Consider the following 109,939-nt stretch of genomic DNA (forward strand, 5'->3'; position numbering starts at 1 on the left):
CAACGCCGGCCGGTCACTGAAGACCGTCATCCGAGAGTCCGATGCGTCCCTCCTCATCGACAACGACGCGTGGCGGAGCAGCGAGGAGACCCTCGAAGAGGGGTTCGACCACATCAACGACCAGATTGCCCAGCGCATCGGCCTCCTGCTTGCCTCCGGCGAGGCTGTCGAAGGCGTCGGTGAGAGTGTCGTCGACTCCTCGGAGATTATTAACACGCTCCGAGACGGCGGTATCGCCTCGCTTGGCTACGCCAGTGCCGAGGCGTCGGCCGACCCCGGCGAGAACGTCAATACCGTTACCAGTATCACCCGGAAGGCGCTGTTTACCGGGATGAGCCTGCCAAACGCCGTCGACGCCGAGGCCGCACTCCTCGTCGTCGCCGGTGACCCGGACCGCATTCCACGGAAGGGTGTCGAGCGCGCCCGCAAGTGGCTCGAAGAAGAGACTGGCTCGCTGCAGGTCCGTGGCGGCGACTTTCCGCTCGACAGCGATCGTCTGGCCTCACTCGTCTTGCTCGGCGGTGTCGAGCGCTCCCAGCGCATCGAGGAGTTCATGCAACGCGCCCGGGAGGCACACGAGGCCGCCGAAGAGCGCGACCCAGTCGAGGAGTTCGAGAACGACGAACTCGACGACCTGTTCTAGCTACTTGACGAGCGTGGCACCGTCGAACTCGCCGCGGTCGTACTCGATACCGAGCAGCGACAACACTGTCGGCGCGATATCGTAGAGGTCGGCGTCCTGTATCCGGGCGTCGGGATGGTCGATAAACAGCGAGGCGTCGTCGAAGGTGTGCATCCCGCTGCGGTGTGTCTGTGTGAACACGTCCGTCGTGCCGTTGAACGACGCCTTCAGGTCGAAGCCGTCGTGTGGAATCGCCACCAGGTCGGGCGCGATATCTGCGTGGTCTCCCCGGAATGCTTCCTCGGCCGTCTCGACGCGCTCGACGACCGGATTCCCGTCTGGGCCGGTCAGCTCTTCTAAGGCCGCTTTCAGCTCCGCCCTCGTCGACTCGTACTCGTCTTCGGCGACAGCGCCTCGTGGCTCGCGACCTTCTACGTTGAGATAGAACCGACCTGGGACGAGCGAGTAGGCCCGCGTCGAGTCGGCGATATCGGCGAGGTCGCTTGGCTCGTCGGTCGTATAGTCGAGCCAGCCCTCCCGCGCGAGCCATTCGTTACAGTTGACCTCGTAGTCAATCGTCGTGAAGCCGTGGTCTGAGACGACGACGAGAGTCACGTCGTCGGGCAGGGCCGCGCGTAACTCACCGATGTAGCGGTCCAGCTTGCGGTAGAACTCCATGAACGCCTCGGCGTACTCGCCGTCTTGTTCGTAGTCGCGAAGCAGGAAGTGATTGACCCGGTCGGTCGTCATAAACACGCCCCAAAACAGGTCCCAGTCGTCGAGTTCGATGTAGCGTTTGAACGCCTCGAAGCGCTTGTCAAGTGTCTCGTTTGCGTTGTCGAGAAACGCTTCCTTGTCGTCTTGATGGCCCAGATGAGCGTCGGTGTCGATGCGGTAGCCGATGTCTGTCAAGTACTCGCGGAGTTCGTTGGGGTAGGCTGCCTTGTCTAGCTCCGGTGAGAGAAAGCCAGACACCATCCGCTGGATGCCCCGCTCGGGGGGAAAGGTCACCGGAACGTTCAGCACCGTCGCCTGTCGCCCGGCGTCGTGGACGCGCCCCCAGACACGGGTCGCCTGCACGTCTCGTCCCATCGGGATGTACGTGTCGTAGGTGCCGACCTCTCTGTCAGTCGCGCCGTAGACACCGGTTTCGCCGGGGTTGACGCCAGTCGTCAGCGCCGGCCAGCACGCGTTCGAGTCCGGCGGCACGATGCTGTCGATAGCGCTTGCCGCCCCCTCGTCGGCGAGCGCACCGAGGTGTTCGAACTCCTCGAAGTGACTCGATAACAGACTGTAGGGCACACCGTCGATGCCGATGACAGCAACTCGGGGGCGGTCGTCGCCACGGAGTCGGTCGAACAGGCCCATACCACCGTTTCAGGTGTCGCCTACAAGAAGGTTGGTTTCATCGACACTCGCAGGGAGACGATTCACAGACTGAACAGTCCTCGGTCTCGGGGTCGAAGTTCTCTGGCACCACCGTCGGGTGGTCGACTGCGACTGTCTGATTGCTGGCTGCCATCACGCCTAGTATTACCGAGAGAACCGTTAAATAATTACCCATGCTCATAACTAATTTCGGTGACGGGGGTGATACACGCGAGACATATCGGGTCAGAGCGGGTTCCAGCAGCCGGGAACAAGCGACAGAACTACCTTAGTTTAGTCCAAGCCTCCCGTATGGATACCGGGATTGTCCTGCTGAACTTCGGTGAACCTGGCGAACCGGAACGGGACCGCGTCGTCGCCTATCTCGAACGCATCTTCTTCGCAAACGCGGACCTCGAGGAGGCAGACACCGAAGAGGAGGCACGGGAGCGCGCTCACCAGCTCGCACAGCGTCGCGCCCCAGGGCTGATCGAAGAATACGAGGAAATCGGGGGGTCACCGCTCAACGAACAGGCCATCGCACAGAGTGAGTTGCTCGAATCCGCCCTAGAGGAGAGGGGATACGACGTGACCACGTACAACGGAATGCAGTACACTGAGCCGTTCATCGAGGACGCCGTCGAGGCCGCCGACGAGGACGGCATGGAGACGCTCGTAGGCCTCCCAGTCTACCCGTTGTGTGGTGCCTCGACGAACGTCCTCGCACTCGACGAACTCGAAGACGCTGTCGAGGAGCAGGGCGTCGATATCGACGTTCGCGGCATCACGGGCTGGCACAAACACCCGACCTACAACCGCGTCCGTGCTGACGCTGTCTCGTCGTTTTTGACCGACAACGACATCGACCCCAACGACCCCGAGACAGCATTCGTCTTCTCTGCACACGGCACCCCCGCACACTACCTCGACGAGGGGAGCCGTTACGACATCTACGTCGAGGAGTTCTGTGAGACAATCGCCTCGATGGTCGGTATCGAGGACTACCACCTGGGCTATCAGAACCACGGGAACCGGGACATCGCCTGGACCGAACCCGAAACCGAGGACCTCGTCGAGGAACTCGACCACGACCGCGTCGTCGTCGACCCCGTCAGCTTCCTGCACGAACAGAGTGAGACGCTCTCTGAACTCGACATCGAGCTCGAAGAGGACGCAATCGGCGACGACCAGGAGTTCTACCGGGTGCCAATCCCGCACGACGACGAGCGCCTCGGCGACCTGTTCGCCGACCTAGTCGAGCCGTTCCTCGCGGATTTCGAGCCGGAGTACTACCAGTACCGGCAGTGTCAGTGCCGCGACGAACCGGGGACGATGTGTCTGAACGCACCGCGGAGCGACTAACGCCACAATGACAGAGCAACGACACACCGTCGGAATCGTGGGGGCTGGCATCACCGGGCTGGCGGTCACACATCACCTCGCCGACCGCGGCATCGACAGCGTTACGCTCGAAGCCAGCGACGAGCCTGGCGGCGTCATCTGTTCGCGCGAGGTCGACGGCCACGTGCTGGAGGTCGGGCCACAGCGGATGCGCAAGACCCCCGGCGTGGCCAAACTGGCCGAGGCCGCAGGCGTCGCCGACGCGTTCATCGAAGCCGACGAAGAAGAGCTCTACGTCTACGCTGACGGCGACCTCGGCCGCGCTCCCCTGTCGGTGTCGGCGTTTTTCCGGACGGACCTGCTCTCCTGGCGAGGGAAGCTCCGGATGGCGACCGAGCCACTCACCCGCGAGGGCCGCCCAGAGGAGACCGCAGGCGAGCTGTTCGTCCGCAAGTTCGGCCGCGAGGCCTACGAGAAGTTCATCGGCCCGCTGTACGGCGGCATCTACGGCTCGGACCCGATGGAAATGCCCGCCGCCTTCGCGCTCGATGGCCTGCTGAAACGCGAGCAGGAGGCCGGCAGTCTGCTTCAGGCCTTCCGCCAGCGGGTCGGCAACGGGCACACCGCGCCACCCGTCTCCTTCGAGGGAGGAAACCAGCGGCTCCCGCGTGCGCTGGCCGAGACCTACAGCGACCGCGTCGAGCTAGAGACACCCGTCACCACCATCGAATCCCGCGATAGCGAGAGCGTTGCGGCCGAGGAGGACGGTGGCCCGTACCGTCTCACGACGCCCGACGGCACGTACGTGGTCGACCACGTCGTCGTGACGACGCCGGCGGCCGCTGCGGGCGACCTGCTCTCGGGACTCGGCGAGGGCGTCGGCGACCTCGACGAGTTGCGATACAATCCCCTCGCGATGGCGTTTCTGGAGGCAGACCACGACCGCGTCGGGAAGGGGTACCAGGTGGGGTACGGCGAAGACGTTCACACCCTGGGCGTCTCCTGGAACGGCCGGATGTTCGGCCGCGAAGGCGTTCAGACGGCGTTTCTCGGCGGGATGCACGACCCTGAGATTCTGGAGGAGTCAGACGAGCGCCTCGGCGAAATCGCGGCCCAAGAGTTCGAAGCGGCCGTCGGTGTCCCGGCCTCGGTCATCACCGTCGAGCGCCTCGACCCCGGGTTCCCCGCCTGGGACGGGTCGTGGTGGCTGCTGGAGGACCTGGAGTTGCCCGCCGACGTGACGATGGCGACGAACTACACCGCCCGGATGGGTATTCCGAGCCGCGTCCGCGAGGCACGAGAGGTGGCCGAGACCGTCGCTGACGCGACCGACGAGACCGGCCTCCAGAGGAGCGAGCCGGCTGGGAGAGTCGCTGCAGACGACTGACTGTCCCGACTCCCCAGCGCCGTTGAGTAACACGTTTATGCCAGTGGTCGATAGCCACAACTACGATGAACGACGGGCAGACACCCGGGGAAGTGACCGACACGACGGACACTGCCGAACAGCGCGTCGCCGCCGACGGCGGACACGCCCACGAAGCGGCCGACGAAGTACAGCTGTCGCTTGCAGACTTGCAGGACTCGGCCGAGGATATCGCGGCACGCATCGCGGATATTCGAGAGGGAACACAAGAACAGTCCGAGGGAATCAAACAGGTCGCAGAGGAGGTGTCGAACCTCTCTGCATCGGTCGAGGAGATTGCGTCCTCCTCCGAAGAGGTGTCTTCGGCTGCCTCGGAGGCTCGCGAGCTCGCACAGGAAGGGCAGGAGACAGCCACCGAGGTGAGCGACTCGATGGAGGACGTGAGCGAAGCCGCAGACGAGGTTGCCGAAAACGTCCGGACGATCCAACAGCAGGTCGAGGAAATCGACGAAATTGTCGACGTCATCAACGACATCGCCGACCAGACGAACATGCTGGCGCTGAACGCCTCTATCGAGGCCGCCCGCGCCGGCGAGGCCGGCGAAGGATTCGCTGTCGTCGCCGAGGAAGTCAAATCACTCGCCGAGGAGTCCCAGGACCAGGCCGGCCGTATCGAGGACATGATTGCACAGATTCAGGAGGACACGGCGGTCGCCGTCGAGAGCCTCGACCGCAACAACGAGCGCGTCGAAGAGGGTATCGAGAACGTCGAGGAGTCGGTCGAGATTCTCGAAGACATCCACGGCGTCGTCGAGGAGGTCTCGGACGGTATCGCCGAGGTCGCGACGGCGACCGACGAACAGGCCGCCTCCACCGAGGAGGTCGCGAGCATGCTCGACGAGTCCGTCACGAGCGCCGAGGACCTCACCGCCGAGGCCGACATGGTCGTCGACGAGGTGTCCAGACACAGCGACGAAATTGACGACCTCAACCGCACGGTCGAGGACCTGCTCGCCGAGCTAGCACGGACCGGCAACTGACGAGACACCAACACCCTTTCCTCTCCAGGTTACCCACCCTCAGCTATGTTTCCCGAGTTCGAGGTGATTCCGGCGGTCGACGTACAGGACGGTCAGGTCGTCCAGCTCGTCGGCGGCGAGCGGGGTACGGAGACGACATACGGCGACCCAATGGAGGCGGCGATAGAGTGGGTCGAGGCCGGTGCAGAGACGCTGCATCTGGTCGACCTCGACGGTGCCTTCGAAGGTGAGCGCGAGAACGCGACAGCAATCGAAGCGGTGGTCGAGGCGTGTGACCTGCCGGTCCAGCTCGGTGGTGGTATCCGGACCGTCGAGGACGCAACCGACCTCCTCGACGGCGGCGTCGACCGCGTCATCCTCGGGACCGCCGCCGTCGAGAACCCCGACATCGTTGCGGCGATTAGCGACCACCATCCCGGAAGCGTGCTCGTCAGCCTCGACGCCAAAGACGGCGAGGTCGTCGTCTCCGGCTGGACAGAGGGAACCGGGCTCGCTCCGGCCGAGGCCGCACAGCGCTACGAGGAGCTGGGTGCTGGGGGCATCCTCTTTACCAACGTCGACGTCGAGGGACAACTCGACGGCGTCCAGACGGAGCCGGTCGCGGACCTCACAGACAGCGTCGACATTCCGGTCGTCGCCAGCGGCGGCGTGGCGGCCATTGAGGATATCCGTTCGCTCAGGGCGGCTGGTGCCGATGCGGTGGTCGTCGGGAGCGCACTCTATGAAGGACAGTTCACGCTCACAGAGGCACGCGAGGCGCTTTAGGCTGGAAGCGAGACGGTACTAACGGGCTGGTTGTGTTGGCCGTCCCAGAAGACCAGTTCGTCGACAGCCCACGTGATGTCGTCGATGTCACGGGACGCGACCCGTTTCGCCCGGTCGAGCGAACCGCCCCGGGCAATCGTCACGTGTGGGGAGTACTCGGGCGTTTCGACGCCTTCGACCGGCTCGAACACCGCAGCGAGGCGGCCGTGGAGGCGGTGTAGCTCCGGCGACTCGACAGCGAGATACACGACCGGCGAGCTTCCTTTCGGAACGTCGGTGAAGAAATCGATACCGGTGACGCGACACTCGAACCCCGGCTGGCCGATTATCGCCTCGCGTGCTTTCGTCTCCAGCCGGCTGTAGGACTCGTCGCCGACGAGGCGTTTGATGCCCAGCGTGTGTTCGCCCCGGGGGCGGCGGTAGGCTTCGGGCAGGTCTCTGGCGAGTTCGCCAGCTAGCTTGGCCACCTGTCCCGGAACGGGGACGTTCAGGCTGTACACGTCAGACCAGAGGGAAACGGCCTAAAAAAACACGTCGGTTACTCGTCGGGACTCGTTCGCACCCATTCCCGGAGAGAAAATCGCTCGAAGTCGGTCTCCTCGCGCAGCTCCCACTCCTCGTCGTCCCACTCCGGATAGTAGCTGTCGCCGTCGTACTCGCCGTGGACGCGGCTGAGCACCATCCGGTCGAGATGGGGCTGGAACAGGGCATAAATCGCGCCGCCGCCGAGGACGTAGACCCGGCTGGCGTCGTGTTTGCGTGCGCGGTCGAGTGTCCCCTCGACGCCGTCGACGTGGACTGCCGTTTCGGCGTCGAAACTGCGTTCGCTCCGGCTCAGCACGAACTGGGCCGAACCGGGCAAGTCCTCGCGCATCGACTCGAAGGTCCTCCGGCCGAGAACAACCGGGTGGTCGGCGACGCGACGCCTGTACTGGGCCTTGTCGGCGGGGATGCTCGGCCAGGGGAGCGCCCCGTCGTCTCCGATAACACCGTTGTCTGCGACCGCAGCTACCGAGACGAGTTCCATAGCTCGGCAGACGTGTTCGAGGTGAATAGCAGTTTCTTCCTGCGGTCGATAGCCGGGGCTGTGGCGTCTTATGCCTCCGGGTCGAACGCGTCGTAGACGGAGTTCTCGACCAGCGTCTTCACGCCTTTGCGGAGACGAATCGAGGCCGCCTGTGTCGTGATGTCGAGTTTCTCGCCGAGTTCCTGGAGCGTCGTCTCGCGTGGTACCTCGAAGTAACCGGTCTTGAGCCCCTCCCAGATGATTTCGAGCTGTTTCTGTGTTAGGCCGAACGCCTCCTCGGACATGTGGAATGTGCCGTCGCGCATCACCGTTATCTCGGTCTCGATTGGCTCCTCGGAGATGGTATCCCAGAACTCGGTAAACGACGCCTTATCGGGGAAGCTCATCTTCGTATACCAGCAGGAATTCATATTCTGTGCGTTGAGGTGAACGCCGCCGGCGTTGACCGCCGCATTGTACACCCGCTCGTCGACCGTCCCCGACCCCACGTAGATATGATACAGCGTCCGGCTGTCTTCCTGGAGAATCGTCTGCAACGTCTCGACGTGCTGGTCTGCATGTGCACGCGCCTCGAAGCGCTCGGTGTTGCCACGGACCGAACAGGTGAGCCGGAGCGGAAAACGGCTGGTCGCGGTGAGATGGCTAATATTGACCTTGATATCCGGGTACGTGTCCCGTATATCAGAGAGAACATCTCTGTTGTTTATGAACTCTACGTACATGCGTTCCTGTTGCGCTGTAGTTGCAAGTATGTTCCCCTGACTCGCTTAGACAGCCAGAACGGATAGATAACTCGAACTGTCTCACCGGAGGCGAACGCTACCACGTCAGCTCGAAGGCCGCCTGTTCGTCCGGGCCTGGTGAGGTTTCCGAGAGGTCGACAGAGCCGTCAGACAGTTGCCGCCCTGCGCCCAGAAACACACCCTTGAAATTCTCCAGCGGATACGGCGCGCCCTGTTTGATGCCGATGCGAGCGCTGTGGTCTCCCGTCTCCTCGACGACGTACCCACCCTCGTAGCCGCCACGGTGGGCATCTCTGTCGGCCTCGACGATAAACTGTAGCCCGTCGGCGACTGTCTCGATGTGGTCCGGCCACGGGGCAGCTTTTGCCTGCTCGATACCGGCTTCGGTGATAGTCTTGCTCCCGACCTCGTCTTTGACCTGGTCCATCGCTTTCGCGTAGTTTAGCGCATCGTGCCAGGAATTCTCGGAGATGCTGTCTACGTCGAGGTCGTTCTCAGCGAACATCTTCCTCGTCTTTCGTTCAAACACTGGCGAAACTTTGCCAGTACTCTCTACAAACGCGAGAATGTACCGGCCAACTATCTCAGTTCCCTGTTGCATGCATCTCATACTCCGAGGGTATGTCATTTAAACTGCCATTTTTAATACTAAACTATAGCTGTGAAAACATGTTTGCTTCGATGGAGATGACAGTTAGGGCGTACGAATTCCTCGCAGACAGACCTCGGACACGCCACGGACCACCAGTGAACGAGTCACCGAACCGCCGTGTCGCTGAAGACTGTCAGTCGTCGGTGTTCACCTCGGTCTCGGAGTCGGCCTGGAGGCCGCTGCTGGACTCGCTTTGCTCGGTGCTGGCGGCACCTGTCTCGTCGACAGCGTCGTCATCGATAACGCCTTCGGCCCACCGACCGAGACTGAACCAGAAAGCGGCCAGCAAGAACGTCACGAAGGCACCGATGGCAAAGGAGGCCCAGACGCCGATGACGCCGAGGTCGAGCGCGGCAATCTGGAGGTCGAGAACGGGGACCGTGATGGTAAACGAGAACGCAAGCGCGAGCGCGATAGGGATGCGAAACACCCAGCGCGCCAGTACTGACAGTGCCATCGCGACTTTCGTCTGGCCCGCGCCGCGGAACGCGCCCTGAATAACCATCGTCCCGCCGAAAAAGCCCCAGAACGGGGCGATGACAGTGAGGAAGGTGCGTCCCTCGGCGACAGTATCGGCGCTGTCGTCGAACAGCCCAATCAGGAACTCCGGGACGAGGATACAGATACCGCCAGCGACAAATAGCATCGCCATCGTTCCCGCTGTCGCGACCCACGTCACGCGCCTGGCGCGGTCGGGCGTGTCCGCGCCGAGGTTCTGTCCGACACCGGTCGCGGCGGCTTGGCCGACGGCGCCGGCGACCGACCAAGTGACCGACATCAGCCGGATACCGATGCCGTAGGCGGCGATGGCGGCCGTTCCGAATGGGGTGACGAATGCGGCCATCGCCACCGATGCGAAGCTCCGCGCCCAGCCGTCGAGTGTCGCCGGATAGCCAACATCGACCAGTTTCTTCAACAGCGTCGGGTCCGGCGCGAGGTCACGCAGGTAGAGTTTCACGCCGAAGCCGCCACGGAGCAGGATGACGATACCCGTTCCGGCCGCGAACGCTCTGGCGACGAACGTGGCCCAGCCGGCACCGCGGGTCCCCATCTCGGGCAACGGCCCCCAGCCGAGGATGAAAAACGGGTCGATAATTACGTTCATCCCCGCCGAGATGAACACAAGCCACATCGCCGTCCGCGTGTCGCCTGCGCCCTGGAGTGCAGCCCGGAAGGCGAAGAACAGAAATGTCAGCGGAAGTGTAAGAAAAATGACTTCGATGTAGGCAAGCGCCGCGTCGAAGACCGCATCCTCTGCGCCCATCAGCGCCAGTAACTCCTCGCGGAAGAGAAACCCGAGCGTCGCGAGGACTGCCGAGACGCCAAGCGCCAGTAACACGGTTTGAGCGACGACGTGGTCGGCTTTGCGGCGGTCGTCCGCGCCAACGTACTGCGAGACGAGCGCGATGGTCGCGGCTGTCAGCCCTACCGCCGTCGAGACGAACATCCACGACAGCGGAAACATCAGAGAGACACCCGCCACGGCGTCAGAGCCGACGCGACCGACCCAGAAGATATCCGCCAGGTTGTAGGCGGTCTGGAGGAGGTTCCCCAACACGAGCGGCCACGACAGTGCCAGCACCTTCGGGGCGATTGCCCCGGTGGTCATGTCGATACCTTTGCGTTCGGTTGCCACTGGCTATATCTTGGGTGGCATCACTATCAAACCGGCGCTTGTCGGCCTAGTCGTCTGTCGCGGACTCGCGGAGCTGCGAGAGTCGACCCTCGTCGTCGCCTTTCTCGGTGTCGTCGGACCCCATCTCCTCGAAGACGCCGCTGATGTCGTGTCGTTTCTCGCCGACGAGTGCGCCCAAGAGCGCGCCGGTCGCACCGCCAGTACTCGCGCCGTTGCGACTCACGAGTCCGCCGAGGAATGCGCCGATTGCCGCGCCGATTGCCGCGTACCGTGCGCGTCGGAACGCGCCGATAAGTCGTTCTTTCATATATGTTGGTACGTCAACCGCGTATAAAACGATTGCCTCAACTCTCACAATCCGACACCACAACAGCAAAGAGCCTTCTCACACCACCAATACCCATGTCAACTTACCCCACGACAGAGCGCGAGCCCGTCACCGACACCCTCCACGGCGAGTCCATCGAGGACCCGTACCGTTGGCTCGAAGGCGACGACGACCGCGTCGACGAGTGGGAACAGCGACAGAACGAATACACCGAGACGGTCATCCAGACCGACCGCCGGGCATCGCTCGAACCGGCCTTCGAGGAACTGGGCTGGCGCGAGAACTACTTCCTGCCGACGGTTCGGGGCGGGCGGTACTTCCAGCGTATCGAACCAGCCGAGGCCGAACAGCCACGGCTGACCGTCCGGGACGAGCCCGACGGCGACCCCCGGACGCTCGTCGACCCGACAGACCTCGACGAGACGGTTTCCCTGCAGTGGTTCGAGCCGAACTGGGACGGGACGCTCGTCGTCTACGGACTGATGGATGCAGGAACCGAACAGTACGACCTCCGAGTCCTCGATGTCGACGCTCGCGATGTCGTCGACAGTATCGACGATGTCGGCCGCTGTAACGGTGCATCCTGGGACGACCGCGGGTTCTACTACAGCGCGACCGGCGCTGCCGACGAGGGCGGCCAGCTTGACAAGCAGCTCCGATATCACGAACTCGACGGTGAGGACCGACTCGTCACTGCCGACTTCGACCCCGAGCGGTGGCCGGCGGTGCAGGTCGGTCCCGAATCAGGTGTCGTCCTCGTGACTGTCGGGGAACTCGGCACCGACAGCGAACTCTTCGCGCTCGACGACGGCGACCTCAAGCCGGTCTTGACCGACCTCGATGCACCGCTTACGCCGACGCTGCAGGAGGGACGGGTCTACGTCCACACGACCGCAGGCGCGCCGCGTGGACGGGTGCTCGCCCACGACGCCGCCACGGTTGCCGACGCTTCGGAACTCGACGATTTCGACACAGTCGTCCCCGAGTCCGCCGACACGATTCAACAGCTCGCACCTGTCGGCGACGGCGTCGCAATCCACCGGATTCGGGACGCGAGTTCGGTCGTCTCGCTGCACGAGGCCGACGGGACCGAGCGCTACGAGCTCTCGCTCCCGGAGTTTGCTGGCATCCCCCGAGGCGGCCTCGGGAGCAACCGCGAGTCAGCCGAACTGTTTTGTTTCCTCCAGGGACTCGACAGACCGACGAGCATCATCCACGCCGAGACAGGACCCGACGCCGGGCCTGACGGCTGGGCGGTCCTCCAGTCGCCGACACTGCCCGAGGCACTCGACCCACAGCAGGGGCTCGATTTGACCGTCGAGCGCCGCTGGGTCGAGTCCACCGACGCCGCCAGCGTGCCCGTCTACGTCGTCCACCGCTCGGATATCGACCTCGACGGTGACGCGCCGGCGGTGTTGTACGGCTATGGTGGCTTTCGTATCCCGCTGTTGCCGAGCCTCGACCCCTACCGGCTGCCGTTCCTGCGAGACGGCGGCGTTTTCGCGCTGGCGTGTCTGCGCGGCGGCTCCGAGTTCGGCGAGGAGTGGCACGAACAGGGCGCCCGTGAACACAAAGAGCACACCTTCGATGACTTCGAGGCCGTCGCCGAGGACCTCGTCGAGGCAGGCTACACCAGCGCGGACCGCCTCGCGGGCTGGGGTGGCAGTAACGGCGGGCTGACCGTCGGCGCGGCGCTCACCCGTCGCCCGGACCTGTTCGGGGCACTCGTCTGTTCGGTCCCGCTGCTCGATATGCTCCGCTTTCATACGTTCCTGCTCGGCCAGGCCTGGACCGGCGAGTACGGCTCGCCCGAAGACGAGGCGGCCTTCGAGTGGCTGCGGTCGTACTCGCCGTATCACAACGTCAAACAGCGACCCTATCCGGCGACGCTGTTCGCAACCGCCGCCGGCGACACGCGGGTCCACCCCTCCCACGCCCGGAAGATGACTGCCCGACTCCAGGAAGCAACGACGGGCGAGGACCCGATCTGTTATCACAGCGTCGAAGAGACCGGCCACGGGACCGGGACGCCCACCTCGCTGGAGATAGAACAGACGCTCGATAAGTGGGCGTTCGTCTACGAGACACTCGACGTTAGCTCCGATACCGGAAGCTGACGACCGTCGTCATCGCGTCTCGGCCCTCGGTGGACTCCGTCGAGACATCCAGCCCGAGGACGTCCGCCTCGTCGACGACCTCGTGTGTAATCGCACGGAGTTGTTCGGCACTTGCCTCGTCGTCGAGTATCTCGATTCGGAGTTGTCGTCGGTTCCGGGTCACGTCTGCAACGTCGTAGCCTTCCGATTCGAACGCGTCTCTGAGGTCTGCATCGACTCCTGACATACCCCTGTCTTCACAGAGTGGCTACTAAAATCCCTACCCGGCGGCGACCGCCACGACGCTACACCTCGCGGGCGACCATCTCGCCCCAGCCCTCGAAGCCCCACCGCTCGTAGAACGCCTGCGCGCGGTCGTTTTTCTTGTCGACATCAAGGACCAGCCTATCGAGCGGGAGTGACTGCTCGCGGGCGAGCGCGAGCGCCGCCTCCATCAGCTCGTCTGCGACCCCGTCGCCCCGGAACGCCGGGCGGACGTAAATCTCGTTGAGGACGGCCGCGTCCCAGATGTACGCGAGCGACTCGGGGAGGACGAAGACGTAGCCCGCGAGTTCGCCGTCGCGCTCGCTGACCTGAACGGCCCGCTCTTGCTCGGCGACACAGCGCCGGACCCAGTCGAGATACTCCGCCCTGTAGTCGGCGTCGAGTTTGCCCTCGTAGGCGTCGGCTTTCGCCTCGTCGCCCGTCGAACTGCCGAGTTCGCGTTCGAACCCGCGTTTGAGTTCCCAGAGCGCCTCGGCGTCGTCGTACGGTCGGACCATGGTCGACCGCTGGCTCCAGAGGGCCAAGAGTCTTCCCGCTCGTCCGGCACCCCCCAGCGCGACTGCTCGGGTGACAGCGAACAGAAATTCCCTTAAAGGTGGAACTGGTACGGGTAGATGCGCGCGGTTGGTCTAGTGGCAGGACCTGAGCCTTCCAAGCTCATGGCCCGGGTTCAAATCCCGGACCGCGCACTACCACTTTTTGCTTCCTCGGGTTTCCTCACTCACTACGTTCGCTGCGGGAGCAGCGTGGCGGCTTCGCTGCCACGACATTCAGTTGCGGGCCGCCGGCCCGCAACTCGCTCGGTCGCAAAAACCTGGGGAAAAACTCTCTCGGCCCTCACTGCGTTCGCGCCGAGTGAACCGCGCCTTCGGCGCGGACATAATGAATGAGTATATAATCAATGGATAGCGGTGTGGACTGACCGTCAAAGAAACTGCCAGATTTGAATGGTGTCCGTACTGATATGCAAGCTACAGGGTGGGGGTCTTCCATGACAGTTCACCCGACATTCCGGGGACTGAAACCCGGAAGAGACTGATTCCACGACTTGCTGCCCAAACCAATGGACGGGTATCCACTCTCAACGACCTTACCGCTGGACTATCCAAAACATTTAAATACATTGGGTACGAAATGGTAAGTAGGTAGTAAATTAAACTCAAACGATTAATTTTTTCCGGTAGCAGATGCTACGTTCTCGTCCAGCAATGGACCCCGACGAAGATATTACACTGCTTGAAGATCCGGTCTGGACAGAGAAATATAAGCGCGAGGAGGAACGGCTGCAGGCGGCTGCTGAAGAAGGACTGCTCGGCGTTCACCACGTTGGAAGTACTTCGATTCCGGACGTGCCCGGCAAACCTGCACTGGACGTACTTGTCGCCTTCGACTCGTTTGAACATATGGATGCGACGGCAGAACGAATCGAAGCGAAACACGAAGAGTTTGAGCGGTTCTCCGCGACGGACACCTCAATACTGCTTATAAACTGGGCCGACGACTATGCTGTCTTCCACAGGATGCACACGATGGACGACGAAGAGAAGATCAGAAACCAGATTCTTTTCCGTGACTACCTTCGCAATCATGCCGATGCACGCAGGGAGTATGAAGAGGTCAAGCGTGAAGCCGTCGAGAACCACGCCGACGACCCTGGCGATTACACTAAGGCAAAGACAGATGTCGTTACTGACTTGATCCAACGAGCAGAAGCGGCAGGCTACGAGGAGCGTCTTCCGGACTACCTTCAGACATCACAGCCTTCGCAGTAACGACACGGCTGCCGCCGCAAAGTATCGACTACCGGGCACGAGCAGGGTTGGCGTGCCCGGTAGTAGTGTCGTTGTCTCGAATACCCATGGGGCTACGTTCATTCTGGATGAAGACATAGCAGTCCGATACCAGAAAACCGAGGGCTCGGCACTCATAGAGTCGTCAATGTTGACCTGAGTTGCTGTATAGACACAGCAACTGCGAAGCTGATTCAAACGATTCGAGGTGGTATAAACGGTTACAGACCGTAGAATCTTCTGCATATTTCCCCGATTTAGTTACGGATTTCAGACAAATATCCATTCGTAGCGGTATGTACACTCCCTGTACTGAGCGGGTTTGTCGGACAGAGGGTCGCCGACCGAGCGGAACTGTCCACAGTTCGTGAGGTATATACACCGACCTCGTAAATCAGTAGACAATGATATCGGTAGGCATCAACGGCTACGGAACCATCGGAAAACGCGTCGCAGACGCCGTTCGCGCCCAGCCAGATATGGAGGTCGCCGGGGTCGCCAAGACCCGACCGAACTTCGAGGCCCAGAGCGCCGTCGAGAAGGGCTTCGACCTGTACGCCGCAATCGAAGACCGAAAGCCCCGCTTCGCCGAGGCGGGCATCGACCTCGCGGGCGACGTCGAGGAGCTCGTCGCGCAAAGCGACATCGTCGTCGACGCCTGCCCCTCGGGCATCGGTGCCGACAACGCCGAGATGTACCGCGAGTACGACACCCCCGCACTCCTGCAGGGTGGCGAGGACAGCGACGTGGTCGACGGGAGTTTCAACGCCCGCTCGAACTACGACACGGTCGAGGGTGCCGACCTCGTGCGCGTCGTCTCCTGTAACACGACGGGGCTCTCCCGGCTGGTCGCGCCGCTACAGGAGTCCTACGGCATCGAGAAGGTTCGCACGACCCTCGTGCGTCGTGGCGGCGACCCGGCCCAGTCCGGACGCGGCCCCATCAACGATATCCTCCCGAACCCGGTGAGTCTCCCCTCCCACCACGGCCCGGACGTGAACACCATCTTCCCCGAACTTGACATCGACACGCTCGGACTGAAGGTGCCGGCCACCCTGATGCACATGCACAGCGTGAACGTCACGCTCGAATCCGAGCCGACCGCCGAGGAAGTGCGCTCTCTTCTCGACGACCAGCGCCGGACGTTCGTCATCCCCGAGTGGCTCGGCCTCGACGGCGCCGGAGCTATCAAGGAACTCGCACAGGACGCCGGACGACCCCGTGCCGACATCTGGGAGAACTGCATCTGGGGCGAGTCGATTTCGATGGAGGGCTCTGACCTCTATCTGTTTCAGGCGATTCACCAGGAGTCGGACGTGGTCCCCGAGAACGTCGATGCCATCCGCGCCGTCCTCGGCGAAGCGAGCCGGGAGGAAAGCATGGCCACGACCGACGAAGCGATGGGTCTCGACGCGCCACTCGCGAGACGCGAATAACCAGCCGTTTTTTCGGTATTAGCAACGGTGACGAGAGACGTCACCGTCATTGCGTCTGCGTCATTTTTATTTTCGATAATGGAAGTGTGTGCTCGACGAGCGAAAGAATGGCTTTTCAACCTTTCTTACCGGGTATTATGCTGTATTGGCGACAGCGGAGATACCGAAGTTACGTATTATCAAGCGTGAGACTATAACAAAGGAAATAAGTCACAACGAAGGTTCGAATATGGGTATGGTGGGGGCTGGCGCGATTCTCATACTGGCTACCGTCGCAATCGGGACAGTACTCGTTGCTGGCCTGGCGACTTACGCACACTACAACGCGACCGTTCCGGCCGCGGCGGAGTTCCGGAACCTGCAGGTCGGGTGTACGCTCTGGGGCCTCAGCGAGTTAGCGGTGTATCTCTCTCCGTCGACCGGGGCAGTGCTCGACGGTCTCTACACCGCCCGTCTCCTGTTTGCTGGCCTCACGGCCGTGCTGGCAGTCGTCTTCGTCGCCGAGTACACCCAGTCTGACCTGTTGACTCGGCCGTCGGTCCGTCGGTTCCTGTGGGGAGGTTTCAGTGCGATGCTGCTACTGTGGGTGACGAATCCGATGGAGTTGGCCTACAGTGACCTCGCCGTCGAGTCGTTTCAGGGCCTCAATCTCGTCACGCCTTCGTTCGGTCCCGTTCTCGTCTGTTATTTTCTGTTCATCTATGGCTTTTATTTGGCGACGTTTGCCGTGCTGGGGCTGTTCCTGCTCGACTCGGCGAATGTCTATCGCAAGCAAGCGGCCCTGATTTTCGGCGCGTTTTTTATCGTCGTCGCTGGGACAATCCTGTTTATCGTCGGTGGTGTCCCGCGCGAGGGCGTCGACCTCGGCATCGTGTTCAACGCGTTTGGCGGGCTGGCAATCTGGGTCGCAATCTCCCGGTACGAGTTCCTGAGGGTCGTGCCCCTGGCTAAGGAGTCAATTGTCGATACGGTCACCGACCCGGTGTTGGTCTTCGACCAGGACGACAGGCTCATCTACTCGAACGCGGCGGCCGGGCAAATCGGCGTCGATGCAGATGACCGCGACAGGCACGCTGACGACCTCGTTCCCGGGCTCAAGGCGGCGATGACCAACGGCAAGGTCATCCACCAGCACGGAGAGGAGACCGCCGTCGAGCGCGAGCGGGTGTTCGAACCGGCCGCCGAGGAACTGGTCGACCACCACGGGCGCGAACGCGGCCGAGTGGTCGTCATGCGCGAAGTCACCGAGCGCCATCGCCGCGAACAGCGCCTCGACGAGTTTGCCTCCATCGTGAGCCACGACCTCAGAAATCCGCTAAACGTCGCGAGCCTCCATATCAACCTCGTCGAGGAGACCGACGATACCGCCCACCTCGACGACGCCGCGAACGCGCTCGACCGGATGGAGGAACTCATCGACGACCTGCTCACCATCTCACAGGCCGGTTACGCGAGCGCCGAAACAGAGCCGACACCGCTTGCCCAGACCGCACAGGCCGCCTGGAGCAACGTCGACACCGGCGACTGCGCTCTCGAAGTGGCGACGAAGGCCACTGTTGTCGCGAACAAGAGCCAGCTTCAGGAACTGTTCGAGAACCTCTTTCGAAACGCTATCGAACACAACGAGACGCCGGTGACAGTCAGCGTCGACACGCGCGGCGACGGCTTCGTCGTCACCGACGACGGTGCGGGCATCCCCGAGGACCGACGCGAGTCAGTATTCGACCCCGGCGTGAGCAGTGCGGAAGGTGGCACCGGCCTCGGGCTCTACATCGTCCGACAGATTGCCGAGGCCCACGGCTGGACTGTCACCGTCGGCGAATCCGCCGAGGGCGGCGTCGAGTTCGCGTTTGCGGCCGGCGAACGGACGCTTCTGGCGTAGCTCACATCCTACCGAGATGGTGGTGTGACGATTAAAATAGTCCCGGGTAGCGCTGCTGCTACCGGAATCCAGTCGGTTCCCGAAAGCAGAACCCATATTAACAACCAGGTAATACAACTTGGTGTTATGGAGGAATTCGACCAGTTCAGCAACGTCGGCGAAGCGGACGTAACGCGCGCAATCGGGCAGGAGTGGACAGAGGAGTTCATGGACTTCTCGGACTCGGATGTCATCATCGTCGGTGGCGGCCCGTCGGGGCTGATGGCAGCCAAAGAGCTGTCAGAGCGGGGCGTCCAGACGATGGTCGTCGAAAAGAACAACTACCTCGGGGGCGGTTTCTGGCTCGGTGGCTTCCTGATGAACAAGGTCACCGTCCGTGACCCGGCACAGACGGTTCTCGAAGACCTCGAAGTCGATTACAAGCGTTCACAGGACAGCGAAGGGCTCTACGTCGCGAACGGCCCCGAGGCCTGTTCGGGCCTCATCAAGGCCGCCTGTGACGCCGGCGCGAAGATGCAGAACATGACCGAGTTCACCGATATCGTCATCCGCGAGGACCACCGCGTCGGCGGTATCGTGATGAACTGGACGCCGGTTCACGCGCTGCCCCGGGAAATCACCTGCGTCGACCCCATCGCCGTCGAAGCGGACCTCGTCATCGACGCGACGGGCCACGACGCGATGGCTATCAAGAAACTCGACGAACGCGGCGTGCTCGACGCGCCCGGCATCGGCGACGCCGAAGCCGACGCGACGGGTATGGACCAGACCGGCGACGAGTCCTACGGCGCACCCGGTCACGACTCGCCCGGCCACGACTCCATGTGGGTCGGTCAGAGCGAGGACGCCGTTGTCGAACACACTGGTCTCGTCCACGACGGCCTCATCGTCACCGGAATGGCGACGGCGACGACCTACGGCCTGCCTCGCATGGGCCCGACCTTCGGTGCTATGCTCGTTTCGGGCAAACGCGCCGCACAGGCCGCGCTCGATGAACTCGGCGTTGACGCCGACCCCGTCGAGATGACTTCGCGCGCGACGCCGGCCGACGACTGATACGGATTTTGCGAGTCTGTCCCGCCGTGACAACAGCAGACGAGTTTCACACGATGTGAGACGACAATTCGTGTGACGTGGTCACGAAGCGTACCGCAGTAATCAGTGTGGTACTGCTTACGTTGTCTCGGAAGAGTCACCACAGACGGTGGCTCGTGCTCTTTGTGTCAGCACAGCTGTCTCGGGTCACACACGTCCGTACGAGCGCCGAGCAGTGGCGTCGCTGTCGCTCCCCTACTGATATATACCTGTCACACAATATTACAGTATGGATGGATATACCGAGACGGATTTTATTCTTTCCGCGCTCTTCGAGGCCGGGGCAACCTCGCCCGAAGGACGGATTCCCCTGTCGACGGTTCTCAAGACGGTCGTCCCCGACAGTTCACAGTTCAGTGCGAAAACGAACGTCGCGGTGAGTATCGACCGCCTGACGACCCAGGGGTTAGTGACGCGAACTGAAGAGTCCGATGGGACCATCTCGCTGTCTCTGACCGCCCGGGGTGAACCGGCAGCACGGACGGTACACGAAGCGATTGCCGAGGAGACGATTACCGTTGCCGACGAGGAGGAGGCCCGCACAGTTCGGGCAGTTGCGAGTACTGTCGAGGATACGACGACAGCTGTCGCCGTGGCGTGTACCGATGGCGACGCGTACTATCGAAGCGAAACCCCCGACACGGAGTTCATCGACCGGGAGGACGAGCGCGCAGAGTGGCAACAGGTTGTCGACGAATGCACTGAGCACGGACGTGGCGCGGCGGTCGCAGTGAGTGGGCCACGAGGTATCGGGAAGACGACGCTCGTCGAGGAGTGTGTCGCCGACGTACAGTCACGAGACGACATCGATGTGGTCCGAGTAGACGCGAAACAGACCGACGAGCCGTACGGCCCGCTGCGCACGTTCGTCGACAGGGCCGGCGGGGAGAATGACATGTTCGCGGTCGACTCCGAGTGGGAAACCCTTCGGTCACAGACAGGACAGGAAGGGGAGCTCGACTCGTATGAAGCCGGACAGACCGGGCTGTTTTACGGGATAACACAGCAGCTCGAACCAGCACACGGACACCGCATCCTCGTGCTCGAAGACAGCCACGAAAGCGACCGCGGAACGCAGTCGTATCTCGAATACCTGCTCGGCCAGTTGTCGGAACTATCTCTCATTCTGCTGTGTACGTCGACTGTCGGCAGCGGTGACACTGTCGTCACCGACGGCGGGCCACTCGACGACGAGCGCGTGACACAGTTCGAGTTGTCTCGGTTCGGGCGCAGGGAGACGGCACGGCTGGTTCAACAGACAGTCGGGCGGCGCGACGTTCCAGACAGCTTCGTCGAGTTGGTGCACGACCAGTCCGGCGGCACCCCCCTCTATGCCGAGTTGCTAATCGAGGAGTTGCTCGAAACAGAAGCGCTAGACCCCGACTTCCGGTGGTACCCGACCGACGCTGACGATATCGACCTTTCGACTGCCATCGAAGACGCAGTGTCCCGACAGCTCGAATCGCTCACTCCTGCCGGAAGAGAGCTCGTGACGTGGGCGTCGCTCTGTCATGAACCAATCGATACCGCGGTTCTGGCGTCGGTCACGTCGGTTGAGCCCAACCAGCTCTCGACGGCGTTCGATGTGCTCACGGGCGCAGGTATCCTGGAACGAGACCCGGACGGCGACCTGGTGTTTACCACTGCCGTTACGAAAGAGGTTGCACAGTCACGCTTGACCGACACACAGCGGCGCGACCGGCACCGGGCGCTTGCAACGGCACTGCGCACGGAATACGAGCCAGATGACACGACAGACGACCACGGTGGAGTGGAGCGCCGGATTGGCTCACACTACCAGAACTGTGGCCAACAGGCGGTCGCAGCCGAGTGGTACAAGAGGGCTGCTGAGAGTGCAGCGGCGGTCTACGCCCACGAGACAGCCATCGCCGAGTACAACAACGCCTTGACACTGGCCCGAGAGGGAGACAATTCCGAGCAACTGTTGGATATCGTTACCGACCTCGCAGAAATATACTGTCTCGTCGGCGAGTACGACGCAGCTGAACGACACATCGCATTCCTCGAAGAGCGAATCGAACCAGGCGAACAACAGCGCTCACAATACGTCTGTTGGCTTCGGGCGCGTGTCGCGAACGTAAAAGGTGAGTACGAGGCTGCAGAAAAAAGCAGCCGCGATGGGCTTTCAGTGTCTGGTCTCGAAACAGAGGCTGAGTGTCGTCTGTTGAGCACGCTTACCGAGTCACAACTCATGCGCTCAGAGTTCGAGGCGGCACGGACGACTGCCGAGCAACTGCGTACCATCGCAGAGGAAGGTGGCGTCCAGAGATATACCACGGAGTCGTACGCCAAGCTCGCAAAGATAGAGTTGCAGACTGAAAACTACGACCAGGCGGCAGAGTATACCCAAACTGGCCTCGATAGCTGTGACTTCACGCAGAACACGCGCACCCGAATCCGGCTTCTCAACATGCGTGGAACAATCAAACGCGAGATTGGGGCGTTCGGGCAGGCCAGAGAGGCTGTCGAGGAGGCGCTGCCGTTGGCCCGAGAGATTGGTGACAAATTCAACGAAGGGAGACTGCTCGTATTATTGGCAGGTATTGCAATGCGAACCGGCAGGATGGACGAGGCACTGACGCACGCGGAGGAAGCCCTGTCGATTCAGAACGTCGTTGGTGACAGATTCGGCCAAGCTGGGACAGCAAATATTATTGCCGCAGTAAATAGCTACCTTGGTAATAGAGAGAGCGCAGTGCGCAAGTGGCGACAAGCCCTCGACATTGCACACGAAATAGATAACAAAACGCTGATCTGTGGAGTTTCGTTCAATCTGGGAGTGAATTTCCGGCAGATGGGCGAGCTCGAAAAGGCAATAGATCGGTACAGGGAAGTTCTCGATATCGTCGAAAACTCCGAAGTTGAGCAGACGAAAGCAGAAACCTTGCTCGGTCTTGCGAGAGTATATAACAATCAAGGTGAGTATCGACAGGCAATCGAGTACGCCGAACAAAGTCTCGCGCTGAGTGAAGAGCACGGTCATTCGTACCAGACACTCGAGGAGAGACTGGTACTCGGCAGTGCGTACCACCACGCGGGGCTGTACGCCGAGGCACGCGACTCCTACGAGACTGCGCTCGAGATGTCCCGACAGCACGAGTTAGATCATTACATTTGTCAATCTTTGTTATCACTTGGCGCAGTTGCCCAGGAACAAGACGAACACGAGACTGCAGCCGACTACTTCCAGCAGGCCACAGCAATCATAGACGACATCGACCGCGTCAAGCTAATTGCCACGTACCACCTCAGGTATAGTCAGTTCCAAGCCGAGCAAGCAGCATACGAGACGGCATTAGAGCATGTCGCTCGGGCAGAGAGAGCGTTGTCGCGCGAAGAGTGGCCCTACTACGAGGCGCGAGCACAACGCCAGGCCGCGCGTATTATGCTCGAAACCGGCGATATTGCGACGGCAGAACCGCTCGCAACGGCGGCAATCGACACCTTCGACGAAATCGGGGCCGTCCACCATCTCGCCAAGGCACAACTCCTCAAAGCCGACATCGCAGCGACAGCAGGCGATATCGACCAGGCACACGGCCTTGCACGGCGTGCGCTCGACACCATCACGAGTGTCACGGTCCCACACCAGAATCGTTCGTTGCTCTTGTGACCCGTCTCGGGGTCAGCCCCGAGACACTCGTTTTGCTCCGCCTGTCGAGATTCGCCGTCTCGATTCACCAGCCAGATCTGACAGCGTCGTATTTTAGTGTTGGAGCCACTAGCAGACAATAATAGACATACTCAGCATGGCAGATGAAAACACGCCCCAGATTTCCGACGACGAGCGCGAGGAGTTACAGCTGTTGTCGCGTACGGAACTCGAGCAGCAGATTCAACGTCGGACAGCAGAGCTGGAGAACCTGACGGATGCGATGGCTGATATTCTCATCAAACTGGACGAGACAGGTGAGATATCGATGGTAAACGGTGCCGTCGAGACAATCCTGGGATACGAGACGGCGACAGTCGAGGGCAAACCGCTCGATTTTTTGCTCACGACACCGCCCGAGAATCATCAGTCTCTGGTCCAGTCCGGTGCTGATTTCATCAACCATCTGGTCGACGACGGCCGAGTTACCGATGCGGAGGTGTATTTTTCGACACGCGAGGGGGATGTGGTGCCGATGAGTCTGAGCGCCTCGACGCTGAAAGACGACCAGATTACCACGGGTATCGTCTGCGTCGCGAAGGATATCACAGAACGCAAGGAGGCCGAGCAACGAGCGGAGTTTCTTCACTCCCTGTTGCGACACGACCTCGGAAACCACCTGCAGGTCGCCCGGGGGTTTCTGGAGGCACTCGAGGGGAGCGATCTGAGCGATACTCCACAACAACACGTCGAGTACGCGTTGAGCGGTGTCGAGGACGCAGTCGAACTGATAGACGACGTTCAGACACTGAACAAAATCGGTCGTGAAAAGTCGGTACAGCCGGTGGCACTCGATAGACCGATCAGGGAGGCACTCGACCGACACAACGCGCTCCAGGAGCGACAGGAGTTCGATGTCATCACCGACCTGGGCGACCTGACAGTGATGGGCGGAACGCTGTTGACCGAACTCTTCGCCAACCTCGTCGAGAACGCGTTTGTTCACTCTAACGGCAGCACAGTTCGTCTCGACGTGACCGCGACCGACGAACACGTCACCGTGCACGTCGACGACGACGGGGACGGAATTCCGTCCGAGAAACGCGAGGGGATCTTCGAACGCGGCGTCTCTCACGGGAGCGAGTCGGGGAGCGGGCTCGGAATGTATCTGGTACGAGAACTCGTCGACACGTACGACGGGAGTATCGAGGTGGCCGACTCTCCGCTGGGTGGGACGCGGTTCGTTGTAACCCTCCAACGAGCCACCCAACAAGAGCGCGGCTGATGGTGAGTTTTTGACACGGACAGCAGTGACTGTGTAGCAGTTGAGAGTAGTGGTGGTCCACTGCGTGGCAACCACCAGTCAGTTGCCGCGTTCAGATGACGCGGTTCTGCAGGTAGTCGAGGTGTTTCGCGTTGTAGACGATTTTCACCTCGTCGGTTTCGGCAGAGCCGATACAGGTCAGGCGGACATTCTTGTCTTCGACTTCCTCGTCGGAGAGAATCTGCTGCATGTCCATGTTGATCTCGCCGTCGATGACGATGGCGGCGCAGTTCGCACACGCGCCGGCACGACACGAGAACGGCCAGTCGTACCCCTGTGCCTCTGCGGCTTCGAGGATGTACTCGCCCTGGTTGACATCAAGCGTACCGTAATCCTCGTCACTGAGTCCTTCCTCAGCCGCTTTCTCGAAGACATCGGGGTCGTACATGTCCCAACCCTTGTCGTCGACAACTTCGTAGTTGAGGTATTCTACTGTAGGCATCATCCGTGTATTTTGACGCGCGCCGGTTAGACTTTGCTATTGACAACGACAGTAACGGAAAATTGTGAAAGTTCCTCAGACTGCTGTTTTCAGCCTCTAGACCGAGTAGAGCCGGGATTCTGGTGGCTCACAGCTCGACGACCTCTTTCACTGGAACGATACGATGTTTCATAACCGGTTTCGTATATCCGGGTGCTTCCTCGTCGACTCCGGAGGTGTACACCTCGACTTTCTGTTGGAGGACGTGGGGTTCTCCATTTTTGTCATCCATTACTGAAATCGAGCGCCAGGTCGCATCTTCCATGTAGGCTGGATGCGTCTCCTGTCGCTTATGTGTTTATCCCACATGGAGAGCAGTATAGTGTGTCGTGAATCGCCTCGGGGTCAATCCCCGAGGCTTCCCGTGGATTAGTCGGACACGCCTCGGATACCATTGAGATGATGCCCTCTCGCGGTAGCCGAGGTCACGGTCGGGGCGTCCACGGCCCCCGATGCCTTTGACGGCGATGTTGACGATCACACCCATCAATACAGCGAGAGGTCGCCGGTGACGGCGTCGACCGCCTCCTCCGGGGCCGGGCCGACCGCGAGCGCCGTCGCCGTCCCCGGTTCGAGTTGCGTGTGTCCGGCGTCGCGGATGACGGCGTTTGGCAGTCCCTCGACGCGGGCGCTCTCTGCGAGTTCGAACAGCTCCGACTCACCTGTCGCCTGCAGGACGATTTTCTTCTGGCCGCTGCCTTTCCACTCGCGCTGGTCTCGCGGTGGGGCCTCCTCGTAGGCTTGCAGGGAGGCGTGTGCGACCTGTGCGGCGAGTTTTCCCTCGCCCATGCCGAGGTCGGCGCGCGCGACGATTGCCTGTTTCATACCTCCGAGTCAGGGGGCGCGGTACATGAACGTGTGGAGTTGCGAGAGTTATCGGCGGTGGCTCGCTTTCACTAACACCTTTACTGTCGGCGTCCGAGATGCGACCAATGTTCGACGAGATTATGGACAAGTTCGCGGATTCGCCGAGTCAGCAACAGGTCATCCGGCTGTTGCTGGAACGGGGGTTTTCGGTCAACGACGACGGACGGGTGGTCTCGGGCGGCATCGAAATTCCCAACACGGGCATCGCCCGCGAGGTCGGCGTCGACCGGCGCGTAGTCGATACGACGACCGACGCCATCCTCGACGACGACGAACTCCGGCCAATCTTCCAGAACATCTCGGCCATTCCGAGCCTGATGGACCTCGCACCGGTGCTGGATTTGACGGTGCTGACGGTCACAGTTCCCGACGCCGAGGAGTCGGGCATCGTCGCCGCAGTGACAGAGCAGATTGCGACCCACGACATCACCATCCGACAGGTCATCAGCGAGGACCCCGAGTTCACCGACCAGCCCCGCCTGTATGTCATCATCGACGACGAGTTGCCCGGCAACCTCATCACCGACATCCGCGAGTTGCCGTTTGTCCGCCGCATCGAGCTGGCATGAGCGAGCGCTACCGCACGGTCGCGGGCCGCGGCCAGGCACGCTTCGAGGTTCGTGGCTCGGAGTTCATCGGTCACGTCGACGCGGCAGCGACAGTCGAGGCCGCCGAGGCGTTCGTCGCGGCCGTCCGCGAGGAGTACGCCGACGCGACCCACAACGTCCCGGCCTACCGGGTCCGGGCCGAGCCACTTCGGGAGTACGCCGACGACGACGGCGAACCCGGGGGCAGCGCCGGCAAACCCGCGCTCAACGTCCTCCAACAGGAGGCCGTCGAGAACGTCGTCGCCGTCGTCACCCGGTACTACGGCGGCACGAACCTCGGTGTCGGCGGCCTCGCCCGCTCGTACTCCCGGGCAATCAAAGACGCACTCGATGACGCCGGCGTCGTCGAACAGCGCCCCCACGAGCGGTTCGTCGTGACCGTCGCCTACGACGATTCGGGTACTGTTCGGGGCATTCTGGAGTCGACAGGCGTCGATTTTGAGGCCGACTACGCCGAGGCCGTTGCCTTCGTTGTCTCTGTCCCCGAGACAGAGGCCGCCAGCCTGCGCGACCGTATCCGGAGTGCCACGAGCGGTCGCGCGTCCTTCGAGACCCCAGACGACCGGTCGTAGCTATGTCTGGTCGCTCAAAAGAGGGAGGGAACGTTTCGTCTGGAACTATCGCGGTTCGTCGTATGACGTTTTGTTCACGGCGTTGGCGTCGGATTGAACGCTACGTGAGGGGATATCACGGATGGTATCGGGTCGCACTCGTGTGAGTTTCCACACGAAATGCGGGGGTGCGACGCCTGTCGAAGCCACCCGTTCTGCCGGAATATCAAAAAAGAGACGTTACCACAGCGTCATAAGTGACAGTATGGAGCGTCGAGGGGCCAACCTGGGGAGAGCCGCGTCGCCAGTCGTCGGGAACATTTTGCTCGTGGCGCTGGTACTCGTATTAGCAGTCGTTCTGGTGACAATTTCGCTCACGTTCCTCGACAGAACTGGGTCCCCGAGTGCGGACGCCACCTTCGAGTACGAGCAGACGCCAGCCGGGTTAGAGATTCGTCCGATGGCGATGGGAACCGAGGCCGTCGTCAAGTTGAACGACCGCACGATTGCGGAACTCGGCCCGGACTCGGTCGGAAGGCCTGTGTTACTCCCGACAGCACCAGGAGACGAGATTACGGTCGTCTCGACAGACAAAGAGCGGTCGGTCCTCGTCAACCGACAGGTCGACAGCCGCGATAGCATCGGCGACTTTACCAGCTACTACACGTTCGACGGGAGTGGGTCGTCGCTGGTAGACAACTCCGGTAACGGAAACGACGGCACACTGAAAGGAGACCCAGACTGGACAGCAAACGGTCTTGCACTGGACGGCTCGGGCGACTACGTCGAGGTGACCGACATCAGCGCCCCCGTCGATGTCAGCGAGTTCACTGTCGCCGTTGCCTACCGGGTCGACGAGGTGAAAAAACAGGAACTCGTCGAACACAAAAGCGGCGACGATAACTGGCTGCTCGAACTAAAACCGTGTGACAACGGCGAGGTGCCGAGTTCCGTGTGCGCCGGAAGTGACGGATACACGCCGGTGTACAACGTCGACAAAAGCGGCGGGAGCCAGAGCGGCCAGATATTCGGCGGTCGACTCGAACCCGGCACCTGGCACGTCGTCGTCGGCACGTTCGACGGCTCGGAGTACACCCTCTATGTCGACGGTGAACAGGCGAACACAGGGACCTACGAGGGCGAGATAAGCATGGGCGATATGAATATCGGCGCAGACATCGAGTTCTCGGGAGACTATTTGAACGGAGAAATACGTGAGTTGCGGCTGTACTACAGGTCCTTCGACAGTACGGATATCGCCCGCATCACAGAGGTGATGGAATCTTGAACCGACTCAGGTCGTCCGGAACGCGCGGTCGCCGGCGTCGCCGAGGCCGGGGACGATGAAGCCGTCGTCGTCGAGTTCGTCGTCGACGCTGACGGTCACGTGTTCGACCTCGGGGAAGGCCTCGCGGACCCGTTGCAGGCCCGGGGGCGCACTGACCGCCGAGAGGACGAAACAGGATTCGGGCGCGCCGTCGGCGAGTATCTCGTCGAGCACCGTGACCATCGTGCTGCCGGTCGCGAGCATCGGGTCGGCGACGATGACGGTGTCGTCTTCCGTTATCTCGGGCAGTTTGACGTACTGTACCGAAATGGGGAACTCGCCGTCTTCTCCCATGCCGGCGTCTTCGTTGCGGCTGGCGGAGATGACGCCCTGACGGGCGGTCGGGAACGCCTTCAACAGCCCCTCGACGAAGGGCGTCGCCGCCCGGAGGACGTTGACGATAACGACATCGTCGAGCCCGCTCACGCGGGTCGCCGGCGTCTCGGCGAGCGGCGTCTCGACGGTTCCCGTTTCGGTTGGAAACCGGCTGTCGATGAGTTCATAGCCACAGAGCCGTCCGAGTTTGACCAGCCCTTTCCTGAACTCGACCTGGCTGGTCTCGACGCTTCGGAGGTCCGTGAGTACGTGCTGTGCGAGCGCGTGCGTGACGACTGAGGCGTGTTCGCGCTCCTGAAGTGGCATGGTTCACGATTCTAACGGTCGGTACTTAGGCCTGTTTACCGACTCCGCCGGCGACAGAGCGTCCCACCGTCGCTTTCATACGCCGTGAGTACGGAGTCCCCCTGCATATGGAAGAGATGGAAGAGAGTGTCTCGGGGTTCAAGGTCCGCGGTGGCTGGGTGACCGTCGTCGAACACGGCGAGCGAGTCGTCCAAGCACTCAGAGAACTCGCCGAGGAAGAAGCAATCGACGAGGCGGCACTCGAGGAGTTCGACGAGTGGCGGCCAAAGAGCCACGAGCGCCTCGACGAAGACGTCAGCAAAAAGACCGCAGAGCAGGCTCACGTACAGGAGGGGAAAGGCGAAAAAGAGGGCAAAAAGCCCGAGGAAGACCTCCAGACCGCCGGTGAGAAACTCGCCGAGTCCTACGAGAACCTCGACGAGCCAGACGAAGCGGTCAACAAGTGGGGCGAGAGCATCGATTACGTCGCCCGGGCCGCCGACTCGGCCGGCCGCAAGGCAATCAGAAAGGTCGAGGATACGGTCTACGAGAACGTGATGACCCGGATGTCACCGTACTACTTCGACAACGACCTCATCTCGGCCAACATCCAGCGCATCTCCGGTGGCGACCGCACGGAGTACGCTTTCGAGGTGAACATCAACGACGACGACCTCAAGATACGGGTCTCGAACACGCTTGCCGACTACGAGCGAGCAGTCGACCGCTGGCACGTCAACACCGAGAAGACGACGGACACAATCGAGGCCGCCGAGGGCGTCGAACCCCCGACAGAAGACGACAACCCCGACGCCAAGACGAACTAGGGGCCTGCAGGCTCGTCCGTGTCGAGCCCGAGTCGGTGAGCAATACGACGCCGTACCCCGCCAGCCGCCTGGCGCAGACTGACCAGCCAGGGCGTTCGTTTTCCTTCGATATCGGTCCGTCCCTCCCGGATTGCGTCGAGTATCCCCGAGACGGTTGGCTCGTCGGCGTCGACCCAGGTCACCGACTGCCCGACCATCTCACAGATGTGAGCGTCGCTTCCGGCGGTCATGGGCATGTCGTGCGTTCGTGCAAAGCGGCGTGCCTGTCGGTTCGAGTAGCCGGTCACCAGCCGGGAGTTGTACACTTCGACCGCGTCGGCGGCTGTCAGCTCCTCGCTGCTGATTTTCGCGAGGACGCCGCTGCGTGACTCCTGATAGGGGTGTGGGACGACCGCGAGCCCACCGCGCTCACGGATGTAATCGAGTGTCTCGCCGAACGCCATCCCCGAGGGGACGAGTTCGTCGACCCCCAGCGCAAGCACGTGGCCGTCAGCGGTCGACACTTCCATCCCCGGGATACCGATGAGGTCGTACTCGGGCGCTAGCTCGGCAGCGTCGAGACTGGCCGAAATTTCGTCGTGGTCGGTGACTGCGAGCGCGTCGAGTCCGACCGCCTGAGCCTGTTCGAGGAGTAACTCGACAGCGTCCCGGCCGTCGTAGGAGGTCTCCGAGTGCGTGTGGAGTTCGACCGCGAGCACACTTCGAGAACGACACCGGACGGTGAAAAACCTGCCGTGGTGAGTCTCTCGGGGCCCAGTCCATACATTCTTATGTCAACCCAGCCACGGGATACGGTATGTCACAGACAGCGTTTCGCCGGATTCCAGCCGAGCGACAGGCCGATTTCCAGCGAGTCGCCGACTACGCGTTCGACGCCGCTGCCGGACCACGTTCCTACGACGACTCCGAGTCGACTCCTGACCTGCTCGGAACGCAGTTCGGCCTCTACGCCGACGAGACGCTCCGGACAGTCTGTACACACTACGACTTTACTGTCAGCCTCCGGGGAGAGTGGGTGTCCATGGCCGGACTCGCGAGCCTGGCGACACGACCTGAGTACCGGCGAGAAGGACACGTGAGCGACCTCATCTCGGCGAGCTTAGAGCGCTGGCGCGGGGACGCTCCCTTCGCCGCGCTGTGGCCGTTCGACTACGGCTACTACGAGCAGTTCGGCTGGGCGATGGGCTGTACGCTGACGGAGTACACCTGTCCGCCGGCGGCGCTCGCGTTCGCACGCGACGCTCCTGGCGGGCTTTGCCGGCTGGACGCCGACGACTGGGAGCAGCTTCAGGGCGTCGTCGAGAGCTACGGGATGGAGTACGACCTCACAACGCGGCGAGACGAGTCGTGGTGGCGTAGGCGCATCTTCGACGACGGCGACCGCTACGTCTACGGGCTCGAACGCGGTGGTCAGTACCGGGGGTACCTCGGCTACACCGTCGAAGACGGGCCACGGATGAACGTCCTCTACAGCGCCTTCACCGACCGCGACGCCTTCCGTGGCCTGCTTGGCTTTCTCTCGGACCACGACTCGCAGGTCGAAACGGTCACGCTCTACCGACCGGCGGCGTCCTCGCTGCTGGATATGGCACCGGACCCGAAGGCAATCGACTGCGAGCGCCACCCGGGCACGATGGTTCGCGTCGTGAGCGTCGTTGACGCACTCGAAACCGTAGCCTATCCCGAGGGCGTGAGTGGCACGCTGCGGCTTGCTGTCACCGACGAAACAGCACCCTGGAACGACGGCACGTTCGAGCTTACTGTCTCCGAAGGTACGGGGTCGTGTCGGCGCGTCGATGGCGTCACGCCGGACCTCCGGCTCGATGCTGGCACGCTCGCCCAACTGGCAGTCGGCTATCACACGGCCCCCGAGGCGCGCAAACTCGCCGGGCTGGACGCCGACGACGAGGTGACGGCACGGCTCGCGCGATGGTTTCCGTCCCGGACGGTTGCGCCGATGGACAACTTTTAGCCGGATACACGAAAAGACATACCATGGCACACGCGGGTGGGACACGACGGCAGCTGCATCTGGTCGACAGGCTGGCGGTCTGGAGCGGTGTCGTCGCGCCGGTGCTCGCGCTTGGGTGTGTAGTCCTGTCGACGGCGCTCGCTACGCCCGCGGAGTTCACCTGGGCCGGGAACGCGCTGTCGGACCTTGGTCGCCCAGAAGCCTCGACGTTCTGGCTGTTCAACGGCGGGCTAATCGCCGGCGGCACGGTTGGGCTCCCGTTCGCCTGGCCGCTCTGGCGGCGGGCGCGCAATCGTCTCGAACGACTCGCCGCCTTCACCTTCCTGCTCTCAGTTGTCGGCCTCGCGCTGGTGGGCGTGTTCCATCTGCCGCGTGACCCCCACGGACTCGTCGCGCTCTGTTTTTTCCTCGGCGGACCAGTCACTCACTCGGTGTACGGAGCCGGGCTGATACGGCGAGGCGAGCGGGCGTTGGGTCGCGTCTCGGTCGGTTTCGGCGCCGTCCACGTGCTGGCGTGGGGCGGCTGGCTCGGCTACGTCGCCATGACGGGGTCGAGTGACTTCTTTGCTGTTCCAGAGCTCGTGGCCGCAGTCGCTTTCGGCTGCTGGGCGGTTGCTGTCGCTGGCCGGTTCCGGCAAGAGAACACCGCGGTTTGATAGACACCACGGCCGAAATCTGGAGTACAGCTCTCGTCGCTCTACAGAATAGAACAATATCGCGACGGTTCGGCGTACTGACGTCGCTACTCGTCGCCAGCAGCTTCCTCGTCGACTTCGTCCTGCCCGTCGTCGGTCTGTTCACGGCTCTGCAAGAGAAGGTCAGTACCAGCCGCAGCGACCATTCCGACACCGAGTGCCCGTAGCTGTCGGAGATATGTCGGCTTCGCCTCGAGCTGCGAGGCATTATCGAAGTTCTTGCCAATCATACGTTTGGTTATTTTAGTACTTATCTGCGGGAAGAGGGCAGTCACGACCCCTTGCAGGAGTACAAACGCTGCGCCGAACGTGCGACTCTTCTGACGATCTATCACAGAACAATCTACGCGCTCGACGGCTTTTAATATTGTGAAAGACGGGACTCACCGAAATACAGAATATACTCTTGAGTTCTATTTTGGGCAGTTACGCCTGAGATGGAGTTATAGTATTGTACTTTACACTCAACGCTAGTATTATACGTTTGGCGTCCATATACAGAATATGAACAAAAATGTTGGCTCGGTAGACCAGCAGTTCAGAACAGGAATCGGTGCAGTTGCTGGAGCGGTATCGATTGGGGTTCTTGCTGGGGCCGTTCCGCTCCCGACAGTTCTCTCTCCGGTGTTGGGGATTGTTGCAGTTATGATGCTCGTGACGGCAACGGTAGGAACCTGTCCTATCTATTCGATATTCGGTATCGACTCCTGCTCGCGCGACTCCACTCCGTCGTAACGACAGACGAACCGCCACTGTCCCCACAGCGCCGCCGGAACACGCCGAAAACGTGGTGTGATGGGCTGGCGCTACGTGTCGTCGGTCAGGTACGGATGCGTGGCACGTCGTCGCCGACGATGACACTCGCGACGCCGGCACCGAACGCGCGGGCGACAGAACGAGCACCGGCACCGATGCGGTCGGTCACACCCTTGTCGGGTTCGAACGTCTCGACCTCGATGCCGTCGACGCCCAGTGTTTCTGCGAGGCGGTCTTCCATCTCCTCGCGCGGGCCACAGGTGTCGACGAGCCCGTTCTCTGCTGCCTCCTCACCGATGTAGATGCGGGCCTCCGTATCGCGGACGAACTCCTCGTCGAGGCCGCGTCCGTCGACGACCGTCTCGACGAAGGCGTCGTACCAGTCGTCGAGCAGTCCCTGGAAGTACTCGACTTCGCGGTCTTCGAGCTCGCGCCACACGGACGGGGAGTCTTTGTACTCGCCGGCGACGAACCGTCGGTAATCAAGGCCAGCTTTCTCGGCCAGTCCGGTCCGGCCGAGCTGTGAGCCGACGACGCCGATACTTCCGACGATACTCGCCTCCCGGGCGTGGAATTCGTCACAGCCACTCGCAATCCAGTAGCCGCCGCTGGCGGCCATATCCTCGGCGTAGGCGACGGTCGGCCCGTCGAATTCCTCGGCGGCCCGCCGGATATCCTCGCTCGGGACGACGGCCCCGCCGGGCGTGTTGAGTTTCACGATGAGCGCCTCGGCGTTGCCGTCCTCGTCGGCTTTCTCGATTTGGTCGACGATATCGTCTGCCGAGGCGGCACCGCCGCCGACCGGCAGCGGACCACCGCCGTCGCCGTCACGCGTAATCACATCGTCGACCTCGACTTCGGCGACGTTGTAGCCCGGGAATATCTCTCCGGCGAGGCGGCCGGCGAAGACGAGCCCGCCGACAGCGACGACCGTGACGAGAAGCGTATCGAGCAGCCCGAGCGCGGTGAATTCCGGGACAGCCCAGACGAGACCAATTCCGATACCGGCCGCGAGGCCGGCACCGACCAGTACCACAAGGAGTCGACCGAGTGTGCGCACTGTCGACATAGACAATCACTATCAATCTCGTCGCATAAAGCTGGCGAACAGCCGGGAGCGTTTCAGGCCCTGAGTGCTGGCTGGCGGTTTTATACTGCTTGCGCGAGGAGACCTCGGTATGACGACCCCAGCAATCGAGATGGACGACCTGGCGAAACGCTACGGTGAGACCGTTGCCGTCGCGGGGGTCACCACGTCGGTGTCAGCGGGTAGTGTCTACGGCTTTCTGGGCCCGAACGGGGCGGGCAAGACCACGACGATGCGCCTGCTGACGACGCTGACCCGGCCCAGTTCTGGCACCGCCCGCGTCGCCGGTCACTCAATCGAAGACCGCGAGGCGGTGTCGGCAGAGATTGGCTACCTGCCCGAGGACCCGCCAATCTACGACGAACTGACCGGCCGAGAGCAACTGGAGTACATGGCCGGCCTCCGCGACCTGCCCGAGCCGGCCGCAGGCGAGCGTATCGAGGAGATGCTCGACCGTTTCGACCTCGCCGAGGACGCGAACAAGCGCATCGGGGGCTACTCGAAGGGGATGCGCCAGAAAATCGGCGTCATCCAGGCAGTCCTGCACGAGCCCGCGGTGGCCTTTCTCGACGAGCCGACCAGCGGGCTCGACCCACGTGCCGCCCGGACGATGCGAGACACCATCGCCGAGCTGGCAGACCAGGAGATGACGATTTTCCTCTCGACGCACATCCTCCCGGTGGTCGACGAACTGGCCGACACAATCGGCGTGCTCCACGACGGCAAGCTCGTCGCCGAGGGCGACCCCGAGACGCTCAAATCCCGCGCCGAAGCAGGCGAGAGCGCCACCCTCGAAGACGCCTTCCTCGCGGTCACGACCGACGAGGAGGCCGCCGAAAAGCCGGTGTAACACGTTATTCGTGCCGATACTCGTCGAACCGGCGGACAGCGTATCTGACCGAGAGCGGCGGCGCGAGTATCCCGGCGGCGAGAACCGCCACCGCAGCGCCGGTGACCACGCTTTCGGGAACGGTCAGCTCGATGCGAGGGACGAGGGTCAAAAGCCCCGAGAGAGTCGCCGCGACGAACTCTGTCCCGCCGTCGAGCCAGAGGACTCCGCCGGCACCGAGCGGGAACAACACTGCAAGCGAGTAGAGCACGAAGGCAGACTTGCTCGGCATCACGGCCTCGCGGTTGGTCGTGATACGCACCGAGCCAAACCGGGGGAATGCGGCGCCGACGCCGACAGCGAGTACCGGGGTGAGAAGCGTGCCAACGACGGTACCGGCCGTCAACAGGAGTGTCTCCGTGAGTGCAAGCGGGCTCAACAGCCCCGCAGCCAGCGGCACCACGAGAGCGAGCGGGGCCATGCAGATGACGCCTGCGAGGACCGTCCCACCCACGACCTCGCGGCCAGAGACGGTCGCGGTCAACACCGCCGGTAGTGCCGGCCCGTGGTCGCCGAGCAGATTGAGCGTAAACAGCGCACCAGCCGCCCAAGCCACGTACACCGCAAACAACACCGCAGCGGCGACGGGAACCTCGCCGGTCTCGATGACATCTCCGATGAACGCAATGGTGCCGAGCAGCGGGTAGGCCACATAAAAGAGACGAACAGGTGCCCGGCGTGCCCGCCGAATCGCGGTCACAGTGACGGTTCTGACGGGACGGGCGGCGAACCCAGCGAGCAGCGACCCGAGCCGGTCGTTCGACTCGACGGTTTTGCTGTCAGAGGAGGCAGGGTCGGCAAACCAGTGAAGCTCGCCGAGTCGGACGGCAACCGCGAGCGCAGCCAACGCGAGACCGGCCGCGCCGGCGACGCTCGCGATGGTCGCCCACCAGACCCCGTCGACCACGGGAGCGGCGACGAGAACGAGCTGTCCCGGCCAGCCAAGCGGGCTGTTGCCGAGCAGGTCGAACAGAACCGCCGTGACTCTGTTGAGCCAGCCGAAGGCGATGCTCGCGAAGTACGCGAGTCCGAGAAGCGCGAACACGACCGTCCGGTACTGTGCAATCGGTTCGTACACCGTGAGCAGGTGCCGGAGACAGAGACCGACCACGAAGCCGACAGAGACGGCAGTTCCGACGACAGTCAGGAGTGCCACCAGCGCGAACACGGGGACCAGCGGTGCCGTTGCCCCCCACGCGAAGGCGCTCGACAGAACGACGACTGGGCCGGCCAGCCAGAGCAAGACGACGATTGACTCTTTCAACACGAGTCCGGCAACGACGTTTCGAAGCCGCGTCGAGAGGAGTAACGCGGCCGGTTCGTCGATGTCTGCAACCGTGGTCATCGCCCGCGCGGTCCCGAAGACCGTGAGTCCGACGACGCCGACCGCGACCGTCCCGAGAACCGTGCTCTCGATTGTCTCGATGTCGTCGCTCGCGATATCTCCGGCAACCAACTCCTCGCCGGCCGTCGAGAGCAGCAACGAGCCAAACAGCAGTACCGGCGCGACCAGAACCAGTCCGAGCATAGCGAAAATAAGAAGCTTCGTCCGGTCTGCGCGGATTGTCCGGAGCGTTCGCCGTACCTCTGTCTGGGCGATGCGGACCGCAACTAAACTCATTGTCTCTTGATTGAACCAAATCCGACAAAAAACCCATCGTCGCGTTTCGCCGACCGAGACTCGACCCTACCCCGGGCTGGAGACACCGGCCAGGTTTAGGCTGGGCGAAAAGTGTACTAAAATTGATAATATTTAAGTGGGTCGGGACACAATAACGAGATACGATGAATACACAAGAGACAGTCCAGCAGGAAGCGGGCACAGTCGAAGAGAACGCGCTCCGGCTCGCCCCGGAGAAGGCAGAACAGATTATCGACGCGTTGAACACTGACCTCGCGGACGCGTACGTCCTCTATCACCAGCTACACAAACACCACTGGAACGTCGAGGGCGCAGAGTTCCTCGACATCCACGTCTTCCTCCAAGAGGTCTACGAGGACGTCGAAGAGGCCGCCGACGAAGTCGCCGAGCGGCTCCAGGCGCTGGGCGGTGTTCCCCACGCCAGCATGACGACGCTCGCCGAGGAGGCCACTGTCGAGGCAGAAGACGAAGATGTCTACAACATCCGGACCTCGCTCCACAACGACCTGGAGATGATGGGCGACATCATCGAGAGCTACCGCGAACACATCGAACTCGCGGCAGGTCTTGGCGACCACGCGACGGCACAGATGCTCCGCGAGCAGCTCGAAACCATCGAAGAACACGCCCACCACATCGAGCACTACCTCGAAGACGACACGCTCGTGCTCGAGTCGGCGACACACGCCGAAGCGCCGGACGTGAACTGAGACGCGCTCTTATTTGATTCCGGGTGCTGGGTCGTCAGTCCGCCCGGGGAGTTCGAGTTCAATTTCGAGTTCCGGCTCGTCGACGCCCTCGTAGTCGATTTCGAGCGTCGCAGGCTCGCCGAATTCGAAGGGGAGTTCCCACTCGTCAGTCGTCATCGTCAGCTCGTCGTCTTCCTGGAGTTGCGTGCCGAGTTCGACGAGAAACTCGCCGGCAGCCTCGGCGTCGAGGCGGTACTCCTGTTCGAAGTCTCGGCCGGACCTGATGGTCGTCCGGTCGGTCGCTTCTTCGGTGTCAGATGCTGTGTTGTCAGTCATGGCTATCGGGAGAAGTCGACGGTAACGTCACTCGCTATCCAGCCGTCCGCGTTCCCCGCTTCGAGAAAGACAGCCCGTCCGGGGCGACTCTCACAGACCGTTAGCCGTGGCCGTCGCTCGGGCGCTGGCTCGACGCTTTCGTCTGGCCGCGTCTCGACTGGCATCACCCCTGTTTAGGCTTGCCTAAAATAAAAGGGATGCGATTGTCACTCGTCGATTGCACGGAGTGGCGTAATCTGTGAGCCAAGCCCAGAGCGCGAAGCGGGACCGGCCCCAGTCGAGTCGAGTGTGACGCCGCGTGTCCGTCCCCGGTGTCGCGCAATTTAGGCAAGCCTAAATAATTGAGACACGTACGAACCGCTGACAGACCCTCTGGCAGTAGCTCCCTGTTCCATGCCCCACCGGGCCGATTCCGAAACCCTTTTCGGTATTTTAGGCCAGCCTAAAAATATGGAAGACGATTCCAGTACACGGAGACAGGTGTTGAGAGCAGGAGCAGTCGTCGCCGGAGCCGGCGCGCTCGCGGGCTGTATCGGCGGTAGCGACGGTGACGACGAGAGCGAGGACGGCGCAGACGGCGACGGCACGCCGACGGACGGAACGGAGACGCCGGCCTCGAGCGACGGCGACGATACTCCCGAATCGACAGATGGCGGAGAGTCGACGCCGTACTCGGTGACGATGGAGTCTGTCGGGACCGTCGAGTTCGAGTCTATCCCCGAGACGTGGGCAGCGAACAACGGGAGCTGGGCCGACATGGGGGTCGCGCTCGGGCAGGACCCGCCCGAGACGGTCTATCTCTCCCAGCGGTACCATACGCAGCTCTACGACGAGATTCCGGACCTGAGCGTCGACCAGGGCGAAATCGGCTCGCTGTGGGAGGGCGGCCTGGACACAGAGAAGTTCCTGGCGCTTGGTGAGGAAGTTGACGTGTTCGTCATGGACCCGAACTTCATCGTCAACCGGAGCGACGCCATCGAAGAGAGCGATATCGAGCAGATAGAGTCGACAGGGACGCCCTTCCTCGGGAACAGTAGCTTCTCGCGGGGATACGAGTGGCACGACTACCAGTTCCTCTCGCTGTACGACGCCTTCGAGAAGATGGCCGAGCTGTTCCAAGAGCGCGAGCGCTACGAGGCGTTCGTCGACCTACACAGCACGTTCCAGGACAACCTAGAGGAGATTATTCCACCCGAGGACGAGCGTCCCTCTGTCGCTATCATGTGGCCACAGCCTATCGGTGAGCCCGAGAAGTTCTCGCCGTACCTCATCGACGAGGGGACGAGTTTCAAGCAGTGGCGCGACCTCGGCGTCGAGGACGCCTTCGCGACGACGGACGTGGCGGACTTCCACGCGGGCCGGGCTCGCGTCGACTACGAGACGCTGCTGGAGATCGACCCCGACCTGGTGTTGTTGCGTGGCAACGAGGCCAAGACGGCGACGGAGTTCGAGGAGACCGTCGTCTCCTTTATGAACAACCACGACGTTGCCAGCAGCCTGAAGGCGGTTCAAAACGGCGACGTCTACCGTGGCGGCCCCCTCTATCAGGGCCCGATTACGAACATGGTACTCACCGAACGCGCGGCCAGCCAGGCATACGGCGTCGACGAGGAGCTATTCGACCGCCAGCGGGTCGCTGACATCGTCAACGGCGACTTCTAGGCCGATGGAGTTCACCACCGAGAAGGCAACAGCGCCACGCGCCGACGCATACGACGTCGTCATCGTCGGCGGCGGTGCGTCGGGGCTCGCCGCGGGTGTGTTCGTGGCTCGATACGGGCTCGATGCGGTTATCTTCGACCGCGGCCAGTCCGCTACCTGCCAGTGTTACACCCTTGAGAACTACCTCGGATTTCTCGGCATCGACCCCGCGGCATTTCTCGAACTCGGGCGCGCACACGCACAGTTCGAGGGCTGTGCGGTCGTCGACGACATGGTGTCGACAGTCGAGGGAGTCGACGACGGGTTCCGCGTCGAGACACAGGACGGGAAGACCGTCACGACCGACTCCGTTATCGCCGCCTCGGCGTACAACGCCGACTACCTCTGTGACCTCGACGACGGACGCTTTCACGACGAGGGTGACCACCCGGTCGACTGCGACGAGGCGACCGGACGCACGGAGATAGACGGGCTCTACGTGGCGGGCTGGCTTTCGGGGGGCCCACATCAGGTGCTCATCAGCGCCGGGCACGGGGCACGCGTCGCGAAGGCGCTGGTCGCGGACCGACGAGCCGGGGAGGGATACTGGGAGGAAGTGGCAGCCTACTGGGATTGGTGTGTCGAAGACGGAACCTACGGCGACGACGAGTGGCATCGTCACGTCGACGAGTGGTTCGACGGGACGGTGCCAGACGACTGCAACGAGGCGTTCGTCGAAGCCGTCCGCGAAGAGGTCAAATCAGAGCGACTCGCAATCCAGCAGACTGAGGCCGAACGCCGCCGTCGCATAGAGCGGGGAAAGGAGCTTCTTCGGTGGTATCTCGACGAGCGATAGTCAGTCGTCGGCGGATGCCACGACGTCTCCGGGAGCGGCCGGTCTGACCGGGGAGACAGCAATCCAGAGCAGTCCCGCCGAGAGCGAGAGCGTCACGCCAGCACCCGCCAGGAAGAGCAGCGGGCCGGTACGGTTCGCGACCGCGCCGCCGCCGACCCGTGCGAATGCCCCTGCGAGAGAGAGCACCATCGACACCCCCGAGAGGACCGTCGCCCTGCCGACATCTGCCAGCCGGTCGTTCAGGTACTGATTACGAATCGGGCGGATGACGACCCTGAGACTCCGGTAGAGGAACAGCGCGGGAACGACCGCCAGCGGGACGACCGCGATGGCAGCGTAGGAGAGCCCGACCAGCGGTGCGGCCAGAAGCAGCGAGCGCCGCGTCCCAAGCGTCTCCTGAATCTGGCCGACGGCCGCCGCCGCGCCGGCAGAGACGAGTTTGAACGCGGCGTACAGCACGCCCATCCCGGCAGTAGAGACTCCGATGGCGTCGAGTGCCGGCTGCTCGAACGTCCGGGTCAAATCGAAGACGAGAAACAGCACCACCGTGTACGCGACGACCCACCGGACCTCGGGCCTGCGCGTCTGTGCACGGAGCGTGTCGACGGCGGTCCGGACGGTCACAGGGTTGTCGCCGTGGTCACCAGAGCCGTCAGGCATGGCCGCGAGAACGGGCAACCCGAGGAGGGCCACCGTCCCGTTGACCAGAAAGGGCAGCGCCGGGTCGAGACCGTAGAGGACACCGCCGGCGAGGGCGCCGCCGGCAGAGGCGAGCAACAACGCCGTACTCGCCCGACTGTCGACCCTGGCGAAACACGCGGTGTCGCCGTAGCTGTCGAGAACATCATAGAGCCAGGCGTCCCTGTTGCCCGACCGGAACGCCCACCCGACGCCGAAGCATATCTTCAACAGCAAGTATCCGGCGGCGAAGTCGACGACGACGTACCCGAGCAGTCCCGCTGCCCGCAGAAGACTCCCGACCGCGAGCGTCCGCCGCCGGCCCAGTCTGTCCCCGAGATATCCCGAGGGCACCTCCGCCACCAGCAGCGACACCGAAAAGACCGCCTGCAGGAGACCGATGTATTCGAGCCCGTACCCCCTGTGGAGCAGATAGATGACACTGACAGGCACGTAGAACCCCATCGAGTTCGTCACCCGATAGACGTAGTACTGCCAGCGTACGCGTCGTGGAACGTCCATCGACTAGGTGTCGGTCTGCTGTCCGGATATAAATTTCCGGAAATTGACATTTGTAAGCAGCGCTTCAACACTGTGTTTTTGTAGAGTAACAGAGAGGTCGCGGCCGCCACTCGTACTGATTATTGGGAGTCGTTCCCGCCGTCCCGACAGCAGACGCATTTCACACGACGTGACACGACCAGTCCTGTGACGTGGTCACGAAACGTACCGCAATAATCACTATCAAAGGCGGCGGTCGACGACCGAGAGGGAGTCATCGACGGTGAGTGTAAGCGTATCGCCGTCGCAGTCGACAGCAAGCGTCGCCTTCGATGGGTCGGTCGCGTCGATAGTCGTGTGGCGGTCGGTCGCCGCGAACGGCAGTTTCCAGATTGGCGTCGTCGTCACGTCGAGGCCGCGCTCGGCACAGAACCCGACCAGGCGGGCATCGCGGAGCAAAACCTCACCCAGTGTGAGGTTGTCTTTGTTGCCACAGTGGTCACAGCCACGCCGCACCAGCAGCGTCCGCAGGTCGCCACGGGGATAGCCAGTCTCCTCGCCGGCGACGAACTCGGCGTCGACCGCGTTGCCACACAGCGGGCAGGTCCCGCGGGCAAACGCCAGCCGCTGGCTCCGGTTGTAGGCGGCGACGTTGTCGAGGGTTTCCTCGCGGTCGTCCCCGAGCACGCCCGGAGGCGTCAGATTGTAGTCGTAGACGTACTCACAGCCGGGGCATCTGATGGCAAAGATAGCGTTGTCGTACTCGGCTTCGAGTGCGGTGTCACAGTGATAACACTCCTGGTCGAGTTCGAACGGCGCGAGCCACGCGTCGCCCTCGTCAGACCAGGTCCGAATGGTACGGATGAGTGTTGTCCCCTCGGGGCGGAGCCGGAACCCCTCGCCCGGAGTACTGGCCAGTTCGGAGACGACCTGTGCGTCGTCGTCCGTCTCCTCGGGCGGAACTCGCTCGACGAACGTTCCGAGCAGTTCCTGCAGGTGGTAATTGAACCGACTGCTCTCGACATCCAGGTCTGCCTTCCGGCGTAGCTCCGAGAAGGGGAGAACCGGCGGCGGACCCTCACCACCCCGGGCCTCGCTGAGCGTCCAGAGGATGGCAGTCCGGATGTCGTTGCCGAGCAAGGCGAGCGCGTCTTCGGGTGGCAACTCCCCGTAGGTCAGCGGGGATTTCTCCGGTGTCATAGACACCTCGTGGTCGAGGGCGGTCGAATCGGTGCTTGCTGGTATGTCCCGGGGCGGCCGGCCAACTTGACCCGGCCGAGACGCGAATGAATCTGCCGACGGTTCTCAGTGCCCTTCATCTAAATCGTATAAACATTTTGCCTCGTTCACATATATAAATGTATCCGGGCGGTTCTGAACAGGAGCGCACTGTGGTCATTATAAGAGAGTCAATACACTACCACGTTTCAGAGAATGAGAGAAACGCTTCTCGGGCGGGCGACCAGGTTCGTCACGGAGCACAACGTCGTCGTGCTGGTAGTGATGGTACTTCTGACCGGTGGTATCCTCGCCGGTATCCCGCAGTTGGATACGTCGAGTCAGTCTGGTGGCACCGCTGACCAGTTCGAAGATGTCGACCGCGTCCAGAAATCACAGTACATCGAGGACGCGTACGGCAACGCGACCGACGACGAGTCGACCAGAACGTTCGATCCGGTATACGTCTGGAACGAGGGCGGTAACGCGCTGTCCAAAGAGTCACTGCTTGCGGGGCTACGCTACCAGCAAGCAGTCACGGAAAACGAGACCGTCCAGGCGGCGCTTCACGACGACGGGATTCAGGGCATCGAAAATCTCGTCGGAGCGCGAGCGGCAGACGGTGACGGCTCGCTCGACGCCCAGATTGCGGCGCTCGAATCGATGAGTGACAGCGAGGTCGAGGCCGTCCTCGGCCGGGTGCTCGATGAGAACCCGCGTGCGACGCAGTTCCTCCCCACCGACCACGAGGGGACGACCTCTGCTGACCGACGCACGCTTGCCGTCCTCGACACGACAGTCGACAGTGAAACCCGCGAAGACGCCGAGAGCGTCCTCTACGAGGCGGCGACTGAACGTTCGGACGCCGGCTTTTTTATGTTGAGTTCTGACGCTTACGACGAGGCGACCTCGCAGTTCTTCGGTGAGATGGTCGAACTCGTCTTGCCGGTGGCGCTGGCGCTCATTCTGTTTATTTTGGTGTTCGCGTACCGCGATATAGTCGACGTCGTCGTCGGCATGACCGGGGTCGTCCTGTCGGTGCTGTGGACGTTCGGTCTGCTCGGCTGGCTCGGCGTCGAGGCTGGCCTCATGAGTATCATTCCCGTCGTGCTGATTGCGGGACTGAGCATCGACTTCGGTTTCCACGTCTTCAACCGATACCGCGAAGAGCGCGGCCCCGAAGACGAGATTCGGGCACCGATGGCGAGGGGTGTCGCCCTCGTCGCGACGGCACTCGTACTTGTGGCCGCGACGGCCTCCATCGGCTTTCTGGCAAACCTGTCGAATCCGTTGCCGGTCATCCGTGACCTCGGTGTCACCGTCACGCTGGGCGTCGTCTCTGCGCTCGGTATCTTCGTCACGGTTGTTCCCGCACTGAAAATCAGCATCGACCGCACGCTCGAACGGGTGGGTCTCGACCGCCGGAAGGCACCCCTCGGTCACGGCACGTATCTGCGGCCCGTGCTCGAACAGAGTGTCACACTTGCCAGACGGGCAGCCCCCGTCGTGCTGGTGCTCGCGGTGCTCGTCGCCGCGAGCGGCGGAGTGGTCTGGACACAACTCGACCAAGAGAGCTACCAGCAGGCCGACGGCGACGTCGCAGAGTGGAAACAGCAACTGCCCGGGCCGCTGGGCTGGGAGGAAACCCCGATATTCGAGCAACAGCGCCACGTCGAAAGCGTCTATCAGCCCGCGAACGCAGACGATGCCATCCAGTCAGAGATACTCGTCGAGGGAGACGTGACGAGTCCGTCGACACTCGAAGCTATCGACGCTGGCGTCCAGACAATCGGACAGGAGGGACTGCTCATCGACCAGGCCAGAACGAGCGCCAGAGACTCCCCGCTGACTGCGATGCAACGGGTCGCGGCCGAGAGTGAGGAGTTCGCGGCCGTCTTCGCCGAGGCTGACACCGACGGCAACGGTGTGCCAGACCAGAATCTCGCCGAGGTGTACGACGCGCTCTATGCGGCCGACAGCGAAACTGCCGGACAGGTCATCGAGCGGGTCGACGGCGAGTACCGGTCGGTCCTCGTGACGCTCTCGCTGGACGCCGACTTCTCCGAATCGAGCGCCATTGCGCCCAAACTCGACGACGGAGCCGCTGTCATGGCCGATGACGGCCAGCGGACGGCAACGGCGGCCGGCCCGATTGCGGTCAACGAGGCAGTACTCGACAACGTCATCGACGGCGTCGTCACGACGATGCTCGTCGCGCTGGCAGCAATCGTACTCGCGCTGGTGGTCGTCTTCCGGCTCATGCACGGCAGTGCGACCCTCGGCGCGGCCGTTGCTTGCCCAATCGTTCTCGTGGTGGGACTCGTCGTCGCCGCGATGTATCTGCTCGACATCCCGCTGACGCTGTTGACGGCACTGCTGATGAGTCTGGTTGTCGGTCTCGGTATCGACTACAACATCCACATCGGCGACCGCTTCGCCGACGAACTCCGCGGGGGGGCAGACTCCGTGTCGGCACTCCGGACGGCCGTGACCGGTACCGGCGGCGCGCTGCTTGGCAGTACGCTCACATCGGCGGGCGCGTTCGCGACGATTGCACTCGTACCCCACCCGCAGGTCCAGAGCTTCGGGAGCATCGTTGTCGTCGCACTCGTGACCGCCTTCGTCGTCAGTTTCCTCGTGTTACCGAGCGTGCTCTTGCTGTGGAGTCGCTACGCCGGGGTGTCACTGGCCGTCTCGACACCCACAGAAGAACCGACACCGCAGGATTGAGCCGCGTCAGTCGTGTGGGTGTAGCTGTGTGATTGCCTCGTCGACGGCCTCGGTCTGGCCGAGCACCGTGAGGTGGTCGCCGTACTGTACCCGCAGTTCCGGGTCGGGAACCGTGTTCTCCTCGTCCCGGGTGACGAGTGCGACGATACAGCCGTCGGGGAGTTCGGTGTTCAGTTCGGCGATTGTCTTGTCGACGAGACCTTCGTCGGTCACTTCTATCTCCTGGACATCGCCGCTGCGGCCGAGTTCCGCCATCCACCGCGACAGCCCCGGCCGCTCGATGAGGTTGTCGATTGCCCAGGCCGTCGACCCCGTCTCCGAGACCGTCTCGATGCCGAGGTCCTCGAACGCGGACCGGTTCTCGGGGTCGTTGACGCGGGTTATCACCTTGCGGACGTCGAACTTCGAGTCCGCGAGTTGTGTCACGAGCAGGTTCGTGTCGTCGTCGCCCGTTGCAGCGACGATTATCTTCGCGTTGTCGGCCCCGGCCTGTCTGAGACACTCGGTGTCCGTGCCGTCACCGTCTCTGACAGTGAACCCCTCGCTCCGGCGTGTCTCTGCCATGTCGCTGTCGTTTTCGATGATGACGACGTTCTCGCCGCGCTCTTCTAGTCGTTTGCCCAGTTCGCTCCCGACACGTCCGCCGCCGATGATGAGTACACGCATTGGAATCACCTGTAACCGCTCAGCGATCTGTCGCGCGAATCCGCCTTCGAAGACGACAGTCACGAAAATCACCAGAAAGACCGTCCCCGCGAGGACGTTCGCACCCTCCGGATTCGACGGCGGGGCCGGGTTCTGAAGCTGGATTGCAAACAGCGTCGCGACGCTGGCCGGAATGATGCCGCGAGGACCGGCGAAACTCATAAACAGCTTCTCGCCGCGCGTAAACTGTGCGCCGGCAGTCGAGAGGAAGACGAGGGCCGGCCGCAACACGAGCGCCACGACAGCGACGACAGCAAGCCCCGCGAGACCCAAATCGAGCAGGGTTTCGAACTCGATGAGCGCCGACAGCGCGATGAAGACAAACGAAAGGACGACAATCGTCACGTCGCCTTTGAACTCCTCGATTTCCTCCTCGTAGGGCAGATTCAGATTGCCAAGCAACACGCCAGCCGTCGCAACAGCCGCGACGCCGGATTCGGTCGCAATCGTATCCGCCGAGCTGAACGCTAAGATTGCGCCCGCAAGCGTCATCAGGCGAACGTTCTGGGGCGTCCATGCGGCCGGGCTGTCGACGTAGACCACTAGGAACCACAGGACGAGCGCGGTCGCGAGGCCAATGAAGACGCCGACGCTCAGCCGCTGGACGAACTCGACGAGGTAGTCTGTCGGGTTCGCCTCCTGTGAGGCAAGCAGCTTGAAGATGACCGCCGCGAAGATAGCCGCACTCACGTCGTTGACGATACCCTCCGTTTCGAGTGCCGCGGCAACGCGGTCCCGAACCGGGACGACCGCCAGAATCGGCGTGATGACCGTCGGTCCCGTCGCTACCAGCAAGGCCCCGACCAGTGCGGAAATCCCCCACTCGACGCCGAGCAGATATCTGACCGCAAGCGTCGTCCCGCCAAACGAGATGATTGCACCGACGGTCACCAGCCGAAGCGTCGCCGACGGTGCCTCCCTGAGTTTCTCCAGTTTGAGGTGGAAGGCACCCTCGAAGACGATGATAGCGACGCTGATGCCGACGATAGTCGTCAGCGAGTCGCCAAAGGTATCGAGCGTGACGAGCCCGATTCCCTTCGGCCCGACGGCGACGCCAGCAAGAATCAAAAAGAGCACGCTCGGGACCTGAAACCGGTCGGCAAGGACCTGCGCCGTCACGCCGAGCGCGAGGATGAGCGCGACGATAATCAGCATCTCTGGTCCCTCTGAGGAGACGAGCGGAGACATGCTGCCGAGCGCGGGGGCTGTGGCTATGTCGAATATGTCCACACTGCAACTCCTCACGCGACCCATATAAAGACCGACACTGCGGTCCGACCCTCGGTCGACGGCAGTTCCAGAAGACACTTGTCAGCAACTCCGTGAGTGTCAGGTATGACATCCGGACGGTACACGCGGCGGCGACTGCTGACTGCGGCGGGCGCGCTCTCGCTGTCGACAGTCGCCGGCTGTCTCTCGGAGTCTGACGACGAGTCGGCATCGCCGACAGAAACGAGCGCCGACGGGATACCGTACGACACTAGCGTTGACCACGAGATAGAGCAGTGGGACCAGTACAACACCGACTGGACGGCGCCGGAGACAGCCCCACAGCAGGGTGCCTACGGAATCGAAGTACTCGCCGAGAACCTCGAGATTCCGTGGGACATCGCGTTTGCCCCCAGCGGCGAGGTGTTTCTCACCGAGCGCACAGGTCGGATTCTGACCGTCGAGCAGGGCGAATACGAAACGGTGACCGAGCCGGGCGCGGTCATCGACGCCGAGGCTCTCCCGCCGGGGTCCGAAGAAGACAGCTGGTACGTCGAAGGCGGCGAAGGCGGACTGCTCGGTATCGCCGTCCACCCGAACTACCCGGACGTGCCGCTTGTATACACGTACTTCACGACCGAGACGGGTGACGGCCGCACGAACCGCGTCGTCGCGTTCGACACGACTGCCGACGACCCAGCAGACGGCTCCTGGGTTATCGTCGACGACATTCCCGCCGACGCCTACCACAACGGCGGTCGCATCACGTTCGGTCCGGCGAACTACCTCTGGATTGCGGCCGGCGACGGCGACCCGGAGTTGGACAATCCCGATGCAATCGCCGACCCGGGGACGCTGGCGGGAAAGATTCTCCGCGTCGAGCCGGACGGCTCCGCGCCGGCCGAGAACCCCGATATCGAGGGCGGCGACCCGCGCGTGTACACGTACGGCCACCGGAATCCGCAGGGACTCGCCTGGCTCCCCGACGGCACGCCGATTATCACCGAGCACGGGCCGAGCGGGGGCGACGAGGTGAACGTACTTCGCCCGGGCGAGAACTACGGCTGGCCGGAGGCACGAAACAGCGACGGGTTCGATTCCTACGCGGGGACCGACTACCAGCCCCCGGTCGCTAACGCGCCCTCCTGGGCACCGTCGGGCTGTGTCTTTTATACGGGCGAGGCGGTCCCTTCGCTCCAGGGTCGCCTGCTGGTCGGTGGCCTCATCAGCCAGCAAGTCGTCGCCGTCACCGTCACGCAGGACGGGTCCCGTCTGTCGGCCGACCACGAGAGTCGCCACGACGCCGACTGGATGGACAGCGAGTATCACGCCGCCAGTACGCCCCTGCTCCCCGACGAACTCGGTCGGGTTCGCCACGTCGAGCAAGGGCCGGACGGCGAGCTATACGCGGTGACTTCGAACCGCGACGGCCGCGCGGGCGACGGCTTCCCCACGAGACACGACGACAAGTTGGTCCGGCTGACCTCGAACTGACTCGTCGTGGTTCTGCGGTTGTGTCCGGGACTCAGCCACAGCGGGAAGGCTCGAAAGAACGGGTATCAGGACATGAACGCGCCGGCGACGAGCAGCGGGAAGACGAGCGTCGCCTCCGCTTCTATCTGCGTGTAGTTCGTCTGTTCCTCTTTGATTTTACCCCAGGAAACCGCCTCGTCCGGCGGCGCGCCCGAGAGCGAGCCGTCGCCTTCCATCCCCGTCGAGATGTAGACGGCGTAATCCGCGCCGCCACGGAACAGGTTCGTCATGATGGCGTGGTGTTTGGGGACGCCGCCGCCGACGGCAATCAGGCCGGTCGTCTCCGCGAGCATGCCGTCCTCGATGAGCGAATCGTAGTCGTCGAGGATTTCGATGCCGATGTCCATGTCGTGTTCGCGCCGGTAATAATAGAGGAAGTTGCCGACCTCGGCGTCTGTTAGTGCCGGACAGTACACCGGCACGTCGTTGTCTGCGGCCTGTTTCAGCACCGAGTCTTCGTCCTCGAGTGTCGCACCCAACTCGCGTGCAAACGCCGTGGGCGTCCGGACCGGCTCCTCGGCGAAGAAATCATCGAAGAAGTCGTACAGGTACTCCTCCAGCCAGACGTAGCGGTCGGAGGGAACGTAGATGTTCCCGAGCCGGTTGATGCCCTGTTCGCGGAGTTTTGCTTCGTCTGCGTCCCACTCGCCCATCTTGAACGGCTTTGCCGTCTTGATAACGTCTTCAGTCAGCGAGCCGGAGGTCGTGATAATCACGTCGACGTGGCCCTCACGGACGAGGGCGGCGACAGTCTCGCGCAGCCCCGAGGAGATGATGTTCGAGGTGAGCGTGAGATATATCGTCGCGTCGTCTGCTTGCATCTGTTCGGTAATCTCGACTGCGTCGGCGAGGTGTGTCGCCTGAAAGCCCGTCGTCGCGTAGGTGTCGAGCAGGTCGTGTAGGTCGGTCTCGCCCCGGAAGTCGGGACCCTGAACGTCCGCTGTATCGAGGTCCTCGTCGGTGCCGGGGACGACGTGGTCGTGTGAGTCGTCGTTGTCCATATGCACTGTTATGAGCATGAACGGTTTGTATATCTCGACTTGGCGGCGTGACGCCACAGACCCGCTCTGGGTAACGTACCGCCCACCAACAGTTAGGTAGACGGACAGCGATGATTGCGTATGAGCGACCCATTTGTGGTCATCGGCGGCGACGCTGCCGGACTGAGCGCAGCCAGCAAGTGCAAACGCGAGGACCCCGACCGCGAGGTCGTCGTCTACGAGCAAAGCGACTGGATTTCCTACGCCCACTGCGGGATGCCCTACTACATCAAAGGCGAGGTCGACGCCCTCGAAGACCTCCTCTCACTGTCCCCCGAGGCAGTCGAGAGCCGGGGAATCGACCTCCACAGACGCCACGAAGTGCTGGGTGTCGACCCCGAGAGCGAGACAGTCCGTGTCCGCGGACCAGACCGGGAGTTCGAACAGAGCTACGGCGACCTCCTCGTCGCGACCGGCGCACACGCGCTGACCGCGCCAATCGACGGGACCGACCTCGATGATGTGTTCACGATGCATCACATGCACGCCGCGGCGGCCGTCCGGGCGTTTCTGGCACCGCCCGGTGAGGAAGTGGACGCCTTCGATGCCGGGTACGTCGACGTCGATGTCGAGGCGTACCACAGCCGTGACCCGCCCGAGACCGTCGCTATCGTCGGCGGCGGCTACGTCGGCGTCGAGATGGCCGAAGCGTTCCGCGCTCGCGGACTGGAGACACACCTTTACCAGCGCTCGGACCGGCCAGTCCCGCCGTTCGGGGCCGCTGTCGGCGACCAAGTGGCCGAGACACTCGCCGACGCCGGTGTCGACCTCCATCTCGGTACGGCCGTCACCGGGCTGGAAGGCAACGGCCGCATCGAGCGCGTCGAAGCGGCCGACGGAGCGGTCGACGTAGACCTCGCGCTCGTGGGTATCGGCATCCGTCCGAACACCGAACTCGTCGCCGACACCGCAGTCGCCTGTGGCGACTCCGGCGCGATTGTGACCGACGAGTACGGCCACACCACCGTCGACGGAATCTACGCGGCCGGCGACTGTGCCGAGATGGACCACGTGGTGACCGGAGAGCCAGACTGGGTCCCGCTCGGGCTGACGGCCAACCGCGCCGGGCGAGCCATCGGCCAGACCGTCGCCGGTGACCCCGAACCGGTCGGGGAAATTGCCGGGACGGCAGTCCTGAAAGCGTTCGACCTGGAGTGTGGCCGGACCGGTCTCGTCGACCACGACGCCGCCCGCGAGGCGGGCTTTACTCCTGTCTCGGAGACGGTGACCGCCGGCTCGCGGTCGGGCTACTATCCGGGCAGCGCCGACACGACGGTGACACTCGTCGCCGACCGCGACAGTGGCCGCCTGCTCGGAGGGACAATTGCCGGCGAGGACCGAGCGGCAATCCGCATCGACACGCTCGCTACGGCGCTCGACGGTGGGCTGACCGTCGCCGAACTCGAGCGGCTCGATTTGGCGTACGCACCCCCCTTCAGTCCCGTGTGGGACCCGGTGTTGGTCGCGGCGAAGGTACTCGGGGGGCAACTGGACGAGGCCTGAGCGCACTCTGTGAATTGGTCGGGTACTATTTCGCGTCGGACCACGTCGCTTTTGTGCAGTCGGACACTCCATCGGTACATGGGGTTTGGCAGCTACGACGAGTCCGAACAAGAGAATCAGGAAATGAACACAGAGGACAACGCCGAGGCCGTCAACGTTCACGAGTCCGAACACGACGGTGAGGTGACCTTCGACACCGAGGCCTCGACGGACGACCTCGTCGACAAACTCGGCGAGATCAAAGGCTCTGGCGACGACTGAACGGCCGATATTTCTCTTCTTTCGACACCCTCATCGCTGCGCGCGCCGTGTTGCGTTCGTTCCCGCCAATCGTTGACTCACCGCGTTAGAGACAGTTGGGCGTGTGACCGACAGTCGAATCTACAGGCGGAACAGGCCGAGTGCCTCGGGGCTTGACCCCGAGGGGGTTCACCAGGTCAGTTCCCAGGCGTGACTTTCGCTCGTGTCTGGTTCAGTTTCGTCTAGGGTCGGCCGCGAGTCCTCGGGGCCAAACTCGGCTGCGACGTGTTCGAACACCCCTCGTGCGAACCCCGGGCCGTACGGGAATCCCTGGAGGATGCCAACTCTCGCGGCCCTGTCTCCGATTTCGGCGGCGGTGTAGTTTCCCGCTGGGTTCTCCAGACTGCTGTTTCTGTATGCCTCGCGGTGTTGCTCGATTAACCTCCTAAGCGCCTCCGCAATCGTCGAAACGGAGTCGGGCCACGGAATCTCCCTCGCCGCCGTGGTGCCGCCCTGTTCCATCGTCTTGGAGCCAGTCTCGTCTCTGACCTCGGTAAAGGCCAGGACCACGTCTTCGGTCCGGTACCACGCTTCCGGGTCGACGCGGGGGAGGTGTTTCTCGAAGATTGCAATCACCTTTCGCTGGAAGACAGGAGAGACCTCACCCGCGCTCTCGACGAACGCGACGACATACCGCCCGTCTGTTTCAGACCCTGGGTCGTAGGACTTCATTCCACAACAGTTGTCGCTCTGGACGGATATGTTACCGGCAACAATTGTTGCTATGCGGTCGTGGACTCACGCAGGTGAGCGAGAGCGAGTACGACCGGCGGGCGGGCTCACCAGGTCAGTTCCCAGGCGTGACTTTCGCTCGTGTCTGGTTCGATTTCGTCTAGGGTCGGCTGCGAGTCCTCGGGGCCAAACTCGGCGGCGACCTGTCTGAACACGCCGCGTGCGAACCCCGGGCCGTACGGGAACCCTTCGAGGATGCCGACTCTGACCGTTCGGCCGTCGTGCTCCTCGACGGTGTAGTTGCCCGCCGGGTTCGTTTGCGTGCTGTCTCTGTATGCCTCGCGGTGTTGCTCGATTAAGACCCCCAGCGCCTCCGAAAGCGTCGAAACAGAGTCGGGCCACGGAATGGCTTTCGCTGCCTCGGCCCCGCCCTGTTCCATCGTTTTTGAGCCAATCTCGTCTCTGACCTCGGTAAAGGCCAGAACCACGTCTTCGGTCCGGTACCACGCCTCCGGGTCGACGTGGGGGAGATGTTTCTCGAAGATGTCGTTTACTTTTCGCTGAAAGACAGGAGAGACTTCGCCCGCGCTCTCGACGAACGCGACGACGTACCGCCCGTCTGCTTCAGACTCCGGGTCGTAGGATACCATCGGGCAGTTGTTCTCTCTCTGTGGGGATATACTGACTGCAGTAATTTTCAGGCATGAAAACTCATGCATAGCGTGCTCTAGTCGCACCTCGGCGTGTACAGACAGCGCGGCAAGGGATTTGAACCCGATTTCGAGACTCCGTGCGGTCGTCTCGCGTGATTCACATCCCTTTTTGTGGGTTTCACTGCTCACTCGCGTTCGCAGGAAAACGCGCGGCAAGGGATTTGAACCCTTGACCTTCTGGTCCGGAACCAGACGTTCTGTCCGCTGAACTAGCCGCGCCTGTCAGCCTCTACTGGCTCGCACGGAATAACGATTACCATCCCGCTTCGGACCGGCGTGACTCGGCACCGCCAGCGTAGAACAGACCGCGAGCGGTGTGCCTCGGTTCGGGAGTAGTCGCGACAGTCGAGTTCAGACGTGCTCGCGTGGGAGTAGCTCTGTCTCGTCGCGGTCGGCGAGCCACTCGCTGAGTTTACATAGCTGTTCGGTGGCGGCCTCGAACAGTCGCTCGCCTTTCTCGGGGGTGGCGTCGGTCTGGTCGCCGAGTACCCCGTTGTCGGTGTTCTCGATGGCGTCGTAGAAGGTCCGTGCACCGAACTGTCGGCCTGTCTCGCGGCCCCAGTCGACGAGTCCGTCGTCACGCGCCTCGGTCAGTCTGTCCTCGTGGACCAACGCCTCGGCGATGTGCATAATCATCGCCGTCTCTTTCGGACCGCCGTGAGGACCGTTCACCTCGAAGCAGTCATCGACCAGCTCGGGGATACTCTCGTTCCACATCCACTCGAGAGCGTAGGCCGTCCCGTCATCGTGGAGACGACGGCCGACCTCGCGGAGGTGCTGGACGTTACCGCCGTGAGCGTTCACGAAGACGATGCGGTCGACGCCGTGGTAGGTGAGATTTCGCGCCAGCGACTCCATGTACTCCCGGAACACCGGCGGGTCGACCCACATGGTGCCGTGAAACTGCCGGTGATGCGGACTGACGCCGATGTTCACGGTCGGCGTACAGAGATACCCGGTCCGTGACGCCGCCTCGCGGGCCAGCGCCTCTGCGATGAGGTGGTCGGTTCCCTCCGGGAGGTGTGGGCCGTGTTGCTCGGTCGACCCCACCGGGACCAGCGCGAGCGATTCGGACTCGAAGTACGACTCGAGGTCGGGCCAAGCTTCGTCGCCAAGGTACATATCCAACCACCGGAGTGCCGTCCATATATACTGTAGGGCCGTTTGCGGGAGAGATGCAAAACACACGGCAACCGGAAGGTGAAACTGCGTGGACGACACAGCAGAAGTATGGCCGAATTCAACTACGAGACAGAGGTGTCGGTCCGATTTCAAGACCTCGACGTTGCCGGACACGTGAACAACGCAGTCTACGTGACCTACCTCGAAGAAGCCAGAATCGACTATCTCCAGGAGGTCCTCGGTATCGACAGCGCCGAGGCGTTGAGCGCCGTCGTCGCGCACACCGAAATCGACTATCGCAAGCCGGTGCGAGACGACAGCCACGTTACCATCGCGCTCCGGACGCGCGAGCCGGGAACCTCGAGCGTGCCAATGGAGTACGAGATACGCGCCGGCGACGAAGTCGTCGCGACGGCCGAGACCGTGATGGTCACCGTCGACTACGAGACCGGCGAGACGCGGCCGATGCCCGACTCCTGGCGCGAGCAAATCGCGGCCTTCGAAGGTCACTGACGGCGTCCCGACCCTTTATCAGCCCCCTCGTCGTGGCTCTGGACATGCAAACTGGGATTCTCGTCCCGAACGACGCGGACGACCTCGCGGCCTTCGCAGTGCGAGCCGAGCGACTGGGATACGACGCGGTCTGGACGGGCGAACTCTGGGGTCGTGACTCCTTTGTCGCGCTGACGCGGGCGGCCTACCGGACCGAGACGGTGCAACTCGGTACTGCCATCGTCAACGTCTACGGGCGCTCGCCGGCGACGATTGCACAGGCCGCGGCCACGCTCGACGACGCCGCGGACGGACGGTTCACGCTTGGCCTCGGAACGAGCACGCGGAAGGTCGTCGAAGACCTCCACGGCGAGTCGTTCGACAACCCGGCCCGACAGCTCCACGAGGCCGTCGAGCTGACAAAGCAGTTCCTCGGTGCCGACGGTCGTGTTTCCTACGAAGGCAAGTCATTCGATGTCGCCGACTTCCCGTCGCTGTCGGCAGATGTTCCGGTGTACGCCGCCGCGCTCGGGCCGGCGACGAGACGCGCCACCGGGCGGACCGCAGACGGCTGGCTACCCCACAACATTCCCTTCGAGCGCCTCGGAGAGGCCTTCGAGACGATAGCCGAAACTGCCAGCGCGGCCGGCCGGGACCCCCAGACAATCACGACGATGCCCTACGTGCCAAGTGCGGCCAGCGCGGACCCTGACCGCGCCCGAGCGGCTGTTCGGGGTCACCTCGCGTACTACGTCGGGAGCGGCGAGGGATACCGTCGAGCAGTCGCCGAGTCGTTCCCACATGCCGCAGACGCGATTGCAGAGGCCTGGCGCTCCGGGGACCGAGAGGAGGCGCGAGGGGCGGTCACCGACGAGATGCTCGACGCTCTCGGCGTGGCTGGCACGCCCGAACAGGCCCGCGACCGACTCGCGGAGATTGCGGCGCTCGATGCCGTCGACGTGCCACTCGTCGTCGTGCCGGACGACACCGGCGACGAGTTGCGACGAGAGACGATGGAAGCGCTCGCGCCCGAGGAGTGAGACCACATCCGTCAAGTGCCTTGGCCCCTACCCTTAGCTAATGACTGACACCGGCCCGCTCTCGCCGGACCGTCCCGAGGCCGAAAGCGAGTTTCGCGTCGACGCCCCCTTCGAGCCTGCGGGCGACCAGCCCGAGGCTATCGAGCAACTCGCGGCCGGCTTCCAGCAAGGAATGGACGAGCAGACGTTGCTCGGCGTGACAGGAAGCGGCAAGACGAACACCGTCTCGTGGGTCGTCGAAGAGATTCAGAAGCCGACGCTGGTCATCGCTCATAACAAGACACTGGCCGCCCAGCTCTACGAGGAGTTCAGGGAACTCTTTCCCGATAACGCCGTGGAGTATTTCGTCTCATATTATGACTACTACCAGCCCGAGGCCTACGTCGAACAGACCGACACCTACATCGACAAAGACGCCTCTATCAACGACGAAATCGACCGCCTTCGCCACTCTGCGACGCGCTCGCTGTTGACCCGTGACGACGTTATCGTCGTTGCCAGTGTCTCGGCTATCTACGGGCTGGGCGACCCGAACAACTACGTCGATATGGCGCTTCGGCTCGAACAGGGCCAGCAGGTATCGCGCGACGACATTCTCTCACGGCTGGTAGATTTGAACTACGAGCGCAACGACGTGGACTTCACGCAGGGCACCTTCCGCGTGCGCGGTGACACGCTCGAAATCTACCCGATGTACGGCCGGTACGCCGTCCGCGTCGAGATGTGGGGCGACGAAATCGACCGCCTCCGGAAGGTCGACCCCCTGGAAGGCGAAATCGTCAGCGAGGAGCCTGCGGTCTTGCTCCACCCGGCAGAACACTACTCGATTCCCGAACAGCGACTTGAAGAGGCCATCGCCGAGATAGAGGACCTCCTTGACGACCGTATCAGCCACTTCGAGCGCCAGGGCGACCTGGTGGCCGCACAGCGCATCGAAGAGCGCACCACCTTCGACCTGGAGATGCTGAACGAGACGGGCTACTGCTCTGGCATCGAGAACTACTCGGTGCATCTCTCCGACCGCGAGCCTGGAGAGGCCCCGTACACGCTGTTAGATTACTTCCCCGACGACTTTCTTACCGTCGTCGACGAGTCCCACCAGACCCTGCCCCAGATTCGCGGCCAGTTCGAGGGCGACAAATCCCGCAAGGAGTCCCTCGTCGGGAACGGCTTTCGACTGCCGACTGCCTTCGACAACCGTCCGCTCACGTTCGAGGAGTTCGAGGAGAAAACCGACAAGACGCTGTACGTCTCGGCGACGCCGAGCGAGTACGAGCGCGAGGAATCCGCACAGGTCGTCGAGCAGATTGTCCGACCCACCTACCTCGTCGACCCCGAGATTGAGATTGCCGACGTCGACGGCCAGGTGAGTAACCTCATCGACCGACTCCAGGCCCTGCCAGACGAGGAGCGGGCGCTGGTGACGACACTCACCAAACGGATGGCCGAAGACCTCACCGAATACCTCGAAGAGGCCGGGATGGACGTCGCCTACATGCACGACGAGACCGACACGCTGGAGCGCCACGAACTCGTCCGGAGCCTGCGCCTCGGCGAAATTGACACGCTGGTCGGCATCAATCTGTTACGCGAGGGACTGGACATCCCCGAGGTGTCGCTGGTGGCGATACTCGACGCCGACCAGGAGGGATTTTTGCGCTCGGAGACGATGCTCATCCAGACGATGGGGCGGGCAGCCCGGAACGTCAACGGCACGGTGGTGCTCTATGCCGACGAGCCGAGCGCGGCGATGGAGTCGGCAATCGAGGAGACACAGCGCCGGCGACAGATACAACAGGCGTTCAACGAGGAACACGGCCACGAACCCCGCACAATCGAGAAGGAAATCGGCGAATCGAACCTCCCCGGCAGCAAGACCGACACCGCCGAGGCGTCGACGCTCGCGCCCGACGACGAGGACGACGCCGCCCGCGCCATCGAGGAACTCGAACAGCGGATGCAGGAGGCCGCTGATAATCTGGAGTTCGAACTCGCGGCCGACATCCGCGACCGCATCCGGGAACTGCGCGAGGAGTTCGACCTCGCTGGCGGCGATGTCGACGAGGGCGTCCCGACGCCGGACTCGGAGTTTTGAACTCAGTAGGCGTCGCCAGACAGCCAGACAGCGGCGAGTTCGCCGAGTGCACGCGCCCAGAGAAACGCCAGCGCGCCGTGGAGGAAGACGTAGCTAGCCGCCGTCGGGAGGAAAAACAGCGCTCCGAATCCCACCACGAGGCCGCCAAAGACGAGAATGCGGGCAATTGTCTCACTGTGTTCGGGAGCCGTGGCGAGGGCAATCGAGACGAGACAGCCACCTGTCGCGCCGACAGCGAGGGCGCCTGTCGTGAGTGCGAGCGACTGGACCGGTGTGAGCGGGAGGAGAAACGCCAGCATCACCGTCGTGAGCGCGACTTTCCCGAGTGCCTTACTCGTCTGTCTCGAAGCGGGGAGCCTCATCTGTCTGAACGGACGCGTCGAGACGAAATAAAGACGCCGAGGCGCCCCCGGGCCGACACGCCTAACTGCCGGTCGGTCGTATGCGAGTGCATGAGCAACCCAGAACAGGACGCAGCCGGCACGGTCGAGGGACAGGGGCCGGTCGAAATCGACGAGGAGATGGCGCGACATATCGAGAACAAGCGCGACGAGCTACTGGAGAAATTCGAGCTTCCCGACGCCTTCCCCGAGGAGGTCATGCAGGAGGCAAAAGAGCGAACCGAAAACATCCAACAGCAGATTGCAGACGAACTCGACGAGCGAGAGGACCTGCGCGACCTGACGACGTGGACGACCGACCCGGTCGACGCCCAGGACTTCGACGACGCGCTCTCGGTCGAAGAACGCGACGACGAGTACGTCCTCTGGGTCCACATCGCCGACGTGACACACTACGTCAACCCCGACACGGCGATGTGGGACGAGGCACGCACGCGCGGGAACACTATCTATCTCCCCGGCTACACGATTCACATGCTCCCGCCGATTCTGGCCGAGACGGTCTGTTCGCTGGTCCCCCACGAGGACCGTCTGGCACACACCGTCGAGATGCACCTCGACAAGGAGACGCTTGGCTACGAGACAATCGACATCTACAAATCGGTCATCCGGAGCGACGCGCGCCTGACCTACACCGACTGCGAGAACATTCTCGACGACCCCGCGGCCGCCGAGGAGTTCCTCGAAGACACCGCGGTCGACCTCGCCGAGCGAAACCAGCTCGTGTGGGAACTCGCCCAGCGCATGCACGAGGCACGCAAGGAGGACGGCTCGCTCGTGCTCAATCCACGCCGCGACCGCGCGCACACAATCATCGAGGAGTGTATGCTGAAAGCGAACAAGGCAGTCACCCACGAGCTGATGTGGGACCGGGGTGTCGAGGCGATGTATCGGGTCCATCCACAGCCAAGTCCCGACGAGTGGAGCGAGGCGCTCAAAGAGATTCAGGAACTCGACGGCGTCTCGGTCCCCGGCGACAAGTGGGACGAGCCGCGCAAAGCGGTCAACGCGACCCTCGAAGAGGCACCGAAACGCCAACTCGACAAGATACAGTGGGCCGTGATGAAGGTGATGCCCCGCGCGAAGTACATGAACGACCCGTTCGGCGGCCACCACGCGCTGAACTTCGAGATTTACGGGCATTTCACCTCGCCAATCCGACGGCTCTCTGACCTCATCAACCACTGGATTGTCTACTCGAACGAGCAGTTCGAGGACCTGCCAGCCCTGTGTGACCATGCTTCGGACCGCCAGCAGGCCGGCGAGTCCTGTGAGCGTGAGTACCGGGACTTCCTCGAAGAAATCGGTCTCGACCCCGATGCAGTCAACAACCGCGGCATCGAGGTCGTCGACGACTAACCCCGCTGTTAGGAGGTCGTTAACCCCAACGTCGCTGTTTGTACGGTCCGGTACGTGGTCAATACCCTTGCCAGCTACGTGCGTTGGTCGAGCTAATGACACCGAATGTCAAGGTCCGATGTGACTACTGTGAAAAGTGGCTCGTGGTCGATGGAAACACCGAGTACGTCGCCTGTGAGTGCGGGGCAGGATTCGCCGTCACAGTCACGCCGATTGCGACGCCACGAGCGTAACCAACACACGTTTGGATTGTCGGACCAAACAGCGTGTATGTTCACCGGCATCGTCGAGGAGACCGGAACAGTGCAGTCAGTCGAGGAGGACGACGATGGCCTCCGCGTCCGCCTCGGAACCACGTTCGACGGACTCTCTCGCGGGCAGAGTATCAGCGTCAGCGGTGCCTGTCTGACCGTCGAGGCCTTCGGAGACGGCTGGTTCGAGGTGTTTCTCGCGACCGAGACCGTCGAGCGGACGTATCTCGGCGGACTCGCGGCCGGCGACGAGGTGAACCTCGAACGCGCACTGCCGGCCGACGGCCGCTTCGACGGGCACTTCGTCCAGGGTCACGTCGACGGCACAGGCACTGTCGAGGCCGTCGAACGCCTCGGCGACGACTGGCGCTTTTCGTTTTCCCTGCCAGAGGAGCTCGCGCGGTATGTCGTCGAGAAGGGGTCGATTGCCATCGACGGTATCAGCCTCACAGTCGCCGCCTTCGACGGCGAGACCGTCGACATTGCCATCATTCCCGAAACCTACGAACTCACGACACTCTCGGAGAAATCGGTTGGTGACCCCATCCACCTCGAAGTCGATGTCGTCGCAAAATACGTCGAACGCCTTGTGGACGGCTACTAACTGGTAGGTTCTACTGACACCGTGAGTTAGGGCTGTCTCTGTAAGTAGTAGTCGGTGACGTTCGATAGTGCGCGGCGCAAAAGCTGAGACACGGCCTGCTGTGTAACTCCCATCTTGTCTGCTATCTGTTGGAGCGTACACTCCCTTGGAATAGCAAAATACCCGTTTTGTCGCGCCAACGAGAGCAGCTGTCGTTGTTTCTCAGTGAGGGCAGCGACGGCATCGCTCTCTTGCTCGGAGGTAAGAATGTACTGTGTCTCGACACACATACCATTTCTCCGACACTCTTCGACGAGCGTCCTATAATCACGAACGGTCGGAAAAATCATCGTGAGATGCCACCCACTACCCGAAGTTACCGCTTCGACAATCGTGGCACCGACATCGACAACGGTTCGTTGCGTCTGGACCTCGCCGATTCCCGAGGCATACTGCGTAAGAAGCAGGTCGTGACCGACCAGTTCGCTGTTTTGTACTGTCTCGTCTGTTTTCGCGTTCTGAACGAGAGTGGAACAGATTTCTGTCTCGGCACGAATCAGCACCTGAACGTCTCCTTGAGGAGTCAACGTAATATCTTCGAACGCCAGTCGCGAGCACCCGTCGGTGGCGCGAAATGCCTCTTCTAAGAGGGGGGAGTCAACCGAAAATTCTGTTTGAACTGCCATTTGTTAGTAGTCTATACTCTAGTAGGGAGACGGTCGAGAGACATAAATGTGCGTATAGATGGGACGCTACCACTCAGTCTTCCATGCGAACCGTTCGTCTGTGTCTTCAGCTATCTGTTCGAACGTCGGAATCGAGTCCTCCGGTCCCCACTGCTTGATGATTCCTGTGTAGATTCCTTTCACGAACGGCTGTGGGTACGGATACTCGTTTGTAACCCCAAGCCGTCCCGAGCGTTCGCCACGACGTTCGAACGTATACTCACCTGCTGGTTTGTCCTGTGTCGTGTCTCTGTATACCTCGTCACTCACTTGAAGAGCGTTCAGTCGTTCGAACGCTTCGAAAACCGAGAGCCCAGAGTCGAATGAGAGTCCACGCGCAGTCTGTTCACCGCCGGAAATCATCGTCTGTGAGCCGACCCTCTCAAGTATTGCGTAGTACGAATCCCGGACCGCTTCAGTCTGGTACCACCCATCAGATGCTAGCTCCCCGATTCGTTCCTCAAATGTGTCTCTGACCTTCCGCTCGAAAACGGGCGACACTTCTCCGGCCGCCTCCGCGAACGGAACAACGTATCTGCCACTTACTTTCGCCTCTGCGTCGTACATTGGCATATCTCACTATTCAGGTGATTTGGGTGTAAGCGCTGAGATTGTATAATCAACCTACTAAGTCAACGTCTCGTATAGATGTGTTACTAGTTACTACACCACACCACGAGATGTCGTTCAGAGCACGGTCGGGAAAGCCGAACTGTTTTTGCGGCCAGCCCACCGACTTTCGGGTATGACCGACGACGTTCCGATTCTGGACGACCACCTTCACCTGGACCCCGTCAACGGCCGCGGCCCGGCGGCGGCAGAGGAGTTCGCCGCCGCCGGCGGCACCCACCTGCTCGTGCTCAACAAACCCTCTTGGTCGCTCGTCGATTCGGCCGCGGTTGGCACACCCGAGGGATTCCGGGAGACCTTCGAGGTGACCTGTGCGGTGACCGACGAAGCTGCCCAGCGGCTGCCCGGTGACGCCTGGCCCGTTCTGGGCGTTCATCCCGGTCTCATCTCCCGGCTCGTCGACGGCGGCCACAGTCCCGACGAAGCCAGAGATCTCATGCAACGCGGTCTCGATATCGCCGCCGAGTTCGTCGCCGACGGGCCTGCCGTCGCGATAAAATCCGGCCGGCCACACTACGATGTCACGGAGGCAGTCTGGGAGGCCTCGAACGAGGTCATGCGTCACGCCTTCAGGCTCGCCAGCGAGACGGGCTGTGCCGTCCAGCTCCACACCGAGGGCGGCGACGACTTCACCACGGTGACAGAGTGGGCGGAGTCGGCGGGTCTGGCTCCCGACCGCGTCGTCAAACATTACTCTGGCGGCCCGGTCGAGGGGCCGATACCGAGTGTCATCGCGAACAAAGAGGGGTTAGAAGACGCCGCAGCTAGCGGCGAGGCGTTCATGATGGAGACAGATTTCCTCGACGACCCCGACCGTCCGGGCGCGGTGCTCGGCCCGAAAACCGTCCCTCGGCGCGTCAACTGGTTGCTCGACGAAGGCTACGAGGACGCGGTCTACACCGCTCACGTCGAAACGCCCGCGCGGGTGTACGGTATCGATATAAACTGACCAGAGGCAGGAACTATTATTCGTCCAGACCGAAGTGTAGCGTATGCGTGGTCTATGCAGTGCACGCCGGGGTGTCGCGCCGGTCATCTCGACGATTCTCATGGTGGCGGTCGCAGTCATTCTCTCTGCGACCATCGCGACGTTCGTGCTTGACGTGGGGGAAGACGTGTCTGACCCGGGACCGAACATCGGTGAGACGACAGGAAAAATCGAGGTACAGGACGGTTATCAGGGCGGTATCGTACGAGTAACACACGTAGCTGGTGATAGCGTCCCAGCCGAGGAACTAGAGATTGTTGTGGATGCAACAGATGCTTGTAGCGAGCAAGCGCGAATTATAAATCTTCCAGCGTCCGCAAGTGGGTTCGGAAATAACGGCTTCAGCGATTCTAACCTAGAAACGAGTGGTGACAGCATCATCAGCAAAGGACAAACATTCAATCAGAAATGGGACCCAGGAGTGTTGCATACAGCGAACGCAAATACCTTCGAGGCAGGTGAGTACCTTGAGTTTCGAATCCGTGGGACAACCTGCTCGCTCAGCTCCGGCGACGAAATCTCGGTCGACCTCGTTCACACGCCAACAAACAGCATCGTCGTCACACAGAAGTTGCGGGTGACGAACTGACCGGTACACGGCCTGCGAAGGCCTCACATGTCAAAAAGTTGCTGTCGAAAGTACTATCCCCGGAGACACGTACGGTTGGATATGAGCAACGAGCCGGGGGAATACTACACCGAAGACCGCTGGCAGAACTGGATCGATCGCTTACGCGAAGAGGAAATCGACCCCGAAGAAGAGGATTCCGCACGTCTCCTGTTGAACCTGCAGGACGACACGGCGATTGCCGTCGCCAAGATTCTCACCGATTTCGACGAGGGTGTCCTCGACGAGGAGACGACACTGGGTAAACTCGAAGAAATTCAGGAGATTGTCCTCACCGAGGTCACCTTCGAGAACGAGGACAAGGAGATGCTCATCGAGGGCGTCCAGACCTCGCTGATGTGTGTCTTCCACGCCGCCCACGAGTACGTCGTCGGCGGCCCAGCCGAGGAGGGAACCATCGGAGAGTACATCGAAGCCGCCGCCGAGGAGGAGGCAAACGAAGACCTCGACGCGGCGCTTGGCTACTGCGTCCAGGCCGGGACGCTCGTCATCGACGGCGAGGAGATGGATATGGGGATGGCCGAAGAGCTTGAGTTCGGACTCGTCGCCGAGTGGGTCAACGGAATCGACAGCCTCCAGACGGCGATGCGAGACCCCGAAGTCGTCGAGGAAGACGAGGACTAAACCGCGACAGAACTTCTTTCACCTCCCGGCGTCGACTCTCACACGATGGGTCACGGCCCGACGCGACAACGCGGACAGTCCGAGACGGTTGGCGTCATTTTGCTACTCGCTGTCGTGCTGACACTCGTCGTCGGAGCCGGTGCAGTCCTGATTTCGGACTGGTATTCCGACACGGAGCGAGATGCCAAGGTGACTGTCGACAGCGACCTGACGGCGACAGAGCTGACGCTTCGTCACATGGGTGGGGATGCAATCGACCCGGCGGACGTGCGGGTCGTGTTGCGGGAAGCTGATACGGAGTTGACGCTCGCCGACACCGGCTTCAGCGGGACGACAGACCGATTCGAGGCGGGGAGTCGCTGGGAGTATTCGTTCTCACAGCTTCCGGAGGAGGTTACAGTCCAAGTGTTCGATATCTCGACAAATACGTTGCTACACGAGCGGGCGTACGACATTAGGTGAGGGAGAGACTACTGCTGGCAGACAGCTTTTTATCCGCCAGCACACAACCCTTTCTCAATGCGATTTCTGAGGGACGACAGAGGGCAGGCAATTCAAATCGGCGCTGTCCTCATCTTCGGTCTTATCGTGGTCTTTCTGGCGCTCTATCAGGGGTTTGTCGTCCCGAACCAGAACGAGGAAATCGAGTTCAATCACAACCAGCAGCTCCAGAGCGAGCTGACAGACATGCGTAGTGATGTCATCTCGATGCCCGGCGAGACGACGACACAGTCGGTTTCGGTTGGCCTCGGCCTGCGCTATCCTTCTAGGGCGGTGTTCGTCAATCCGGGGCCCGTCAGCGGGACGTTACGGACCGTCGGAACGACAGACAGCGCTCTGAACCTGACTATCGAGAACGCAACCGCGAGCGGAAATGTTGGTGATTTCTGGAACGACACTGCGGCGTACAACACCGGCGCAATCGAGTACCGGCCCGGGTACAACATCTTCACGAACGCGCCACGGACGGTCTATGAACACAGCGTCCTCTACAACGACTTTGGCCAGAATACGACGCTCCCAGTGACCGGCCAGACGCTGGTCAGCGGCGACCGAATCACGCTTGTCACGCTGAACGGCTCGTTCAGCCAGAGCCGTATCGGCGACGCGTCTGTCGACTTCGAGCCAGTGAGTACAGAAACCCGGCGCGTCGAGATATTCAACCAGAGTTCGCCGCTCTCGATTACCGTCCCGACCCGACTGAACGAAAGCGAGTGGCAGACTGTCTTCGAGGAGGAGATGGACACAAACGGCGGTAACGTCACGGGGGTGAACACGACCGCACTGCCGGGCGTCGAGGACTTCTCGTTGCTCGAAGTGACTCTCAAGCCCGGCAGCTACTCGCTCCGAATGGCGAAAGTGGGCGTCGGAACGGGCGTCGAGCAGACACAGAAGGCCTACCTGACCGATATCGAAGGGGACGGAACAACGATACAGACCGGCGAGACACAGACACTGACACTCGAAGTCCGCGATTCGTTCAACAAACCGATACGCGGCGTGACCGTCGACGGAGCCGCCGAGAATGGTAACTTCACCGGGCCAGACAGCAAAACGGTAACGAGACAGACAAACAGCGAGGGGCAGGTAACTGTCGAGTACGAGGCAATAAACCCGGGGACCAACGCGATTAATTTCACAGTCGAGCCCGGCTACCAGCCGTCACCGGGCGGGTCTCACGCGGCTGGCACGACGAAGAACGTCACGATGACCGTACAGGTGAACAAGCCGCCACAGGAAAACAGCGGGAACGGCACGTCGGCGTTCGACGTGAACTGGCTCGACCCGAGCGGCGAGCCGGGAACGCAAAACTGTGACGACAGTGCCTGTACGCTCGACTACGCGGAGGCACAGGAACTCGAACTCACGCTGAACACCACCGCACAGAGCGCGGGTGTCGACTTCGCCGTCAGGAACAGCAGTGTCGGCACGCTCAACATGAGCAGTGGAACGACCGACGAAAACGGAGAGGTCACGGTAACGTTCCAGCCACAGGCAAACGGCACCGTCGAGGTGTACGGCTGGACCGGCGGCGGCGGCGACCAGATCGAAATAGAGGTGATCAACGCTTCGGTCGGTCTCATATACCAGAACGACGCCGTGACCAACGACGGCAACGACGGCGACACCGTCGCTGGCGGGGTGAACTTCTCCGTCGCGAACCGTTTCAGCGAGAGCGTCACGATCACCGACGTCGAGATAACGCCGGCGAACGGGGATATCGATTACCTCAGCGACGACGTGTTCCCGAACGACGAACCCTTGGCGACCGAGGTGTACGTCGCCGCGGACCTGGACGATGCATACGTCGATTACAGCGGTGGGGCCGATCTTCCGAGAACTGTGGACCTGGACACTGACGGGCGCAACGACGGTGGGAACGCACAACTCTCGGCCGGCGCAACGGCGACGTTCTACCTCTACGAGTTCACTGACGGTACCTCGTCGGTCGACATGAGCGGCAAGGACGTGGAGATCACAATCACCTACCAGCCAGCGAGTGGCGGAACCGAGACCAAGACGTTTACGATCACACCAACCGGTGGGGGTGGCCAGACGGTAGCCTACCCGAGCAGCTATCGCGACGCAGACGGCGGTGACCAGTCGATACCACCGTCCTCGCCCTTGGGTACAATCAACTCGTTCAGCAATTTGCAGGCGGACGATGGTTCCAGAGCTACGTTTTCCGAGAGTGCGACGACCGGTTCCGGAAATAATCCCAAGTACCGGCACCGTACCGGACTACTGATCGATGGAATCGCCTCCGGCACCCATTCGATGGCAATCGAATACGAGATGGGCGCGGGAAGTGAGGAGTACAGTCTCACCGTCGTCGACGCCTCAGGCAATGAGATAGACGGGGCGACCGACTATACGCTCCCACGGTCCGGATCGGTCACGACTGAGACTTTCACGCTCTCCCAGGCAGAAAGTAATTACATCGATGCCAACGGTCTGGCCTATATCATCGTCGAAGACCCTGGCGACGACGACACCAACGACGAGCTATTCGTCGATTATATCCGGATCGATGTATCCTGAGTTATAAGTGAACTATCTCGACGGTTTTTCGCCACGGCAATCAGACGTATCGACCACTACTTCGAGCCAGCGGAGATGAACGGCCATATCGAGTGGCTGAAAAACTGGCTGTGAATACTCTCAGAACGCCATCGTTCCGAATCCGGACCGCCTGGATTAGACAGTAATCCCCCGACGCATGCAGTCGAGTGTGAGCGGCGTAGCTCGCGATGCGCTCGACACTCCTCGGTAAGCTAGTGTGGTTTCGCACTAACCCTTTTCGGCGGTCACGACCAACATCCGGTATGAGCACGCCAGACGAGGTGGGAGAGGGGACCGTCTCCGGTAATCAGGTCTCAATACCGGCACACATCCGTGACCGATTCGATATCGAGGACGGCGACGTGCTCCGGTGGAAGGTCGTCGACGGCGAGCTCCGGGTCGAGGTCCACAGCCAGGAAAGCGGTGTGTTCGACAACTTCGAACCCGGCGAGTCCGAGAAGGCTGTCGACGTCGTCGAGGAACATGACCGATTCGGCCTAGAATAATGGCCCGGGCGTTCGTTGATAAGACCGTCCTGTACGCTGCCGCGAACAGCCGTACGTCTCGACACGACACAGCGCTCGACATCGTGCGCGGAGCGGATCGGGGCCAACTCCCAACACTGCTGCTATCCGATCCGATTTTGATTGAGATCATGAACGGCCTGACAACAGACGTAGGGAAACCCGTAGCGGTCGATTTTCTCTCCTGTTTGCACAGCGGGAGCAACTTCGAGATTCGCCGTGAGTCCAACCTCGTTTGGACCACCGCTTTGGATACGTTCGAGCAGAGAGACCGCCTCTCACTGGCTGATGCAATGCTGGTCACGAGTGCCCGACAGCACGATATTGAGTATTGCTACAGCTTCGACGACGATTTCGACGGGTTCGATTCGTTGACGCGGCTCGTCACACCGGACAATCCATTTTCGAGTGAATGAGCACGCCGAAGACACAAGTCAGAACGCCATCGCTTCACGGATGCCGTCCTGAATCCGGACCGCCTGAGGTAGGTAATAATCCTCCAGCGCGTGCAACGGGATGTGAGCGTCGTAGCCCGCGATGCGCTTGATTGGGGCCTCCTGGTACATCAACGCCTCCTCCTGGATGGTGGCGGCGATTTCCGCACCGAGACCGCCGGTCTTGGGTGCCTCGTGGACGATTGCGCCGCGGCCCGTTTTCTCGAAGGAGTCGATGATGGTGTCGAAATCGAGCGGTGACAGCGAGCGGAGGTCGACGACCTCGCAGTCGATTCCTTCCTCGGCGAGTTCCTCGGCGGCGATAAGCGACGGCCGAGTCATCGCGCCCCAGGTGAACACCGAGATATCAGTCCCCTCCCGACGGACGGCGGCCTCGCCGAGGTCGATTTCGTACGAGCGTTCGGGCACTTCCTCCCGGAACGCCCGATAGATGAGCTTCGGTTCGAGGAACATGACCGGGTCGGGGTCTCGGATGGCTGCCGTGAGCAGTCCCTTGGCGTCGTAGGGCGTCGACGGCGTGACCACCTTCAGCCCCGGCTCGTGGACGAAAAACGCTTCCTTGGACTCGGAGTGGTGTTCGGGCGCGCGGATGCCGCCACCGTAGGGCATGCGGACCACCATCGGGAGGTTGAGCTGGCCGTGTGTGCGACTCCGCAGCCGGGAGGCGTGACTGACGAGCTGGTCAAAGCCGGGGTAGAGAAAGCCCATGAACTGGATTTCGCCGACCGGACGCATCCCGGACAGCGCGAGACCGATAGACGCGCCGATGATACCCGACTCGGCCAGCGGCGTGTCGACGACGCGGTCGTCGCCGAACTCCTCGTAGAGGGCGTCCGTCGCACGGAAGACGCCGCCGTTGCGGCCGATGTCTTCGCCGAGCATCATCACACGCTCGTCTTGGCTCATCTCGGTGTGGAGCCCGTCACAGATGGCCTCGACCAGCGTCAGTTCGTCGACGCTGTCGGACTCCTCTGGCGTCTCTCGCTGTGTCGGCTCCTCGGACTGTTCTTCGACGTTCTCGGCGAGTGTCTCGGCGTAGGAACTCATTCTAACACCTCCGAGAAGGCCTCGTCGCCGTACTTCTCGCGGAGTTCGCGGAGGTCGTCGCGCTGGGCTGTCAGCCTGTCCGGCGTCTCGCTGTAGACGTGCTCGAAGATGTCGTCGGGGTCGGCTTCGAGCGCTTCGGCCTCCTCGATTGCGTTCTCGATGCGCTGGTCGGCGCGGGACTCGATAGCCTCCTGGCGCTCGTCGGTCAGGATACCCTCGTTTTCGAGGAAGTTCCGCAGTCTGTCGACCGGGTCCCGATCGCGGTAGTACGCGGGTTCTTCCTCCGAGCGATAGACGCTGGGGTCGTCCGAGGTCGTGTGTGCGCCAAAGCGGTACTGGATAGACTCGATGAGCGTGGGCCGGCCCTCGCCCGGACCCGGCTCTTTGGCCTTGCGGACCGCAGCGCGGGTGGCCTGATAGACCGCAAGCGGGTCGAGTCCGTCGACGCGGATGCTCTCGACGCCGTAGGCGTCGGCCTTGCCGGCGAGGGTATCGCTCGCAGTCTGGCGCTCACGGGGCGTCGAGATTGCCCACTGGTTGTTGTTACAGACGAACACCACGGGCACGTCGAAGACGCCCGCGAAGTTCAGCCCTTCGTGGAAGTCGCCCTCGCTGGTCGCGCCGTCGCCGAAGTGACAGAGGACGGCGCGGTCGGTCTGGTCCTGGAGCTTGTACCCCCAGGCCATCCCCATCGCCTGGGGAATCTGGGTCGCGATGGGAATGTACTCGGGCATCACGTTCACGTCGTCTGGAATTGCATACCCCTGGCGATACCCCCGGAGGGGGCCGAGCAGGGAGGACAGCTCCATGCCGTGGACGTGTTTCGCGGCGTGGTCCCGGTAGGTCGGGAACAGCCAGTCCTGTTCGTCGAGCGCGTAGCTCGTCGCAACCTGTGACCCCTCCTGACCGGTCATGGGGGCGTAGGTGGCAATCCGACCCTGTCGCTGGAGGCTGATAGCTCGCTGGTCGAACCGTCGGGCAAGTACCAGTGCCTCGTACATCGCGAGCAGTTCCTCCTCGGAGAGGTCCGGAACTGTCGCGTCCGGGTGGACAGTGCCGTCTGCGTCGAGTATGCGTAACCGGTCGTGTTCGTCCTGTTCGTAGATTCCAGATTGTGCGTGCATCATGTGTGGTTGTTATCGTCCGTGTTCGGTGTCGTGAGTGGTTGGCAGGTCGATACGAGACAGACCGACGGGCCGGGGGTCCGGTGCCAACGACACCCCCCGACTGCGCCGAACTGCGACCCGGTGGGACAGTGCCGGGCCGTTATCGGATATTAACTGTAGTAAATTGAAGGAAAATTGGTACTGTGCATCCGGCATCGGCAGTCTGGTCAGTCGAGCTCGGTCTGACTGCTGCACAGGTGTCGGGGGAGCTGCCCCAGTACATACCAGAGATAACGATAGTATCACCAATAATAGTTCTGAAAGTCGTGCTAGCACTTCACACAGGTGCTGTTGTGGACCGCCGAGAGTGGCAAACTGGCCGAGACAGCGATTACAATAACAGTCAGGGAGTGAGTGTTATCAGCCAGCCCACAGGGAGTAACGCTATTACCCCGTGCGCACGTGCGTGGGAGTATGAGTGTTGACGGACTGAACGTTCTGGACGACAAGCAGGCGATAGACACACACGCCCACCAGCCGACCAGCGAGTTCCTACACGACGCCGGCGGACAGATGATGCAAGACGCTGCCGACCGCTTTGGCTCCGAGATGGAGACCTGGAGCTACGAGGAGATGATCGAGGAGTACCACGACGCAGGTGTCGGGAAGGCGGTACTGCTCGGCTGGGACGCCGAGACGAACACCGGAAATCCGCCCGTGCCAAACGACTACGTCGCCGAGGTGCGCGACGAACATCCCGAGTTCTTCATCGGCTTCGGGTCGGTCGACCCGTTGAAAGACGACTGCGTCGAGGAGGCGATTCGGTGTGTCGAAGACCTCGACCTCTCGGGGTTCAAGTTTCAGCAAATCGCGCAGGGATTCGACCCGTCCCAGCCCGAGTACGAGCAGCTATTCGACACGATTGAAGACCTCGGTGTCCCGGTCGTCTTCCACGGCGGCAACTCCACGCTGGGCGCATGTTCACCCGGTGGGCGCGGCCTCCAGGTGAAATACGGGAACCCGATGTTGATAGACGACGTGGCCGCACGCCACCCGGAGCTCCAGATACTGATTGCCCATCCGGCCTACCCCTGGGAGAAAGAACAGCTCGCAATCTGCCAGCAGAAGGGGAACGTCTACATGGACCTCTCGGGATGGATGCCCCGGTACATCGACGACCAGGTGCTCCATTACGCAAAAAGTCTGCTCAAAGACAAGGTCATGTTCGGGACCGACTACCCGATGCTCGAACCGGAGCCGTGGCTCGAACAGTTCGCGGAACTCGATTTCTCTGAGGAAGTACAACGCAAAATCCTCCGGGAAAACGCCGTTGACTTCTTCGGACTCGACTGAGCCAGTGGCGTCTGCTGGCCGTCCGAGCAGTCCCCCCAGACATCTCGTGTTGCCAAGAGAAAGCCGCCACGCCGGGACGTATCGCGCCGAGAGAGTGTATATGCGACCTCGTTGCTGTCAGCAATATTGTAAAATGTCATACAAGAGTCAGACGTGCGTCGCACACCGGCGGCGTCACGTCTGGCAATTTTCGCCGGTTGTTTTCGGTAGGTTTATGTGTCGTTGAGAACTATTAACATGCATGGAGCCGGATACTATCGTCCCGGCCGAAGTCGAAGCGAGCAGCGAAGTGATGGCCTCAGTCGAGGAGGGTCCAGTAGACAAATTTATCCTCGCTGACATCACCGAAGACGACGCGTTCATTACACTCCAACTCGACGACGCTGCTTCGCTTCCAGCCTGGCGATAGTCGATCCCGGCGTCTCTCACGTTTCTCTCGGTGAGCAACAGCACTGTCTGTCGCGTGAGCGACGAATCCGCAGGTTCAAATCCGACGACGCCCCAGTGCCCGACGGATGGCCGAAACCCCCGGTGAGCGCTGGGACCGCTACTTTGGATTCGAGCAGCCGTACGCGAATCAGCGCGACGCAATCGAGGCAGCAATCGAGGTCGGCAGCGAACGGGGATATCTGGCGATGGAAGGCCCCTGTGGGACTGGCAAGACTATGGCCGCACTCACCGCAGGAGCCGCTCTCGTTCGCGACGGCGACTACGAAAACGTCGTCGTAGTAACGCCGGTGAAACAGCAACGGACCCAGTTCGTCGAAGACCTCCGGGCGATGAACGCGGGACTCGACGAGCCGCTGACCGGTGTTGCCCTCGTAGGAAAGAGAGACCTGTGTCCCTACGGTCGCGAAGGTGTGTTCCCAGACGACGTGGGCGTTCACGACCGCTGTGAGGACCTGCGCGAGAACACCGCTGGTCTGGTCGAAAGCGAGGGCACCGGTGACGATATGGCCGCCACAACAGCCGCAGTTGGCGGCGAGACAGAGGATGTCTGGTGGGACCCACAACGGGCGAGTGACCTCGTGAAACACGCCAGGCCGGGCGGCACAGGACAACGACAGATCACCATCGACACGCTGGAGACCGCAGGTGCCGAGACGCCGTACCCCCGGACCCAGCAGTCGGCCCCGGAATCGATGAGCGACGGAGAGGAGGGTCCGCTGTACTGTCCGTTCGAGGCCGACTGGTACGCCCGGAACAAGGGGTCGCCTGTGGGGTTCGAGGCCGGGGAAAACCACGTCGTTACCGCCACAGAGTACCTGCCGGCGGCGGCCGAGCGAGGGACCTGTCCCCACCGAGCGATGGGAGTGTTGCTCGAATCGGCCGAGGTCATCGTGGGCAACTACAACCATCTCTTCGACCCCGGCTCGCGACCCCTGCTCGAGTCGGTGCTGGGTGAGGAGACGTTTCTGGTCGTCGACGAAGCACACCGTCTCGAAGAGCGCGTCAGGGACCTGCTCTCGAACCGGGTCGGCCGGCAGACGCTCAAGCGGGCGCGAAACGACTTCGCACAGCTGTTGACCCGTGCTCGTCAGAGTGGCGACCACCGCCAGCAGGTCGAAGACGAGCTGGCGAGTCACGACGTGCCGCTGCGTGCAGTCGAGCAGGCCCGGGACTTCTACGATGACCTCTTGGGGTGGTTCGACGACCGCATCGCGACGTATCTAGACGCCGAGTTCGGCCGCGAGTGGCGAACGGGACAGCTCGACGTACTTCCGGACCACGACATCGAAGTTCCCTTACGCGACCCCGAGGCCGTCGAGCGCGACGAGCTAACCGCCTGGGCCGAGTCGGCGGGATATACCGGCGACCTGTGGCGCTCGCTGTCGACTGTGGGCGTCGCCGTCGAGCAGGTCATCGACGAACTCGGGTTGGCGCGCACACCGGTCTGTACCGCGGTCGGCGCAGTCATGAGCCAGTGGTGGGAGTGTGACCACGCGACCTATCTCCGCGAGGTCGAGCTCGAATACGCACCCAAAGACAAGCGAAGCGTCAGCGAACCCTGGGAGGCACAGTACACCGCCGGCCTGGTGTTGTTCGAGTGTATGCCCGGCGAGACGCTCCAGGAAATTTTCGATGGACTCGGCGGAGGTATCCTGATGAGCGCGACCCTGGAACCGCTCGATGTTTTCGCCGAGGTTGCGGGGCTGGAGTCGCTTCGAGCGGCGAATCGGCCGGTCGTCGAGCGGACGTATACGCTGCCGTTCCCGGAGTCGAACCGAGCCTCTTTGCTGGTCGATACGACGCCGTTCACCGCCCGTAATCGTGGTGACCCCGATGAGAACGCGAGTCCGGAAACGTGGAACCGCACCCGCGACGAGTACGCACAGGTTCTGCGAGCGCTGGCACGCTCGCCGGGCAACGTGTTGCTCGCCATGCCGAACTACCGGGAGGCGGCGTGGGCCGAGGGCTATCTCTCGGAAGTCGTCGAGAAACCGACGCTTCTCGACGAGAGCTCGAGTAACGAGGAGACAGAGGCGTTGAAACAGCGCTTTTTCGACGGTGACGGGAAGGTGCTCGTCACGAGCACGCGCGGGACGCTGACCGAAGGCGTCGATTATGACGGCGACAAGCTACACTGTTGTGGCGTCTTTGGCATTCCGCTGGTCAACATCGGCTCGCCGCGTGTGACGGCGGTCCGGCGCGCCTACGCCGATGCGTTCGGAGAGGACCAGGCCTTCGAGTACGCCCTGACTGTTCCGGCAGTCCGGCGTGCACGCCAGACTATCGGGCGCGTGATTCGTGGGACCGACGAGGTCGGCATTCGTGCACTGGTCGGTCAGCGATACGTCGACGACGCGAGACACAGCGTCTTCCCGTACCTTTCGACGGGTGAGCAAGCGGAGTTCGTCAGACTCACGCCAGAGTTTCTCGACGGCCAGATACACCAGTTCTGGGACGAACACGGGAATCCGGAGTGAAGCGGTCACACCAGGCACGCTTTGCGTGCGTTTTTGTTCGCCGGGAGTGTATTCACAGGTATGACCGACCTCGCAGACAGGGAGTGGCGTCTGATTCCAGCCGAGCGCCGCTCCGGTCCGATGCAGATGGCACTCGAAGAAGTAGCCGCCGAGACTGCGGCCTCGGGTGGCCCCCGGACAGTCCGGGTATACACCTGGGAACCGAGCACGCTCTCACTGGGGTACCGACAGGCCCCTGAGACCGTCGACTGGGAGTACTGCGACCGCAACGGTATCACCGTCACACGCCGTCCGACCGGCGGCGGCGGCATCTATCACGATACGGCGGGTGACATCTCCTACTCGATTGTCGGCCCCGAGAGCGAGCTGCCCGGCGACCTGATGGAATGTTACGAGTTGCTGTGTACGCCAGTCCTCGCGGCCTTCGACCGAATGGGTGTCGACGCGGCGTTCGCCGAAGACGCACACCCCGAGATTCACAAGCCAGCCTGCTATCTCCGGAAGGTCAACCCTGCACACGACATTCTCGCCGACGGAGCGAAAATCAGCGGCAACGCCCAGTATCGCCAGCGCGACGCCGTCATCCAGCACGGCTCGCTGTCGTATACACTGGCATCCGACCGTCATATCGGTGTCTTCGAGACCGACGAGGTAAGCAAGGAGACGTTCGACGACCGGGTGACGTCCGTCCGCGAGCAGGTAGGTATCGACCGCGACGAGGCCGTCGACGCGCTTGAGACGGCACTCGCGGCCTGGGTAGACGCAGACGTTGGCGAGTGGACAGACGACGAACTCGAGCATGCGGCGCAGATTGCCGAGGAGAAATACGCCAGCGACGAGTGGACGCGTCGACGCACGGACCCGCTGTCGGCCTGACTCACTCCGAAGTTGCTATGTGGGCCGGGCGCCACTACCCTGACATGCAGGTCGGCGCTCACGTTTCAGTTTCTGGCTCGCGCGTCTCATCCGACGACGAAACACCGCCGTACGACGACATCCGCAACGCGGTCCACCGGCAGCGGGCATTCGGCGGCAACTGCGGGCAGATATTCACCACCTCGCCGCAGGTGTGGCAACAGCCCGCGCTCAGTGACGACGCGACGGCAGGCTTTCAGGCCAAATCGGTCGAGAAGGATGTTGGTCCGTGGGTCATCCACTCGTCGTACCTGGTAAATCTGGCGACGCCAAAGCAAGACCTCCGTGAGAAGTCACTCGACAGCATGCAGGCAGAAGTCGACGCCGCGGCACAGCTCGGCATCGAGTACGTCAACGTCCACCTCGGTGCACACACCGGCGCAGGCGTCGAGCAGGGGCTTGACAACGCCGCGAGCACGCTCGACGACCTGAATATCCCCGAGAGTGTCACGGTCCTCGTCGAGTCTGACGCCGGAAGCGGAACGAAACTCGGCAGCGAATTCGAACATCTGGCCGCCGTACTCGAACGGTCGAGCCAGGACCTCGGTGTCTGTCTCGACACGGCACACGCCTTCGCTGCCGGCTACGACTTGTCGACGCCCGAGGCAGTCGAGGCGTCACTCGGCGAGTTCGACGATGTCGTCGGCTTCGAAAACCTCGCTTGTGTCCACCTCAACGACTCGAAACACGCCTGTGGCACGAACAAAGACGAACACGCCCACATCGGTGAGGGTAAAATCGGCGACGACGGAATGCGTGCGTTCGTCAACCACGACGCGATTCGCGAGGTGCCGCTTGTCCTCGAAACGCCAACCGAAGACGGCAGAGGCTTCGCTTGGAACATCGACCGCGTGCACGAACTCGCCGAGTGAGCGACGGTCGAAGGCGACAGGCTATTTGCGGTTCACTGACCTATACAGACTGTGCGACAGTTCACGGCAGAGTACCTGGAGTCGACCAGAGCGGGAATGTGGGAGGACTCACTGGACGCACTTTGTGAACTCGACCTAGAAGACCGACAGCGTGTTCTCGATGTCGGTGCTGGAACCGGTGAGTTGACGCGAACCCTCCGAAACCAGACAGCCGGGACTGTCGTTGCTCTGGATGCCGACCGGACCCTCCTCGACCACGTCGCTGGCCCCCGTCTCCGCGGCGATGCGACCCGACTCCCGTTTGCCGACGGGAGCTTCGATTTGGTCGTGTGTCAGGCGCTGTTGGTCAACCTACCAGACCCGGCCGCAGTAATCGAAGAGTTCGCCCGCGTTTCGGCCGACCGCGTCGCCGTCATCGAACCCGACAACAGTGCCGTCGCTATCGAGTCGACTGTCACTGCTGAGGCACCACTTGCCCGACGCGCACGAGAGCGGTATCTCGACGGCGTCGAGACCGACGCAGCGCTCGGTGCAGTTCCCGACCTCTTTGTCGCGGCCGGCCTCGAAAACGTGCGCGTCGAGCGGTACGACCACGAGCGGCGTATCGAGTCACCGTACTCCGAACGCGCACTCGAAGACGCCCGGCGCAAGGCGAGCGGGACCGGTATCGACGCTGACCGAGAGACGATACTCGCCGGTGATACATCGACAGAATCCTTCGAGGCCCTTCGTGAGGAATGGCGGGCGATGGGCCGAGAAGTCATCGAGCAGATGCAGAACGGAACCTACTGCCAGCGCGAAGTCGTCCCGTTTTACGTGACCAGTGGCCGTCTGTAGGGCAAACAGGTGGCGCGGTTGCGCCCGGGTCAGACGAAGCGGTGCGCCACGCGACCGCGTCTCGCTTCGTGGCGAATTGCTACATACGGGCGCTGGTCTCGGTTTCGTATATAAACTTAGACAATGTCGCCACGCACAGAGACGCCGCTCTGGCGTTCGCGGTACGCCTCGACAGTCTCGGCTGCACGTGCCGCTTCTTTCTCTTCGAGGCCAAGCATTTCGAGTGCATCGGGAAGGGTCGGTAAGACGAACTCTCCAGCGCGGAGCTTCTCGAAGGCCGTGTCCGAGCGCTGGCCGTCAATCCAGAGACAGACACCCCGAGGGTCGAGCAGTTCTTCGTAGCTGTCGCGCGCTTTCGCACCTTCGAGGCGCTGTGTAACGTTGTCTTCGAAACTCGCGTTACAGACTTCGAGGTGAATCGGTTCGCCTTCGGCGAGGAGGTGGGCTGCGAGACACTTCTCGGGTGCCGCGTAGCCACCTGGCGTCGCCCGCAGATATTCGGGATGCTCCGTGGCCCACTCCGCACTGACGGTCTTGCCGACGCCTTCGATGCCATGAGAGTCGATGAATTCCGCTTCGCGGTCTGGCTCGTCGGTGAGTAGAATGTCTTTCGTGAGGTAAACGTCGAGTCGCTCGACCGGGTCGAGACCGAGCGCAATGTCTCCGAAGACCCAGAGTTCGCGGACCGGGACGGGCATCGTCTCGGTCTCGACAGTTTCGACGAGTTCCTCGATGCGCTCGATTGCCCGCTGTCGGTCCCACTCGCTCATTATTCTTCTTGAGGGCCACGCGGTGAAAACAGTAGCGACGCGGGACCGAAAGGGTCAACCGCGCCAGTCGGTAAGCCACCGATGATGGAGTGTGACAAGTGTGGTGCGGACGCGGTGCTACACGCCGCATACTCGGGGTTGCATCTCTGCGAGGAGCACCTCTGTGCTTCTGTCGAAAAGCGGGTTCACCGGCGAATCCGTGATGACAACCTCCTGCCGAAAGACGCGACCCCCGAGGACCCGGAGACGTGGGTCATCGGTCTCTCTGGCGGAAAAGACAGCGTCGTTCTCACCGACATCCTGTTCGACACTTTCGAGGCCGACCCCCGGGTCGAACTGGTCGCGCTCTCGATTCACGAGGGCATCGACGGCTATCGCGACGAGAGTCTCGATGCCTGCAAAGAACTCACGGCCGACCGCGACATCCGCCACGAGGTCGTCAGCTACGCCGACGAGTTCGACATCCGGATGGACGAAGTAGCCGAAGACGACCCAAAAGACATGTCAGCTTGTGCATACTGTGGCGTGTTTCGACGGGACGTTCTCTCCCGGTACGCAGACGACCTCGGTGCTGACAAGCTTCTGACAGGTCACAATCTAGACGACGAAGCCGAGACAGCGCTGATGAATTTCCTCGAGGGAGATATCACACAAATTGCACAACAGTTCGACGCGAGTCTCGGCCCCTTCGGGGGAGACGAACACGGCCACACGCGGGGCGACAGCGGTGAATTCATCCCCCGAGCGAAGCCGTTGCGCGATATCCCGGAACGCGAGGTTGCCCTCTACGCGCGGCTCAGGGAACTGCCCGCACACATTACCGAATGCCCGCACTCGTCGGAGGCCTACCGGGGTGAAATTCAGGAGCTCCTGTACGAACTCGAAGAGCGTCACCCGGGGACCCGCCACTCGATAATGGCCGGCTACGAGAAGCTCGCGGCACTGGCTGCGTCCGAACACCGGAGCGAATCGCCGAATTTCGACGAGTGTGAGAACTGTGGGGGTCCGACGACCGGCGACCTGTGTCGGAAGTGCGGGCTGCTCGATGCGCTCGAAGCGGTATAACAGTCAGAAAATGGTCGCTCGCTGTCGACTGCTCCGAAACTCAGTCAGTCCGGATGACATCGAGGCCGTTCTGCTGGTCGACATCCTCGCGTCCGCCGTCGGTTTCACCGAAGTCCTGGTCCTGCTGGAGGTTCGCCGCGGCGTCGAAGCTCTCGTCGTCGACGCCTTTGATTGCCTGCCGGGACTTGTCTGCCTGTTTCTGGGTCGTCGGTCCGAGCACCTGCGCGCTCTGGACACCGGTCATGATAGCCATGACGCGGACTTTTCCTTTGTACTCTTCCTGGATGCGAGCGCCCCAGATGACGTTTGCGTCTGCCTCTAGACGTTCGGTGATGTTCTGTGCGATGCCCTCGGCCTCCTGCAGGGTGAGGTCGGGGCCGCCGGTGATGTGGACGAGTCCGCCACTCGCGCCGCGGTAGTCGACATCGAGCAGCGGGTGGTTCATCGCGTCTTTGACGACTTCGTCGGTCTTGTTTTTGTCCTGGGTCTCGCCGACGAGCATTACCGCGACGCCGCCTTGGTTCATGATGGCGGTCATGTCGGCGTAGTCCAGATTGATGAGCGACGGCTGCGTGATGGTCTCGGAGATGCCCTTGACCGTCTCGGCGATAATCTGGTCCATCACCGAGAACGCCTTGCCGATTGGCAGGTTCGGGACGTAATCGAGCAGGCGGTTGTTGTCTAGCACGATGATAGAGTCCGCCTCCTCGCGGAGTCGTTCGAGCCCTTCTTCGGCCTTGACTGTCCGTGCGCGTTCGACGTTGAACGGCGTCGAGACCATCCCGACCACGATAGCGCCCTGCTCTTTGGCGATTTTCGAGACGACCGGCGCTGCACCGGTGCCGGTGCCGCCACCCATGCCTGCGGTGACAAACACCAGGTCGGCGTCACCGAGAACCTCTTTTATTGTCCCCTGTGCCATCTCAGTGGCGCGCTCGCCCATACTGGGGTCGCCGCCTGCGCCGAGACCGTTGGTCAGAGACTTGCCGACCAGAATCTTCGTATCTGCCTCAATCATCTGCAGGTGCTGTTTGTCGGTGTTGATAGCGATGGTTTCGGCACCCTCAACACCGATGTTGTACAGTCGATTGACAGTGTTGTTACCGGCACCACCACAGCCGACAATGACGATGCGTGGGTCCCCGAAGCCGTCGGCATCCGCCATCTGTTTTTGTTCTTGTTCGTCACGTTCGAGCGCTTCGTTGACGATGTCCTGCATCGTTACACCTTTGCCCACGTGCGCTCTTCGCGCCGCTTGCGCTTTTCCGAGGGGCGCTCCGGCTCTGTGTCGTGTTCAGAGAGCATCTCCCGCACCGCCGAGCGAATCGCTTCGCTCCGGTTCGGGTACTCCCCGGTTTCGACCATTTGTTCGACCTCTTCGATCTGCTGTTTCGGAATCCGTAGTGTCACACGCTCCATTTTTGTATTCCCCTTGTGGGTAAGACGATGGCGAGTGTTGGCTCGCTCAGTCGTCTTACACAGCAAAACCCAAGGACGGCGACGGCGCGTTTACCTTCCCGGGCACTGTGTAAGACTTCCGTCTTACGCACGAATTACAACAGACTGGGGCATAATAAAAGTACCGGTCAGACGTATGACGATATTTCGTTTACCGAGGTAGACAACCGCTGCGTAGCGTTTTCACTACTTTAGTGTTCTTCGAGTACGTCGGCCGCTGGCGTGCGTCGCCCACAGCTGGGACAGAAGCCCCAGTCGGTTCGGAGTTCGTCACCACACTCACAGAACACCCTGTGTGACGCTTTCTCTCCGCAGTTGGGGCAGTAAACGTGGGACTGCGACAGGTTTTCGCCACACTGAGTACACGTTTTACGTTCCTCTGAGTCGGCGTTTTCACCGGCTTCCGCCGTTGTCTTACTCGGCGCCTGCGTGTGTGACGCACTGTGGGCCTGCGTGTGTGACGCCTCGGTACCGGTGTTTACTCCCTGTGCTGTAGCGTCCGTCTCCTTGGATGAACCGCCATCAAGCGAGATGTTTACGTTGATATCCTGTGGCTGTTGCGGTGTAAACGCTCCGTCGAGACGGTCCGCGACGAGCGCGTCGACACGCTCGGCGACGATATCGTCGAGACTGTCGCCGCCATGAGCCGAGGCAGTCGAAGATGTCTCACCGCGGGACTCGAGGTACTCGCGCAGCGCCTCGCGCATGACCTCGCTTTTCGAGGCATCGAACTCTTCGAGTTGCGTGATGAGTTCGTCGTCCGCACGGAACGTTATCTTGCTCATTCGCGTCGATATATCGTTTGTCACCCATCCTATTTCAATCTTCGCTGGCTGTCTGACACGGGTCAGACGCGCTGGTCGGCACAATGCATAATGGTTAAGTCCACCAGCCATCGTACTGGTTTATGTCCGCCCTTAGCTCAGACTGGTAGAGCAGTCGACTGTAGATCGACTTGCCCCCCGTTCAAATCGGGGAGGGCGGACTTTCTCCGACATCTAACCGACACGATTGAGCTGACGGACCGTATCCGTACACGCTGAAGACCAAGCACCGCTTGTCAAACGCGAGGGTCAGACCAACAGACCACCGTGGCTGGCAGGCCGATGGGTACGACCGAGAAAGGCTCTCCGCTCGCGTGTGGGCGAGTTTGCTCCGCCGGTTCGTTACGGTGACAGTGACAGTCCACGGCCTGATGTTGTTCCCGGTGAGACAGGCGCTGGCTACCCAAAATGACAGGCAGAGTGAGAAGCGAGACAGTTGGAGTCGAACAGTGGTCCAAACAAGGGCGAAATCAAAGCGACGTAATGACGCGGTTGTAAGAATCATATCATTTCTAGTCGCGGCGATAGATAGTCATAACCCCGACCACCAGAATGGTAAGTTCCATACCATTTCGTGAGTGTATCGGCAAGCGGTTGCGAGCGCGTGAGACTCTCAGTAGAAGTATTTGTTTTAGTATATTTCAGCGCGTGTGCCGCATTCCCATACGGGCGTAGTTGTTTCACAGACAACAGGATTGGCAAACCGCAACACGAGACAGTCAAAAAATAACGTAAACAATCAAGCCCTTTTTTGTCGATTCGGAACTTTGACTGTGTTGTGGTCGCGATGGGTGTGTTCGACAGGGCAAAAGCGGCTTCGGGTCTCTCAATCGACACAGAGGAGGCGCTGCCGTACGTGTGTCTCTCCTGTGGCGCGACCTACGAGGTCCAACATCACCACTGTCCGGACTGCGGCAGTTTCGATATCCGCTGCTCCAGGTGGGTTCAGGAGTAGGACACCCGACGCACCACAGTGCCCGCACGGGTCGGCAACAGTGGCGGGCGACGTGTATTATTTCCAAACTACGGCTTCTGCTGTGGACCGACAGGTGTTTTAATCTCTCGATAAACTGTCGTCTATGTCACAAATACCGGATATCGAGGCAGTTGCCAGCGCCGCCGTTCACGCCGGCGGCACAGAGTTGGCAAGGCGGTACCGCGCCGGTGACGATGCAGGGACCTACACCTCCTACGACGTAAAGGCAGCAGCCGACGAGGCCGCCGAAGCGCGGATGCTCCCGGTCATCCGCCAGGCGTTTCCCGACCACCCGCTCGTCGCCGAGGAGGCTGGCGTCTTCGAGGGAAGTGGGCCCTATCAGTGGATTGTCGACCCGCTGGACGGGACGAACAACTTCGCCACAGGGCTCCCGCTGTTTGCGTCGGCCGTCTCCGTTCGGCGTGACGGCGACCCGGTCGTAGGCGCAGTCCGCCAGCCGGTGACAGACGAGACGTACCTGGTCCGGGAGGGAGATGGCGTCCGGTACAACGGCGAGACAGTCACGGCCGAGCGCTCTGTGCCCCTCGATTCGGGGACGGTCGCGTTCATCCGTGGCCGGAACGTCCCCAGAGACGAGACACTGTCTCAGCAGGCCGGCGCAATCGAGCAGGCTGTCGGGGCCGAGGTGAAACGAGTGTGTGCTAGCTGGGCACCCACAGTCCACTCCGGACTGTTCGCCCGCGGCCGAATGCAAGGGCTGGTGCAGTTCCACCCAGACGAAGAAGAGCAAGCGATTACCGAACTCCTCGCGGTCGAGGCCGGCGGCGTCGTCCGCCGAGACGGGCCCCTGTTCGTTGCGGCATCTACCGAGGCAGATCTGGAGAGGCTCTGGAACTGTCTCACTGTGGTCCACGGGTAGCCACGCCCGGCTGATGCAAGCGTTTATGCCGGAAGCGGCGGCAACGAGGACCATGGTCGAGGCGTTCGCGGTCGCTTCCGGGAAGGGTGGGACCGGCAAGACCACGACGACGATGGCACTCGGGATGGCGCTCGCCGAGGAGTACGATGTGACGGTCATCGACGCCGACACGGGGATGGCGAACGTGCTGTTTCACGCCGGATTGGCAGCCGTCGAGACGACACTACACGATGTACTCGCAGGCAAGGCAACCGTCGAGGAAGCGGTCTACGACAGGTTCGGGATGACGGTCGTGCCGTGTGGTACGTCGCTCTCCGGGTTCAAAGAAGCAGAACCCGAACGCCTTCGGGATGTCGTGGCCACTCTCGCGGCGGAGACTGATATCATATTGCTCGACTCTCCAGCGACGCTCGGGAGTCGCAGTGCCGTGTTGCCAATCGTGCTGGCGGACCGTCTCATCGTCGTCGTCCAGCCAACAATTCCGTCTCTATCAGATGCGATGAAGGTACAGGAGTACGCGACGACATACGGCACCGGCGTCGCCGGCGTCCTGTTCAATCGCGTCACCGACGACGCCGCAATCGACGACATCGCCCCGAAGGCCGAGCGATACTTCGAGGGCGAGACGTTGAGTACTGTCGCCGAGAGTGAGACAGTCCGGGCGGCACGCCGCGCGGGGGAGCCACTGCTTGCGTATGCGCCCGACTCGCCGGCCGCCGAGGCCTACCGGCAGGCCGCCGCGTCCCTCTCGGTCCAGGCTCGTGACGCCGGCACTGTCGCAGACCGATTTCGGAGTGCTGTCATTCCCGACGAGCTATGAACGTCCCACAGGGTCGCCTGCGCCGCCAGCGGGTCGTCACGGACCTGACGACACCGCTCGAACGCGCACTGGACGACGAACTCACCGGCTACATCCGCCTCGAACCGCAGGATACGCTCTTGCTCGACAGCGAGGGCGCTGGCGTCCTCACCTTCGACCGTGGGATACCGAGACTCGTCTATCACACCGGGACCGACAACGGTGGGACCGCCGCACTTACTGATATCGCCGTCGCCGGCCCCTGTCGGGTCGAGCTGTACGAACTCGACCGGGACGCACTCGATGAGATTCAGGAGACGCCCGAACTCGCTGTCGACCCGGGAGCCCCCGCCGAACAGCTCGCTGGTGACCGCGACCTCGCATGCCGGACACGAGAGCGTGCGCCCGAAGACGACACAGCTACCGACCCCGACCACGACGCTGTGTCGGCCTTTCTCGACGACGAAGAGCGTATCGCAGAAATCAAAGATGCCGCCAGAGCCGAGGCCCAGTCGCGGGCGAGCGACTGGGGATTCGATATCTAGACGTGGACCGGAATCCACCAGACGCGGCTGCGCGCTCCGACAGTCTTGCTAGTCAGGTCCGTCTCTGATTCGAGGTCGTGGAGCTTGTTCAGTGCTGTTCGGCGCGAACAGCCGAGTTCGTCGGCGACCTCAGTTGCGGTCAGCGGCTCGGCGTAGTCCTCGCGCGCTTCGAACACCGCGGTCACGTCTTCGAGGCCGTAGGTCGTCTCTCTGCCGTGCTCACTCATGGCCCACGGTTGCGTCCCCACTGACTTATGTTTCGGGCTCGCGTTCGACTGTCAGCGTTACCGAGAGTTCGCTGTCCGGCGTCGTTATCACGAGGTCGAACGCGACGGCGAGGATATGTGTCCGGCCGTGCCGCTCCTGGACGACGACGCCGGTGTCGCTGTCACAGTCGCCGAACTGCCTGTTTGGCCCAGCGAGGCAGTTGTCGGATTGCCACGCCGTCGCGTGTGTCTCGTTGCGAGTGATAGCATAGACGTGTCCATCGTGTATGCGGCTCGTCTCCAAGCGTGTGACAGTCTCGTTTAGCCGGTCTGTGATAGCTTGTACAGCACCGTCTCGGTCGGTCCAGCCGTAGTCTTCGGGTATCCCGACAGACGCGTTGTGAAGGGCTCGCTCCAGTACGCCCTCCAGTTGCTGTCCCGGCTGTTGGTCCAGGCGGTGTACGTCCTCGTCGTAGCCGAGTTGCAAGTATGCGACGCTGAGCGCGACGAGCGCGAGCGCCAGGGCGAGCGCGGCGACCAAAACGAGTTGTCCCCGGTCACGCCACGGCCTTCTGGTCACATCGTGAGAGCGACCGCTCATGCGTACCACACCCTGAGCGTTACGTCACCGTTGGTGGTCAAGACAGTCGCCTCGCCAGTTGCCACGTCGTCGGGAAGCTGGTGTCCGGCCGTCCCGTGTGCAGTCTCGACCCGGAACAGCACGTGGTCGGGAAGCGTCCTGTCGATGCGTCGCACCAACTCGTCGCGCTCGCGGTCGAAGGCGGCTTCTGAACTGGCAACCTCCGCGAGTCGCGTCTGGTCCTGGTGTCTCGGTGCCTCGTTTGACAACAGCGTCACCGTATCTGTCGCGTAGATATCGAGTTGGGGCTGGGACTGGCCTGCCTCGCCTGCGGTTCCGAGTGCGAACGTGAACAGGATGCTCAACACCAGTAACACGCCCAGCCCGGTCTCGACGACGGTAATCGACGCCTGTCCTCGGTCGCTACGCATCGACGGTCACCCGTAGTGTCGTCTTGGTCGTGTCGGCCGGCTCGTAGGCGATACGGACACTTCCCGCGTCGAGGACACCGACAGCGTCGAAGCGAAGGGTCGCCGTCTCGAACGGTGAGAGTGAGACTGTGAACGTGCCACGAAGGCCGCTTGCGTTCGAGAGAACGACGCGACCGTTTGCGAACATGCGTTCGACTGTCGTCCCAGCGGGCGGAGCGATTGTTAGACGCACCGTCGACGTTCGGCGAGGAAGTGTCGCAGTACGACTGTTGTCGAACGCTGGCTCGATTTGGGTCGTGGTCCGGCGCTCGACGAGGACGAGTCGCTCGACCGTGGTTCCGTCTGTCATCGGTCCCGTCTGGAGTATGGATTCCTCGCCGAGCGCAAGTCGGACGGCTGCTTCGTCGGGAAGGTTGTATCGCGTGCGGAGCTGTGTCTCGTCGAGTGCCCTGAGTGTGCCGTTGGCGACGACGTTTCTGCGTACGGTGTGTGGAGCGTCGCCACTTACCAGTCGCTCAGAGAGCGTTCTGGCGGTCTGCTGTTCGAGCGTCTCACGCTCGGCAGTGGTGAGTGAGTTGTTGGCGACGACGACGCCGGCAACGGTGACACCAGTCAACAGGAGGAAGGCGACGCCAAGAGCCACCAGTTCTGTCTGTCCCCTCATTGTTTGTCTCCGAGCCCCAGCGTTCGGTTCGCCAGCGACCCACTGACCTCGATGACGACCCGACCGCCGCTGACTGTGCTATTCTGAGGCGTCACAGCCGGCGGAAGCGAAAGGTGTGTCTCGCGCTCGATGGCACCGTCAGGGTGGACCAGTGCGAGTGTGCTGTTCGAGAGTTTTAGCCGATACTCGTCGTTTGCTATCGTCTCGGGAAGTGTCAGCGTTGTCTGTCTCTCGACGCTCCCGGCAACTGCGGGCGGTGCACGCTCGATTTCGCCGGCCGCCGTTGCAAGCACTCGCTCGCTCAGCTCTCCGCCGGCACGCGTCTCGTAGGCGGGAACGACGCCGCCGAGCAGTGCGGTCGTCATTCCGGCGATGTAAAGCGTCGCCAGCCCGATTGCGAGCGTCTTGCTGACAACTGGCGTCATCCCGCGACTAGCAGTCGAGAGCTTACCCATCCCGTACCTCCAGATTGAGGTCGTGAACAACCAGATAGCCGGTCCGCTCTGTCGGGAACGTCGCTACTACGCTCCCGTGCTCGTCGCCAGAGAACTGTCGACGACTCGTCGTCGCGTTCTGGCGTTCGAAGTATCGTTCGAGCGGACCAGGAGTGGCCGTCTCGATTGCGACGGCGAAGTTCCCGCGGCCGAGAGCGGTCCGGTCGTGTGTCACATTCGTTCGAAGTGTCACACTGATACCGCCGTCAGCACCGACCGACCAGTGGTCTGTTCCGAGGATGGGGGCGCCGACGACAAGCACCTCGTTCGTTTCCGAGGTCGTTATCGGCGGCGCACGTTCGAGCCACGCGCTGGTACCGGCGCGCTGGATGACTGCACCGGCGACGCTCGTGACCTGCCTGTCACCGCTCTCGAAGACGAGAGCGTCGACCGCAAGCGTCTGCTCGACGCTGCCGCCGTCGAGAACACGAAGCGTCCGCTCAGTGGTACTGAGTTGTCCATTCGCGAAGTTCACACGGTCAGTCTGGACTCCCGTTCGCTCGATGACTTCACTGGCATCGCCGAGGTCGGCTGCGACCCGCGTTCCGTCGGCGTTTGCAGACTGTGACTCGATTACTGTCCCGACCCCGGCGGTGAGTGTCCCGAGCGCGACGACACCGAAGCCGAGGATGAGCACGAACCCGACGATGTGAGATTGCCCGCGCATCAGACCACCCCCAGCCCTGTGAACACAACGTAGGTGATTACCACGAGCAGACCAGAGTGGAGCAGCGCCTCGTATTTCCCGCGGCTCGCCATCCCGGCAAACCAGCCACACGCAAGCACTGTCGCCTGCGTCACGAGATAGAACCGCTCGCGGTCCTGTGCCGGGTCGATAGCAGCGGGATTTAACGACGTGCTGCTGGTTGACTCCGCGACGCCAGAGAGCTGTGAGAACCCGTCGAGTACCGTCGCGTTGACCGCAACAACGACACCCACCACGAGCAGCGCAGTCGTCCAGCCGACGGCGACGTACACCATCAACTGGGAGCGTAATTCCTTGCGTTCGTGATAGAGCCGTCCGATTTCGGTCTCCAGTGTCTCGAAGACTTTCTCGGTGTTGCTCCCTGCCGAGAGTGCACCCACGACCAGACCGACCGTCTGTGAGGCAAGCGGCGTGCCGACCCGGCCGACAAACCGGTCGAGTGCCGCCGCTCGTACGTCGTCGGTCTCGTCGACACTCGTCGTCAGCCCGAGATTGAACGCAAGCGCCTCCACGTCAGGTTGGAGCGGGCCGAAGTCGACATCCTCGGTGACCCGTCGGACGGCGGCCGGAAACGGCAGTCCGAGGCTGACGTGGCCCGACACCGCATGAATGAAATCTTGTATCTCCCTGTCTTTGGCGTCGTCGAGACGCGCCCGCCGGCTGGCGACGGCTCCGACAGGCACCCCGTAGACTGCGTAGCCGAGCAACGCAACGTCAATCGGCTTGTAGCCTAGCGACCAGAGCACACCGACGGTGAACGTAGCCGGAGCGAGACAGACGAAGGCCGCGCTCGCGGGGTTTTCGTGTGCCGTCCTGAGCGTATCGCCGACGGTTGTCGGACGCTGGTACGTCGGCATCGCGTGGTCAGTCGGCCGGAGCGCGGCGACGGTCAGTGCCGTCGCTAATCCCATGAGCAAGACGAATACGGCAGCAGCGTACACCAACACCTCCCGGTAGGTGAACGCTCCGAGCGGTGTCGATACCGACGTATTGAGTTCTGGCGTGAAGACGCTCGCGACGGTCAGAATGAGGACTGCCAGCGCGGGGAAGACGAGCATTACGACGAACAACTCCGCGAGTAATTCCATGTAGCCGCTGGCGCGCTGGTGGGCTCGCTGCTGGCGCTGTGAGAGGAGACGGCCCTCCATTTCGAGATAGCCTTCGAGAGAGTCACGGCTCTGGCCGGCGTGCTCTCTGAACTTCAACAGGAACGGCGCGAGTACGTCTCGCGAAGGCGTATCACGAGCGACCGTCGTGAGTCCCTCGTCGAGGTTGCCGGTCAAGGCGGCCTTGTTGAGTATCCGCCGGAAAGCGTCGGCGGTCGCGCCGTAGGCATCCTGGCCGGCGACCTGCTGGAGCATCTCCCGCTGGTCGTTACTGCCAGAGGCGAGCACCCGGAGGTATCGGACTGCTCCCGGCAGCGTCCGTTCTATCTCGGCCCGCCGGGCCGCCGCACGACGACTCAGGTAGAGTCGTCCCGCCCTCAAGACGAGCCAGCGACCGGCGACCCCGACGAGAGCCCCGAACACGGCCCCAACGTAGAGTCTGGGCACCGCAGGGACGCGAACCTCGTTGAGAACGGGGACGCCGTCGCCGAGAACGTCGAGAAAGGCCGCCGTGAGACCACTTGGTGCCAGTAGCGTCGTGACGAACAGCTGTGTGGCAACCAGCAGACCGACCGTCCAGGCGAGGCCATAGACGCGAGCGATATAGAGGTCGAAGCTCGTTTCCAGTCCGGCGGCCCGGTAGTGCTGTCTGTCCGTCGCGTGGGCCTGTTCGTCGGCGTGGCGTGAAAACAGCGCGTACAGCCCCCTATCGAGTGCGCCCAGGTGACCGTTCAGCCCCTCGCGCACGCCGGTCATCGGTCCGCGTCCACCTCCCGTGTCTCCCGAGTGGCTGCCTGCCGGGAGAGGCGTTCGACTGTTGCGGCCTCGTTTGTCTCCAGGTCGGCAAGCAACTCGAACAGTGCGTCGAAGTCGTCGATATCTTCCTGTACCATGTGTTTCACGTACCGGTGTTTACGCCGGAACTCGTCTCGGACTGCCTCGGGCGACCGGTCGGTCAGGTGACCGAGTCGCTCGAAGGTCGACACACTTGCGTCGTTACCCGCGAAGGCAACGTTGAACGTTCCGGACTCGTCGTGTTCGAGGACAGTGTTCCAGTAGATGGTGGTGTCACTCTTTTCGATGCGGCCACAGTCAGCGGCGTCGTCGAGTTGCTGGAACGAGTGTTCGTCGAGCAGTTCGATTACACGGCCGACATAACGGTCTCCGTTGATGCGCCGCGGGAAGACAACGAGGTCGATTTCCCGGAGCAGGTAAGGCGGTAGCTCCTGCTCGATGACGCGGTTGACCAGCGTCTCGATATCGCCGGCGTGCGTGGTACCGATGAGGCCGTGGCCGGTATTGATGCTCTCTGCGAACGTCTCGAAGCTCGCGGTGGTGTTCACCTCGGCGATGACCTCGACATCTGGGTTGAGGTAGTTACATTCAGTCATCAAGTCGGCCATCGTGACCTGCTTGTGTTCGTTTTCGTGGTCGCGCGTGGTGAGCGAGACGCCAGTCTCGTGTGGTAGCTCTACCTCGCGCGAGCCCTCGTCGATGCTGATTGGGCGGTCCTCGAAGCCGATAAACGGCATATGGGCGTTCATCAGCGTCGTCTTGCCGGCCCCAGTCGGTCCCGAGAAGAGGACGACGCCGTGGTGTTCGTAGTAGAGCCACAGCAAGGCGACGAGTTCAGTCGGAAGGGAGCCATTGTTGACGAGGTCGACCGGCGTCAACACGTCTGTCGACTGCTTGCGAATCGAGAGATGTGGGCCGTCCTCGCTGATAGTCGGGAGTGCAACCGCACACCGAATTGTCTCGTCGACGCCCGGCGGGCTGAGATTGACTTTCGCGCTCGGCGTGCTCGAACTCAGCTCCGTCCCGTCGCTCGCTGCGAGCTGTGTGACCACGTTGACGAAGGCCTGTTCGTCCTCGAAGCGGAGGTTCGTCGGGACGCGCTTTGCGTCGGCGTCTCTGGGAATGACCTTGATGCGCTCGCCGACGCGGTTTGCTTCGATGTCTTCGAGTGTCGGGTCACGAATCGGCACCGTGAGCTGGCCGTAGCCGACGTAATCCCGGAGCACGTAGTAGACGAGGTCGTCGAGCCTGTCGTCGGCGTATTTGCGTTCGACCGGCGGGACAGCGAGGTCGTACTCGGCCAGGGCCGACCGCACCCGGTAGGCCAGCGCGTCCACCCACGCTCTGGTGTTGCGACGGTGGAGTCTGCGGGAGAGAATCGCCTCGGCACGTTCGCGGACGAACGCGACCTCGTCGTCGATGACGCCGTCGACAGCTGTCTCCCAGAGCCGTTCTTTGCACTCCTCGATGAGTTGCTCGTCGCCGGGCAACAGGTCCGGCTCCCGGACAGCGTACTTGCGCTCGAATGGGTCTCTGCCGAGGACGTTCTCTCTGTAGCGAATCACGGGAATCTCGAAGCCGTGAAAGGAAACGGTATACTGTGCGATACGCTCGCTCGCGAACCGCTCGATAAACGCCGGGTCAGCCGGGAGACTCGTCGCCGCCGGCGCGTACTTTTCGGTGTGAACGACGATGCCCGATTCGCCGGCGTCTGCGACCTCGATGCGGTCGTCGAGTGCGTACGGCGTCAGGTCGCCGAGGCAGGCGAGAGACGCGAGCGCGTGATACGTGATGCGCCGTCGGCTGGGGGCAGACCCCTCGACCAGCCGGCGAGCCACCCGCTCGTGTTTGTGCGCGAACCCCTCGTCCATCACCTCGGCGGCCCCTTCCCGGGTTCGTGGCCGTTCGAGGTGTGCGTCCGCGAAGTGACTCTCGATGCGCGCCAGTTGGTCCTCGTCACGCGCGGTCAGGACCGGTTCGCGTACGCGGTACTCAAACTCCCCGTCTTCCTTACACAGGGTTACGACGACCCCCGGGTGAATCTCGTCCTGTGCCTGTACCCCGTCTGCGTACCACGCCTCCGGGTCGTCGGGCGGGAGCGGCGGTGGAACCAGTGTCTCCGCCCCCAGGTCCCCACCCGGCGGGTCCGCAAGTTCGAGACTCGCGTCAGCCATGCTGGCTTCTGGCACCGCTTTCGGACTTAAATCTTAACAATAATACCCGCGTTTATATTTTGTATAATTATCAAATACAGACAGCCGACACGACAAAAAGAGAAGAGAGCGTCTGTAAACCAGTATCTCAAACGCCCGCGAGTAGAGGAACTGCAGCCATCAGTCCCGCCGGGGCGTGTCGATCACCTCGAGTGAACGGTTCACCCGCAGCGTGAGTTGCTCGTCGCCGACAGCAAACGTAAAATCGGCGCGGAAGGGCTCCGTCGAGACGATGTCTTCCTCGTAGTCGTTGAGGACGGTGTCGAGGTGGTCTGGGTTCTCCGGAGCGAGTGGGTTCAGTCCCTGCTCAAAGAGGAATGCAGGCAGTTCAGGCGTCGCGAGCAGGCCCCAGGCAGCGCCGGTCCCAGTCGAGAAGATACAGTTCGTACAGTGTGCGGTCAGTCTGACCGCGAACGTACTCTCACAGGCCGAGCAGACACCGTCGTCGCCTTCGTGGGTAGCGCAGACCGAGAGGTCACGGGTCACGGTGGCCGAACACCGCGGACACAGCCCCGCGGCGACAGCGACCAGTTCGAGGTTCGCCCACGTCTGTGCCGCCCGGTAGACCGCTGTCGGAGACCGACCGTCCAGCCCCGCCGGAGGGAGTGGAAGCCGACCCATGTAGCCCGAATCGGCCTCGACGGGGCCACCGACCCGCCCCCACGAGCGGTCCCAGCGGCTCTCACACGACGGGCAGTAGACCTCGACGCTGCCGTTTTGCCATTCGATTTCGAGGCGTCGGTCACAGTCGGTACAGCGCTGTTCGGTCGCCGTCCGCTCCAGACGGGGCTCGTCGGTGACGGCCCCGGAGAGAATTGCCTCGACGACCCGTTCGCCGGGGCTGGCGAGTGCGTACTCGTCGTCGACCTTGTGGACGAAATGGCCAAGTAGCTTGTCGAGGTGGTAGTTGAACTGGGCCGAGTCCGAGAGGTCGAGTCGCTCGTACAGCTCAGAGAACGCGAGGGACTCCTCGGCAGCGCCGAGTTCGCGGAGAATCCGCACCCGCGTCTCACTTCCCAGCGCGCTGAAGGCGTCGTCCGGCGACAGTCGGGTGGTCTGTGTACCCTCGTCTGACATACAGAGTGGTTCGTCTCTGCATACTAAAGTTTCCCGTAGATACAGGTCGACAGAGCGACAGATGGAGCTCAAACGTATATCCAACACGCCACCCAACAGGGCGTATGGACGTCGACGAGGCACGGCTCCGGGAGAGGCTCGACACGAACGGCAAGTTCGGACAGATAGACAGCGAGACCGGCCGGGGCCGAACGGTCCTGACCGGCTCCGAGGCCGACCGGCAGGCACGCGAGCATCTGGTCGAGGAGATGGAACAACTCGGCATGGATGTCCGCGTCGACGCTGTCGGCAACATCGCCGGGCGATGGACGCCCGAAAGCGCCGACCCCACGGCCGCGCCGGTCGCAACGGGGAGCCATCTCGATTCGGTTCCTCGTGGTGGTATCTTCGACGGGCCGCTGGGCGTCTACGGCGGGCTCGAAGCCGTTCGGGCGATTCGTGACTCGGACCGCGAGCCGGCCCGCCCAATCGAAGTCGTCTCCTTCACAGAGGAAGAGGGAACCCGCTACGTCGGCCTGCTCGGCTCGTCGGTCGCAGCCGGCCAGCGCTCGGTCGAGGAGGCGCTCGCGCTGGAAGACGACGACGGCACCACACTCGAAACACGCTTAGAGCGTATCGACTTCCAGGGCGAGGGACGACTCGACGCGAGCCGGTGGGAGGCGTGGCTCGAACTCCACCCCGAGCAGTCGACGGAGCTTGAGGAGGCTGGCTGTCAGGCTGGAGTAGTGTCTGCGATTACCGGACTCGAACAACACAGCGTCGAGTTCGTCGGCGAGGCCAACCACGCCGGCGGCACGCGCATGCCCGACCGACGGGATGCACTCGTCGCGGCGTCGACGTTCGTCACGGATATCGAACGCGCCGCGCGGGAGGTCACCGCCAGCGGTGACTCCTTCGCGGTTGCGACCGTCGGCAGCATCGACGCCGAGCCGAACGCGACGAACGTCGTCCCCGGTCGCGTCGAAGTCGGCCTCGACATCCGTGATACCGACAGCGAGACGATAGCGGCGCTTCGTGACCGCGCGAAACAGATTCTCGCCCGCATCGAGGACGAACACGGCGTCGAGACAGCGTTCGGCGAGCGCCACGGGACAGCGCCGGCGGCGATGAGCGAGCGCTGTCGAAGGGCGCTCGACCGAGCGGCCGAGCGCCACGGCGTCGATACCCTGTCGCTGCGCTCGGGCGGTGGCCACGACACGATGAACGTCGCCAGGGTGACCGACGCCGGACTGCTGTTTGCGCCCTCGCGCGACGGCATCTCACACTCGCCCGCGGAGTGGACCGACCCGGCCGATTGCGCGGCCTGTACGCGTGTGCTGGCAGAGGCACTGGCAGGGCTGGCAGGGGTTGTCCCCTCGTGAACACGACAACCCGTCTGGACGGGAGCGTTCGGAACAGCTAAACGGACAGAATCGAACTGCAAAGACGTATGCAAGAGATACCGAACCCGGAGGAGTACGCCTGGGAGTTCGAGAAACGGGGCAGTGTCGGCATCTGGTTCATGGACGGCTGGGACGGCTTTGCAGACGAGGACCTGGAAGCCGCGAGCAACCACTACAGAGAACGTGGCAGTCGCGACGACATCGAGGCGACCGTCGCGGTGTTCGGCGACAAGACGAACCTTGCGAGAGAGACCCAGGAGTACATGGGCGAGGAGTGGTCCGAGAACGGGCGCTACACCGGCGTCGACAAGATTGGGTTCGTCTCGGAGGGGATTACCGCGATGGCAGTCAAATCCCAGCTCGAGGTTCCCGGTGCCGAGGTCGAGGACTTCGACGACCTCGACAGCGCGCTCGACTGGGCACAGGAGTAACGCGGTGCCAGGCCGACAGGAACCGAACGACATATTTGAACGGCCTCGAAACCGCGGGATATGGAACCTGTCGAAGTCGCTGCATGGGTCGCTCACTCACTGTTTTCTGGCGTCTGGACCGGGAGCGTCCTATTTCTCGCACTGGCCGTGTTGCCGCTTGCCCGAGATGGGTCGCTCAACGCCGCGCCGCTCGAATCGCTGGTCGGGAAGGTCAAGACGATTTCCCGCGTGAGTGCACTCGCGATGTTGCTCACCGGCGGACACATGGCTGGCACCAAGTACACGAGCGAGTCGCTGTTCGAGACCGAGAGCGGGTGGCTCGTCCTCACGATGGTCACGTTCTGGTTCCTGCTGATGGCGACCGTCGAAGTCGGTGGCTCGAAACTCATCGACGGAACCGAGCGTGACAAGGTCCGCGAGCCGGCAGCAGCGGCCCGGCCGTTTCTTCTGACAGCGTCGGTGTGTGCTGTGGCGCTGCTGGTGACGGCGGGACTGATTTCGGCCCGCAACCTCGGCTACTTCTAGGGACGGGTCGTATACAGCGAGTAGACGATGATGAGAAAGCCAACGGCGATGAGGGCACTCTCGATGACCAGTCCGGTCTGAAACCCGGCATCGAGCAACTGGTCGACGACACCGGCGAGGAAGGTCCCGAGCGTAACGAAGCCGAACCCGAGCGCGAGCGCACCGAGTGAGCGCGAGTGTGTTCGGTTGTACGCCCGGTAGGCGAGATACGTGATGAGACCACCCAACACCAGCGTCAACGTCTTGAACCCGATGATGAGTGTCGTGACCGTAATGTCGTAGCTCATGTTTCCTTTCGAACCTCCGACCAGAGTTCTGCGAGCCGTTCGTCGGCGCTCCGGGGCGTCCGCGCGATATCGACCTCGAATTCGTTGTCTTCCGAGAGGCCCAGCGAGACTGCCTCGAAGGCGAGCACGTACTGATTGGCGTGCTGTCCGTCGGGGCGAATCTCGACGCCCTCTTCGAGGAGCGTCGCCTCGGTCAGCTTGTCGAGTTTGCGGTACGTCGTCGACAGTGGTATCTCTGTTGCTTCGGCTATCTCGTCGGCGGTCATCGGCTCGGTGAGGACAGCGACGATTTTCCGGCAGTCCTCGTCGTGCAACGCATCGAGGAGCGGCTCTAACTCCGGGTCGTCGTCCGCGATCGAGTCACGGACCATCTATCGTCAGGTTCGTCCCAACGGGGTTAAGTCTTCATGAGTGCCGACCCGGGGGACCCCCAGACAGGAAGGCGACATCGGCGTCAGACCCGTCGGACCGTACCCCTTTTGTCTGTCTCTACACAACGGGGTAGCTATGACACTTACCGGAACGACGGCGGCTGTCGTCGAGACGGCAATCGAGAGCCGCGAGGCGCTGCCGGGGACCGCCGGGTTCGCCGGCGCGCTGGAGGGGCGGCTAGTCCGGGACGTACTCGGCCGATATCCCCTCTTTTTCGACCCCGAGAACCCCGCGGCCTGGAGTCACGACCCGAGCGCGCTCGCCAGAGCCGAGCGCCTCCCCGCGGGCGCCGTCCACGAGAACGGCGAGACGCGACAGGTGTGGACGCTCCCGGAGCCCTCGCCCGCCGACAGAGCAGACGCTGTCGACAGCCTGCGTGACAGCCTCGAAGCCACGCTCGACGGTATCGACCGCTCGGGGCTTGCTGTCGCTTTTTCAGGCGGCGTGGATTCGGCACTGCTTGCGGCCGCTCTGGACGTAGAGCTGTACACAGTCGGATTCCCCGAGAGTCACGACATCGAGGCGGCACGCTCTGCCGGGGACGCACTCGGTGCGGACCTGACCGTGCTCGAACTCGACCACGAGACGCTCGAAGCCGCTGTCCCCCGGGTCGCGAGGGCAATCGGGCGGACGAACGCGATGGACGTCCAGATTGCCCTGCCGCTGTTCGTCCTCGCCGAGCACTGCCGGGAGGCGGGCGTCGACCGTCTCGCGCTGGGACAGGGCGCCGACGAACTGTTCGGTGGCTACCAGAAGGTCGCGCGTGCGCCCGACGACCACCGCGTCGAGGCCGACACAATCCGGGGGGCTCGTCGCGAAGTCGTCCGGACGCTGCCCGGCCAGCTCGAACGCGACTGGCTCGCTCTGCGGGCCGGCGGTGTCGACCCCGTCACGCCGTTTCTCCACGACCGCGTGGTCGCAAGCGCGCTGGCGTTGCCCGAGGCGGCGCTGGTCTCCGACGAAACGCGAAAGCGCGCGCTTCGCCGCGTGGCGACCGACTGGCTCCCCGATGAGATTGCCTTCCGAGACAAGAAAGCCCTCCAGTACGGTAGCCTCGTGGCTCGCGAACTCGACCGGCTGGCACGGCAGGCGGGGTTCAAACGCCGGATGGACGACCACGTTAGACAGTACATCGAACAGACGCTCAGGGACACGCAGGACACGGCCTGAACTGTCGGTCTCGATAGAATAGTCCTGACAGTTCGATGCGATACCACACACGGACAGAAAACAGTGCCCAACTGCGTGAACTGTTCCGAAACGTATCCACAGATTGAATCGGGACGACGACGGATTATATTCGTCCGTGAATATGCGTCGATGTTGCCGCTGTGAGCGGCGAACATGCCATCATACAGAAAGAACAGAATGTGGTGGTACGGTATGAGTAACAGGCGACAACGGCACTGTCAGCAGGAACGCGACACGGCGGCCGTCTTCGAAGTATATCTTGACTGGACAGAACGGTGCGTTCCACTCAACTCACCCCGCGACTCTGCCGCGAGTACGGGACGTATACTGCCCGGATGTGTTCTAAACGAAACATTCAATATATTCAGACAATAATATGTAAGTGGAGAGTACGAATGTACGACCTGACAGGATTTCAGCGCGACTTGCTGTACGTCATCGCGGGGCGGGAAGAGCCACACGGGCTCGCAATCAAAGAAGAACTAGAGGAGTACTACGAAAAAGAGATTCACCACGGCCGCCTCTACCCGAACCTCGATACGCTCGTCGATAAAGGGCTCGTCGAGAAGGGACAGCGCGACCGGCGGACAAATTTCTATAGTTTGACACGTCGTGGCGACCGCGAAATCGAGGCGCGTCGCGAGTGGGAATCGCAGTATATCGACGCCTGAGGCGGCTGGCTTTCTGTTTCGGGGCCGGACGGGGCGCGTGTCCCGAATCGGCAGGGCTTATATTCACGCTGTGCCTGCTAGCGATATGAACCGAGACAGTGTCGAGCCGGAGGTGACGACGGTTCCCGGTGACATCGCAGAGCAGGTCGCCGAGTACCACCACGAGAACGCCGCAACGTCGACGTACGTTTGCAACTTTGCTTGGGATTACAACGCGCCTGCAGAAGGGCCGTTTTGTACGGATGTTGATGGAAACGTGCTGCTCGATTTCGCCGGTCACGTCGGGGCGGCACCACTTGGATACAACAATCCGAAGGTGCTCGACAGGCTGGAGGAGTTCGACCTCGTCGACCCGATGAAAATCGCCGGCCAGGACTTTTATCTTCCCGCCGAAGGCGTCCCCGAGAGCGACGCCAGCATCCCCGGTCCTGCAGACCTGATGGACCGGCTGACCGATATCTCCGGCCAGTACGGCATGGACCGTGTGTTCCTCTCGAACAGCGGCGCAGAGGCCGTCGAGAACGCGCTCAAAATTTCCTTCGACAACAGTCAGGGTAAGTACACGATAACGACCGAGGGGGCCTTCCACGGCCGAACGCTTGGCACGCTCTCGCTGAACCGCTCGCGGTCGAAGTATCGCCGTCACTTCCCCGAAATCGACGGCGTCCAGGATATGCCCTACTGTACCAACGCCTCCTGTGACGCCGAGAGCTGTGACTGTGGCTTTTTCTTCGACGACACGTCGGCCCTGCGTCGGATGCTCGACCCCGAGACGGGGTACGTCGCCGCCGACGAGGTCGCCGCGCTCGTGATGGAACCGTTCCAGGGCGAGGGTGGCTACCGGCCGCCAAGCGAGGCGTTCATGGACGAAATTGCCGAACTCTGTGACGAGCACAATCTCACGCTCATCGCCGACGAGATACAGTCGGGGATGGGCCGGACCGGTGAGTGGTGGGCATCCGACCACTACGCCATCGAGCCCGACGTCATCACCAGCGCGAAGGCGCTTCGCGTCGGTGCGACCATCTCCACCGAGGAAATCTTCCCCGACGACCGGGGGCGCATCTCCTCGACGTGGGGTGCCGGCGACCTGCTTTCCTCCGCGCGAGGTGTCGCCACAATCGACGCCATCGAGGAGTACGACCTGCTCGACAACGCCACCGAGCGCGGCCGGCAGATGCAGGAACTCCTCGCCGAGTTCGATATGCCCGGTGTCATCGACATCCGTGGCAAAGGCCTGATGCTCGCCGTCGAGTTCGACTCGAAGAGCCGTCGGGACGCGATTCAGGAGGAGGCCTTCGCTAACGGACTGTTGACGCTTGGCTGTGGCAAGCAGACGCTGCGGATGCTCCCACCGCTCGACGTGACCGAGCGCGAAATCCACCTCGCGGCCGAGATGCTCGCCGACACCGCCGAGTCGGTCGCCTAGTTCTCTGTCTGACTGCCCCGCGCTCGGGACCGGTCCTGCTCTTCGAGACCGTCGACTGGCTGCCAGAGCGCACACCAGTCCTGTGAGTAGATGCCGCCTTCGACTGCCGCACACGCGCCGATGGTGGTGTCGGAGGAGTCAGACGAGTCGAAGTTGTTCCCCGGACAGAAGAACTGACAGTTCGCACAGAGTTCGATGAAGCCGCTGTCGCCCGTATAGTTCGGGTGAAACTGGTAGTCCACGTTCTCTTTGGCGGTCAGTCCGTCGGGGTCGCGCTCTATGCCCATCGTCGAGACGCAGTTCTCTGCTCCCTCCGGGAGCGGCCGCTCGCGCGTGTCTGCCAGTTGTTCGTTTTCCGGCCCGCCACCGTCGCTGCCGAGACATCCCGCCAGCGCCGTCGCCGACAGGGCTCCAGTCGTGGTGAGTAGCCGACGCCGTGAGAGTGCGCTGCTGTCATCGGACATAGAATATTGTTTGAGTATCACAACATAAGTAATTATGGTGCGGCCGTTTAGCAACCCGTTTCGGCCACCCTCTCACCCGAGGAGACCCAGCCCGGCTCCGACGAGTCTGAGGCCGATGACCGTCAACAGTCCGAGGACGACGCCACGGCGGGCGCGTTCACCGACGCGGGCGCGGAGTCGCTGTCCAACCGCGACGCCAGCGACCGCCGGCACGACAGCGGCGACGGAGACAGCCAGCACACCCCAGCCGGGATAGAGCCCGAGAGCCCCCGCCATAGCGACGCGAACGGCGTTGAGACCGAGAAAGACGAGTGCGACGACGCCGACAAACAGACCGTGTGAAAGGTCACAGCCCCGGAGGAAGGCGACCAGTTGCACCCCGACGTTCGTCCCGCCGAACAACAGCCCAGAGAGCCCGCCGACGCCGGCCATCGCGGGCGTCGTCTCGACGAAACAGCCCTCGCGGGCGCGGTTTAGTCCCGGAACGGGAACAAACGGTTGCGCGCTCGCGACAAAGCCCAGCGAGACAACGCCGAGCAACAGCCGGAGCGGCGATTCGGGCAGGACATCGATAGCCGCCATCCCCGCGACCGTGCCGAGAACTGCCGACGCGAGCAGGGGGGCAAACCGCCGTCCACAGCTTCGGAGTTCCCCGGCAGAGAGCTCGCCCACCAGCGAGAGGTTGACTCCCAGTATTGGGACGATCATGAACACGACTGCGGTCGCTGGCGCCACTGCTGTCGCCAGCGTCATCGTGCCGACGAGCGCGAACCCGAACCCCGCGAGGCCGTTGACCGCACCGGCGACGAAAAGTAACGCCGTGAGCCCCGCCAGAAACTGCGGCGTGAGTGGGAGTGACACACCCAACAGTTCGCTCAGGCCTCACAAAAGCGTACCCCGGACTGGAGCCGCGTCGACACACCCGATGGAACTGGATGTTTAAGTGGCCACATCACGGCAGTAGGAATATGCTGGATGGAGTCAAGGTGGCACTGGGCGTGACCGGCTCGATTGCGGCGGTCAAGACCGTCGAGTTGGCACACGAGCTCCGCCGACAGGGTGCCGAGGTCCGGGCGGTGATGACCGACTCGGCCCAGGGTATCATCCACCCCTGGGCGCTCGAATACGCGACCGAGAACCCCGTCGTCACGGAGATTACCGGGGCCGTCGAACACGTCGAGCTCTGTGGCCGTGAGGGGTGGGCAGACCTGCTGTTGATTGCGCCGACGACCGCAAACACCGTCGGCAAGATGGCCGCCGCAGTCGACGACTCGCCGGTGACCACCTGCGCGACGACTGCCTTCGGCGCCGACGTGCCCCTCGTCGTCGTGCCGGCGATGCACGAGCCGATGTACGACCACCCGGGCGTGCTCGAGGCGCTCGACCAGCTCGAATCGTGGGGCGTCGACTTCGTCGACCCGCGCATCGAGGAGGGGAAAGCCAAAATCGCGACCGAGGACGCCATCGTCACGGCCGCCGCACGCGCGACTGGCGCCCAACCGCTGGCCGGGCAGACCGTCATCGTCACGAGCGGCGCGACCACGGAGTCGGTCGACCCGATTCGGACGCTTTCGAACCGGGCTTCGGGACAGACCGGTCGCGCGGTCGCCAGGGCCTGTGTCACCCACGGCGCGGAGGTCGTCCTCGTCCACGACGGTCCCGAGGTTCCGTGGGCCGACACCGTCGCCGTCGAGAGCGCCGCCGAGATGCGCGACGCTGTCCTCGACCGCGCCCCCGAAGCCGACGCTCTCGTCTCGGCGGCGGCTATCGCCGATTACACCGTCGAGGCCGCAGACGAGAAAATTCGCTCCGGGCAGGACCTCGCACTCGACCTCGAACCGACGCCTAAGCTCCTCGACGCCGTCCGGGAGAGCCACCCCGAGTTGGCACTCGTCGGCTTCAAAGCCGAAACCGAAGGCGACGAGGACGCCATCGTTGCCCAGGCGCGTGCCCTGCAGGACCGCGTCGGCCTCGCGTTCGTCGTCGGAAACGACGCAGGAGTGATGGGTGCCGACGAGACGACTGCACTGGTCGTCGACGGCGACGACGTGTGCGAGGTTACGGGCTCGAAACAGGCGCTCGGCGCGGCCGTCGCCGACCGTCTCGCAGCCGTCTGCTGAGGACGCCTCAGCGCGGCTCGATATCGACGCCAGAGAACTCGAAGCGTGCACCGCCCGCATCGCCGTCGACGATATCGACATCCCAGCCGTGAGCCTCGGCGATTCGCCGGACGATAGTCAGACCGAATCCCGTCCCGCCGGTCGCGGAGCTAACGCCGGGCTCGAACACCTCTGCTCGTTCGTCCTCGGGGATTCCCGGCCCAGTGTCCTCGACGTAGAGACAGTGGTCGTCGGTGCTGCCGACGGTGATGGTCACGTCGTCGCCGCCGTGTTCGACTGCGTTCCGAAAGAGGTTCTCGAAGACGTGTTGCAGCCGGCTCCGGTCGCCACGAATCGTGATGTCGTCGGCGATATCGATTGTCGCCGATTCTGTCGAGACGCTCTTCCAGCAGCCCCCCACCAAGTCGACCAGCGGTATCGGCCCGGGGTCGGCGACGATCTGACCCTGTCTGGCGAGTGTCAGCGTATCGGAGATGAGTTCCTCCATCCGGTCGAGCGAGCGGACGATTGGGTCGAGGTGCTCGCTTTCACACTCCTCAGCAAGCAGCGTCGTCCGGGCCTGTGCGACGTTCAGCGGGTTTCGCAGGTCGTGGGAGACGACGCTCGCGAACTCTTCGAGCTGTTCGTTCTGGCTCCGGAGTTGGCGTTCGCGCTTGACCCGGTCTGTGACGTTTCGCGTGATGCCGATAATCCGAATCACCTCGCCGTCCGAGAGGACCGGAGCGAGGTTTGTCTGCCAGAATCGCGCACCAGTCTCGACGGGGAGTTCCTCTTGATACGTAATCGGCTCGCGGGCCCGGGCACACCGCCGGTAGTTGGATTCGACTTCGGCCCCGAGTTCGTCGCCGAACACCTCGGTCGGCGTCTTGTCTACCACCTCCTCGCTGGTCAGCCCCGTCTGTTCCTCGTAGGCGTCGTTCAGGCGCTCGAACCGAAACTCGTAGCCCGCCTCCGTCGCCTCGACAGTAACGTAGAAGATGCCGTCTTTGACCGCATCGAGTAACCTCGTGTACTCGTCTGCGAGGTCCTCGTACTCCGCTGCCCGGCGTTTCTGCTCGGTGATGTCGCGGCTGTTCACCAGAATACCGTCGATTGTCTCGTCGTCGAAGCGGTTTTGCAGCGTCGCCTCGACCCACCGCCAGGAGCCCTCAGCGTGACGGAATCGGCTTTCGACGACCTGCGTGTCGTCGGGATTGGCTTTGAGGCGCTCGATTGCGTCGGCGACTGTCTCCCGGTCGTCTGGATGTTGGTACTCGTAGCCGACTTCGCCGACGAGTTCCTCGGGCTCGTAGCCGAGGACCTCCCGGACGGACGGACTCACGTAAGACATCTGCCCGTCGGTGTCGATGATAGTCGCCATGTCGGCGGATTCCTCGACGAGCTTCCGGTATAAATCGTTACACATGTTCTACATACAGTTCACAGAAACATAAAGAAACGCACGAATCACGCGGAGCCAGCCAAGTGATTAAGAGCGTCGCTTCCTGATGTATCACCCGGGCGCATCTTCGTTGGGACCGGACCGAGCGAGACCAGCGTCACCAAGAGTTCCGACATCATGAACGCACAACAGCGACTCCGGGCACTGTACGAGATATCCCTCACGGTCGAGTCCAAAGAGACCGTCGAAGCAACAGCGACGGAGGCGTTGACGGCGTATCTGGAACACCTACACTGTGCTGTCGGCGCTGTGTTCCACACCGAGGACGAGGCGCTGTCACTGGTCTCTGCTGTCCCGGGTGGACCGGCCCAGAGCGACCTGCTCGCGGTCGCGCGCGACCGTCTCGAGTCCGACGCGCAAGCCACAGACAGGTCGTCGATGACAGCGTCGCTACCGGTCTCCGAGATTGTCGCGGGCGTGGGCGAGTATCACCTGTTCGAGCTCCCGGCGTTTGGTGTACTCGTTCTCGGGACAGACGAGAGAGAACTCGACGACGCGACCCTGGCGGCGCTCCCGGAGCTGAACGAAACGGTCGCACGCGCCTGTTCGTCGGCGGTAACGCGAGAGCGACGCCGGGCGCAACGCGACCGGTTCGAAGCAGTCTTCGAGGCGATTCCGGACCCAGTCGTCACCGTCGTCGTCGAAGACGGCGTCGAGCGTATCGCCCGTGCGAACGAGGCCTTCGAGGAGCGATTCGGCTACGAGGACGACGCTATCCGCGGGCAGAGACTGGACGCGCTCATTCGGCCCGGGGACGGAGAATTCGATAGCAACGAACTGGTGGCGGCGCTCGACCGCGGCGACTCGTTCACCGCAGAAATAAAACGGGAGACGTGTTCGGGGACCGGCCACTTCCTGTTCAACGCCGTCCCGCTCGCGACGCAGTTAGACACGGAGTATGTCGGCATCTACGTCGACATCACAGCGCGGAAAGAACGCGAGCAGACCCTCGAGGCGCTGTCCGGGGCGGTACAGGACCTCTTGGACGAGGACTCGCGCCAGCAGGTCTGTGCGCGGGCAGTCGAGGCGGTCGAGTCTGTCTTTGGCTATGCGAACGTCGGCGTTCACCTGTACAATCGGGAGAGAGAGACGCTGGAGCCGGCGGCAGTGACCGAACAGCTGCGCGAGCAGTTCGACGACGAGCCGCCGAGATACACCACCAGAGACACAGTCATCTGGGAGGCATACGAGACCCGCGACCCGGTTCGAATCAACGACGTAGATACCTTCGAGGGAAGGCTCCCCGACCGCGAGACGCCCGCCGAGAGTGCGGTCGTCCTGCCGGTCGGTGTCCACGGCGTGCTCATCGCGTCCGAGTCCGAGCCCCACGGATTCACCGACCGGGACGTGCAGTTTCTACGGCTGCTGAGCCAGCTGGTTGCGGTCGCTCTCGACCGGTCGACCAACCGAAACAGGCTGGCGGGCGTCCAGCGCGCAATCAGCAAGGCGCTGCAGGCAGAGACACACGAGGAGATGGCCGAGACGGTACTCGACACGATACCGGCTGTTCTCGACTTGCCACTCGTCGGCGTCTGGCAGTATCAGCCAAGCAAGAAAGTCCTCGAACCGCTCGGGATGACTCAGGATGCGGTAACACTGATCGGTGATCCGCCGCCCTTCGACGAGGACGGCGAGAGTATCGCCTGGCAGGCGTTCGACTCCGGGTCGACGACGCTCGTCTCGGACGCCTCACAACACCCCGACGCCTACAACGACGAGACGCCAATCAAAGGGGAGATTATCGTCCCAATCGGCGACTTTGGGGTAATGACTGCCGGCTCGACCTACGAGGACAGTTTCACGCAGTTCGACGCCGAGGTGCTCGAAATACTCGCGGCGAATCTCGAAATCGTCGCCGAAGTCATCGACAGCCGCCAAGACGTTGCGTTGCTCGAACAGGTCATTGCACGGGTACTCAGACACAACGTGCGCAACAAGCTGACGCCAATCCGCGGGTACGCGAGCACAATCGCCGCGGAGGTCGACCAGCCACTCGACGCGTACGCCGAGGCCGTCATCGAGAACTGCGACGAACTGGCGCGGACGGCCGAACACGCCCGCGAGATGCGAACTGTCGTCCAGCGCCGAGACCAGATGACAACCGTCTCCCTGGCGGAGGCGGTTCGCACAGCCACAGCGACCGTCGAGTCGGAGTTTCCCGAGGGAGAGTTGCTGTTGAACATCGAGGCCGAGCCAGACGTGACGGCCCACCTAGAGCTGACGACTGCACTCCGGCATCTGATACGCAACGGCTTCGACCACAACGACAGCGAGCGGCCACGCGTCGTCGTCACGGTCGACGACCGGCCGGCCGGTCCGACGGTCGAAATCGACGACGACGGTCCGGGTATCGACGCCTACGAGGTCGAAATTATCGACAGACACGGCGAGTCTGCGCTCGAACACGGCAGCGGCGCAGGACTCTGGATTATCGACCGCGTTATCGAGTATTCCGAGGCACTCCTCGACTTCGAGACCGACGACGGCACGACAGCGACGGTCACGTTCCCGCAGTGACCGACCCACGGACAGGGTTCGTTCGTCGCGGCTATCGCTGTGTCAGGTGTAGATTTCCCGATGGCGCTGTTTCTCGCCGGCAGGCCGTCACTCGTCGTCGATGCTCACGCCGACAGGTTCGTCAGGCGTCTCGATGTCGACATCGGGGTCGTCGCCGCCGACGAGGAACTTGAGGACGGCAGCGACGACCGCGAGGACGACGAGAACGACGACAGCTGCAACTGCCGTGCTTGGCCCGGCAGCGCCGTTGTCTTCGCCGTCCTCGCCGTTGCCCTCGTAATCGACTTCGCCCTCGTCCTCGCCCCACTGTGCCTGGGCGGAAAACGAGCTGTCCGAGAGATTAACTTCGAGAATTGTGATGTCTACCATACGTCTCTGTTCGACAGGCAGCCTCTTACCCGTTGTGCACAGGTAGCTACGCGTCCGGGTCGTCGTGTGTCTCGACGAAGCGCTCGATACGGTCGAGTGCCTCCTTGAGGCCGTCCATTCCGGTCGCATACGAGACCCGAAGGTGTCCGTGGCCGCCCTCGCCGAAGGCATCGCCCGGGACAGCCGCGACGCCGGTCTCCTCGAGTAGCGCCTCCGCGAAGGCCTCGCTGTCCTCCCAGGGAGTCGTGGGAAAGGCGTAGAACGCGCCGCTTGCGGGAAAGCAGTCGATACCCATCTCCTCGAACCGAGAGAGGACGAGGTTCCGGCGGCGGTCGTACTGCGAGACCATCTCCGCGACCACGTCCTCACAGGAGTCGAGTGCCTCCAGTGCCACGTGCTGGGCCGTCGTCGGGGCCGACAGCATGGTGTACTGGTGGACGCGGTTCATCGCGCGCGTCGCTCCCGCCGGCGCGAGCACGTACCCCAGCCGGAGGCCCGTCATCGCGTACGCCTTCGAGAAGCCGTTGATGACGATTGTTCGCTCGCGCATACCCGGCAGCGTCGCTATCGAGGTGTGGTCGTGCTCGTAGCTCAACTCCGCGTAGATTTCGTCCGAGACGACGGTGAGGTCGTGTTGACGGGCGAAATCGGCGACCTCCGCGAGTTCGTCGCGGGACATCGTCGCGCCGGTCGGATTGTTCGGATAGCAGAGAACCAGCATCTCGGCCTCGTTGGCTCCGGCGTCAGCGAGGACCTCAGGGGTGAGTGTGAACTCGTCCTCGCGGCGGGTCGGCACCGGACAGACCTCGCCGCCGGCAAAGCGCACGCCCGGCACGTACGACACATAACACGGCTGGGCGACCGCGACGGTGTCGCCGGGGTCGACGAACGCGCGAAACGCGAGGTCGACTGCCTCACTCGCGCCCGCAGTGACGAGAATCTCCTCGTCGGGGTCGTAATCGAGGTCGTAACGATGGTCGACATCCTCGGCGATTGCCGCCCGGAGGTCCTGCCGGCCGCGGTTTGCAGTGTAGGATGTTTTGCCCTGTTCGAGTGACGCGATACCCGCCTCACGGGCGGCCCAGGGGGCCGCGAAATCGGGCTCGCCGACACCCAGTGAGATGACGTCCTCGCGCTGTTCTGCAAGCTCGAAAAACCGGCGGATACCTGACGGCGGGACCCGGTCGATGCGTTCGGCCGGCTTCATGGTGAGACAGAGAGCCGGTCGTCGTCGTGCCCGTCACCGAGCAGGATGCCCTGTTCTTTGTACGAGTCCATCACGTAGTGGGTAACCGTCTGGGTGATTTCGGGAACTGGCGCGACCTTGTCACTGACGAACTGTGACACCTCACGCATCGAACCGGCCTCGACCTCCATGAAGAAGTCGAACTCGCCGCTGACGAGATGCAGCGAGTCGACCAAATCGAACTTGGCGAGTCGGCTCGCGATATCTTCATAGCCCGTCTCACGGTCGAGCGTGACGTTCAACTCGACGGCCGCCCGGACGGACTCCTCGTCGCGTTTGCGCCTGTCGACGATTGGCTGGTACCCCCTGATGACACCGTCTTCTTCGAGGCTGTCGATGGCCGCCTCGACGGCCGCTGGCTCCATGTCGAGTTGCCGCGCGATGTCTTCGGTGCTATAGCGTGCGTTCTCACAGAGCGCAGTCAGTACCTCGTCGTGGCTCATAGCACAGACATGAAGAATAATGATAATAGGCCTGTCGGAATTCCCCGGGGACGGTCACAACCGACAACGGTAGATTCAGGTGGGCCGGGTCCAACGGCCCGGTATGGACGACACAACGCGGGAGTTCCTCGACTCGTTGTTACAGACATCGACGCCGTCGGGCTTCGAAGCGCCCGGCCAGCGCGAGTGGGTCGACTACGTCTCCGAGTTCGCCGACGAGGTGCGGACCGACGAGTACGGTAACGCCGTCGCCATCGTCGAGGGCGGCGAGCCGACGGTCGCGGTGACGGGTCACTGCGACGAAATTGGTTTCATGGTCCGTGACATCAACGACGACGGTTCGCTCAGCCTGACGCGCATCGGCGGCTCCGACAAGACTGTCTCACAGGGCCAGCACGTCGTCGTCCACACCGACGACGGCACGGTTCCGGGCGTCATCGGTCAGACCGCTATCCACCTGCGCGACAGAGACGAAGATTCCTACAGCAAGATTCGCGAACAGCACGTCGACATCGGCGTCGACGAGGCCGACGCCGCCGCGTCGCTCGTCGAGGTCGGCGACCCAATCACCTTCGACCAGACGGTCTCCGAACTCGAAGACGGGCGCATCACGGCCCGCGGGCTCGACAACCGTATCGGCATCTGGGCGGCCGCCGAGGCACTGCGCCGGGCCGCCGAGCGCGACCCCGAGGCGACGGTCTGTGCCGTCAGCACGGTCCAAGAGGAGGTCGGCCTGAAGGGCGCACAGATGGTCGGGTTCGACCTCGCGCCCGACGTGGCGATTGCGACCGACGTGACCCACGCGACCGACGGTCCCGGCGTCCCCGGCGACCGCGATACGGGTATCGAACTCGGTGACGGCCCTGTGGTTGCCCGCGGCAGCACGAACCACCCCAACGTCGTCGCGGCGGTCCGTGAGGTCGCCGACGACGCCGACCTCGACTACCAGTTGCAGGCCGCCGGGAGCCGGACCGGGACCGACGCCGACGCCTTCTACGTCTCCCAGGGCGGTATTCCCTCGCTGAACGTTGGCGTTCCCAACCGCTACATGCACACGCCCGTCGAAATGCTCGACCTCGACGACCTCGACGCGGCCGCGGAACTGCTCGGACAGTTCGCCGCCCGCGCCGCCGAGTTCGACTACGCGGTCGAGTTCTGAACACGGTACAAACGACCGTGTTGCCGGATTGGCGGTGTGTACAGCGGGTTACGGTGTAATCGGTGCCCGAGCGTCGGTGGCGTTCTCGGAGTCGGTCGGCGTCTGTACTGTCGCGTTCTCGGGTACCTCGAATTCGAATCTATCGTCGTCGACCCCTTCGAACGTGATATTGCGGTACCGGAACACCCCGGTCTCTTCACCCTCGATTCGCTGTTTCACAAGGAACATGTACTCCGCGTCTACCCACAGCTCCATACGCGTCGTGTTGAACGGTGTCTCCGTCTCGTCTAGCTGTTCGTCCCTGCTGGTGATACCGCCGGGCAAAAGCGGCGGAACGAGTTGGTCACGGTCGCCGGCGGGGTCGAGTGTGAGGTGATAGACCGTGCGTCCCTGATACTGCGTTTCGCGGATATCGGTGACTGGAGCGGTCTGAAGTATCCTGGCAAGTCCTCGTCGCATCTGGGTAACCGGGTCGTCACCCGAACCGCCGGGCCTGACGCGAACCGTGTTCTGTCCCGGGTCGTACCGCCAGCGGCGGTCACCGTCATCGACAGTAACGGTGGTCCTACCGCCGACATCGTTCTCAACCCGGCTCGCTCCATCACTTCGATACCAGGCGTCGTACGAGAGCGAGAGCGTCGCCCCCTCGTACGTCCAGTTCGCTTCGAACGTAGCTGCGACCGTCTCTGGCGGGTCCGTCTCGTTGAGGTCGGCGAGGAGGGTCTCGGTCGTCGGGTTGTCGTCACCGAATGTCAGACAGCCCGCGCCGACAGTCAGGAGCAGACAGAGAACCACGAGGGCGTGTATGCGGGCCATGTCAGCCAATGGAGTGTGTCCGGCTTGACCGTTTCCCCCGAATTGACTGCCGGGAGACTTTTGCTCGGTGCGGTCTCAGAGCCGAATGTGAGAGACGACACAGTCGAGGCGGTCGCAACGGCGCTCAGGACCGCAGACCACGCGGTCGCCCTGACGGGTGCGGGCGTCTCTACCGCATCGGGCATCCCCGATTTCCGGAGCGAGGGGGGCGTCTGGGACACCTTTGACCCGGCAGAGTTTCAGTCGATCACATCGGGTTTGAGTGAAAGTGTCTGCTTGGGAAAAGTGTGGAACCTACCCAGGCAGACAACGAGATAGAGGAAGAGCACCTGCT

113 protein-coding genes and 3 tRNA genes (1 of these 116 only partly in view) are annotated in these 109,939 nt (G+C 62.5%); 62 read left to right on the forward strand and 54 right to left on the reverse strand.

All coding sequences use genetic code 11. The features are described from left to right. Positions 1-643, forward strand: partial view of a tubulin/FtsZ family protein gene (locus BLR34_RS10265; protein WP_092702671.1) — the 3' portion only. It extends 431 nt beyond the left edge of the window; the window shows 643 of its 1,074 coding nt (coding positions 432-1,074); its start codon lies off the left edge, out of view; it ends in the stop codon at positions 641-643. Here the strand turns inward: BLR34_RS10265 and BLR34_RS10270 are convergent, their stop codons facing one another. Continuing rightward, complete coding sequence (locus tag BLR34_RS10270; protein WP_092702673.1) at positions 644-1,990, reverse strand: alkaline phosphatase family protein; 1,347 nt, start codon at positions 1,988-1,990, stop codon at positions 644-646. A gap of 312 nt (positions 1,991-2,302) precedes the next feature. Here BLR34_RS10270 and hemH point away from each other — a divergent pair, with 312 nt between their 5' ends. From hemH to hisA, 4 genes are all read left to right on the forward strand, one after another. Then, on the forward strand, positions 2,303-3,352 hold the full coding sequence (gene hemH, locus BLR34_RS10275; protein WP_092702675.1) for a ferrochelatase: 1,050 nt from the start codon (positions 2,303-2,305) through the stop codon (positions 3,350-3,352). A 7-nt stretch (positions 3,353-3,359) separates the two neighbouring features. Continuing rightward, positions 3,360-4,718 carry a protoporphyrinogen oxidase gene (hemG, locus tag BLR34_RS10280; protein ID WP_092702677.1) on the forward strand — a complete coding sequence of 453 codons (1,359 nt, stop codon included), beginning with the start codon at positions 3,360-3,362 and terminating at the stop codon, positions 4,716-4,718. Between the two features lie 65 nt (positions 4,719-4,783). Next, on the forward strand, positions 4,784-5,737 hold the full coding sequence (locus BLR34_RS10285) for a methyl-accepting chemotaxis protein (protein WP_092702679.1): 954 nt from the start codon (positions 4,784-4,786) through the stop codon (positions 5,735-5,737). Between the two features lie 45 nt (positions 5,738-5,782). Continuing rightward, on the forward strand, positions 5,783-6,502 hold the full coding sequence (hisA, locus tag BLR34_RS10290) for a 1-(5-phosphoribosyl)-5-[(5-phosphoribosylamino)methylideneamino]imidazole-4-carboxamide isomerase (protein ID WP_092702681.1): 720 nt from the start codon (positions 5,783-5,785) through the stop codon (positions 6,500-6,502). Here hisA and BLR34_RS10295 read toward each other — a convergent pair. The 6 genes from BLR34_RS10295 to BLR34_RS10320 all read right to left on the reverse strand — a co-directional run bounded on the left by BLR34_RS10295 (position 6,499) and on the right by BLR34_RS10320 (position 10,867). Next, positions 6,499-7,002: a 2'-5' RNA ligase family protein gene (locus tag BLR34_RS10295; protein ID WP_092702683.1), complete on the reverse strand. Its 504-nt coding sequence runs from the start codon at positions 7,000-7,002 to the stop codon at positions 6,499-6,501. The genes hisA and BLR34_RS10295 overlap by 4 nt on opposite strands. A gap of 38 nt (positions 7,003-7,040) precedes the next feature. Continuing rightward, positions 7,041-7,529, reverse strand: coding sequence for a dihydrofolate reductase (locus BLR34_RS10300; RefSeq protein WP_092702685.1), 489 nt, complete (start codon positions 7,527-7,529; stop codon positions 7,041-7,043). Between the two features lie 68 nt (positions 7,530-7,597). Beyond that, positions 7,598-8,251, reverse strand: a complete 654-nt coding sequence (locus BLR34_RS10305) for a helix-turn-helix domain-containing protein (RefSeq protein WP_092702687.1) — start codon at positions 8,249-8,251, stop codon at positions 7,598-7,600. Positions 8,252-8,348: 97 nt separating this feature from the next. Next, on the reverse strand, positions 8,349-8,777 hold the full coding sequence (locus tag BLR34_RS10310; RefSeq protein WP_176765293.1) for a hypothetical protein: 429 nt from the start codon (positions 8,775-8,777) through the stop codon (positions 8,349-8,351). Between the two features lie 280 nt (positions 8,778-9,057). Then, positions 9,058-10,533, reverse strand: a complete 1,476-nt coding sequence (locus tag BLR34_RS10315) for an MATE family efflux transporter (protein WP_092702882.1) — start codon at positions 10,531-10,533, stop codon at positions 9,058-9,060. A gap of 73 nt (positions 10,534-10,606) precedes the next feature. Further along, positions 10,607-10,867 carry a glycine zipper 2TM domain-containing protein gene (locus BLR34_RS10320; protein ID WP_092702691.1) on the reverse strand — a complete coding sequence of 87 codons (261 nt, stop codon included), beginning with the start codon at positions 10,865-10,867 and terminating at the stop codon, positions 10,607-10,609. A 95-nt stretch (positions 10,868-10,962) separates the two neighbouring features. Here BLR34_RS10320 and BLR34_RS10325 point away from each other — a divergent pair, with 95 nt between their 5' ends. Continuing rightward, entirely contained in the window at positions 10,963-13,005 is a 2,043-nt protein-coding gene (locus BLR34_RS10325) for a prolyl oligopeptidase family serine peptidase (RefSeq protein ID WP_092702693.1), read from the forward strand. Here the strand turns inward: BLR34_RS10325 and BLR34_RS10330 are convergent. Further along, positions 12,983-13,231: a hypothetical protein gene (locus tag BLR34_RS10330; protein ID WP_092702695.1), complete on the reverse strand. Its 249-nt coding sequence runs from the start codon at positions 13,229-13,231 to the stop codon at positions 12,983-12,985. The two genes, BLR34_RS10325 and BLR34_RS10330, sit on opposite strands and share 23 nt — an antisense overlap. A gap of 58 nt (positions 13,232-13,289) precedes the next feature. Next, a complete protein-coding gene (locus tag BLR34_RS10335) occupies positions 13,290-13,766 on the reverse strand; it encodes a GNAT family N-acetyltransferase (protein WP_092702697.1) in 477 nt (158 codons plus the stop codon). 121 nt (positions 13,767-13,887) lie between these two features. Here BLR34_RS10335 and BLR34_RS10340 point away from each other — a divergent pair. The 7 genes from BLR34_RS10340 to BLR34_RS10370 all read left to right on the forward strand — a co-directional run bounded on the left by BLR34_RS10340 (position 13,888) and on the right by BLR34_RS10370 (position 24,370). After that, a tRNA-Gly gene (locus BLR34_RS10340) sits at positions 13,888-13,958 on the forward strand. A gap of 519 nt (positions 13,959-14,477) precedes the next feature. Continuing rightward, the gene (locus tag BLR34_RS10345) at positions 14,478-15,041 is read left to right on the forward strand and encodes a GrpB family protein (protein WP_176765294.1); all 564 of its coding nucleotides are present in this window, start codon (positions 14,478-14,480) and stop codon (positions 15,039-15,041) included. Positions 15,042-15,463: 422 nt separating this feature from the next. Next, positions 15,464-16,495, forward strand: a complete 1,032-nt coding sequence (locus BLR34_RS10350; RefSeq protein ID WP_092702701.1) for a type II glyceraldehyde-3-phosphate dehydrogenase — start codon at positions 15,464-15,466, stop codon at positions 16,493-16,495. Positions 16,496-16,730: 235 nt separating this feature from the next. After that, complete coding sequence (locus BLR34_RS10355; protein WP_176765295.1) at positions 16,731-18,377, forward strand: sensor histidine kinase; 1,647 nt, start codon at positions 16,731-16,733, stop codon at positions 18,375-18,377. 126 nt (positions 18,378-18,503) lie between these two features. Beyond that, positions 18,504-19,433: a sulfide-dependent adenosine diphosphate thiazole synthase gene (locus BLR34_RS10360; RefSeq protein WP_092702705.1), complete on the forward strand. Its 930-nt coding sequence runs from the start codon at positions 18,504-18,506 to the stop codon at positions 19,431-19,433. A gap of 268 nt (positions 19,434-19,701) precedes the next feature. Then, on the forward strand, positions 19,702-23,106 hold the full coding sequence (locus BLR34_RS10365; RefSeq protein WP_092702707.1) for an ATP-binding protein: 3,405 nt from the start codon (positions 19,702-19,704) through the stop codon (positions 23,104-23,106). Positions 23,107-23,242: 136 nt separating this feature from the next. After that, positions 23,243-24,370: a PAS domain-containing sensor histidine kinase gene (locus BLR34_RS10370; protein ID WP_092702709.1), complete on the forward strand. Its 1,128-nt coding sequence runs from the start codon at positions 23,243-23,245 to the stop codon at positions 24,368-24,370. Positions 24,371-24,461: 91 nt separating this feature from the next. On the opposite strand, the gene fer is transcribed toward BLR34_RS10370, so the two are convergent. The 3 genes from fer to pth2 form a co-directional block, all read right to left on the reverse strand. Further along, the gene (gene fer, locus BLR34_RS10375) at positions 24,462-24,851 is read right to left on the reverse strand and encodes a ferredoxin Fer (RefSeq protein WP_092702884.1); all 390 of its coding nucleotides are present in this window, start codon (positions 24,849-24,851) and stop codon (positions 24,462-24,464) included. Positions 24,852-24,978: 127 nt separating this feature from the next. Next, positions 24,979-25,155, reverse strand: a complete 177-nt coding sequence (locus BLR34_RS16995) for a hypothetical protein (RefSeq protein ID WP_176765296.1) — start codon at positions 25,153-25,155, stop codon at positions 24,979-24,981. 221 nt (positions 25,156-25,376) lie between these two features. Further along, entirely contained in the window at positions 25,377-25,715 is a 339-nt protein-coding gene (gene pth2, locus BLR34_RS10380) for a peptidyl-tRNA hydrolase Pth2 (protein WP_092702711.1), read from the reverse strand. A gap of 107 nt (positions 25,716-25,822) precedes the next feature. Here pth2 and BLR34_RS10385 point away from each other — a divergent pair, with 107 nt between their 5' ends. The 3 genes from BLR34_RS10385 to BLR34_RS10395 all read left to right on the forward strand — a co-directional run bounded on the left by BLR34_RS10385 (position 25,823) and on the right by BLR34_RS10395 (position 28,204). Then, on the forward strand, positions 25,823-26,326 hold the full coding sequence (locus BLR34_RS10385; RefSeq protein WP_092702713.1) for a TrpY family transcription regulator: 504 nt from the start codon (positions 25,823-25,825) through the stop codon (positions 26,324-26,326). Continuing rightward, positions 26,323-26,937, forward strand: a complete 615-nt coding sequence (locus BLR34_RS10390; protein WP_092702715.1) for an IMPACT family protein — start codon at positions 26,323-26,325, stop codon at positions 26,935-26,937. The genes BLR34_RS10385 and BLR34_RS10390 overlap by 4 nt, the downstream gene beginning before the upstream one ends. Before the next feature lie 244 nt (positions 26,938-27,181). Continuing rightward, on the forward strand, positions 27,182-28,204 hold the full coding sequence (locus tag BLR34_RS10395; RefSeq protein WP_176765297.1) for a LamG domain-containing protein: 1,023 nt from the start codon (positions 27,182-27,184) through the stop codon (positions 28,202-28,204). A gap of 6 nt (positions 28,205-28,210) precedes the next feature. Here BLR34_RS10395 and upp read toward each other — a convergent pair whose 3' ends face one another. Beyond that, complete coding sequence (gene upp, locus BLR34_RS10400) at positions 28,211-28,885, reverse strand: uracil phosphoribosyltransferase (protein ID WP_092702719.1); 675 nt, start codon at positions 28,883-28,885, stop codon at positions 28,211-28,213. Between the two features lie 107 nt (positions 28,886-28,992). Between upp and BLR34_RS10405 the strand changes: the two genes are divergently transcribed. Beyond that, the gene (locus BLR34_RS10405) at positions 28,993-29,691 is read left to right on the forward strand and encodes a DUF5828 family protein (RefSeq protein WP_092702721.1); all 699 of its coding nucleotides are present in this window, start codon (positions 28,993-28,995) and stop codon (positions 29,689-29,691) included. Here the strand turns inward: BLR34_RS10405 and BLR34_RS10410 are convergent. After that, a complete protein-coding gene (locus tag BLR34_RS10410; RefSeq protein ID WP_092702723.1) occupies positions 29,688-30,389 on the reverse strand; it encodes a CehA/McbA family metallohydrolase in 702 nt (233 codons plus the stop codon). The two genes, BLR34_RS10405 and BLR34_RS10410, sit on opposite strands and share 4 nt — an antisense overlap. A gap of 98 nt (positions 30,390-30,487) precedes the next feature. Between BLR34_RS10410 and BLR34_RS10415 the strand changes: the two genes are divergently transcribed. Then, positions 30,488-31,663, forward strand: coding sequence for a GNAT family N-acetyltransferase (locus BLR34_RS10415; protein WP_092702725.1), 1,176 nt, complete (start codon positions 30,488-30,490; stop codon positions 31,661-31,663). Positions 31,664-31,686: 23 nt separating this feature from the next. Next, positions 31,687-32,319 carry a DUF998 domain-containing protein gene (locus BLR34_RS10420; RefSeq protein WP_092702727.1) on the forward strand — a complete coding sequence of 211 codons (633 nt, stop codon included), beginning with the start codon at positions 31,687-31,689 and terminating at the stop codon, positions 32,317-32,319. Positions 32,320-32,405: 86 nt separating this feature from the next. On the opposite strand, the gene BLR34_RS17600 is transcribed toward BLR34_RS10420, so the two are convergent. Then, positions 32,406-32,693, reverse strand: a complete 288-nt coding sequence (locus BLR34_RS17600) for a hypothetical protein (RefSeq protein WP_092702729.1) — start codon at positions 32,691-32,693, stop codon at positions 32,406-32,408. Positions 32,694-32,862: 169 nt separating this feature from the next. Here BLR34_RS17600 and BLR34_RS10430 point away from each other — a divergent pair, with 169 nt between their 5' ends. Next, on the forward strand, positions 32,863-33,093 hold the full coding sequence (locus BLR34_RS10430; protein WP_092702731.1) for a YgaP family membrane protein: 231 nt from the start codon (positions 32,863-32,865) through the stop codon (positions 33,091-33,093). A gap of 85 nt (positions 33,094-33,178) precedes the next feature. Here the strand turns inward: BLR34_RS10430 and sppA are convergent, their stop codons facing one another. Further along, positions 33,179-34,183 (reverse strand): signal peptide peptidase SppA, encoded by a 1,005-nt coding sequence (gene sppA, locus BLR34_RS10435; RefSeq protein WP_092702733.1) that lies wholly within the window; start codon positions 34,181-34,183, stop codon positions 33,179-33,181. A gap of 109 nt (positions 34,184-34,292) precedes the next feature. Here sppA and BLR34_RS10440 point away from each other — a divergent pair, with 109 nt between their 5' ends. Further along, positions 34,293-35,051 carry an ABC transporter ATP-binding protein gene (locus tag BLR34_RS10440; protein ID WP_092702735.1) on the forward strand — a complete coding sequence of 253 codons (759 nt, stop codon included), beginning with the start codon at positions 34,293-34,295 and terminating at the stop codon, positions 35,049-35,051. Positions 35,052-35,055: 4 nt separating this feature from the next. Here BLR34_RS10440 and BLR34_RS10445 read toward each other — a convergent pair whose 3' ends face one another. After that, positions 35,056-36,711 (reverse strand): hypothetical protein, encoded by a 1,656-nt coding sequence (locus BLR34_RS10445; protein WP_092702737.1) that lies wholly within the window; start codon positions 36,709-36,711, stop codon positions 35,056-35,058. A 164-nt stretch (positions 36,712-36,875) separates the two neighbouring features. Here BLR34_RS10445 and dpsA point away from each other — a divergent pair, with 164 nt between their 5' ends. Then, on the forward strand, positions 36,876-37,442 hold the full coding sequence (gene dpsA, locus BLR34_RS10450) for a DNA starvation/stationary phase protection protein DpsA (RefSeq protein WP_092702739.1): 567 nt from the start codon (positions 36,876-36,878) through the stop codon (positions 37,440-37,442). Positions 37,443-37,451: 9 nt separating this feature from the next. Here dpsA and BLR34_RS10455 read toward each other — a convergent pair whose 3' ends face one another. Both BLR34_RS10455 and BLR34_RS17000 read right to left on the reverse strand, forming a co-directional pair. Then, positions 37,452-37,757: an amphi-Trp domain-containing protein gene (locus BLR34_RS10455; protein WP_092702741.1), complete on the reverse strand. Its 306-nt coding sequence runs from the start codon at positions 37,755-37,757 to the stop codon at positions 37,452-37,454. Positions 37,758-37,759: 2 nt separating this feature from the next. Continuing rightward, positions 37,760-37,921 carry a hypothetical protein gene (locus tag BLR34_RS17000; protein ID WP_176765298.1) on the reverse strand — a complete coding sequence of 54 codons (162 nt, stop codon included), beginning with the start codon at positions 37,919-37,921 and terminating at the stop codon, positions 37,760-37,762. Positions 37,922-38,207: 286 nt separating this feature from the next. On the opposite strand from BLR34_RS17000, the gene BLR34_RS10460 reads away from it, so the two are divergent. After that, a complete protein-coding gene (locus tag BLR34_RS10460; RefSeq protein WP_092702743.1) occupies positions 38,208-39,419 on the forward strand; it encodes an ABC transporter substrate-binding protein in 1,212 nt (403 codons plus the stop codon). A 4-nt stretch (positions 39,420-39,423) separates the two neighbouring features. Further along, positions 39,424-40,254 (forward strand): NAD(P)-binding protein, encoded by an 831-nt coding sequence (locus BLR34_RS10465; protein ID WP_092702745.1) that lies wholly within the window; start codon positions 39,424-39,426, stop codon positions 40,252-40,254. On the opposite strand, the gene BLR34_RS10470 is transcribed toward BLR34_RS10465, so the two are convergent. Together BLR34_RS10470 and BLR34_RS17395 are read right to left on the reverse strand one after the other, a co-directional pair. Next, on the reverse strand, positions 40,255-41,454 hold the full coding sequence (locus tag BLR34_RS10470) for an MFS transporter (RefSeq protein WP_092702747.1): 1,200 nt from the start codon (positions 41,452-41,454) through the stop codon (positions 40,255-40,257). Positions 41,455-41,676: 222 nt separating this feature from the next. Further along, the gene (locus BLR34_RS17395; protein WP_092702749.1) at positions 41,677-42,633 is read right to left on the reverse strand and encodes a DUF7351 domain-containing protein; all 957 of its coding nucleotides are present in this window, start codon (positions 42,631-42,633) and stop codon (positions 41,677-41,679) included. Positions 42,634-42,867: 234 nt separating this feature from the next. Between BLR34_RS17395 and BLR34_RS10480 the strand changes: the two genes are divergently transcribed. Further along, entirely contained in the window at positions 42,868-45,381 is a 2,514-nt protein-coding gene (locus tag BLR34_RS10480; protein WP_092702750.1) for an efflux RND transporter permease subunit, read from the forward strand. Between the two features lie 6 nt (positions 45,382-45,387). On the opposite strand, the gene BLR34_RS10485 is transcribed toward BLR34_RS10480, so the two are convergent. Then, positions 45,388-47,274, reverse strand: coding sequence for a cation:proton antiporter domain-containing protein (locus tag BLR34_RS10485; protein WP_092702886.1), 1,887 nt, complete (start codon positions 47,272-47,274; stop codon positions 45,388-45,390). A 147-nt stretch (positions 47,275-47,421) separates the two neighbouring features. On the opposite strand from BLR34_RS10485, the gene BLR34_RS10490 reads away from it, so the two are divergent. After that, on the forward strand, positions 47,422-48,789 hold the full coding sequence (locus BLR34_RS10490; protein WP_092702751.1) for a PQQ-dependent sugar dehydrogenase: 1,368 nt from the start codon (positions 47,422-47,424) through the stop codon (positions 48,787-48,789). 65 nt (positions 48,790-48,854) lie between these two features. On the opposite strand, the gene BLR34_RS10495 is transcribed toward BLR34_RS10490, so the two are convergent. Next, positions 48,855-49,829 carry a deoxyhypusine synthase gene (locus BLR34_RS10495; RefSeq protein ID WP_092702753.1) on the reverse strand — a complete coding sequence of 325 codons (975 nt, stop codon included), beginning with the start codon at positions 49,827-49,829 and terminating at the stop codon, positions 48,855-48,857. Positions 49,830-49,949: 120 nt separating this feature from the next. Here BLR34_RS10495 and BLR34_RS10500 point away from each other — a divergent pair, with 120 nt between their 5' ends. Beyond that, positions 49,950-51,371, forward strand: coding sequence for an FAD-dependent oxidoreductase (locus tag BLR34_RS10500; protein ID WP_092702755.1), 1,422 nt, complete (start codon positions 49,950-49,952; stop codon positions 51,369-51,371). A gap of 78 nt (positions 51,372-51,449) precedes the next feature. Beyond that, a complete protein-coding gene (locus BLR34_RS10505) occupies positions 51,450-51,632 on the forward strand; it encodes a DUF5786 family protein (RefSeq protein ID WP_092702757.1) in 183 nt (60 codons plus the stop codon). Positions 51,633-51,800: 168 nt separating this feature from the next. Here BLR34_RS10505 and BLR34_RS10510 read toward each other — a convergent pair whose 3' ends face one another. The 4 genes from BLR34_RS10510 to BLR34_RS10525 form a co-directional block, all read right to left on the reverse strand. After that, positions 51,801-52,343 (reverse strand): hypothetical protein, encoded by a 543-nt coding sequence (locus BLR34_RS10510; protein WP_092702759.1) that lies wholly within the window; start codon positions 52,341-52,343, stop codon positions 51,801-51,803. A gap of 107 nt (positions 52,344-52,450) precedes the next feature. Then, on the reverse strand, positions 52,451-52,993 hold the full coding sequence (locus BLR34_RS10515) for a hypothetical protein (RefSeq protein ID WP_092702761.1): 543 nt from the start codon (positions 52,991-52,993) through the stop codon (positions 52,451-52,453). Between the two features lie 209 nt (positions 52,994-53,202). Next, positions 53,203-53,275: transfer RNA gene (locus BLR34_RS10520), tRNA-Arg, on the reverse strand. A 132-nt stretch (positions 53,276-53,407) separates the two neighbouring features. Then, complete coding sequence (locus BLR34_RS10525) at positions 53,408-54,178, reverse strand: creatininase family protein (RefSeq protein ID WP_092702763.1); 771 nt, start codon at positions 54,176-54,178, stop codon at positions 53,408-53,410. Between the two features lie 108 nt (positions 54,179-54,286). Here BLR34_RS10525 and BLR34_RS10530 point away from each other — a divergent pair, with 108 nt between their 5' ends. Genes BLR34_RS10530 through uvrB form a run of 3 tightly spaced genes read left to right on the forward strand, consistent with a single transcriptional unit; the run spans position 54,287 to position 57,805 of the window. After that, a complete protein-coding gene (locus BLR34_RS10530; protein ID WP_092702765.1) occupies positions 54,287-54,691 on the forward strand; it encodes an acyl-CoA thioesterase in 405 nt (134 codons plus the stop codon). A gap of 44 nt (positions 54,692-54,735) precedes the next feature. Further along, on the forward strand, positions 54,736-55,710 hold the full coding sequence (locus tag BLR34_RS10535; protein ID WP_092702767.1) for an LLM class flavin-dependent oxidoreductase: 975 nt from the start codon (positions 54,736-54,738) through the stop codon (positions 55,708-55,710). A 40-nt stretch (positions 55,711-55,750) separates the two neighbouring features. Further along, positions 55,751-57,805 (forward strand): excinuclease ABC subunit UvrB, encoded by a 2,055-nt coding sequence (gene uvrB, locus BLR34_RS10540; protein ID WP_092702769.1) that lies wholly within the window; start codon positions 55,751-55,753, stop codon positions 57,803-57,805. A 2-nt stretch (positions 57,806-57,807) separates the two neighbouring features. On the opposite strand, the gene BLR34_RS10545 is transcribed toward uvrB, so the two are convergent. Continuing rightward, positions 57,808-58,167: a hypothetical protein gene (locus BLR34_RS10545; protein WP_092702771.1), complete on the reverse strand. Its 360-nt coding sequence runs from the start codon at positions 58,165-58,167 to the stop codon at positions 57,808-57,810. Between the two features lie 90 nt (positions 58,168-58,257). Here BLR34_RS10545 and BLR34_RS10550 point away from each other — a divergent pair, with 90 nt between their 5' ends. From BLR34_RS10550 to BLR34_RS10555, 3 genes are all read left to right on the forward strand, one after another. Beyond that, complete coding sequence (locus BLR34_RS10550; protein ID WP_092702773.1) at positions 58,258-59,565, forward strand: RNB domain-containing ribonuclease; 1,308 nt, start codon at positions 58,258-58,260, stop codon at positions 59,563-59,565. Between the two features lie 95 nt (positions 59,566-59,660). Beyond that, a complete protein-coding gene (locus tag BLR34_RS17005) occupies positions 59,661-59,798 on the forward strand; it encodes a hypothetical protein (RefSeq protein WP_176765299.1) in 138 nt (45 codons plus the stop codon). 37 nt (positions 59,799-59,835) lie between these two features. Then, positions 59,836-60,420: a riboflavin synthase gene (locus BLR34_RS10555; RefSeq protein ID WP_092702775.1), complete on the forward strand. Its 585-nt coding sequence runs from the start codon at positions 59,836-59,838 to the stop codon at positions 60,418-60,420. Positions 60,421-60,446: 26 nt separating this feature from the next. Here the strand turns inward: BLR34_RS10555 and BLR34_RS10560 are convergent, their stop codons facing one another. Next, the gene (locus tag BLR34_RS10560) at positions 60,447-61,085 is read right to left on the reverse strand and encodes a helix-turn-helix domain-containing protein (protein WP_092702777.1); all 639 of its coding nucleotides are present in this window, start codon (positions 61,083-61,085) and stop codon (positions 60,447-60,449) included. 66 nt (positions 61,086-61,151) lie between these two features. Continuing rightward, positions 61,152-61,697 (reverse strand): hypothetical protein, encoded by a 546-nt coding sequence (locus tag BLR34_RS10565; RefSeq protein ID WP_143414150.1) that lies wholly within the window; start codon positions 61,695-61,697, stop codon positions 61,152-61,154. 172 nt (positions 61,698-61,869) lie between these two features. Between BLR34_RS10565 and BLR34_RS10570 the strand changes: the two genes are divergently transcribed. The 7 genes from BLR34_RS10570 to BLR34_RS10600 all read left to right on the forward strand — a co-directional run bounded on the left by BLR34_RS10570 (position 61,870) and on the right by BLR34_RS10600 (position 67,997). Continuing rightward, the gene (locus BLR34_RS10570; RefSeq protein WP_092702781.1) at positions 61,870-62,703 is read left to right on the forward strand and encodes a TatD family hydrolase; all 834 of its coding nucleotides are present in this window, start codon (positions 61,870-61,872) and stop codon (positions 62,701-62,703) included. Positions 62,704-62,746: 43 nt separating this feature from the next. After that, positions 62,747-63,331: a type IV pilin domain-containing protein gene (locus tag BLR34_RS10575; RefSeq protein ID WP_092702783.1), complete on the forward strand. Its 585-nt coding sequence runs from the start codon at positions 62,747-62,749 to the stop codon at positions 63,329-63,331. Positions 63,332-63,412: 81 nt separating this feature from the next. Continuing rightward, positions 63,413-63,994: a DUF2150 family protein gene (locus BLR34_RS10580; RefSeq protein WP_092702785.1), complete on the forward strand. Its 582-nt coding sequence runs from the start codon at positions 63,413-63,415 to the stop codon at positions 63,992-63,994. A 45-nt stretch (positions 63,995-64,039) separates the two neighbouring features. Beyond that, positions 64,040-64,456, forward strand: coding sequence for a type IV pilin domain-containing protein (locus BLR34_RS10585; protein WP_092702787.1), 417 nt, complete (start codon positions 64,040-64,042; stop codon positions 64,454-64,456). A gap of 57 nt (positions 64,457-64,513) precedes the next feature. After that, positions 64,514-67,036 carry a hypothetical protein gene (locus tag BLR34_RS10590; protein ID WP_092702789.1) on the forward strand — a complete coding sequence of 841 codons (2,523 nt, stop codon included), beginning with the start codon at positions 64,514-64,516 and terminating at the stop codon, positions 67,034-67,036. A gap of 284 nt (positions 67,037-67,320) precedes the next feature. Further along, positions 67,321-67,563: an AbrB/MazE/SpoVT family DNA-binding domain-containing protein gene (locus BLR34_RS10595; protein ID WP_092702791.1), complete on the forward strand. Its 243-nt coding sequence runs from the start codon at positions 67,321-67,323 to the stop codon at positions 67,561-67,563. After that, positions 67,563-67,997 carry a type II toxin-antitoxin system VapC family toxin gene (locus BLR34_RS10600; protein ID WP_092702794.1) on the forward strand — a complete coding sequence of 145 codons (435 nt, stop codon included), beginning with the start codon at positions 67,563-67,565 and terminating at the stop codon, positions 67,995-67,997. Before BLR34_RS10595 ends, BLR34_RS10600 begins: the two co-directional genes overlap by 1 nt. Positions 67,998-68,015: 18 nt before the next feature. Here BLR34_RS10600 and BLR34_RS10605 read toward each other — a convergent pair whose 3' ends face one another. After that, complete coding sequence (locus BLR34_RS10605) at positions 68,016-69,083, reverse strand: alpha-ketoacid dehydrogenase subunit beta (protein WP_092702796.1); 1,068 nt, start codon at positions 69,081-69,083, stop codon at positions 68,016-68,018. Beyond that, on the reverse strand, positions 69,080-70,207 hold the full coding sequence (pdhA, locus tag BLR34_RS10610; protein WP_092702888.1) for a pyruvate dehydrogenase (acetyl-transferring) E1 component subunit alpha: 1,128 nt from the start codon (positions 70,205-70,207) through the stop codon (positions 69,080-69,082). The genes BLR34_RS10605 and pdhA overlap by 4 nt, the downstream gene beginning before the upstream one ends. Positions 70,208-70,663: 456 nt before the next feature. On the opposite strand from pdhA, the gene BLR34_RS10615 reads away from it, so the two are divergent. The 6 genes from BLR34_RS10615 to BLR34_RS10635 all read left to right on the forward strand — a co-directional run bounded on the left by BLR34_RS10615 (position 70,664) and on the right by BLR34_RS10635 (position 77,093). Continuing rightward, positions 70,664-71,542: an amidohydrolase family protein gene (locus BLR34_RS10615; protein ID WP_092702798.1), complete on the forward strand. Its 879-nt coding sequence runs from the start codon at positions 70,664-70,666 to the stop codon at positions 71,540-71,542. Between the two features lie 241 nt (positions 71,543-71,783). Beyond that, a complete protein-coding gene (locus BLR34_RS17010; protein WP_176765301.1) occupies positions 71,784-71,951 on the forward strand; it encodes a DUF7556 family protein in 168 nt (55 codons plus the stop codon). Between the two features lie 106 nt (positions 71,952-72,057). Then, on the forward strand, positions 72,058-74,469 hold the full coding sequence (locus BLR34_RS10620) for an ATP-dependent DNA helicase (protein ID WP_092702800.1): 2,412 nt from the start codon (positions 72,058-72,060) through the stop codon (positions 74,467-74,469). A gap of 60 nt (positions 74,470-74,529) precedes the next feature. Then, positions 74,530-75,345 (forward strand): lipoate--protein ligase family protein, encoded by an 816-nt coding sequence (locus BLR34_RS10625; protein WP_092702803.1) that lies wholly within the window; start codon positions 74,530-74,532, stop codon positions 75,343-75,345. A 44-nt stretch (positions 75,346-75,389) separates the two neighbouring features. After that, complete coding sequence (locus BLR34_RS10630; RefSeq protein ID WP_092702890.1) at positions 75,390-76,256, forward strand: deoxyribonuclease IV; 867 nt, start codon at positions 75,390-75,392, stop codon at positions 76,254-76,256. A 51-nt stretch (positions 76,257-76,307) separates the two neighbouring features. Further along, entirely contained in the window at positions 76,308-77,093 is a 786-nt protein-coding gene (locus BLR34_RS10635) for a class I SAM-dependent methyltransferase (protein WP_092702805.1), read from the forward strand. A 116-nt stretch (positions 77,094-77,209) separates the two neighbouring features. Here BLR34_RS10635 and BLR34_RS10640 read toward each other — a convergent pair whose 3' ends face one another. Next, positions 77,210-77,863 carry a DUF7095 family protein gene (locus tag BLR34_RS10640; protein WP_092702806.1) on the reverse strand — a complete coding sequence of 218 codons (654 nt, stop codon included), beginning with the start codon at positions 77,861-77,863 and terminating at the stop codon, positions 77,210-77,212. An 84-nt stretch (positions 77,864-77,947) separates the two neighbouring features. Here BLR34_RS10640 and ncsA point away from each other — a divergent pair, with 84 nt between their 5' ends. Continuing rightward, positions 77,948-78,928 (forward strand): tRNA 2-thiolation protein NcsA, encoded by a 981-nt coding sequence (gene ncsA, locus BLR34_RS10645; protein WP_092702808.1) that lies wholly within the window; start codon positions 77,948-77,950, stop codon positions 78,926-78,928. A gap of 40 nt (positions 78,929-78,968) precedes the next feature. Here the strand turns inward: ncsA and ftsZ are convergent, their stop codons facing one another. From ftsZ to BLR34_RS10660, 3 genes are all read right to left on the reverse strand, one after another. Then, the gene (gene ftsZ / locus BLR34_RS10650; RefSeq protein WP_092702810.1) at positions 78,969-80,147 is read right to left on the reverse strand and encodes a cell division protein FtsZ; all 1,179 of its coding nucleotides are present in this window, start codon (positions 80,145-80,147) and stop codon (positions 78,969-78,971) included. A gap of 2 nt (positions 80,148-80,149) precedes the next feature. After that, complete coding sequence (locus BLR34_RS10655; RefSeq protein WP_092702812.1) at positions 80,150-80,347, reverse strand: ribbon-helix-helix domain-containing protein; 198 nt, start codon at positions 80,345-80,347, stop codon at positions 80,150-80,152. Positions 80,348-80,577: 230 nt separating this feature from the next. Next, positions 80,578-81,171, reverse strand: a complete 594-nt coding sequence (locus BLR34_RS10660; RefSeq protein WP_092702814.1) for a double zinc ribbon domain-containing protein — start codon at positions 81,169-81,171, stop codon at positions 80,578-80,580. A 126-nt stretch (positions 81,172-81,297) separates the two neighbouring features. On the opposite strand from BLR34_RS10660, the gene BLR34_RS10665 reads away from it, so the two are divergent. From BLR34_RS10665 to BLR34_RS10680, 4 genes are all read left to right on the forward strand, one after another. Next, a tRNA-Tyr gene (locus BLR34_RS10665) sits at positions 81,298-81,371 on the forward strand. A 918-nt stretch (positions 81,372-82,289) separates the two neighbouring features. Continuing rightward, positions 82,290-83,066, forward strand: a complete 777-nt coding sequence (locus BLR34_RS10670) for an inositol monophosphatase family protein (protein WP_092702816.1) — start codon at positions 82,290-82,292, stop codon at positions 83,064-83,066. 52 nt (positions 83,067-83,118) lie between these two features. Continuing rightward, positions 83,119-83,886, forward strand: coding sequence for a cell division ATPase MinD (minD, locus tag BLR34_RS10675; RefSeq protein ID WP_092702818.1), 768 nt, complete (start codon positions 83,119-83,121; stop codon positions 83,884-83,886). Further along, positions 83,883-84,410 carry a DUF8054 family protein gene (locus BLR34_RS10680; protein WP_092702820.1) on the forward strand — a complete coding sequence of 176 codons (528 nt, stop codon included), beginning with the start codon at positions 83,883-83,885 and terminating at the stop codon, positions 84,408-84,410. The genes minD and BLR34_RS10680 overlap by 4 nt, the downstream gene beginning before the upstream one ends. Here the strand turns inward: BLR34_RS10680 and BLR34_RS10685 are convergent. The 9 genes from BLR34_RS10685 to BLR34_RS10725 form a co-directional block, all read right to left on the reverse strand. After that, positions 84,407-84,637, reverse strand: a complete 231-nt coding sequence (locus tag BLR34_RS10685; protein WP_092702822.1) for an HTH domain-containing protein — start codon at positions 84,635-84,637, stop codon at positions 84,407-84,409. The two genes, BLR34_RS10680 and BLR34_RS10685, sit on opposite strands and share 4 nt — an antisense overlap. A 25-nt stretch (positions 84,638-84,662) precedes the next feature. Then, positions 84,663-85,217 carry a DUF7261 family protein gene (locus tag BLR34_RS10690; RefSeq protein WP_092702824.1) on the reverse strand — a complete coding sequence of 185 codons (555 nt, stop codon included), beginning with the start codon at positions 85,215-85,217 and terminating at the stop codon, positions 84,663-84,665. After that, positions 85,214-85,627: a DUF7262 family protein gene (locus tag BLR34_RS10695; RefSeq protein ID WP_092702826.1), complete on the reverse strand. Its 414-nt coding sequence runs from the start codon at positions 85,625-85,627 to the stop codon at positions 85,214-85,216. The genes BLR34_RS10690 and BLR34_RS10695 overlap by 4 nt, the downstream gene beginning before the upstream one ends. Continuing rightward, positions 85,620-86,291 carry a DUF7263 family protein gene (locus tag BLR34_RS10700; RefSeq protein ID WP_092702828.1) on the reverse strand — a complete coding sequence of 224 codons (672 nt, stop codon included), beginning with the start codon at positions 86,289-86,291 and terminating at the stop codon, positions 85,620-85,622. Before BLR34_RS10700 ends, BLR34_RS10695 begins: the two co-directional genes overlap by 8 nt. Then, complete coding sequence (locus tag BLR34_RS10705; RefSeq protein ID WP_092702830.1) at positions 86,288-86,746, reverse strand: DUF7266 family protein; 459 nt, start codon at positions 86,744-86,746, stop codon at positions 86,288-86,290. Before BLR34_RS10705 ends, BLR34_RS10700 begins: the two co-directional genes overlap by 4 nt. Then, positions 86,739-87,452 (reverse strand): DUF7289 family protein, encoded by a 714-nt coding sequence (locus BLR34_RS10710; protein WP_092702832.1) that lies wholly within the window; start codon positions 87,450-87,452, stop codon positions 86,739-86,741. The genes BLR34_RS10705 and BLR34_RS10710 overlap by 8 nt, the downstream gene beginning before the upstream one ends. Beyond that, positions 87,452-89,353, reverse strand: coding sequence for a type II secretion system F family protein (locus BLR34_RS10715; RefSeq protein ID WP_092702834.1), 1,902 nt, complete (start codon positions 89,351-89,353; stop codon positions 87,452-87,454). Before BLR34_RS10715 ends, BLR34_RS10710 begins: the two co-directional genes overlap by 1 nt. Further along, positions 89,350-91,566, reverse strand: coding sequence for a type II/IV secretion system ATPase subunit (locus BLR34_RS10720; protein ID WP_092702836.1), 2,217 nt, complete (start codon positions 91,564-91,566; stop codon positions 89,350-89,352). Before BLR34_RS10720 ends, BLR34_RS10715 begins: the two co-directional genes overlap by 4 nt. 159 nt (positions 91,567-91,725) lie before the next feature. Then, positions 91,726-92,682, reverse strand: coding sequence for a winged helix-turn-helix domain-containing protein (locus BLR34_RS10725; RefSeq protein WP_092702838.1), 957 nt, complete (start codon positions 92,680-92,682; stop codon positions 91,726-91,728). Between the two features lie 104 nt (positions 92,683-92,786). Here BLR34_RS10725 and BLR34_RS10730 point away from each other — a divergent pair, with 104 nt between their 5' ends. From BLR34_RS10730 to BLR34_RS10740, 3 genes are all read left to right on the forward strand, one after another. After that, entirely contained in the window at positions 92,787-94,043 is a 1,257-nt protein-coding gene (locus BLR34_RS10730; RefSeq protein WP_092702840.1) for a M20 family metallo-hydrolase, read from the forward strand. A 68-nt stretch (positions 94,044-94,111) separates the two neighbouring features. After that, positions 94,112-94,495 (forward strand): hypothetical protein, encoded by a 384-nt coding sequence (locus BLR34_RS10735; RefSeq protein WP_092702842.1) that lies wholly within the window; start codon positions 94,112-94,114, stop codon positions 94,493-94,495. Between the two features lie 60 nt (positions 94,496-94,555). After that, positions 94,556-95,020: a CopD family protein gene (locus BLR34_RS10740; protein WP_092702844.1), complete on the forward strand. Its 465-nt coding sequence runs from the start codon at positions 94,556-94,558 to the stop codon at positions 95,018-95,020. Here the strand turns inward: BLR34_RS10740 and BLR34_RS10745 are convergent. Both BLR34_RS10745 and BLR34_RS10750 read right to left on the reverse strand, forming a co-directional pair. Beyond that, the gene (locus BLR34_RS10745) at positions 95,017-95,307 is read right to left on the reverse strand and encodes a DUF7521 family protein (protein WP_092702846.1); all 291 of its coding nucleotides are present in this window, start codon (positions 95,305-95,307) and stop codon (positions 95,017-95,019) included. The two genes, BLR34_RS10740 and BLR34_RS10745, sit on opposite strands and share 4 nt — an antisense overlap. Then, complete coding sequence (locus BLR34_RS10750) at positions 95,304-95,678, reverse strand: transcriptional regulator (protein ID WP_092702848.1); 375 nt, start codon at positions 95,676-95,678, stop codon at positions 95,304-95,306. The genes BLR34_RS10745 and BLR34_RS10750 overlap by 4 nt, the downstream gene beginning before the upstream one ends. Before the next feature lie 136 nt (positions 95,679-95,814). Between BLR34_RS10750 and BLR34_RS10755 the strand changes: the two genes are divergently transcribed. From BLR34_RS10755 to BLR34_RS10765, 3 genes are all read left to right on the forward strand, one after another. Further along, positions 95,815-96,909, forward strand: coding sequence for an asparagine synthase C-terminal domain-containing protein (locus tag BLR34_RS10755; RefSeq protein ID WP_092702850.1), 1,095 nt, complete (start codon positions 95,815-95,817; stop codon positions 96,907-96,909). Between the two features lie 416 nt (positions 96,910-97,325). Then, entirely contained in the window at positions 97,326-97,601 is a 276-nt protein-coding gene (locus BLR34_RS10760; protein ID WP_092702852.1) for a PadR family transcriptional regulator, read from the forward strand. An 85-nt stretch (positions 97,602-97,686) separates the two neighbouring features. Next, positions 97,687-99,030: an aspartate aminotransferase family protein gene (locus BLR34_RS10765; protein ID WP_092702854.1), complete on the forward strand. Its 1,344-nt coding sequence runs from the start codon at positions 97,687-97,689 to the stop codon at positions 99,028-99,030. Here BLR34_RS10765 and BLR34_RS10770 read toward each other — a convergent pair. Together BLR34_RS10770 and BLR34_RS10775 are read right to left on the reverse strand one after the other, a co-directional pair. Further along, positions 99,027-99,494: a hypothetical protein gene (locus BLR34_RS10770; protein WP_092702856.1), complete on the reverse strand. Its 468-nt coding sequence runs from the start codon at positions 99,492-99,494 to the stop codon at positions 99,027-99,029. The genes BLR34_RS10765 and BLR34_RS10770 overlap by 4 nt on opposite strands. Positions 99,495-99,566: 72 nt before the next feature. Beyond that, positions 99,567-100,355 carry a TSUP family transporter gene (locus BLR34_RS10775; RefSeq protein ID WP_092702858.1) on the reverse strand — a complete coding sequence of 263 codons (789 nt, stop codon included), beginning with the start codon at positions 100,353-100,355 and terminating at the stop codon, positions 99,567-99,569. 107 nt (positions 100,356-100,462) lie between these two features. Here BLR34_RS10775 and coaBC point away from each other — a divergent pair, with 107 nt between their 5' ends. Continuing rightward, the gene (gene coaBC / locus BLR34_RS10780; protein ID WP_092702860.1) at positions 100,463-101,614 is read left to right on the forward strand and encodes a bifunctional phosphopantothenoylcysteine decarboxylase/phosphopantothenate--cysteine ligase CoaBC; all 1,152 of its coding nucleotides are present in this window, start codon (positions 100,463-100,465) and stop codon (positions 101,612-101,614) included. A 7-nt stretch (positions 101,615-101,621) separates the two neighbouring features. Here the strand turns inward: coaBC and BLR34_RS10785 are convergent, their stop codons facing one another. After that, entirely contained in the window at positions 101,622-103,019 is a 1,398-nt protein-coding gene (locus tag BLR34_RS10785; protein WP_092702862.1) for a PAS domain S-box protein, read from the reverse strand. A gap of 153 nt (positions 103,020-103,172) precedes the next feature. On the opposite strand from BLR34_RS10785, the gene BLR34_RS10790 reads away from it, so the two are divergent. Then, entirely contained in the window at positions 103,173-105,572 is a 2,400-nt protein-coding gene (locus BLR34_RS10790; protein ID WP_092702864.1) for a sensor histidine kinase, read from the forward strand. A gap of 87 nt (positions 105,573-105,659) precedes the next feature. Here BLR34_RS10790 and BLR34_RS10795 read toward each other — a convergent pair whose 3' ends face one another. From BLR34_RS10795 to BLR34_RS10805, 3 genes are read right to left on the reverse strand one after another with little or no spacing between them, the layout of a single operon-like run. Next, a complete protein-coding gene (locus BLR34_RS10795; RefSeq protein ID WP_092702866.1) occupies positions 105,660-105,941 on the reverse strand; it encodes a hypothetical protein in 282 nt (93 codons plus the stop codon). A gap of 46 nt (positions 105,942-105,987) precedes the next feature. Next, the gene (locus tag BLR34_RS10800) at positions 105,988-107,148 is read right to left on the reverse strand and encodes a pyridoxal phosphate-dependent aminotransferase (RefSeq protein WP_092702868.1); all 1,161 of its coding nucleotides are present in this window, start codon (positions 107,146-107,148) and stop codon (positions 105,988-105,990) included. Next, positions 107,145-107,630: an Lrp/AsnC family transcriptional regulator gene (locus BLR34_RS10805; protein WP_092702870.1), complete on the reverse strand. Its 486-nt coding sequence runs from the start codon at positions 107,628-107,630 to the stop codon at positions 107,145-107,147. Before BLR34_RS10805 ends, BLR34_RS10800 begins: the two co-directional genes overlap by 4 nt. Positions 107,631-107,733: 103 nt before the next feature. On the opposite strand from BLR34_RS10805, the gene BLR34_RS10810 reads away from it, so the two are divergent. Continuing rightward, a complete protein-coding gene (locus tag BLR34_RS10810; protein ID WP_092702872.1) occupies positions 107,734-108,789 on the forward strand; it encodes a M20/M25/M40 family metallo-hydrolase in 1,056 nt (351 codons plus the stop codon). Positions 108,790-108,837: 48 nt separating this feature from the next. Here the strand turns inward: BLR34_RS10810 and BLR34_RS10815 are convergent, their stop codons facing one another. Further along, on the reverse strand, positions 108,838-109,605 hold the full coding sequence (locus BLR34_RS10815; RefSeq protein ID WP_092702874.1) for a LolA family protein: 768 nt from the start codon (positions 109,603-109,605) through the stop codon (positions 108,838-108,840). Between the two features lie 60 nt (positions 109,606-109,665). Between BLR34_RS10815 and BLR34_RS17400 the strand changes: the two genes are divergently transcribed. After that, positions 109,666-109,923, forward strand: coding sequence for a Sir2 family NAD-dependent protein deacetylase (locus tag BLR34_RS17400; protein WP_218120880.1), 258 nt, complete (start codon positions 109,666-109,668; stop codon positions 109,921-109,923). Positions 109,924-109,939 lie beyond the last annotated feature (16 nt).

This window comes from Halovenus aranensis (assembly GCF_900100385.1).
In the GTDB taxonomy this organism is placed as follows: domain Archaea; phylum Halobacteriota; class Halobacteria; order Halobacteriales; family Haloarculaceae; genus Halovenus; species Halovenus aranensis.

Excerpts from the sequence above, each read along its gene's own strand:
- BLR34_RS17010 (WP_176765301.1), top strand. The coding sequence starts at position 71,784 with ATGGAGCCGGATACTATCGTCCCGGCCGAAGTCGAAGCGAGCAGCGAA.
- BLR34_RS10320 (WP_092702691.1), bottom strand. The coding sequence starts at position 10,867 with ATGAAAGAACGACTTATCGGCGCGTTCCGACGCGCACGGTACGCGGCA.
- BLR34_RS10695 (WP_092702826.1), bottom strand. The coding sequence starts at position 85,627 with ATGCGTAGCGACCGAGGACAGGCGTCGATTACCGTCGTCGAGACCGGG.
- BLR34_RS10685 (WP_092702822.1), bottom strand. The coding sequence starts at position 84,637 with ATGAGTGAGCACGGCAGAGAGACGACCTACGGCCTCGAAGACGTGACC.
- BLR34_RS10570 (WP_092702781.1), top strand. The coding sequence starts at position 61,870 with ATGACCGACGACGTTCCGATTCTGGACGACCACCTTCACCTGGACCCC.
- BLR34_RS10495 (WP_092702753.1), bottom strand. The coding sequence starts at position 49,829 with ATGGACAACGACGACTCACACGACCACGTCGTCCCCGGCACCGACGAG.
- BLR34_RS10600 (WP_092702794.1), top strand. The coding sequence starts at position 67,563 with ATGGCCCGGGCGTTCGTTGATAAGACCGTCCTGTACGCTGCCGCGAAC.
- BLR34_RS10300 (WP_092702685.1), bottom strand. The coding sequence starts at position 7,529 with ATGGAACTCGTCTCGGTAGCTGCGGTCGCAGACAACGGTGTTATCGGA.
- minD (WP_092702818.1), top strand. The coding sequence starts at position 83,119 with ATGGTCGAGGCGTTCGCGGTCGCTTCCGGGAAGGGTGGGACCGGCAAG.
- BLR34_RS10370 (WP_092702709.1), top strand. The coding sequence starts at position 23,243 with ATGGCAGATGAAAACACGCCCCAGATTTCCGACGACGAGCGCGAGGAG.
- BLR34_RS10620 (WP_092702800.1), top strand. The coding sequence starts at position 72,058 with ATGGCCGAAACCCCCGGTGAGCGCTGGGACCGCTACTTTGGATTCGAG.
- BLR34_RS10510 (WP_092702759.1), bottom strand. The coding sequence starts at position 52,343 with ATGAAGTCCTACGACCCAGGGTCTGAAACAGACGGGCGGTATGTCGTC.
- BLR34_RS10315 (WP_092702882.1), bottom strand. The coding sequence starts at position 10,533 with ATGACCACCGGGGCAATCGCCCCGAAGGTGCTGGCACTGTCGTGGCCG.
- BLR34_RS10405 (WP_092702721.1), top strand. The coding sequence starts at position 28,993 with ATGGAAGAGATGGAAGAGAGTGTCTCGGGGTTCAAGGTCCGCGGTGGC.
- BLR34_RS10785 (WP_092702862.1), bottom strand. The coding sequence starts at position 103,019 with ATGTGTAACGATTTATACCGGAAGCTCGTCGAGGAATCCGCCGACATG.
- uvrB (WP_092702769.1), top strand. The coding sequence starts at position 55,751 with ATGACTGACACCGGCCCGCTCTCGCCGGACCGTCCCGAGGCCGAAAGC.
- BLR34_RS10270 (WP_092702673.1), bottom strand. The coding sequence starts at position 1,990 with ATGGGCCTGTTCGACCGACTCCGTGGCGACGACCGCCCCCGAGTTGCT.
- hemG (WP_092702677.1), top strand. The coding sequence starts at position 3,360 with ATGACAGAGCAACGACACACCGTCGGAATCGTGGGGGCTGGCATCACC.
- BLR34_RS10700 (WP_092702828.1), bottom strand. The coding sequence starts at position 86,291 with ATGAGGGGACAGACAGAACTGGTGGCTCTTGGCGTCGCCTTCCTCCTG.
- BLR34_RS17005 (WP_176765299.1), top strand. The coding sequence starts at position 59,661 with ATGACACCGAATGTCAAGGTCCGATGTGACTACTGTGAAAAGTGGCTC.
- BLR34_RS10330 (WP_092702695.1), bottom strand. The coding sequence starts at position 13,231 with ATGTCAGGAGTCGATGCAGACCTCAGAGACGCGTTCGAATCGGAAGGC.
- BLR34_RS10705 (WP_092702830.1), bottom strand. The coding sequence starts at position 86,746 with ATGGGTAAGCTCTCGACTGCTAGTCGCGGGATGACGCCAGTTGTCAGC.
- BLR34_RS10415 (WP_092702725.1), top strand. The coding sequence starts at position 30,488 with ATGTCACAGACAGCGTTTCGCCGGATTCCAGCCGAGCGACAGGCCGAT.
- pdhA (WP_092702888.1), bottom strand. The coding sequence starts at position 70,207 with ATGCACGCACAATCTGGAATCTACGAACAGGACGAACACGACCGGTTA.
- BLR34_RS10720 (WP_092702836.1), bottom strand. The coding sequence starts at position 91,566 with ATGGCTGACGCGAGTCTCGAACTTGCGGACCCGCCGGGTGGGGACCTG.
- BLR34_RS10810 (WP_092702872.1), top strand. The coding sequence starts at position 107,734 with ATGGACGACACAACGCGGGAGTTCCTCGACTCGTTGTTACAGACATCG.
- BLR34_RS10730 (WP_092702840.1), top strand. The coding sequence starts at position 92,787 with ATGGACGTCGACGAGGCACGGCTCCGGGAGAGGCTCGACACGAACGGC.
- BLR34_RS10585 (WP_092702787.1), top strand. The coding sequence starts at position 64,040 with ATGGGTCACGGCCCGACGCGACAACGCGGACAGTCCGAGACGGTTGGC.
- fer (WP_092702884.1), bottom strand. The coding sequence starts at position 24,851 with ATGCCTACAGTAGAATACCTCAACTACGAAGTTGTCGACGACAAGGGT.
- BLR34_RS10525 (WP_092702763.1), bottom strand. The coding sequence starts at position 54,178 with ATGTACCTTGGCGACGAAGCTTGGCCCGACCTCGAGTCGTACTTCGAG.
- BLR34_RS10485 (WP_092702886.1), bottom strand. The coding sequence starts at position 47,274 with ATGTCTCCGCTCGTCTCCTCAGAGGGACCAGAGATGCTGATTATCGTC.
- BLR34_RS10545 (WP_092702771.1), bottom strand. The coding sequence starts at position 58,167 with ATGAGGCTCCCCGCTTCGAGACAGACGAGTAAGGCACTCGGGAAAGTC.
- BLR34_RS10335 (WP_092702697.1), bottom strand. The coding sequence starts at position 13,766 with ATGGTCCGACCGTACGACGACGCCGAGGCGCTCTGGGAACTCAAACGC.
- BLR34_RS10515 (WP_092702761.1), bottom strand. The coding sequence starts at position 52,993 with ATGGTATCCTACGACCCGGAGTCTGAAGCAGACGGGCGGTACGTCGTC.
- BLR34_RS10360 (WP_092702705.1), top strand. The coding sequence starts at position 18,504 with ATGGAGGAATTCGACCAGTTCAGCAACGTCGGCGAAGCGGACGTAACG.
- coaBC (WP_092702860.1), top strand. The coding sequence starts at position 100,463 with ATGCTGGATGGAGTCAAGGTGGCACTGGGCGTGACCGGCTCGATTGCG.
- BLR34_RS10490 (WP_092702751.1), top strand. The coding sequence starts at position 47,422 with ATGACATCCGGACGGTACACGCGGCGGCGACTGCTGACTGCGGCGGGC.
- BLR34_RS10550 (WP_092702773.1), top strand. The coding sequence starts at position 58,258 with ATGAGCAACCCAGAACAGGACGCAGCCGGCACGGTCGAGGGACAGGGG.
- BLR34_RS10660 (WP_092702814.1), bottom strand. The coding sequence starts at position 81,171 with ATGAGCAAGATAACGTTCCGTGCGGACGACGAACTCATCACGCAACTC.
- BLR34_RS10715 (WP_092702834.1), bottom strand. The coding sequence starts at position 89,353 with ATGACCGGCGTGCGCGAGGGGCTGAACGGTCACCTGGGCGCACTCGAT.
- hisA (WP_092702681.1), top strand. The coding sequence starts at position 5,783 with ATGTTTCCCGAGTTCGAGGTGATTCCGGCGGTCGACGTACAGGACGGT.
- BLR34_RS10455 (WP_092702741.1), bottom strand. The coding sequence starts at position 37,757 with ATGACTGACAACACAGCATCTGACACCGAAGAAGCGACCGACCGGACG.
- BLR34_RS10755 (WP_092702850.1), top strand. The coding sequence starts at position 95,815 with ATGACACTTACCGGAACGACGGCGGCTGTCGTCGAGACGGCAATCGAG.
- BLR34_RS10670 (WP_092702816.1), top strand. The coding sequence starts at position 82,290 with ATGTCACAAATACCGGATATCGAGGCAGTTGCCAGCGCCGCCGTTCAC.
- BLR34_RS10385 (WP_092702713.1), top strand. The coding sequence starts at position 25,823 with ATGTTCGACGAGATTATGGACAAGTTCGCGGATTCGCCGAGTCAGCAA.
- BLR34_RS10430 (WP_092702731.1), top strand. The coding sequence starts at position 32,863 with ATGAACAAAAATGTTGGCTCGGTAGACCAGCAGTTCAGAACAGGAATC.
- BLR34_RS10350 (WP_092702701.1), top strand. The coding sequence starts at position 15,464 with ATGATATCGGTAGGCATCAACGGCTACGGAACCATCGGAAAACGCGTC.
- ftsZ (WP_092702810.1), bottom strand. The coding sequence starts at position 80,147 with ATGCAGGACATCGTCAACGAAGCGCTCGAACGTGACGAACAAGAACAA.
- BLR34_RS10460 (WP_092702743.1), top strand. The coding sequence starts at position 38,208 with ATGGAAGACGATTCCAGTACACGGAGACAGGTGTTGAGAGCAGGAGCA.
- BLR34_RS10565 (WP_143414150.1), bottom strand. The coding sequence starts at position 61,697 with ATGCCAATGTACGACGCAGAGGCGAAAGTAAGTGGCAGATACGTTGTT.
- BLR34_RS10615 (WP_092702798.1), top strand. The coding sequence starts at position 70,664 with ATGAGTGTTGACGGACTGAACGTTCTGGACGACAAGCAGGCGATAGAC.
- BLR34_RS10805 (WP_092702870.1), bottom strand. The coding sequence starts at position 107,630 with ATGAGCCACGACGAGGTACTGACTGCGCTCTGTGAGAACGCACGCTAT.
- BLR34_RS10580 (WP_092702785.1), top strand. The coding sequence starts at position 63,413 with ATGAGCAACGAGCCGGGGGAATACTACACCGAAGACCGCTGGCAGAAC.
- BLR34_RS10395 (WP_176765297.1), top strand. The coding sequence starts at position 27,182 with ATGGAGCGTCGAGGGGCCAACCTGGGGAGAGCCGCGTCGCCAGTCGTC.
- BLR34_RS10440 (WP_092702735.1), top strand. The coding sequence starts at position 34,293 with ATGACGACCCCAGCAATCGAGATGGACGACCTGGCGAAACGCTACGGT.
- BLR34_RS10420 (WP_092702727.1), top strand. The coding sequence starts at position 31,687 with ATGGCACACGCGGGTGGGACACGACGGCAGCTGCATCTGGTCGACAGG.
- BLR34_RS10500 (WP_092702755.1), top strand. The coding sequence starts at position 49,950 with ATGAGCGACCCATTTGTGGTCATCGGCGGCGACGCTGCCGGACTGAGC.
- BLR34_RS10655 (WP_092702812.1), bottom strand. The coding sequence starts at position 80,347 with ATGGAGCGTGTGACACTACGGATTCCGAAACAGCAGATCGAAGAGGTC.
- BLR34_RS10530 (WP_092702765.1), top strand. The coding sequence starts at position 54,287 with ATGGCCGAATTCAACTACGAGACAGAGGTGTCGGTCCGATTTCAAGAC.
- BLR34_RS10740 (WP_092702844.1), top strand. The coding sequence starts at position 94,556 with ATGGAACCTGTCGAAGTCGCTGCATGGGTCGCTCACTCACTGTTTTCT.
- hemH (WP_092702675.1), top strand. The coding sequence starts at position 2,303 with ATGGATACCGGGATTGTCCTGCTGAACTTCGGTGAACCTGGCGAACCG.
- BLR34_RS10365 (WP_092702707.1), top strand. The coding sequence starts at position 19,702 with ATGGATGGATATACCGAGACGGATTTTATTCTTTCCGCGCTCTTCGAG.
- BLR34_RS10605 (WP_092702796.1), bottom strand. The coding sequence starts at position 69,083 with ATGAGTTCCTACGCCGAGACACTCGCCGAGAACGTCGAAGAACAGTCC.
- BLR34_RS10505 (WP_092702757.1), top strand. The coding sequence starts at position 51,450 with ATGGGGTTTGGCAGCTACGACGAGTCCGAACAAGAGAATCAGGAAATG.
- pth2 (WP_092702711.1), bottom strand. The coding sequence starts at position 25,715 with ATGAAACAGGCAATCGTCGCGCGCGCCGACCTCGGCATGGGCGAGGGA.
- BLR34_RS10760 (WP_092702852.1), top strand. The coding sequence starts at position 97,326 with ATGTACGACCTGACAGGATTTCAGCGCGACTTGCTGTACGTCATCGCG.
- BLR34_RS10310 (WP_176765293.1), bottom strand. The coding sequence starts at position 8,777 with ATGTTCGCTGAGAACGACCTCGACGTAGACAGCATCTCCGAGAATTCC.
- BLR34_RS10745 (WP_092702846.1), bottom strand. The coding sequence starts at position 95,307 with ATGAGCTACGACATTACGGTCACGACACTCATCATCGGGTTCAAGACG.
- BLR34_RS10465 (WP_092702745.1), top strand. The coding sequence starts at position 39,424 with ATGGAGTTCACCACCGAGAAGGCAACAGCGCCACGCGCCGACGCATAC.
- BLR34_RS10480 (WP_092702750.1), top strand. The coding sequence starts at position 42,868 with ATGAGAGAAACGCTTCTCGGGCGGGCGACCAGGTTCGTCACGGAGCAC.
- ncsA (WP_092702808.1), top strand. The coding sequence starts at position 77,948 with ATGGAGTGTGACAAGTGTGGTGCGGACGCGGTGCTACACGCCGCATAC.
- BLR34_RS10575 (WP_092702783.1), top strand. The coding sequence starts at position 62,747 with ATGCGTGGTCTATGCAGTGCACGCCGGGGTGTCGCGCCGGTCATCTCG.
- BLR34_RS10445 (WP_092702737.1), bottom strand. The coding sequence starts at position 36,711 with ATGAGTTTAGTTGCGGTCCGCATCGCCCAGACAGAGGTACGGCGAACG.
- BLR34_RS10325 (WP_092702693.1), top strand. The coding sequence starts at position 10,963 with ATGTCAACTTACCCCACGACAGAGCGCGAGCCCGTCACCGACACCCTC.
- BLR34_RS10710 (WP_092702832.1), bottom strand. The coding sequence starts at position 87,452 with ATGCGCGGGCAATCTCACATCGTCGGGTTCGTGCTCATCCTCGGCTTC.
- BLR34_RS10535 (WP_092702767.1), top strand. The coding sequence starts at position 54,736 with ATGCAAACTGGGATTCTCGTCCCGAACGACGCGGACGACCTCGCGGCC.
- BLR34_RS10625 (WP_092702803.1), top strand. The coding sequence starts at position 74,530 with ATGACCGACCTCGCAGACAGGGAGTGGCGTCTGATTCCAGCCGAGCGC.
- BLR34_RS10790 (WP_092702864.1), top strand. The coding sequence starts at position 103,173 with ATGAACGCACAACAGCGACTCCGGGCACTGTACGAGATATCCCTCACG.
- BLR34_RS10795 (WP_092702866.1), bottom strand. The coding sequence starts at position 105,941 with ATGGTAGACATCACAATTCTCGAAGTTAATCTCTCGGACAGCTCGTTT.
- BLR34_RS10770 (WP_092702856.1), bottom strand. The coding sequence starts at position 99,494 with ATGTCCGATGACAGCAGCGCACTCTCACGGCGTCGGCTACTCACCACG.
- BLR34_RS10630 (WP_092702890.1), top strand. The coding sequence starts at position 75,390 with ATGCAGGTCGGCGCTCACGTTTCAGTTTCTGGCTCGCGCGTCTCATCC.
- BLR34_RS10815 (WP_092702874.1), bottom strand. The coding sequence starts at position 109,605 with ATGGCCCGCATACACGCCCTCGTGGTTCTCTGTCTGCTCCTGACTGTC.
- BLR34_RS10750 (WP_092702848.1), bottom strand. The coding sequence starts at position 95,678 with ATGGTCCGTGACTCGATCGCGGACGACGACCCGGAGTTAGAGCCGCTC.
- BLR34_RS10595 (WP_092702791.1), top strand. The coding sequence starts at position 67,321 with ATGAGCACGCCAGACGAGGTGGGAGAGGGGACCGTCTCCGGTAATCAG.
- dpsA (WP_092702739.1), top strand. The coding sequence starts at position 36,876 with ATGAATACACAAGAGACAGTCCAGCAGGAAGCGGGCACAGTCGAAGAG.
- BLR34_RS10305 (WP_092702687.1), bottom strand. The coding sequence starts at position 8,251 with ATGTACGTAGAGTTCATAAACAACAGAGATGTTCTCTCTGATATACGG.
- BLR34_RS10555 (WP_092702775.1), top strand. The coding sequence starts at position 59,836 with ATGTTCACCGGCATCGTCGAGGAGACCGGAACAGTGCAGTCAGTCGAG.
- BLR34_RS10765 (WP_092702854.1), top strand. The coding sequence starts at position 97,687 with ATGAACCGAGACAGTGTCGAGCCGGAGGTGACGACGGTTCCCGGTGAC.
- BLR34_RS10345 (WP_176765294.1), top strand. The coding sequence starts at position 14,478 with ATGGACCCCGACGAAGATATTACACTGCTTGAAGATCCGGTCTGGACA.
- BLR34_RS10560 (WP_092702777.1), bottom strand. The coding sequence starts at position 61,085 with ATGGCAGTTCAAACAGAATTTTCGGTTGACTCCCCCCTCTTAGAAGAG.
- upp (WP_092702719.1), bottom strand. The coding sequence starts at position 28,885 with ATGCCACTTCAGGAGCGCGAACACGCCTCAGTCGTCACGCACGCGCTC.
- BLR34_RS10355 (WP_176765295.1), top strand. The coding sequence starts at position 16,731 with ATGGTGGGGGCTGGCGCGATTCTCATACTGGCTACCGTCGCAATCGGG.
- BLR34_RS17395 (WP_092702749.1), bottom strand. The coding sequence starts at position 42,633 with ATGACACCGGAGAAATCCCCGCTGACCTACGGGGAGTTGCCACCCGAA.
- BLR34_RS10470 (WP_092702747.1), bottom strand. The coding sequence starts at position 41,454 with ATGGACGTTCCACGACGCGTACGCTGGCAGTACTACGTCTATCGGGTG.
- BLR34_RS10725 (WP_092702838.1), bottom strand. The coding sequence starts at position 92,682 with ATGTCAGACGAGGGTACACAGACCACCCGACTGTCGCCGGACGACGCC.
- BLR34_RS10390 (WP_092702715.1), top strand. The coding sequence starts at position 26,323 with ATGAGCGAGCGCTACCGCACGGTCGCGGGCCGCGGCCAGGCACGCTTC.
- BLR34_RS10285 (WP_092702679.1), top strand. The coding sequence starts at position 4,784 with ATGAACGACGGGCAGACACCCGGGGAAGTGACCGACACGACGGACACT.
- BLR34_RS10590 (WP_092702789.1), top strand. The coding sequence starts at position 64,514 with ATGCGATTTCTGAGGGACGACAGAGGGCAGGCAATTCAAATCGGCGCT.
- BLR34_RS10735 (WP_092702842.1), top strand. The coding sequence starts at position 94,112 with ATGCAAGAGATACCGAACCCGGAGGAGTACGCCTGGGAGTTCGAGAAA.
- BLR34_RS16995 (WP_176765296.1), bottom strand. The coding sequence starts at position 25,155 with ATGGAAGATGCGACCTGGCGCTCGATTTCAGTAATGGATGACAAAAAT.
- BLR34_RS17000 (WP_176765298.1), bottom strand. The coding sequence starts at position 37,921 with ATGCCAGTCGAGACGCGGCCAGACGAAAGCGTCGAGCCAGCGCCCGAG.
- BLR34_RS10680 (WP_092702820.1), top strand. The coding sequence starts at position 83,883 with ATGAACGTCCCACAGGGTCGCCTGCGCCGCCAGCGGGTCGTCACGGAC.
- BLR34_RS10800 (WP_092702868.1), bottom strand. The coding sequence starts at position 107,148 with ATGAAGCCGGCCGAACGCATCGACCGGGTCCCGCCGTCAGGTATCCGC.
- BLR34_RS10640 (WP_092702806.1), bottom strand. The coding sequence starts at position 77,863 with ATGAGCGAGTGGGACCGACAGCGGGCAATCGAGCGCATCGAGGAACTC.
- sppA (WP_092702733.1), bottom strand. The coding sequence starts at position 34,183 with ATGTCGACAGTGCGCACACTCGGTCGACTCCTTGTGGTACTGGTCGGT.
- BLR34_RS10690 (WP_092702824.1), bottom strand. The coding sequence starts at position 85,217 with ATGAGCGGTCGCTCTCACGATGTGACCAGAAGGCCGTGGCGTGACCGG.